110 protein-coding genes (2 of these 110 cut by a window edge) are annotated in these 114,692 nt (G+C 61.6%); 70 read left to right on the top strand and 40 right to left on the bottom strand.

Going from position 1 to position 114,692, the window contains the following annotated elements; all coding sequences use genetic code 11:
- The 4 genes from PCS43_RS19135 to PCS43_RS19120 all read right to left on the bottom strand — a co-directional run.
- Positions 1-703, bottom strand: partial view of a PIG-L deacetylase family protein gene (locus PCS43_RS19135; protein WP_003943643.1) — the 5' portion only. The gene continues 56 nt to the left of window position 1, outside the view; the window shows 703 of its 759 coding nt (coding positions 1-703); its start codon is at positions 701-703; its stop codon lies off the left edge, out of view.
- Positions 697-1,635, bottom strand: coding sequence for an acyl-CoA dehydrogenase (locus PCS43_RS19130; protein WP_208689803.1), 939 nt, complete (start codon positions 1,633-1,635; stop codon positions 697-699). The genes PCS43_RS19135 and PCS43_RS19130 overlap by 7 nt, the downstream gene beginning before the upstream one ends.
- Positions 1,632-2,336 (bottom strand): glycosyltransferase, encoded by a 705-nt coding sequence (locus PCS43_RS19125; protein WP_209907861.1) that lies wholly within the window; start codon positions 2,334-2,336, stop codon positions 1,632-1,634. The genes PCS43_RS19130 and PCS43_RS19125 overlap by 4 nt, the downstream gene beginning before the upstream one ends.
- A 233-nt stretch (positions 2,337-2,569) precedes the next feature.
- Positions 2,570-3,337 carry a GAF and ANTAR domain-containing protein gene (locus tag PCS43_RS19120; RefSeq protein WP_003943624.1) on the bottom strand — a complete coding sequence of 256 codons (768 nt, stop codon included), beginning with the start codon at positions 3,335-3,337 and terminating at the stop codon, positions 2,570-2,572.
- Positions 3,338-3,446: 109 nt separating this feature from the next.
- Between PCS43_RS19120 and PCS43_RS19115 the strand changes: the two genes are divergently transcribed.
- Positions 3,447-4,145 carry a HemK2/MTQ2 family protein methyltransferase gene (locus tag PCS43_RS19115; protein ID WP_042452318.1) on the top strand — a complete coding sequence of 233 codons (699 nt, stop codon included), beginning with the start codon at positions 3,447-3,449 and terminating at the stop codon, positions 4,143-4,145.
- Here the strand turns inward: PCS43_RS19115 and PCS43_RS19110 are convergent.
- Positions 4,102-5,151 carry an iron-containing redox enzyme family protein gene (locus tag PCS43_RS19110; protein WP_209907863.1) on the bottom strand — a complete coding sequence of 350 codons (1,050 nt, stop codon included), beginning with the start codon at positions 5,149-5,151 and terminating at the stop codon, positions 4,102-4,104. The two genes, PCS43_RS19115 and PCS43_RS19110, sit on opposite strands and share 44 nt — an antisense overlap.
- Between PCS43_RS19110 and PCS43_RS19105 the strand changes: the two genes are divergently transcribed.
- Entirely contained in the window at positions 5,152-5,391 is a 240-nt protein-coding gene (locus PCS43_RS19105; RefSeq protein WP_003943717.1) for a CDGSH iron-sulfur domain-containing protein, read from the top strand.
- Between the two features lie 128 nt (positions 5,392-5,519).
- Here the strand turns inward: PCS43_RS19105 and PCS43_RS19100 are convergent, their stop codons facing one another.
- From PCS43_RS19100 to PCS43_RS19090, 3 genes are all read right to left on the bottom strand, one after another.
- On the bottom strand, positions 5,520-5,723 hold the full coding sequence (locus PCS43_RS19100) for a cold-shock protein (protein ID WP_003943666.1): 204 nt from the start codon (positions 5,721-5,723) through the stop codon (positions 5,520-5,522).
- Between the two features lie 316 nt (positions 5,724-6,039).
- Complete coding sequence (locus tag PCS43_RS19095) at positions 6,040-7,017, bottom strand: YihY/virulence factor BrkB family protein (RefSeq protein ID WP_003943713.1); 978 nt, start codon at positions 7,015-7,017, stop codon at positions 6,040-6,042.
- An 86-nt stretch (positions 7,018-7,103) separates the two neighbouring features.
- Positions 7,104-7,541 carry an STAS domain-containing protein gene (locus PCS43_RS19090; RefSeq protein WP_042452313.1) on the bottom strand — a complete coding sequence of 146 codons (438 nt, stop codon included), beginning with the start codon at positions 7,539-7,541 and terminating at the stop codon, positions 7,104-7,106.
- 330 nt (positions 7,542-7,871) lie between these two features.
- Here PCS43_RS19090 and PCS43_RS19085 point away from each other — a divergent pair, with 330 nt between their 5' ends.
- Positions 7,872-8,120, top strand: coding sequence for a hypothetical protein (locus tag PCS43_RS19085; protein WP_003943680.1), 249 nt, complete (start codon positions 7,872-7,874; stop codon positions 8,118-8,120).
- A 16-nt stretch (positions 8,121-8,136) separates the two neighbouring features.
- Here the strand turns inward: PCS43_RS19085 and PCS43_RS19080 are convergent, their stop codons facing one another.
- On the bottom strand, positions 8,137-8,919 hold the full coding sequence (locus tag PCS43_RS19080) for a SigB/SigF/SigG family RNA polymerase sigma factor (RefSeq protein WP_003943639.1): 783 nt from the start codon (positions 8,917-8,919) through the stop codon (positions 8,137-8,139).
- Positions 8,916-9,350, bottom strand: coding sequence for an ATP-binding protein (locus PCS43_RS19075; RefSeq protein WP_003943620.1), 435 nt, complete (start codon positions 9,348-9,350; stop codon positions 8,916-8,918). Before PCS43_RS19075 ends, PCS43_RS19080 begins: the two co-directional genes overlap by 4 nt.
- Positions 9,351-9,587: 237 nt before the next feature.
- On the opposite strand from PCS43_RS19075, the gene PCS43_RS19070 reads away from it, so the two are divergent.
- Positions 9,588-10,025 (top strand): hypothetical protein, encoded by a 438-nt coding sequence (locus PCS43_RS19070; protein WP_198035690.1) that lies wholly within the window; start codon positions 9,588-9,590, stop codon positions 10,023-10,025.
- Between the two features lie 9 nt (positions 10,026-10,034).
- Here the strand turns inward: PCS43_RS19070 and PCS43_RS19065 are convergent, their stop codons facing one another.
- The 5 genes from PCS43_RS19065 to PCS43_RS19045 all read right to left on the bottom strand — a co-directional run bounded on the left by PCS43_RS19065 (position 10,035) and on the right by PCS43_RS19045 (position 12,254).
- Positions 10,035-10,352, bottom strand: a complete 318-nt coding sequence (locus PCS43_RS19065) for a WhiB family transcriptional regulator (RefSeq protein WP_003943622.1) — start codon at positions 10,350-10,352, stop codon at positions 10,035-10,037.
- 185 nt (positions 10,353-10,537) lie between these two features.
- A complete protein-coding gene (locus PCS43_RS19060; RefSeq protein WP_209907865.1) occupies positions 10,538-11,209 on the bottom strand; it encodes an ANTAR domain-containing protein in 672 nt (223 codons plus the stop codon).
- A 48-nt stretch (positions 11,210-11,257) separates the two neighbouring features.
- Positions 11,258-11,392, bottom strand: coding sequence for a hypothetical protein (locus tag PCS43_RS19055; protein WP_270923082.1), 135 nt, complete (start codon positions 11,390-11,392; stop codon positions 11,258-11,260).
- Between the two features lie 73 nt (positions 11,393-11,465).
- Complete coding sequence (locus tag PCS43_RS19050; RefSeq protein WP_003943731.1) at positions 11,466-12,011, bottom strand: Dps family protein; 546 nt, start codon at positions 12,009-12,011, stop codon at positions 11,466-11,468.
- An 84-nt stretch (positions 12,012-12,095) separates the two neighbouring features.
- Positions 12,096-12,254, bottom strand: coding sequence for a hypothetical protein (locus tag PCS43_RS19045; RefSeq protein ID WP_003943664.1), 159 nt, complete (start codon positions 12,252-12,254; stop codon positions 12,096-12,098).
- 358 nt (positions 12,255-12,612) lie between these two features.
- Between PCS43_RS19045 and PCS43_RS19040 the strand changes: the two genes are divergently transcribed.
- Positions 12,613-12,915, top strand: a complete 303-nt coding sequence (locus tag PCS43_RS19040) for a MerR family transcriptional regulator (protein WP_003943719.1) — start codon at positions 12,613-12,615, stop codon at positions 12,913-12,915.
- A gap of 24 nt (positions 12,916-12,939) precedes the next feature.
- Here the strand turns inward: PCS43_RS19040 and PCS43_RS19035 are convergent, their stop codons facing one another.
- From PCS43_RS19035 to PCS43_RS19020, 4 genes are all read right to left on the bottom strand, one after another.
- Positions 12,940-13,317: a hypothetical protein gene (locus PCS43_RS19035; RefSeq protein WP_007726560.1), complete on the bottom strand. Its 378-nt coding sequence runs from the start codon at positions 13,315-13,317 to the stop codon at positions 12,940-12,942.
- A gap of 136 nt (positions 13,318-13,453) precedes the next feature.
- Entirely contained in the window at positions 13,454-14,941 is a 1,488-nt protein-coding gene (locus tag PCS43_RS19030) for an alpha,alpha-trehalose-phosphate synthase (UDP-forming) (protein WP_003943632.1), read from the bottom strand.
- Positions 14,938-15,357, bottom strand: a complete 420-nt coding sequence (locus PCS43_RS19025; protein WP_007726563.1) for an STAS domain-containing protein — start codon at positions 15,355-15,357, stop codon at positions 14,938-14,940. The genes PCS43_RS19030 and PCS43_RS19025 overlap by 4 nt, the downstream gene beginning before the upstream one ends.
- Before the next feature lie 259 nt (positions 15,358-15,616).
- Positions 15,617-15,805, bottom strand: coding sequence for a PI-type proteinase (locus tag PCS43_RS19020; protein WP_136472457.1), 189 nt, complete (start codon positions 15,803-15,805; stop codon positions 15,617-15,619).
- A gap of 166 nt (positions 15,806-15,971) precedes the next feature.
- Between PCS43_RS19020 and PCS43_RS19015 the strand changes: the two genes are divergently transcribed.
- Positions 15,972-16,220, top strand: coding sequence for a hypothetical protein (locus PCS43_RS19015; RefSeq protein WP_007726566.1), 249 nt, complete (start codon positions 15,972-15,974; stop codon positions 16,218-16,220).
- A 220-nt stretch (positions 16,221-16,440) separates the two neighbouring features.
- Here the strand turns inward: PCS43_RS19015 and PCS43_RS19010 are convergent, their stop codons facing one another.
- Together PCS43_RS19010 and PCS43_RS19005 are read right to left on the bottom strand one after the other, a co-directional pair.
- Positions 16,441-16,932: a hypothetical protein gene (locus PCS43_RS19010; protein ID WP_230691574.1), complete on the bottom strand. Its 492-nt coding sequence runs from the start codon at positions 16,930-16,932 to the stop codon at positions 16,441-16,443.
- Entirely contained in the window at positions 16,929-17,507 is a 579-nt protein-coding gene (locus PCS43_RS19005; RefSeq protein WP_209907869.1) for an RNA polymerase sigma factor, read from the bottom strand. The genes PCS43_RS19010 and PCS43_RS19005 overlap by 4 nt, the downstream gene beginning before the upstream one ends.
- 186 nt (positions 17,508-17,693) lie before the next feature.
- On the opposite strand from PCS43_RS19005, the gene PCS43_RS19000 reads away from it, so the two are divergent.
- The 10 genes from PCS43_RS19000 (at position 17,694) to PCS43_RS18955 (ending at position 21,409) form a co-directional block, all read left to right on the top strand.
- Positions 17,694-18,158, top strand: coding sequence for an Asp23/Gls24 family envelope stress response protein (locus PCS43_RS19000; protein WP_003943699.1), 465 nt, complete (start codon positions 17,694-17,696; stop codon positions 18,156-18,158).
- Complete coding sequence (locus PCS43_RS18995) at positions 18,155-18,439, top strand: hypothetical protein (protein ID WP_037131005.1); 285 nt, start codon at positions 18,155-18,157, stop codon at positions 18,437-18,439. The genes PCS43_RS19000 and PCS43_RS18995 overlap by 4 nt, the downstream gene beginning before the upstream one ends.
- Positions 18,440-18,509: 70 nt before the next feature.
- A complete protein-coding gene (locus tag PCS43_RS18990) occupies positions 18,510-18,698 on the top strand; it encodes a hypothetical protein (protein WP_223258031.1) in 189 nt (62 codons plus the stop codon).
- A gap of 38 nt (positions 18,699-18,736) precedes the next feature.
- Positions 18,737-18,916, top strand: coding sequence for a hypothetical protein (locus tag PCS43_RS18985; RefSeq protein WP_003943629.1), 180 nt, complete (start codon positions 18,737-18,739; stop codon positions 18,914-18,916).
- Positions 18,909-19,301, top strand: a complete 393-nt coding sequence (locus PCS43_RS18980; protein WP_019747452.1) for an Asp23/Gls24 family envelope stress response protein — start codon at positions 18,909-18,911, stop codon at positions 19,299-19,301. Before PCS43_RS18985 ends, PCS43_RS18980 begins: the two co-directional genes overlap by 8 nt.
- Entirely contained in the window at positions 19,298-19,867 is a 570-nt protein-coding gene (locus PCS43_RS18975; RefSeq protein ID WP_125050418.1) for a DUF6286 domain-containing protein, read from the top strand. Before PCS43_RS18980 ends, PCS43_RS18975 begins: the two co-directional genes overlap by 4 nt.
- Positions 19,864-20,448, top strand: a complete 585-nt coding sequence (locus tag PCS43_RS18970) for a hypothetical protein (protein WP_209907871.1) — start codon at positions 19,864-19,866, stop codon at positions 20,446-20,448. The genes PCS43_RS18975 and PCS43_RS18970 overlap by 4 nt, the downstream gene beginning before the upstream one ends.
- A 64-nt stretch (positions 20,449-20,512) precedes the next feature.
- Positions 20,513-20,635, top strand: coding sequence for a hypothetical protein (locus tag PCS43_RS18965; protein WP_270923081.1), 123 nt, complete (start codon positions 20,513-20,515; stop codon positions 20,633-20,635).
- A 222-nt stretch (positions 20,636-20,857) separates the two neighbouring features.
- The gene (locus PCS43_RS18960; RefSeq protein WP_003943661.1) at positions 20,858-21,121 is read left to right on the top strand and encodes a GlsB/YeaQ/YmgE family stress response membrane protein; all 264 of its coding nucleotides are present in this window, start codon (positions 20,858-20,860) and stop codon (positions 21,119-21,121) included.
- A 90-nt stretch (positions 21,122-21,211) separates the two neighbouring features.
- Positions 21,212-21,409, top strand: coding sequence for a CsbD family protein (locus tag PCS43_RS18955; RefSeq protein WP_007726588.1), 198 nt, complete (start codon positions 21,212-21,214; stop codon positions 21,407-21,409).
- Between the two features lie 33 nt (positions 21,410-21,442).
- Here the strand turns inward: PCS43_RS18955 and PCS43_RS18950 are convergent, their stop codons facing one another.
- Positions 21,443-22,165, bottom strand: coding sequence for a hypothetical protein (locus PCS43_RS18950; RefSeq protein WP_209907873.1), 723 nt, complete (start codon positions 22,163-22,165; stop codon positions 21,443-21,445).
- A 306-nt stretch (positions 22,166-22,471) separates the two neighbouring features.
- Between PCS43_RS18950 and PCS43_RS18945 the strand changes: the two genes are divergently transcribed.
- The 4 genes from PCS43_RS18945 to PCS43_RS18930 all read left to right on the top strand — a co-directional run bounded on the left by PCS43_RS18945 (position 22,472) and on the right by PCS43_RS18930 (position 28,854).
- Entirely contained in the window at positions 22,472-24,433 is a 1,962-nt protein-coding gene (locus tag PCS43_RS18945) for a hypothetical protein (RefSeq protein WP_209907875.1), read from the top strand.
- The gene (locus PCS43_RS18940) at positions 24,430-26,163 is read left to right on the top strand and encodes an ArnT family glycosyltransferase (RefSeq protein ID WP_209907877.1); all 1,734 of its coding nucleotides are present in this window, start codon (positions 24,430-24,432) and stop codon (positions 26,161-26,163) included. The genes PCS43_RS18945 and PCS43_RS18940 overlap by 4 nt, the downstream gene beginning before the upstream one ends.
- Before the next feature lie 46 nt (positions 26,164-26,209).
- Entirely contained in the window at positions 26,210-27,358 is a 1,149-nt protein-coding gene (locus PCS43_RS18935) for a cellulase family glycosylhydrolase (protein WP_209907879.1), read from the top strand.
- A gap of 572 nt (positions 27,359-27,930) precedes the next feature.
- Positions 27,931-28,854: a UTP--glucose-1-phosphate uridylyltransferase gene (locus PCS43_RS18930; protein ID WP_058038947.1), complete on the top strand. Its 924-nt coding sequence runs from the start codon at positions 27,931-27,933 to the stop codon at positions 28,852-28,854.
- A gap of 99 nt (positions 28,855-28,953) precedes the next feature.
- Here the strand turns inward: PCS43_RS18930 and PCS43_RS18925 are convergent, their stop codons facing one another.
- On the bottom strand, positions 28,954-29,277 hold the full coding sequence (locus tag PCS43_RS18925) for a helix-turn-helix domain-containing protein (RefSeq protein WP_223304618.1): 324 nt from the start codon (positions 29,275-29,277) through the stop codon (positions 28,954-28,956).
- 348 nt (positions 29,278-29,625) lie between these two features.
- Here PCS43_RS18925 and PCS43_RS18920 point away from each other — a divergent pair, with 348 nt between their 5' ends.
- Positions 29,626-30,801: an O-antigen ligase family protein gene (locus tag PCS43_RS18920; RefSeq protein WP_156423195.1), complete on the top strand. Its 1,176-nt coding sequence runs from the start codon at positions 29,626-29,628 to the stop codon at positions 30,799-30,801.
- A gap of 2 nt (positions 30,802-30,803) precedes the next feature.
- On the opposite strand, the gene PCS43_RS18915 is transcribed toward PCS43_RS18920, so the two are convergent.
- Both PCS43_RS18915 and PCS43_RS18910 read right to left on the bottom strand, forming a co-directional pair.
- Positions 30,804-32,255, bottom strand: coding sequence for a glycosyltransferase (locus PCS43_RS18915; RefSeq protein WP_058038950.1), 1,452 nt, complete (start codon positions 32,253-32,255; stop codon positions 30,804-30,806).
- Complete coding sequence (locus PCS43_RS18910; protein ID WP_223304619.1) at positions 32,249-33,715, bottom strand: hypothetical protein; 1,467 nt, start codon at positions 33,713-33,715, stop codon at positions 32,249-32,251. The genes PCS43_RS18915 and PCS43_RS18910 overlap by 7 nt, the downstream gene beginning before the upstream one ends.
- Positions 33,716-34,565: 850 nt before the next feature.
- On the opposite strand from PCS43_RS18910, the gene PCS43_RS18905 reads away from it, so the two are divergent.
- The 23 genes from PCS43_RS18905 (at position 34,566) to PCS43_RS18800 (ending at position 62,391) form a co-directional block, all read left to right on the top strand.
- Positions 34,566-36,086, top strand: coding sequence for a sugar transferase (locus PCS43_RS18905; RefSeq protein ID WP_064443494.1), 1,521 nt, complete (start codon positions 34,566-34,568; stop codon positions 36,084-36,086).
- A gap of 100 nt (positions 36,087-36,186) precedes the next feature.
- On the top strand, positions 36,187-37,362 hold the full coding sequence (locus PCS43_RS18900) for a glycosyltransferase (RefSeq protein WP_082661466.1): 1,176 nt from the start codon (positions 36,187-36,189) through the stop codon (positions 37,360-37,362).
- Positions 37,359-37,916 (top strand): acyltransferase, encoded by a 558-nt coding sequence (locus PCS43_RS18895; RefSeq protein ID WP_020968744.1) that lies wholly within the window; start codon positions 37,359-37,361, stop codon positions 37,914-37,916. Before PCS43_RS18900 ends, PCS43_RS18895 begins: the two co-directional genes overlap by 4 nt.
- A 17-nt stretch (positions 37,917-37,933) precedes the next feature.
- Positions 37,934-39,223 carry a glycosyltransferase gene (locus PCS43_RS18890; RefSeq protein ID WP_075832469.1) on the top strand — a complete coding sequence of 430 codons (1,290 nt, stop codon included), beginning with the start codon at positions 37,934-37,936 and terminating at the stop codon, positions 39,221-39,223.
- Positions 39,220-39,759 carry a DapH/DapD/GlmU-related protein gene (locus PCS43_RS18885; protein WP_064443236.1) on the top strand — a complete coding sequence of 180 codons (540 nt, stop codon included), beginning with the start codon at positions 39,220-39,222 and terminating at the stop codon, positions 39,757-39,759. The genes PCS43_RS18890 and PCS43_RS18885 overlap by 4 nt, the downstream gene beginning before the upstream one ends.
- 70 nt (positions 39,760-39,829) lie before the next feature.
- Positions 39,830-41,041 (top strand): lipopolysaccharide biosynthesis protein, encoded by a 1,212-nt coding sequence (locus PCS43_RS18880; protein ID WP_209907882.1) that lies wholly within the window; start codon positions 39,830-39,832, stop codon positions 41,039-41,041.
- Positions 41,034-42,098: a polysaccharide pyruvyl transferase family protein gene (locus tag PCS43_RS18875; protein WP_064443238.1), complete on the top strand. Its 1,065-nt coding sequence runs from the start codon at positions 41,034-41,036 to the stop codon at positions 42,096-42,098. The genes PCS43_RS18880 and PCS43_RS18875 overlap by 8 nt, the downstream gene beginning before the upstream one ends.
- Before the next feature lie 100 nt (positions 42,099-42,198).
- Positions 42,199-43,230: a GDP-mannose 4,6-dehydratase gene (gene gmd / locus PCS43_RS18870; RefSeq protein WP_181991934.1), complete on the top strand. Its 1,032-nt coding sequence runs from the start codon at positions 42,199-42,201 to the stop codon at positions 43,228-43,230.
- Entirely contained in the window at positions 43,227-44,195 is a 969-nt protein-coding gene (locus PCS43_RS18865) for a GDP-L-fucose synthase family protein (protein WP_042452275.1), read from the top strand. Before gmd (PCS43_RS18870) ends, PCS43_RS18865 begins: the two co-directional genes overlap by 4 nt.
- Before the next feature lie 52 nt (positions 44,196-44,247).
- Entirely contained in the window at positions 44,248-45,573 is a 1,326-nt protein-coding gene (locus tag PCS43_RS18860) for a UDP-glucose dehydrogenase family protein (RefSeq protein ID WP_007726621.1), read from the top strand.
- Positions 45,574-46,212: 639 nt separating this feature from the next.
- The gene (locus PCS43_RS18855) at positions 46,213-47,658 is read left to right on the top strand and encodes a polysaccharide biosynthesis tyrosine autokinase (protein ID WP_007726623.1); all 1,446 of its coding nucleotides are present in this window, start codon (positions 46,213-46,215) and stop codon (positions 47,656-47,658) included.
- Between the two features lie 344 nt (positions 47,659-48,002).
- Positions 48,003-48,374 (top strand): GNAT family N-acetyltransferase, encoded by a 372-nt coding sequence (locus PCS43_RS33480; protein ID WP_116057106.1) that lies wholly within the window; start codon positions 48,003-48,005, stop codon positions 48,372-48,374.
- A gap of 875 nt (positions 48,375-49,249) precedes the next feature.
- Positions 49,250-50,773 carry a sugar transferase gene (locus PCS43_RS18850; protein WP_054781086.1) on the top strand — a complete coding sequence of 508 codons (1,524 nt, stop codon included), beginning with the start codon at positions 49,250-49,252 and terminating at the stop codon, positions 50,771-50,773.
- Entirely contained in the window at positions 50,760-52,085 is a 1,326-nt protein-coding gene (locus PCS43_RS18845) for an O-antigen ligase family protein (RefSeq protein ID WP_054831290.1), read from the top strand. Before PCS43_RS18850 ends, PCS43_RS18845 begins: the two co-directional genes overlap by 14 nt.
- Before the next feature lies 1 nt (position 52,086).
- Positions 52,087-53,298 carry a glycosyltransferase family 4 protein gene (locus tag PCS43_RS18840; protein ID WP_209907884.1) on the top strand — a complete coding sequence of 404 codons (1,212 nt, stop codon included), beginning with the start codon at positions 52,087-52,089 and terminating at the stop codon, positions 53,296-53,298.
- Positions 53,295-54,506, top strand: coding sequence for a hypothetical protein (locus PCS43_RS18835; RefSeq protein WP_058038963.1), 1,212 nt, complete (start codon positions 53,295-53,297; stop codon positions 54,504-54,506). The genes PCS43_RS18840 and PCS43_RS18835 overlap by 4 nt, the downstream gene beginning before the upstream one ends.
- Positions 54,503-55,399, top strand: a complete 897-nt coding sequence (locus PCS43_RS18830; RefSeq protein WP_058038964.1) for a glycosyltransferase family 2 protein — start codon at positions 54,503-54,505, stop codon at positions 55,397-55,399. Before PCS43_RS18835 ends, PCS43_RS18830 begins: the two co-directional genes overlap by 4 nt.
- On the top strand, positions 55,396-56,562 hold the full coding sequence (locus PCS43_RS18825) for a glycosyltransferase family 4 protein (protein WP_209907886.1): 1,167 nt from the start codon (positions 55,396-55,398) through the stop codon (positions 56,560-56,562). The genes PCS43_RS18830 and PCS43_RS18825 overlap by 4 nt, the downstream gene beginning before the upstream one ends.
- 5 nt (positions 56,563-56,567) lie before the next feature.
- Positions 56,568-57,362, top strand: a complete 795-nt coding sequence (locus PCS43_RS18820) for a WecB/TagA/CpsF family glycosyltransferase (RefSeq protein WP_054187549.1) — start codon at positions 56,568-56,570, stop codon at positions 57,360-57,362.
- A gap of 97 nt (positions 57,363-57,459) precedes the next feature.
- Positions 57,460-58,491, top strand: a complete 1,032-nt coding sequence (gmd, locus tag PCS43_RS18815; protein ID WP_073512919.1) for a GDP-mannose 4,6-dehydratase — start codon at positions 57,460-57,462, stop codon at positions 58,489-58,491.
- Positions 58,488-59,456 carry a GDP-L-fucose synthase family protein gene (locus tag PCS43_RS18810; RefSeq protein ID WP_054187595.1) on the top strand — a complete coding sequence of 323 codons (969 nt, stop codon included), beginning with the start codon at positions 58,488-58,490 and terminating at the stop codon, positions 59,454-59,456. Before gmd (PCS43_RS18815) ends, PCS43_RS18810 begins: the two co-directional genes overlap by 4 nt.
- A 55-nt stretch (positions 59,457-59,511) precedes the next feature.
- Positions 59,512-60,837 carry a UDP-glucose dehydrogenase family protein gene (locus PCS43_RS18805; RefSeq protein WP_209907888.1) on the top strand — a complete coding sequence of 442 codons (1,326 nt, stop codon included), beginning with the start codon at positions 59,512-59,514 and terminating at the stop codon, positions 60,835-60,837.
- 129 nt (positions 60,838-60,966) lie between these two features.
- Positions 60,967-62,391: a polysaccharide biosynthesis tyrosine autokinase gene (locus PCS43_RS18800; protein ID WP_209907890.1), complete on the top strand. Its 1,425-nt coding sequence runs from the start codon at positions 60,967-60,969 to the stop codon at positions 62,389-62,391.
- On the opposite strand, the gene PCS43_RS18795 is transcribed toward PCS43_RS18800, so the two are convergent.
- A complete protein-coding gene (locus tag PCS43_RS18795; protein WP_073512945.1) occupies positions 62,363-62,887 on the bottom strand; it encodes an arsenate reductase/protein-tyrosine-phosphatase family protein in 525 nt (174 codons plus the stop codon). The two genes, PCS43_RS18800 and PCS43_RS18795, sit on opposite strands and share 29 nt — an antisense overlap.
- A 108-nt stretch (positions 62,888-62,995) precedes the next feature.
- On the opposite strand from PCS43_RS18795, the gene PCS43_RS18790 reads away from it, so the two are divergent.
- The gene (locus tag PCS43_RS18790) at positions 62,996-64,315 is read left to right on the top strand and encodes a UDP-glucose dehydrogenase family protein (RefSeq protein ID WP_073512917.1); all 1,320 of its coding nucleotides are present in this window, start codon (positions 62,996-62,998) and stop codon (positions 64,313-64,315) included.
- A 149-nt stretch (positions 64,316-64,464) separates the two neighbouring features.
- Complete coding sequence (locus PCS43_RS18785; RefSeq protein ID WP_245361408.1) at positions 64,465-66,147, top strand: Hsp70 family protein; 1,683 nt, start codon at positions 64,465-64,467, stop codon at positions 66,145-66,147.
- A 9-nt stretch (positions 66,148-66,156) separates the two neighbouring features.
- Here PCS43_RS18785 and PCS43_RS18780 read toward each other — a convergent pair whose 3' ends face one another.
- Both PCS43_RS18780 and PCS43_RS18775 read right to left on the bottom strand, forming a co-directional pair.
- Positions 66,157-67,419, bottom strand: coding sequence for a YibE/F family protein (locus PCS43_RS18780; protein WP_003943628.1), 1,263 nt, complete (start codon positions 67,417-67,419; stop codon positions 66,157-66,159).
- 509 nt (positions 67,420-67,928) lie between these two features.
- Positions 67,929-69,182, bottom strand: coding sequence for a pyridoxal phosphate-dependent aminotransferase (locus PCS43_RS18775; protein WP_003943683.1), 1,254 nt, complete (start codon positions 69,180-69,182; stop codon positions 67,929-67,931).
- 76 nt (positions 69,183-69,258) lie between these two features.
- Here PCS43_RS18775 and PCS43_RS18770 point away from each other — a divergent pair, with 76 nt between their 5' ends.
- The gene (locus tag PCS43_RS18770) at positions 69,259-71,199 is read left to right on the top strand and encodes a S9 family peptidase (RefSeq protein ID WP_209907892.1); all 1,941 of its coding nucleotides are present in this window, start codon (positions 69,259-69,261) and stop codon (positions 71,197-71,199) included.
- Here PCS43_RS18770 and PCS43_RS18765 read toward each other — a convergent pair.
- The gene (locus tag PCS43_RS18765; protein WP_007726672.1) at positions 71,189-72,121 is read right to left on the bottom strand and encodes a hypothetical protein; all 933 of its coding nucleotides are present in this window, start codon (positions 72,119-72,121) and stop codon (positions 71,189-71,191) included. The two genes, PCS43_RS18770 and PCS43_RS18765, sit on opposite strands and share 11 nt — an antisense overlap.
- 245 nt (positions 72,122-72,366) lie before the next feature.
- Here PCS43_RS18765 and PCS43_RS18760 point away from each other — a divergent pair, with 245 nt between their 5' ends.
- Both PCS43_RS18760 and PCS43_RS18755 read left to right on the top strand, forming a co-directional pair.
- The gene (locus PCS43_RS18760; protein ID WP_007726675.1) at positions 72,367-73,545 is read left to right on the top strand and encodes a DUF6745 domain-containing protein; all 1,179 of its coding nucleotides are present in this window, start codon (positions 72,367-72,369) and stop codon (positions 73,543-73,545) included.
- 45 nt (positions 73,546-73,590) lie between these two features.
- The gene (locus PCS43_RS18755) at positions 73,591-74,046 is read left to right on the top strand and encodes a hypothetical protein (protein ID WP_007726677.1); all 456 of its coding nucleotides are present in this window, start codon (positions 73,591-73,593) and stop codon (positions 74,044-74,046) included.
- 173 nt (positions 74,047-74,219) lie between these two features.
- On the opposite strand, the gene PCS43_RS18750 is transcribed toward PCS43_RS18755, so the two are convergent.
- A complete protein-coding gene (locus tag PCS43_RS18750) occupies positions 74,220-77,372 on the bottom strand; it encodes a (Fe-S)-binding protein (protein WP_007726680.1) in 3,153 nt (1,050 codons plus the stop codon).
- Between the two features lie 359 nt (positions 77,373-77,731).
- Here PCS43_RS18750 and PCS43_RS18745 point away from each other — a divergent pair, with 359 nt between their 5' ends.
- Positions 77,732-78,382 (top strand): glycine zipper family protein, encoded by a 651-nt coding sequence (locus tag PCS43_RS18745; protein WP_003943407.1) that lies wholly within the window; start codon positions 77,732-77,734, stop codon positions 78,380-78,382.
- Between the two features lie 79 nt (positions 78,383-78,461).
- On the opposite strand, the gene PCS43_RS18740 is transcribed toward PCS43_RS18745, so the two are convergent.
- The 5 genes from PCS43_RS18740 to PCS43_RS18720 all read right to left on the bottom strand — a co-directional run bounded on the left by PCS43_RS18740 (position 78,462) and on the right by PCS43_RS18720 (position 86,984).
- Positions 78,462-79,772 (bottom strand): S1 family peptidase, encoded by a 1,311-nt coding sequence (locus tag PCS43_RS18740; protein WP_007726683.1) that lies wholly within the window; start codon positions 79,770-79,772, stop codon positions 78,462-78,464.
- A 225-nt stretch (positions 79,773-79,997) separates the two neighbouring features.
- Positions 79,998-81,338, bottom strand: coding sequence for a S1 family peptidase (locus PCS43_RS18735; protein ID WP_007726684.1), 1,341 nt, complete (start codon positions 81,336-81,338; stop codon positions 79,998-80,000).
- Between the two features lie 109 nt (positions 81,339-81,447).
- A complete protein-coding gene (locus PCS43_RS18730) occupies positions 81,448-82,695 on the bottom strand; it encodes a hypothetical protein (protein WP_007726685.1) in 1,248 nt (415 codons plus the stop codon).
- Positions 82,696-82,806: 111 nt separating this feature from the next.
- Positions 82,807-85,242 carry a LuxR C-terminal-related transcriptional regulator gene (locus PCS43_RS18725; protein ID WP_007726686.1) on the bottom strand — a complete coding sequence of 812 codons (2,436 nt, stop codon included), beginning with the start codon at positions 85,240-85,242 and terminating at the stop codon, positions 82,807-82,809.
- A gap of 14 nt (positions 85,243-85,256) precedes the next feature.
- Entirely contained in the window at positions 85,257-86,984 is a 1,728-nt protein-coding gene (locus PCS43_RS18720) for an Hsp70 family protein (RefSeq protein ID WP_007726687.1), read from the bottom strand.
- 335 nt (positions 86,985-87,319) lie between these two features.
- Here PCS43_RS18720 and PCS43_RS18715 point away from each other — a divergent pair, with 335 nt between their 5' ends.
- The 5 genes from PCS43_RS18715 (at position 87,320) to PCS43_RS18695 (ending at position 95,446) form a co-directional block, all read left to right on the top strand.
- Complete coding sequence (locus PCS43_RS18715) at positions 87,320-89,617, top strand: IniB N-terminal domain-containing protein (protein WP_209907894.1); 2,298 nt, start codon at positions 87,320-87,322, stop codon at positions 89,615-89,617.
- Between the two features lie 123 nt (positions 89,618-89,740).
- Positions 89,741-91,609 (top strand): dynamin family protein, encoded by a 1,869-nt coding sequence (locus PCS43_RS18710; RefSeq protein ID WP_209907897.1) that lies wholly within the window; start codon positions 89,741-89,743, stop codon positions 91,607-91,609.
- A complete protein-coding gene (locus tag PCS43_RS18705; RefSeq protein ID WP_042452229.1) occupies positions 91,606-93,090 on the top strand; it encodes a dynamin family protein in 1,485 nt (494 codons plus the stop codon). Before PCS43_RS18710 ends, PCS43_RS18705 begins: the two co-directional genes overlap by 4 nt.
- A 104-nt stretch (positions 93,091-93,194) precedes the next feature.
- Positions 93,195-94,778 (top strand): MFS transporter, encoded by a 1,584-nt coding sequence (locus PCS43_RS18700; protein WP_003944427.1) that lies wholly within the window; start codon positions 93,195-93,197, stop codon positions 94,776-94,778.
- A 23-nt stretch (positions 94,779-94,801) separates the two neighbouring features.
- The gene (locus tag PCS43_RS18695; RefSeq protein WP_007726694.1) at positions 94,802-95,446 is read left to right on the top strand and encodes an FMN-dependent NADH-azoreductase; all 645 of its coding nucleotides are present in this window, start codon (positions 94,802-94,804) and stop codon (positions 95,444-95,446) included.
- A gap of 19 nt (positions 95,447-95,465) precedes the next feature.
- On the opposite strand, the gene PCS43_RS18690 is transcribed toward PCS43_RS18695, so the two are convergent.
- Positions 95,466-96,470, bottom strand: coding sequence for a TIGR03617 family F420-dependent LLM class oxidoreductase (locus PCS43_RS18690; RefSeq protein WP_070162097.1), 1,005 nt, complete (start codon positions 96,468-96,470; stop codon positions 95,466-95,468).
- Positions 96,467-97,042, bottom strand: coding sequence for a hypothetical protein (locus PCS43_RS18685; protein ID WP_039972689.1), 576 nt, complete (start codon positions 97,040-97,042; stop codon positions 96,467-96,469). The genes PCS43_RS18690 and PCS43_RS18685 overlap by 4 nt, the downstream gene beginning before the upstream one ends.
- 262 nt (positions 97,043-97,304) lie before the next feature.
- Between PCS43_RS18685 and dnaK the strand changes: the two genes are divergently transcribed.
- The 9 genes from dnaK to PCS43_RS18640 all read left to right on the top strand — a co-directional run bounded on the left by dnaK (position 97,305) and on the right by PCS43_RS18640 (position 107,633).
- Positions 97,305-99,158 carry a molecular chaperone DnaK gene (gene dnaK / locus PCS43_RS18680; protein ID WP_003944365.1) on the top strand — a complete coding sequence of 618 codons (1,854 nt, stop codon included), beginning with the start codon at positions 97,305-97,307 and terminating at the stop codon, positions 99,156-99,158.
- Positions 99,155-99,751 carry a nucleotide exchange factor GrpE gene (gene grpE / locus PCS43_RS18675; RefSeq protein ID WP_003944430.1) on the top strand — a complete coding sequence of 199 codons (597 nt, stop codon included), beginning with the start codon at positions 99,155-99,157 and terminating at the stop codon, positions 99,749-99,751. Before dnaK ends, grpE begins: the two co-directional genes overlap by 4 nt.
- A gap of 22 nt (positions 99,752-99,773) precedes the next feature.
- Positions 99,774-100,946, top strand: coding sequence for a molecular chaperone DnaJ (dnaJ, locus tag PCS43_RS18670; protein WP_003944329.1), 1,173 nt, complete (start codon positions 99,774-99,776; stop codon positions 100,944-100,946).
- Positions 100,943-101,353, top strand: a complete 411-nt coding sequence (locus PCS43_RS18665) for a heat shock protein transcriptional repressor HspR (RefSeq protein WP_003944355.1) — start codon at positions 100,943-100,945, stop codon at positions 101,351-101,353. Before dnaJ ends, PCS43_RS18665 begins: the two co-directional genes overlap by 4 nt.
- A 332-nt stretch (positions 101,354-101,685) precedes the next feature.
- On the top strand, positions 101,686-102,900 hold the full coding sequence (locus tag PCS43_RS18660) for an ABC transporter substrate-binding protein (protein WP_007726702.1): 1,215 nt from the start codon (positions 101,686-101,688) through the stop codon (positions 102,898-102,900).
- Entirely contained in the window at positions 102,897-103,754 is an 858-nt protein-coding gene (locus PCS43_RS18655) for a branched-chain amino acid ABC transporter permease (RefSeq protein ID WP_007726703.1), read from the top strand. The genes PCS43_RS18660 and PCS43_RS18655 overlap by 4 nt, the downstream gene beginning before the upstream one ends.
- Before the next feature lies 1 nt (position 103,755).
- Positions 103,756-105,606: a branched-chain amino acid ABC transporter ATP-binding protein/permease gene (locus PCS43_RS18650; RefSeq protein WP_209911524.1), complete on the top strand. Its 1,851-nt coding sequence runs from the start codon at positions 103,756-103,758 to the stop codon at positions 105,604-105,606.
- Positions 105,606-106,325, top strand: a complete 720-nt coding sequence (locus PCS43_RS18645) for an ABC transporter ATP-binding protein (RefSeq protein ID WP_042452222.1) — start codon at positions 105,606-105,608, stop codon at positions 106,323-106,325. Before PCS43_RS18650 ends, PCS43_RS18645 begins: the two co-directional genes overlap by 1 nt.
- 132 nt (positions 106,326-106,457) lie before the next feature.
- Complete coding sequence (locus tag PCS43_RS18640) at positions 106,458-107,633, top strand: NADH:flavin oxidoreductase (protein ID WP_042452220.1); 1,176 nt, start codon at positions 106,458-106,460, stop codon at positions 107,631-107,633.
- A gap of 91 nt (positions 107,634-107,724) precedes the next feature.
- On the opposite strand, the gene PCS43_RS18635 is transcribed toward PCS43_RS18640, so the two are convergent.
- Complete coding sequence (locus PCS43_RS18635; RefSeq protein ID WP_007726708.1) at positions 107,725-108,186, bottom strand: hypothetical protein; 462 nt, start codon at positions 108,184-108,186, stop codon at positions 107,725-107,727.
- Positions 108,187-108,362: 176 nt separating this feature from the next.
- Between PCS43_RS18635 and PCS43_RS18630 the strand changes: the two genes are divergently transcribed.
- Positions 108,363-109,022, top strand: a complete 660-nt coding sequence (locus PCS43_RS18630) for a response regulator (protein ID WP_054827518.1) — start codon at positions 108,363-108,365, stop codon at positions 109,020-109,022.
- A gap of 7 nt (positions 109,023-109,029) precedes the next feature.
- Here the strand turns inward: PCS43_RS18630 and PCS43_RS18625 are convergent, their stop codons facing one another.
- Entirely contained in the window at positions 109,030-109,470 is a 441-nt protein-coding gene (locus PCS43_RS18625) for a hypothetical protein (RefSeq protein ID WP_047269511.1), read from the bottom strand.
- A gap of 237 nt (positions 109,471-109,707) precedes the next feature.
- Here PCS43_RS18625 and PCS43_RS18620 point away from each other — a divergent pair, with 237 nt between their 5' ends.
- The 5 genes from PCS43_RS18620 to PCS43_RS18600 all read left to right on the top strand — a co-directional run bounded on the left by PCS43_RS18620 (position 109,708) and on the right by PCS43_RS18600 (position 114,027).
- Positions 109,708-111,333: a flavin-containing monooxygenase gene (locus tag PCS43_RS18620; protein WP_070162101.1), complete on the top strand. Its 1,626-nt coding sequence runs from the start codon at positions 109,708-109,710 to the stop codon at positions 111,331-111,333.
- Complete coding sequence (locus PCS43_RS18615) at positions 111,330-112,127, top strand: mycofactocin-coupled SDR family oxidoreductase (protein WP_007726713.1); 798 nt, start codon at positions 111,330-111,332, stop codon at positions 112,125-112,127. Before PCS43_RS18620 ends, PCS43_RS18615 begins: the two co-directional genes overlap by 4 nt.
- 4 nt (positions 112,128-112,131) lie before the next feature.
- Positions 112,132-112,962 carry a mycofactocin-coupled SDR family oxidoreductase gene (locus tag PCS43_RS18610; protein ID WP_270923080.1) on the top strand — a complete coding sequence of 277 codons (831 nt, stop codon included), beginning with the start codon at positions 112,132-112,134 and terminating at the stop codon, positions 112,960-112,962.
- A gap of 115 nt (positions 112,963-113,077) precedes the next feature.
- Positions 113,078-113,380, top strand: coding sequence for a hypothetical protein (locus PCS43_RS18605; protein WP_007726715.1), 303 nt, complete (start codon positions 113,078-113,080; stop codon positions 113,378-113,380).
- Entirely contained in the window at positions 113,377-114,027 is a 651-nt protein-coding gene (locus PCS43_RS18600) for a hypothetical protein (protein WP_003944437.1), read from the top strand. The genes PCS43_RS18605 and PCS43_RS18600 overlap by 4 nt, the downstream gene beginning before the upstream one ends.
- Before the next feature lie 21 nt (positions 114,028-114,048).
- Here the strand turns inward: PCS43_RS18600 and PCS43_RS18595 are convergent, their stop codons facing one another.
- A protein-coding gene (locus tag PCS43_RS18595; RefSeq protein ID WP_054187130.1) for an FAD-dependent oxidoreductase crosses the window boundary here: on the bottom strand, positions 114,049-114,692 show its final stretch. It continues 790 nt past the right edge of the window; the window shows 644 of its 1,434 coding nt (coding positions 791-1,434); the start codon falls outside the window, past its right edge — the gene reads right to left on this strand; its stop codon occupies positions 114,049-114,051.

Raw genomic sequence — 114,692 nt, 5'->3', positions numbered from 1 at the left:
GGATGGGTGCATCCGCGGGATGATCGGAAAGCGGAGCGATCTGTGAAGTGAACTCATTGGTGGCAGCAGATTTCGCAGCCTGAACGTCGGAGGGCAAGGTCACCTTTCGTGCTCTTTCCCACGGGACTGCCGCATGATCCGGCGCGGCCCAATGCCACGCCCAGATGGGATACTCGATCAAGCGCGATCCAGTGTCCGCGCACGCCCTCGCCGCCGCGTCTCCGGTGGCTTCGTGGTCCGGGTGGCCGTCCCCGCGCCACGTGGAGGCGCACCAGGTATCCGCCGAGGAATCACCGAGAATCGAGCTGAGGCGGTCGGTCAACTCCTGTCGGTTCTCGCCGATCTTTCCGTCCGGGATGCTCAATCGAACCGGTGTGGGAATTCCGAGGACACGCGCTGCCCGATCCGACTCGGACCGTCGACGGCGTTCCATCTCGGGCTGAGTCACGGTCGGTGAATCGGGATGCGAAGCTCCGCCGTCGGTGACAGATACGACCTGAACACTGATGCCGGAAAGTATTGCCAGAAGAGCGGTTCCGCCCAGACCGAGTATTTCGTCGTCGGGATGGGGAGCGACGATGATCAATCGTGAGCATCCGGTGAGATCCAGTTCCGGAAAACTTCTTCCCCACTCCCGCCATGTCGATTCGGGAGTACCGCCGTCGTCGACAGGTTTCTGCGCGAACAGTTTCGAGTTCACCACGGCCGTTTCCCCTTGGCTGCAATCCGGCCCAGCTCGGCGAGATCCTTCTCGGCGTGACTCTGCCGCAAGTAGACGGTGAGATCGGCTACCCGTGCGGCGTGCGCGGCGTCCATGCAGAGCGGTGCGGCGCCGAGAGCGCGTCCCACCCGATCCAGGGTCTCGGTAGCGGCGCGCTCGACAATTGCGCGCACACGGAGTGCCCGCTGCATGGCCTCGGCATTTTCGTCGAAGGGATCCGCATCGATCTCGGCCGCCGCGACTGCGAGCGCGTTGCGCGCTGCGGCGAGCGCTGCATCGACCGCGCCGAGGTGTGCGAGTACGTAGGGGTCTTCGCTGCTTGCAGCCTTGTCGTACAACGGATCAGCGACGCCGCAGGCGCCGCCGTACCAGCATGCAGCCACGCCGATCGCGCCGTGCCAGAACCCCGGGCGGCTCAGGTAGTCGCCTGCCGTCCCGACCGGTATGGCCGGAACCATGTCGAAGTCGACCGCGCTGGAGTCGCTTTCGGCCATACCGACGGCCTTCCACGAATCGGGAACGGGATGCACCCCAGGTAGTCCGAGCTCGACCGCGAAGAGGGAGGGGACACCGTCGACCAAGGCGGTGATCAGTGCATGCGTGCAGGTGTTGGCGCCGGAACACCACAACTTGCGACCGGTGAGCGTCCAGATCCCCACGTGCTCAGACGCATTCACCACAGGTTCGGGTGGCTCGGCCGCCCACACTCCCCACAGCTGCCCGGGTTCGGGATCCGGTCCGTCGAGTTCGGTGAGTATCGCGACGGCATCGGTGTGAGCCTCAGCCATCCGGCCGAGAACCACATTCTCCCGTGTGAGCTCTGCCAGGGAGGTCCACCGTGCGGCCGTCGCGCCGCCGCCGGGCAGCGGCAAGTACAGTCCACCTGCGTCCAGGAGTGTGTGTAGTCGTTTCATCGTGCCAGCTCCGCTTCTTCGTTATCGGCGGTCGTACCACCCAGGTTACGGATATGTCCGGCAAAGCCGCCCGGAGTTCGGCCGTCGAGACGCGCAGACGTGGTGACCGCAATGTCCTCTGCCCACGCGATACAGGCACCGGCCTCGCTCAACCGCCGGACGAGATCGACATCCTCGTCTTCTTCGAGATCGCAGAATCCTCCGACGTCCCAGTACATATCGGCGCGGACACCGAGGTTGGCACCGTGGACGTGACCGTGTCGACCATAGGGGTGTGCGTGGTACATACGTTCGTACCGTTCGCGAACGGAGTGCGGATGGCCTTCCCAGTCCGCGATGCGAACGGTGCCCGCGACGACGTCCGCAGTACGCGCATACTCCAATTGGCGCGCAATCCAGGTGGGGCCGACCACCGAATCGGCATCGGTCGTGGCGAACCACGCTGAGGCCCCCAAATCCGAGCCGAACGCAGAGAAACCCGTCGCTCGCGAACGGCCGACGTTCTGATGCTCGACGCGGAGTACTTCCACCCCGTCGGGGATGACCCCCGCGGTTCCGTCCGAACAGTTGTCGAGGACGGCAACCACTCGGACGGGGACAACGCAAGCCGACGCCGCTGTTGCGAGTGCACGAACGCAATTGGGGAGGTCTTCGGCTTCGTTGTGGGCGGGAACTACGACAAGAACCTGGTCGATTGGCACAGTGACGATCCTTTCCTCACCCTGGTACGGTCGGGTCTTCTTTCGTCCCGGTTCTCAACAGATAACCACATTTCGGACGGGTGCCGCCGCGCGACCGCCAGCAGCCGTGCAGGTCGAAAACTGTTTCGGTGAAACATCTCTGGATACGTTTGAGAGATGTGCCGGCGGGGTACAAGACGGGGTTTTGCGACTGTGCTTTCGGGTGCAAAACGGGGTTTTGCACCGAAGAATCTTCAGAACCGGCGGTGGCGCACCGAATCGACGAGCATCCGGGCCACCTCGTGCAGTTTCACGTTGGTGTGCTGCGATTGCTGAACGAGCCGGCTGAATGCTTCGTCGGCGTCGATGCCGTGGATGGCGATCAGCACGCCCTTGGCTTGTTCGATCTCGGCACGAGATTCCATGGCGCAGTGCAACTGTTCGATGTGCTCGTGTGCCTGACGCCAGCGTCGTGAATCTGCGATCGCCGCGCCCGCACCGGCGGTGAACAATTTCATCAACTCTTCGTCGAAGGGCTTGAACTCTGTCGAGGCGAATCCGTAGACGTTGAACGCGCCGAGAAGTTCGGTGCTTCCTTCGCCCATGGTGAGCGGCACGGACAAGTAGGACCGGACACCTTGTTTCCGGGCCTCGGCGGTGAATTCCGGCCATTTGTCGTCGTGATCACCCACCTTCGACCGAACCGACGACATGGTGCGCGCGGCGTCAACGCACGGACCACGATCGGCGGAATGCTGGGCATCGTCTATCGCGGAAAGGTAGTCCGCGGTAGATGCAGCAGTTCGTGGGCCATCGGCGGACAGCACCGTCACGCTGACAGCATCGGCATCCGGCAGCGCTTTGACCGCCGTCTCGGCCAGACGTTGGAGCATGGAGTCGAGATGCGCGTCCGTGTTCAGAGTGGACCGGAGTCCGGCAATCGCTTCGGCGAGGGTGTCGAGCGAATCTGCTGCGGAAGCAAACGCCGCGGCTCCCTGTGGGGTGTCCGCATTGCCTGTCATGATTCAGGTCTACTCCGCAAATTGCGGCGATGTAACCGTTCCAGGCGGTCTTTGCTTCGATGTTGCATGAAATCCGAGGTTCCTGGGTAGCCGCACGCAGCGATGTGCGATGTCGCCTGAAAAAGAGGAGCCGATGATGATCCTGCGTTTACCTGGTGTGTATCCACCGCAACACGACACGTCGTTACTGGCGGATGCGCTGCTGTTCGAGCGCCTCACCGCTCGCAGTCGGGTGCTGGATCTGTGCACGGGGACCGGCGCCCTCGCTGTCGCGGCATCCGCGGCAGGCGCAGGCCACGTCGTCGGGGTCGACATATCTCGCCGAGCGTGTGCCAATGCTCGTCTTAACGGGATCCTCAACGGAACCTCGATCGACTCCCGTCGTGGCGACCTCACCGAGGCGGTGCACGGCGAACTCTTCGATCTGGTGATCTCCAACCCGCCGTACGTCCCTGCTCTTGCAGATGATCTCCCTACCGCTGGAATCGAACGTGCTTGGGACGCAGGCAAGGACGGACGCGCCCTCATCGACAGGATCGCAGCCACCGTTCACGAGGTGCTCGTCCCGGGCGGCACACTGCTTCTCTTGCAATCGGTGCTGTGTGGGGTCGACAAGACCGAGGCGATACTCGAAGAACACGGTATGGCCGTAGAGATTTCAGCCCGGAAGTACGTTCCCTTCGGGCCCGTGATGCGCGAGAGGCGCACCATGCTCGAGGCACGAGGGTTGATCACCACCGGTCAGGAAATCGAACAACTCGTGATCATTCGCGCAACGAAGTCTTGCCCTTCTCCCAACTCGATGTGAGGTGATCGCCGAGAAGATCGTCGAACGCCAGGCACGCTGCGGCGCCGAACAAGATGTCATCAGTGCGGTGCGGCTGCGAAGAGGCGAGACCGCCGGCAAGTTCCCGAACGGCGATCTGTTCGTGAACGGAATCCGCTTCCACGTGCTCGTCGTAGAACAGTGTCGCGTCCGAACCGAATCCGAGTCGGCGCAGTCCTGCGCTGTATCGTTTGCTCGGCAGCGCAGACGTGGTCTCGACAGCGCACAGGTGCCCGACCAGCGTTCCGAGATGGCGGCGATGAAAACCGAAGAGCGAGAGAGCATTCAACGACGCCAACGTTACCGCGGGAACAGAATCGATGTAGTGGCCGTAGCGGTCCGAAAGACCTACAGCCCGCATGGTGTCGGCAAAAAGACGCGAATGCATTCGCTCTGCGCGGCCGCCTCCGTACTCGTCGCTCTGCACTTCGACGAGGGCGGCCTTGACGGCACCGGAGAGGCGCGAAATTCCGAGGGTGTGCACATCCGCCTCGCGGAGCTGATTGAGCGAACGGTGAATCAGCACCTCCGAGAACTGATCGATCGTTGCATCCTTCGCCATGAAGGACGCAAGACCGGGGCCTGCACTGGGGGCGGTCATCGACCAGAGGTCGGCCACGACGTCGCCAGACGACTCCACTGTCCCCACGAGCTGCGCGATGGCGGACTCGAAGCGCTCTTCGATCCGAGACCGCACCGCGAGCAGGTCGGGATTCCACTCCCATTTGTCCGAGACGTTCTCGATTCCCTGCAAATGAAGCTCGTAGAGGAGCGTCAGGGTCAGCTGAGCGTCGTCGTCACGAAGAATGTCGTAGGTGAGGTCGGTGGACTGTGCATCCTCGTACGCGTCAGCGGCAGCCGTGATCTCCCTCGGATCGGCCGAGGAGCGCAGAATGGAAACGAGAGTGGCGCTCAGTGGGCCGCGGGCCTGTGGAACAGGCATGGAAGTGGGCACACCAGTGGCCGAATCGAGAACTGAAGAGGACATATGACCGCGTTTCCCGAATCGTCATCTGCCGAAACACCGAGTGTTCCCGGTAACAACACCACCATAACCGCCTGCACGGACGGCCCGCTGCTGGTGCGTGGTGACTTCGAGTTGCTCCGTGACGACGGCACTCCGATAGAGAACAAGCGCTCTACGGTTGCATTGTGTCGATGTGGGCGGACCGGCATCGCGCCGTTCTGCGACAGCTCCCACAAGAAGAAGCGGGCGAGAGCGACGTAACCGGTGCCAATTCGGAACAAGCCCGACCCGTGAACCAAGACGATCCGGAAACCAAGAAAAGGCTGGATGCCGGCACCATGCGGTGCAGCGTCCAGCCTTTTCAGTCTGAAGTCAGACTGGGATCGAACTCAGATGGCGCGAACGTTCTGAGCCTGGGGGCCCTTCTGGCCCTGTCCGATCTCGAACTCGACCTTCTGGCCCTCGTCGAGGGACTTGTAGCCGCTGCCCTGGATCTCCGAGTAGTGAACGAACACATCCGGTCCGCCACCTTCCTGCTCGATGAATCCGAAGCCCTTTTCACCGTTGAACCACTTGACACTGCCCTGAGCCATAACCAAATTCTCCTGGATCCATCGAGCCGAGCCCTCCCATCGAGAGTCCGGTCTCACACCTGATCCTGCCATGCTCTTCTTTTTCTGTCTCCAATTACATGCATGGCGAGTTGCAGTATTTGACGGCTTTGTCCCGTTCCGGGACCACGTCGGAAGCAGGTGATTGTTCAACTATGCGCGTTCACCTGCTGTGATGTATTCGTCCCTTCGATGCAGCGTGAAATGACAACACCTGTGTTAAATCTGGATTCGCGGCGCAGAATGCCACCCCGATACCGAGGAGGGGACCAAATACCCAACTCGATCGGGGTCGAGATCAGTCCGAATCGTCGGGTTTGGTGTGCCCGTCGAACGTCACATGGATGTTCTCGTGGGGAACCGCGCGTTGTGCTTTTGCTTGATCGGCGAAGGTGCGCCGATCGCCTTCGATGAGTTCGGTGTTGTCGGTGAACGGAGCCAACAACGCCCGCGGATGGAGTTTGTCGACTCGCACGACGTTGATTTCCGCACACATGACGATCGAGGCTGCAGCGAGGAACAAGAAGGCCAACAAACCCAGAACGATGGCAAAGACGCCATTGGTGGTAGAGGCACCCCGCACCACAGAGGTCACATAGAGGGCACCGAAGGACTGAAGTGCTTGCCAGAGAACAGCAGCGGCGATCGCTCCAGGTGCCACATCGGCTACCGAGAGCGGGCGGGCGCAGGTGAGCCGGAAAGCGACGATGAAGATGCCCGCATTCAAGACGACTACCGCAAGGGTCAGCAGGAAGCTGAACGAACCGCCCAGATGAAGCGCACCGCCGATGTTGGAGACAGCGGTGGTCCCCAAGATCGCGAGACCGATCGTGCCGAGGAGTAGTAGCCCTTGGAGACGCCCGCGGATGGGATCCGGTCGCATGTTTCGGGGCACCGACCACACCGTGTTCATCGCGTTCTGGCAAGCCAGAGCGACACCGAGGCCACCGTAGAGACCACCGACGATTCCGATCACCAGACCCGTGACACCGCCGCCGATCTGTTGCGCATTGCCCAGGTCGTCACCGATCACCGGAAACTGATGCAGCGCGGAGTCCAAGATCTGTTGCTGAAGCTCAGGGTTGCCCGACAGCACGAAGCCGAGAATGGTCGAGAGCAACAGAAGAAGAGGAAAGAGCGAGACGAAGCCGTAGTAAGCGATCAGCGCGGCTAGATAAACACCTTGATCGTCGAGGAACTTGTAGAGGACCGCTATCGGGAACCCCAGGGCCGGATGCTTCTGTTGCAAGGCATCGAGGCGCTTGGCGATTGTCATTCTCGGTCTCTCTCAGCTCGTCGGACAGCCCGACGAACCTTAGTCGCTGCGAGCGCCTGGCGCTCGACGCCGGGGCAGCCGTGGCGTCAGGAGGCTTCGAGTGACTTCTCTGCTTCGTCGAGCGCGCGCATTGCTCCCTCGACAGAGTTGGTGACCGGGAATTCCTCTTCCGCCCGCGCCGCGCGAAGCAAGCGTCGAAGCGGGTGTGACCCGATCGCGGCCCACTGGAAGTCGTTGGCTCGCGAACGGGAGTTCAGCTCGGCGAACAGTTCGAGGCAGACCGCACCGACGAACAGTGAGTTGGACAAGTCCAGAATGACGCGAGGCCACTCCGCAGCGTACGAGTTGAGAAGTTCTCGTAGTTCTGGGGCGGAGAGTTTGTCGAGGTCGACGTCGACCCGGATCAGGACTGTCGAGGGCGCTATCCGCCAGGCCGCGAAACCATGCGTTTCCACGATCGGCCCCAATTGTGTTGAGGGATCGATGGAATCGATCGGTGTGTGGTCGAGTTCATTCAGATTCATGGCAGATCCGGTCTGTGTGCTTTCATCGAAAGGCTGACGACCGATCTGGCGGCGCGGAAAGTGAATGCGTCCAGGCGTGGAAAGCTTTAGAGCTCAATGGAAATGAACAGTACAGATGTGCGCAGGAAATACTCACCTGATCCAGAGCCTTGATGCGAACCGAGCGCCAGTGGCTTCAACCCCGGCTGTATTCTCAACCTCGGTACCGTTCAGTGTAGCTCGAGGGCGTGAATCGGTCCAGGTGAGAGGTCGAATATTAAGCGGTGCAATGTTTTTGGCTCGACGCTTCGGTATGGTGGAAGATCAGCGTCACCGGACGAAGGGAATCAGATGAACGACCGCGATGCACTCACGGCCATCTCGACCAAGCTCGACACACTGATCGGCGCGGAGACCAACGGTTTGCGGGACGAGGTTCCGCCCGGTTCCAGTGTGCAGCGCACCGAGCAGGACGGCGAGCACGGCCGGTGGGGGCACGATTACCGCCTCGCCAACAAGTATCTCGAGGCCCTCGACATCGGCCAGCCCGGTCTCATCGATCGAGACGAGCTGGAACGTCTTGCGCAGGAATACATCTGATCCTCGAGACGTACCTTCAGAAGATTTCACCCATCTCGGTGCGTAGCTGCTTCAGTGACTGAGTGAGGATTCTGGATACATGCATCTGAGAGATGCCGACCTTTTCGGCAATCTGGGATTGGGTGAGATGGCCGAAGAATCTGAGAACGACGATCGTGCGCTCGCGCTCCGGTAGTGCCAGGAGCGCGGGCCGCAGGGTTTCGTGATTGTCGATCCGACTGATCGCTTCGTCGTACTGTCCCAAAGTGTCTATCAGAGTCAGACCACTCCCGTCGCCGGCGGAAGCGGTGTCGAGCGGTGTGGTTCGGTACGAATTACCGGCGGTCAAACCTTGTTCGACCTCGTCCGGTTCGATGTCGAGTTCCTTGGCGAGTTCCGCGACTGTCGGTGCACGGCCGAGCGTCTGGGACAAAGTCGTGAGCGCCCGGTTGAGGGCAAGGTGCCGTTCCTGAAGGCTACGAGGCACTCGCACGGACCAGCCGTGATCGCGAAAATGCTTGCGTACCTCACCCATGACGGTCGGGACGGCGAACGACAGGAAATCCGATCCTTTGTCGACGTCGAATCGCTGCACGGCCTGTATGAGCCCGACGCGAGCAACTTGCTCCAAGTCCTCGAAAGGCTGGCCACGCCCCTGGTATCGGCGAGCGACGTGTGTGGCCAGGGGTAGGCACAGTTCGATGATCGAGGTGGTGATCTTTTCTCGGCTGGGATCATTCGGCGGAAGCGAGGCCATCGAGACGAACAGTTCGACAGCTGTTTCGTACTGGTCCTTCTTGTCCGGTGGGACAGCGGTCACGCACGCTCCTGGGGCAAGCCCTTTTCAAGCGTCATCGTCAGGGTGATGTGACCGTCCGCGTCGATTTCCGACTGTTCCAAGCGGACGGAATCGACCAGCGCTTCGAGAACGAACCATCCGAAGCTGTGCGACTTGTCGGGTATCTCGGAGTGCGCGATCACGGACACGACGGTCCGAAGTGTGCGGCCGACGGTGTCGAATCGGCAGGTCAGGTCGCTGGACGGTATCGCGTGGCCGATGAGGATGCTCGCGACTTCGTCCATCGCCAGAGCAAGATCGGCTGTTCCGTCGACATCGAGTCCGGTGTTGTTGGCAACCGTTCGGGTGATTCCGCGCAGAGTGGGAAGTTGAGAGTACGACGCGCGGACGCGGAGCGAGGCGATGGAGTCGTGAGTTAGTTCGGTTTCGGTCGGACTCGACAGAGGGATCAAGGGGCTTCCTGTAGGTAGATGTGGCGTGATTCCGGCGGACCGAGGCAAGGACCGGTACCGGCCGTGCGTGCCAGCCATCTCTACCCCGGAAGTATTCATGGCCTTGGATTACCCTTCGCCCGGCGAACTAACCCTCTTTACCCGAACTAGAGGATGAATTGTGAGACACATCACCTGTGGTGCGGACGTACCGAATCCTCATCTTTCATTTTCGCGTCGTTCGGGTACAGCCGCTTCATGGACACCCATTCGGACAGACAGATCCCCGTACACATACGACCGGAAGGTGTCACTGATGACGAGGTGAAGGCGGCAGGAGTGCTGTCGAACGCCCTTGAAACGGTGGAACGGGCACGCGGTGCTCTGTACGACTTCCATCAGCTGATAGGGCATGCCGATCTGATGCTCGACGAGGTCGTCGAGCTACTGCGATCCAGCGGCAACGACGACCTGGCCGATCAGGTCGAGGGCGAGTTGATCGGCCGGAACGTGGTCGAGGGGCGCTGGACTTTCCAGTTGGTCGAAGAGTTCGACGAGAACTACTGGTCGTTTTTTCGTGGATGCGAGAAAGTGGTGCGCGACAAGCTGGCAGGCGGAGTGCCGCACCTCTTCGAAGCCGAGATGAAGGAGCGACGCCGCACGCACGGTTTGCGGCACCACGAGGCCAGGCCCTGAGGTTCCTACCTACTCTCGTGAGCTCGTCGCGGCACTGATCAGTGGTTCAGTTCGAGCTTTGCGCAGCGATTCTCGCTCGGTCGCCGTCATGCCGCCCCAGATACCGTGGGGTTCCCCGGTCTGGATGGCGTGCACCAGGCATCTCTGCACGACAGGGCATCTGGCGCACACCAGCTTCGCCGAACTCTCGCGCTTCGCTCGCCTGGAGCCGCGCTCGTTCGTATCGTCGTAGAACAGAGCGGGGTCGGTGTCGCGGCAGGTGCCGGACAGTTGCCAATCCCACTCGTCGGCAAGGGGCCTGGGAGATGTGTAGGAGCGCATGAACATGGACGTTCCCTTCGCTGCGTGACGAACTCGACTCGGATCGCGGATCCAGGTCGGGTGTTAAGGCAAAGCTCGGTCCCGCCGGCCTGAACCGGCGGGACCTTCGAGGCTCCTCCCTCGAGGGGGAAGATTTCGGGGGTACCTCTGGTCGGTCATTACCCAGCCGTACAACTTTTGAATCCCGGTCGTCAGGAATTCTTTCGATCCACGGCACGTCGTTCTGCTGCGGCGACAAGACCACCGGCGATGTCGCGCACCTTGACGTTCCATTCCTGCGACATCTGGACCAGAAAGTCGAAGGCTTGGTCGGCCGAGCACTCACGCTCGGCCATCAGTAATCCCTTGGCCTGCTCGATCAAGGGCCGAGAATCCAAAGCTCTTCTCAGTTCGTCATTTTCCGCGCGAAGGCGGGTGAGGACGTCTGACGCCGAACTGGACTGCTGAGCCAGCGGTCGTTGAACCTCGTATACACGATGAAGCACACCGATGACCCTGCCGTCATCATCGGTGACGGCGGAATTCACCGTATTCCAATAGCGGGTGACAAACATCCCGCTCCCGCGCTCGTCGCGCACGTCGTAACGCTGAGTCGGCAGTGCGTCCCGAGTTCGGGAGTGCATCGTGCGCTCGAATGACGTTGTCAACGAGAAGATTCCATCGGCAAACGAGTCGTCGGGATTGTCGGGGAAGGCTTCGAACACTTCCACTCCGTGCAATTGATCGAGGCTGCGACCGGATACGGCAAGGTATTCGTCGTTTGCGCCCTGGATACGAAAATCGCTGTCCACGAGCAGAAGAGAAGAACTGCTTGCCGCAAATCGATCGCTACGAACGATCGAGCGGAGAGTGCTCGAACTCATGATTGTGTCGTTTCTGTCCTGTCTTCGACGGTTGCGGCCCCTGATATTTCAGAAGTAGTTGATCGCGAGAACTCCAAGGGCGGTGCCTGCCACGATCGATCCGAACAACAAACGCTGCTGCAACACGAATATCTGATACTCGCGACGTGTTTGTGTCGACGTGCCGCGCGAGTCCGCAGACATGCTCTTGCCCTTTCCTGTTGTGGGGAGTGCGGTTTCGGCCGACCCCCGATCGGCCGAAACCGCGGACGGTGCGTCAGTTCTGACGCGCCTCATTTGCGGCATCCTGCTCGGTGGACGCGCCTTCGTGTACGAGGCTGCCACCCGAGTTCTCGAGGTGAGCACGAACGAACCACTGGAACTTTTCCAACTGCGCCGTCTGGCCGATCAACATGTCCTCGGTGATCGGATCGATCTTGCCGACGCTGTCGATTGCGGTGCGACTGTCGGTGATGATCCCGGTGTAGACGAGGTCGAGCGCAGCGAGGTGCGCACGAGCGTCGTCTCGGCCGACGGAGTAGTCGTCCCACGTTCGATCGCGCTCGATTGCTCCCGCAGTGCCCTTGGGCGAGTTACCCAGTGCCGCGATACGTTCGGCCACATCGTCGGCGTAGCCGCGAACCAACTCCACCTGGGGGTCGATCATCTCGTGCACGCCGATGAAGTTGGGGCCCACGACGTTCCAGTGAACGTGCTTGAGCGTGAGGTGAAGATCGTTGTAGGCGCTGAGGCGTTCCTGCAGAATATCGGCGACGGACGAACCGTCTGCGCTGCTCAGTCCCGGTACGGTGAACTCGGACATATGTTTTCCTCTCGTCTTGATGGGGAGCGCCCTCCAGTGGGGCGGTCTCGCGCCATCGTCAATCGGATCGCGTGTCGGTCAGGTTCAGTGCGCGAGTGCTACTGGCTCCTCTGTCACCGGGTCGCCGTACATCATCGCGATTCGGCGCTTGACCTCTTCGGTTGTCAAAGTCGCACTTGCGACAGTGATTCCGATGCCGGTGGTGCTCTCGCCCTGTGTGGGCGGGATGTCGATCGTCGTCATCTTGCTCCCGGTGAAGAGTGTGCCGTGAGGGAGTCGGCTGAACCACCGACTCCGACGTCTGGGTGTTCTGCGCCTTCGAGCTCCAGTTATGGCGCTTTCAGGTGCTACAAAATCTATATCAGCCGATGTAGATAATTGGCAAGGCTACTTCGATTCGCGGGCGAAGGAAAGCGCATTGTGCAATCTTGTCGAAATCGGCTTTGATCTGCCATTTCATGCCTTTTCTGCTCGACGATTCTTGTTGTCAGTGGTCCTGGACACGCTTGAATCTATGTCCTGGGCGTCAGATTCACTGCGTGATGGTGCTAAGGTCGGGTGACGCCGATTGAGACAGCCGACACCGAACTAGGAGGTTCCAGTGACGTCGGAATCCCAGACCCGGGCGCTGCGCGGCGTGTACGGGATCTCAGTGATGTCTGAACTGTCCGGGGTAGGACCTCAGACGCTGCGCCTTTACGAGCGAAGGGGCTTGCTCACACCAACCCGCACCGATGGCGGTACGCGCCGGTACAGCGAGGCCGACCTGGATACGCTCGGACGAATCACCGCGCTGATCGACGACGGAGTCAATCTCGTCGGTATTCGTCTGATTCTGTCCCTCGAGGCCGAGAATGCAGTCTTAGCGGCTCGAATCAGCCAGTTGACCGCCGAGGGGGACTAGTGGTGCTGCTCGAGACGATGCCGTTCAGGATGGAGTTTCGGTGCGGGTAGGGTCGCCGAAGTCCGCGTCGGCGGAGATTTTGTTCCCTGCCGCTGCGATCTGTTCGAGCGCGGCGTCCAAAGCATCGACCAACCATTGATGCGACGCCTCCGCGAGGAGGCGATCCGGAGTGTCGGTGTTCTCGGATTGGAAGAACCGCACCAGCCATGATTCTCCGTTGTCGGGTCGATCGGAGAGTCCAGCCGCGGTATTGGTCGCCAGAAGGAACCGGTTGTATTCGAGGTCAACACGAATGGCGTACTCGCCGAACAGGTTCACCACGTTGGCCGGCCGATGAGTAGCGGCAGCGAGCGCAATGAGAGCGTCGTTGTAGGTTTCGGAGTACTTCATCGTGAGGGGCATGGTCGGCCTGTCTTTCTGGGCCGATGCAGCATTGCACGGCTATGTCGAGGAGATCAGTTCGCAGCCGCTGCTTGACGATGAACTGAAACCAATCCTAGCTCGAGTCTCCGAGCGCACTGACGCAAGCCCGTGGGGGTCAGTTGTTGCGCGCAAAGTTCGACTCACGCTCCGTGAGGAACTGATCGTCCGGAAGCGGTCCAGGTGGGGCAAGCGCAGTCAGGAACGACTCGGCCCACTGATGCACATCGTGTGTCATGACCTGTCGATGCAGCGCAGCCATACGTCGACGGCCTTCCTTCGGATCCTGATGAACCGCGGTCAGGATCGTATTCTTCACGCCGTCCAAATCGTGCGGGTTGACCAGATATGACTGTCGTAATTCCATTGCGGCACCGGTGAACTCGCTGAGAACGAGAGCACCTCCGAGGTCGCCGCGACAGGCCACGTACTCCTTGGCCACCAGATTCATCCCGTCTCGCATCGGCGTCACGAGCATGACGTCGGCAGCGACGAACAGTGCGATCAGTTCTTCACGGTCGACCGGCTGATACAGGTAGTGAACGACGGGGCGGCCGATCTGACTGTGGTCACCGTTGATGCGGCCCACCTGCTCTTCGATGACGCTACGCAGGTCGATATAGTGCTGCACGCGTTCACGACTGGGCGTCGCGAGCTGCACCATCGTGTACTTCTCCGGATCCAGACGGTCCTCGTCGAGGAGTTCCTTCAAGGCTTGAAGCCGCAGGTCGATACCCTTGGTGTAGTCCAGCCGGTCGACTCCCAGCAAGATTTTCTCGGGATTTCCCAGCTCTTCCTTCAATTCGCGCGCGCGACGCAGGACCGAATCGCTTTTCGACTGGCGCTCGAGTTCGGCAGAATCGACGGAGATGGGAAAGGCGCCCACCTTGACGACGCGAGAATCGAAATCCACATGCCCGAGCGCACTTCGAACACCGACGCCCGCGGTCGTCGTCTTGAGGCCGAGAAGTTTGCGGGCCAAGAACAGGAAATTGTTTGCGCCACCAGGTAAGTGGAAGCCGATCAGATCGGCGCCCAGCATTCCCCTGACGATCTCCTTGCGCCACGGAAGCTGCATGAAGAGCTCGACCGGCGGGAACGGGATATGAAGAAAGAACCCGATCGTCAGATCCGGCCGCAGCTCGCGCAGCATCGCCGGCACAAGTTGCAACTGATAGTCCTGCACCCAGACAGTCGCTCCGTCCGCGGCGCAACGCGCGGTTTCCTCGGCGAACCGCTGGTTGACCGCGACATAGGTGTGCCACCACGACCGCTCGAACGTCGGAGCCACCAGAACGTCGTGGTAGAGCGGCCACAACGTGTCGTTGGAGAACCCCTCGTAGTACTCGGCGAGGTCCTGAGAGGTCAGCTCGACGGGAAACAGACGAAGGCCGTCAACCACTATCGGATCGACCTTCTCGTCCGCGACCCCCGGCCAGCCGACCCAGGCGCCATCCCGCTGTCGCAGGATGGGTTCGAGCGCAGTGACGAGCCCACCCGGACTTCGCTTCCAGTTCTTGCTTCCGTCTTCGTCGGTTTCGAGATCGACCGGCAGTCGGTTTGCGACGACGACGAATTCGGAGAGCTTTTCGAGATCGGTACTCACGCCGACATCGGCTCCGCCAGGGTCTCGTCCAGGACGGAGGTCGAGGACAGGTACGCGACTGCATCGGCTGTCGAGTCGGTGTACACGATGTCGGTGTCCATCTTCAGAAGAGACAGCGGACGCCTGACAGGGTGCGCTGCGACGAGCGTCCACGGCACGCCGAGCCTCCGTGCCTTGGCCGACAGAGTCTCGATGATGGAAAGACCTCCGACGGAGATGAACTGGACGTCCGAGCAGTCGAGTACGAACGGGTGTCGCTCACCGATCAGGTCGTCGACGCAGGCAGCGAAATCAGCTCGGGACCGGACGTCGATCTCGCCGCTGACCACGAGCGACTGAATGTTTTCGGCACAGGTCGTCGTGAAGGTGGGGGGACTGTCCGTACGCTCATCTGTAGTTCTCGAAAACTCGTTCATCGAAACTCCTGACGGATTGCTCGAAACGGTTCGTTCGAACGGTCTGGTTCGAAACGGTTTCGTTCGAAACCGGGAAACGGCACGGGAAGCAACGCACGAACCGTGCTCGTCTTCAACGGCTGGGTACTCAACCGTGCTGAGTGCCTACCTTACCGCATCGCGAAAACCCAGGTGAAAAGCGTTAGATCCGTACGGATTTCAAGGTCCCGTGAGCGTCGGCCCACGGGACCTTGGTCCCGATGGTTGAGACCTTCCGGGATCAGTCGGTGTCAGTCGCCGGGCCGGTGCTCGAGGCTCCGCCCTCGTCGGCCCACGTACGTTCGCCCGACGGATCGGTCTGAACGTCCTTGGGTGCGGTGTCGGAGCCGGTTCCCGGACCGTGGTCGGTGCCGGTGGTCTGCGGCTCGTCCGTCTGATCCGTGCGGTCGGTGGAATTCTGTTCACTCATGGTGTGCGTTCCTTCGGGAAGTCGTTGTTCATGTACTTGTCGTTTCCTGCTCACCCGCGAGGGGTACTCAATAGGGGGTAGTGCGTCGCGTCGAGCCAGTACGTCACGTCGAGTCCATACCGGCAAAGTCAGCTGTCACCGAAGCAGGAGATTTCACGTGAACCATATGACCGTGACGACCGAACACCTGCGTGCACTGCTGGGCAGTGGCCCCCATTCGGAATTGGTAGCGGTCGGGGGCGAGATCGAGATCTACGTCCCCGATGAAGAAGGGTTCGGTCTCGAGGGTATCTCGCTTGTCACTCGCGAGCAGTTGGCCGAACGTCTACCGTCCTCACCCGACAACCCCGACGAAGGTGAACTACGTATTGCCGCAGAATCGTTGAGCGAGATGATCGCCGAACTCGGCGGTTGAACTCCGAAGTTCGGGGCAGTCGACGTCAGATCTGCGGGATCGGATCCGGGGGGTACGGGTTCGGTGGCGTCGGAGTCGGTGGCACGGGCGGGGGATTCAGCGGACCGGGTGGTGCCGGCGCGGGTGGTGTCGGCGACCCCGGGTCGGGGACGGGGCCCGGATCCGGTGGTGGGGGAGTGGTCATGAGTGCCGGGTTCCCAAACACTTGCCGAACAAACACCTAGTGCTCGGAGTGGGTTTTGGTGTTCTCCTCGGCAAGTAGATCATCCACGATGTCGACTACGGCGATGTGGACGCTCTCTGCAGAGACGGGTGGGTCCATGTCGCCGAGGATCAGGTGAACGACATCGACGACGGTGAATCGAACCCGGTCCGACAGTTCGGCCAGATCCACTCCGTATGGCGCTGCCAGTTCGATACGTAGTGAACGTATTTCGTGGCCGTCGACGAAGAACTCGATGCTGCTCGGCGAGCAGTGGTGCCGAGAACGTATCTCGGCGGCCAAGTGGGTGCGGAGTACGTGATCGCTCACCGACACCGTGCCTAGACGTGGACCTTCCGACGCGTGTGCGTCGAGCGGCCAACCGGACGCCGAGGTCGACCGTAGCGCCCGGATCACCTTGTCGCTGATTCGATCCCAGCCTGGCTCGGGAGCGTTCCGCAGGACGTCGGATGCGTGCGCCATCAACGCGTCGGTTCGTGATTCAGTCATCGCCACCTCGTCATTCGTTCACTCAGGTTAGCCCGTGCACGATGGTGATGCCCTCGCACTGCATCCGGAGTGAGTCTCAGAATCTTGCCGATTTGAACGAACGTGAGCATCTCCACCTCTCGCAGCGTCCAGGCCGCACGCTGGCGATAAGGCAATTCACCCAACGCTTCTTCCAGTGCCTCCAGGAACGCGGCGTTCGAGGTCGTGTCGAACGGGCCGGCCTCGGGAGACGGGACGAGAGGATCGAGCAGTTTGTCGTCGATCGGTTGCGCTCTCTTGATTCGATAGCTGTCCACGATCTTTCGGGAACAGATCGCGAAAAGCCATGTTCGCATCGACGATTCGCCACGAAATGAATCGAGTCGGCGCCACGCGGCCACGAAGGTGTCCTGGACTACCTCGAGAATGTCGCCTTCATCTGCGAGCATTCGACGCGCATAGCGGTGAAGTGTAGGTCCGTAGTAGTGGACCAGTGACTCGAATGCTTCTCGGTCGCCGAGTATCGCAGCGTCCACCGTTGCGGTGTCCAAGCCGTCAGGTGCTTCGGTGAGCCCCTGTGTGTGCGGTAACGCCACAGTCGCTCCTCTCGCGGAAATGCGGAAAACTCGGCTGCGTTCGAAGATTGTTCGCCCGGCCGGGGCGTTGAATGTTACGGACAGTAACTAACAAGTGTCAGTGATGCACGTCACCTGATTGGGGCATTCGGTTTTGCCTTCGAGTGACGACTACACAGGTAGATCGATCAACAGGAGGAGATGACAATGGTCAGCACACAGGTTGCGACAGCATCTACGAAGGATGTTGCATCATCGAACGACTCGGCTCTCGTGAGCTCTCAAGGAAAGACGTCGATCGCCGACACCGTTGTCTCGAAGATTGCCGGCATCGCCACGCGAGAGGTGAGCGGCGTGTACGACGTCGGCGGCGGAGCGTCGCGGGTTGTCGGGGCACTGCGCGAGCGGATCCCCGGCGCGAGTGTCAACCACTCCCAGGGAGTATCGGTCGAGGTCGGCGAAAAGCAGGCAGCGGTCGACATCGACATCGTGGCCGAGTACGGCGTATCGCTCGCCGATCTGGCCACCGGCATTCGCCGCAACGTCATTGCGGCGCTCGAACGGATGACCGGACTCGAGGTGACCGAGGTGAACATCACGGTTCACGACGTTCACCTCGACGAGGGCAGTGACGACGAAACCGGCGAGCCCAAGACTGCACGCGTGCAGTGAGTTCCGAAATCGCTGACACCATCGCGGCGGCTGTGACGGGGGTACCTGGGGTCGCCTCGCTTCATGCCGGAATGTTCGGCGAGGTTGGCACGTACCTCCCCGGCCGCCGCGTCGTCGGCGTGCGGGTGACGGAGTCGTCGACAGACATCCATGTGTGCATCTTCGCCGACGCCGCCGTTCGAGACACGGCTTTACGTATCCGCCAAGCGGTTTCAGGACTCGTTACAGGCCCCGTGAACGTGACAGTGGAAGACGTAGTCGGTCGTGCGCACGATGCCTGAGCACTCTCGGGGTTCAGTTCCCGATCGACGATCCGCACGCCGAGAGGCGATCAGGAACTACCACCCCGACGTGGGCGGATCTGCCGACGCGCTCAATCGAGCACTCGAACGCGTCGACCGGGACTTCGCATCCCCGATCGGTGTGGTTGTGCGCACGTCGCTGCGCGGCACGATGCGACAGATAGCCAAACCCGTTCGGGCCCAGTACACGCGGGTGCGCGCTCGGTTTCCGGGTGCAAAGACCTACACCGAGATCTGACAGGCACCATCGAACATCATCCACAACGGAGGATTCACATGACCACCTCGACTGTCGGCCTACTGGCAGGACTACTTCTCGGAGTCGCAGCTGCTGCAGGCGGTTTCACCGGATTCCTCATCGCTCTGGTTCTCGGTGTGATCGGATACCTCGTCGGTGGTCAGCGTGACGGCGAGTTCGATCTCGGTGTGATGCTGAAGGGTCGCGGACGTGGCTGAGACAGCTCGACCGGAGTCGTCTGTGCTTGGTGAGCCGGGCGATCGCGGAACGCTGACGATTCGAGACAGAGTCGCGCAGAAGTTGGTTCTCGAGGCGACGCGCGGAACCCCGGGGGTGCGCCATCACGCCGCCGGCATGGACAAACTGACCGGGCGCGAATTGCCGAGGGCGCGAGTGCTGGTATCCGGCAAGCGGGTACGGGCCAAGGTGGACATCGCGATCGAGTGGCCCGGATCCTTGTCGGTCATCGGTACCGCGGTGCGAGAGAACGTGACAACCCAGTTGCAGTCTGTATCGGGCCTGGACGTAGACGGCGTGGACGTGGCGATCGTGAGCGTTCTCCCGGCATCGACCAAGCGTGACGCGGGAAGGAAAGTGCGATGACCGCCGACAAGGTCGCACCACCCACTGCCTCGAGGGCTGCTGCTCCTGTTCCCCTTGCGGCGCCCGGATCGGCCGTCACGGGATTCCTCATCGCCGCGGCGCTACTTGCGCTCGGCGTGGTCGGCGTCCGCGACGCGCTGGTGGATACCGGCGTGATCACCGGGTCGCAGTGGATACCAAGTGCTGCCGCATATGTGGACGGGCTCGCGTACCAGGGTTGGATGTTGCCGGCGGGGATCGCAGCCGTCGTTCTCGGCCTGTGGTTCGTCATCCTCGGACTCAAACCGCGACGAAAGACTGCCAATGCCTTGGTCGGAGTCTCGAATACGTGGATCGATCCCGCCGATGTAGCGGCGATAGCGTCTGTTCGCGTCGAGTCACTGGCCCAGGTTCGATCCGCTTCGTCACACGCGACCCGGCGCAAGCTGGAAGTGAAGGCCTCGGTCACGCCCGATGGAGCCGCGACAGCTGAATCGGAAATCCGTGCGGTGCTGGGGGACTTGGCCGGGTCGCTGTCACCATCGCCGCGAATCAAGGTTCGTATCCAGACGGGATCGCTGTCATGACTCGGACGGCGACGGCGATGGATCGTATGGCGACATGCGTCGTAGGGATGCTTGCGATAGCGCTGGGAGTTGCAGCGATCCTGTGGAATCGCGACGTGATCAAGGATTTCCCGGCGCGTATCGAGATCCCGTGGGCTGAAGATCTTGTCGATCACTCGTGGTGGCCATGGGCTGTCGGAGCTGGGGGAGTACTGCTAGTCCTCCTCGCGTTGCGGTGGTTGATCGCGCATGTGCCGCTGCGTCGGGTGAAGGAGATCACGGTCCCTGGGTCGAACTCGCACAATTCCATCACCGCGGATCTGGGTGCAGTGGCGGAAGGAGCGAGCGCATCACTGGAGGACTTCGACGAAGTGTCGCGTGTCCGAGGAAAAGCGTTGCTCGATCGTGGAGTTCGCACGATCGATTTGCGAGTGACATTGAGACGTAGCGTCGTATCCGGATCGGAAATGTTGTCCGAGTTGATTTCTCGCGTCACCGATACGGTGGATCAAGTCGAGTCGATGGTCGGCGATCCATCCGTCGCGACCAGAACTCACATCGCCGTGGAAAGCGCGAAACGCGATGAGCCGAGAACTCTCTGATCAATCGAGGTTTGAGCCTCCCGACGGCCGGGTATTGGTAGACCTCCCGATCGTGCACAGAGTCATGGATGTTGCTGTGGCACTGTGCGTCACGGTGCTCCTGGCGACCGTGACCTCGATGGCGATCGCGATCGTCGTGACGCTGATCATGTGTGCGTCGGTGAGTGTGGTTTCTCGTATGCGGTGAATCGCCAGTCATTTTGGTTCTGTCGTGAACACCTGATAGAAAGGTAAGCAGACAATGTGGCTGCTACTGAGTGCACGATCCCCCGCGTCGTGCGGTGGAGAGTCCGGTTGTGTGCAAACACTACCCGCGATCACGGTCTAGTTGCGCGGGCCGATCGCTCGGAACTCTCCCTTCACCGGCAGTCTCTCATTGCGCCGCCCCTCTTTACTCTAAGGAGTTCAAATGCTTCCTCTCGGTATCATCGCCTGGATCATCATCGGTGGACTGGCGGGTTGGATCGGCAGTAAGATCATGAAAACCGATGCGCAGCAGGGGATCTTCCTCAACATCGTTGTCGGTGTGATCGGCGGTCTGATCGGTGGTTTCCTGCTTCGAGTCTTCGGGGTCGATGTCGAGGGCGCGGGCTGGATCTTCAGCTTCCTCACTTGCCTCCTCGGCGCTGTCATCTTGCTGTTCCTGGTCAAGGCAGTCACCGGAAAACGTTGACACGCATTTGTCCACGCAGTTCGAGTTCGACTGAATCCACGACCGAATTCCACGGCTGAACGCACGACCGAATCCAAGAAGGAGAAATACATGTCTGACTTCATCGACAAGGCAAAGCACCGCGCTGAGGATCTCATCGGCGAGGCGAAGGAAAAGTTCGGAAACGCCACGGGCAACGATGATCTGGCTGCCGAGGGTGTTGCCGATCAGGGCGAGGCGAAGGTCAAGAAGGCCGGAGACACTGTCAGTGACAAGGTCTCGGATATCAAGGACAAGTTCACAAGCTGAGTGAGCTTCAGCGCGGTTGATCGGCACGTCCGGTCAACCGCGCTTTTGTGTGCCTCCCCGGCCGTTGCGGCTACCGCGATACGCGAACTTGCGCGTTTCTGCGAGCCACTCCGGAAGCATGCGCATGTGGGCCGGTGTGTTCAGAATCGGATCGAAGGACGGCTGGAGGCAATCCGGGTGGTCCTCGACTTCGTCGAGGCAGAGATGTCCGATCGGTATCAACTGAAGTTGAATCCTCGCGAGGTACACGGAGAAGTGCAGCGGGGAATGATCGACCGCAGCTTTCAATGCAGACAAAGAAGTGCCGGCCGGATGGACGCCGCGCGGTGTCACGATCAGCCACGCCGCGGCACCGCCCGCGCGTGAGTAAGGAACCAGTGTGCTGTATCTCGCGCCGTTCCACGAGAAAGCCGGAGCTGGAAACATTTTCGAGAAGGTAGAAAGTCCTGATGTTGCGAGAAGAATGTCCCACGGGTTTTCATCTGCGCCGACATCGTGCAACCGAAGCGCCAGGCCGAGTACGTCGGGTAGGTCTCCGGGTGTTCCGAGGGCTTTCGACATTCGAGCGGTGACGGTAATCGTCGACGACTCCGATACCGGCCACCATGGGGTGGCCGGCTTCAATGTTCCATTCAGTTCGATCCCGTGAGGGTGAAAAACCCTGGCCATGCGCAGCGATGATGCGAAGTGGAACGGCGCACCGACCAGCTTTCCGATCGCGCTCTTGCCGGCGGGGATGATCGAATTGATCGTCACAGCTTCCTTTATCTGAGAATTCTCCGCCCGTGAAGCGCCCGGACTGGACGGACGTTCAGGCGTATTGACGGGCTTTACAGTGGCGTCTTTCGGCTTCCCAGTGGTGGTGATTGCTAATCATGTGACCTGCCGTAACAAAAGTCTCGCCCGGCGGGATAATTAGCCAAACGCATAAATTGGTCGTTATGGTTTGTTTGTCCGTAACGGTGCGATCGGACCTGCGACCGTCGCGAACTGGCGAGATTGCTACTCGTGATTTGTGTTTGGTGATTGCGCGGAAACAAGAAATGTCGAGGAGACACGCTGATGGGCCACTCTCGAACCTGGCTGACGCGCGCGCTGGCAATGCCGGTGGCTGTCGCGGTCACTTTGTTGCTTCCGCTCGGCAGCGTCGCCTCCGCCCAGGATTTCGAGGACGACGCAGATACTTCGGTGGCCGCCTCAGCCACAACTCCGATCTCCTTCACCGAACTCGGACGAGGAACAGACATCGTGTTCTCCTCCGATGACGCACCCGTCTTGGTGACCGTGCCGGTGCCGGACGGACTCACCGCAACAGCCGTGACCGGAATCCTGACCGCCCCGACCGACTTCAGTAGGGGTTGGCTCGAGGTGACTGCCGACGGCAGATTGGTGAGCCGCGTCGACTTCGACGCCGGGCAGGCCGGAACCGGTCTACCGATTTCGGTTCCGTTGCAAGGTCTCGAAGTGGTCGACCGGAGCGTGACCGTGTCGATGATCGCTCACCTCGTTCCCGTCGACGACCGCTGCTACGACCGAACGAGATACCAGCCCCTTGCGCTCCGGGATGCCTTTGTCACCTACGACGGTGCCGAGCAGCAGCCCACGACTGTTGCAACCTTCTTTCCGCCGATTTTGAGGAAGGCAACCATCTACGTCACGGATGGTTCGTCACGGTCACAGCAGAGTGCGGCTCTGCAGCTGAGTGCAGCGATTGTCAACAAGTACGGAAGTCAGCCTGACGCCGTGGTGGTGGAGCAACTGCCGAACGGCCAGAGTCTGCCGTCCGTTGAGCCGGGACTGTTCGAGAGAGCTGTAGTGCTCGGCAACAGTGGGGACGCCGGGATCGATCTCGCGACTGCTCCGAATGGTGCACCAGTGCTGCGAATTTCAGGGGACGACAAGACCCTCGTTCCTCAGGTCAGTCTGTTGGCGGCGAACTTCGACGGCTACTGGGCGGCGAGCAGGGCGCTCGCGTCACCGGACAACACAGTTGCCCAGATTTCCCAGGACGCCATCACCGTCGGTGAGCTGAAGCTCGGAACGTTGACGGCTTCCGGTCTCAATCACATCGAGGTCGACGTCCCGTTCAGCCAGTCGCAACTGGGGCGTCCGATGAAGGACGTGTCGATCCGAATGATCGGTTCCTATGTACCGCTGCCGAATTCACGCAACGGAGAACTGTCGATTTCGCTGGGGGACTCACGGCTTGCTTCGCAGACGGTGAACGAGACAGGGCGCTTCGACATCGGCGTCGATGTTCCGAACGAACTCCTGCGTCGCGACCTGACCTTCGAAGTCTCGATGGATGTGACCGGCGACTTCCAATGCGGCACCAGTAGCCCGTCTTCGCTCACTGTCGATCCGGCAAGCACCATCACGTCCACTACCGGATTCCCGCCGACGCCTGGAGGATTCCAGGCATTACCGCAGTCGATGCTGCCCACACTCGATGTCGGTTTGAGTCACGGTGATTTCGCAGATCTCGTTCGCGCGCAGCGCCTCGTTGTCGCGATGCAGCGGTTGAGCTATCTGCCGCTGCAACCGCGTGTGCTCCCGTTCGGCGACGCGGCGACCAGTTCGCTGCCGGCGTTGTTGATCGCGGCGGACGGGAAGCTTCCCACTCCGGTGGCTCTACCCATGGACACAGCAGATCAAGGGCTCCTGCGCTTGCAGGGTCTGGAATTCGGTGGACAATACGGTGCCTTGCAGGTGGTTTCGGGTTCGCACAACGAAGTGGTGGCGCTGACCTCTGAGGGTGATGCGGCCGATGCCGACGGTCTGCTCAACTGGTTGGAAGGTGGGAAGGACCGGTTCGCAGAACTGACCGGCGATCTCCTGGTCGCGCCTCGGGGAAGTGAGCCCTTCGATGTCGGAGTCAACGTCGCCCCGTTGGGCACCGCGACCTCGGCCGAAGAAGAGACCGGACTGAGCGCGGTCACGATCGGCTGGATCGGATTCGGGACCGTGGTTCTGATCGCTGTTGCCGTCGGTGGTGTGCTCGTGGCTCGGCGTCGCGGACAGTGACCGTCACCGATCGCCCGGCCCTGTCCGTCGCGGTCCACGATCTACCGGGCCGCAAGCCATGGCGGATGTTCGTCGCGCTCTTCGCGATCTACACCGCGTTGGGCGTGTGGATGAACGCGGGTATCGGGTTCATCTTCACCGATTCGCTCAGCCGCGTCGCCGCGGTGTCGGCGATGCTGCTCAGCCGTGATCCGCACTTCGCGGCGATCGGGTTCGTGTTCACCCCGTTGACGGCGGCAGTCCAGATTCCGATGGGCCTGATGGGTCATTGGTGGCCGGATCTGCTGCGGTGGAACATCACTGCGGTCGTGATGTCCGCGGCCTTCATGGCTGGTGCTGTGATTCAGGTACGTGGGATCAGCCGCGACCGTGGGTGTGCGCGATGGGTCACCGTCGTCCTGACCGTGCTGTTCGCTGTCAACCCGATGATCGTCATGTACGCGGCGAGCGGAATGAGCGAAGCTCCGTTCCTCTTCTTCGTTCTGTGGGCGACACGTCGATTGATTCGGTGGATGCGAAGCGACGACGTACACGACCTCATCGGTGCCGGCCTCGCTTTCGCTCTGGCGTACCTCACCAGATACGACGCATTGGCCCCGCTGTTCGTCGCGGTGGTGCTGGTGACCGTGGTGAGTTGGCTTCGTTTCCGTCCGACTGCTGAGGAGCGCGGCGAGGGCGCGGGGCCTGGCTTGCGGCTCTGGGCAGCAGCCCTCGACGGTGCCGTAGTGCTGATGCCGGGATTCCTTGCCTTCGCCTTGTGGTCGTTTGCCAGTTGGCTCATCACAGGTCAAGCGTTCCAACAGTTCTCGTCGGTCTACGGGAACAGTTCCATCCTGGAGCAGGCTGGTGCCGGAACCGACTCACCGATCGCCCGTCTTGCGTTCTCGATTACCGAAATGGCCGTACTCGGCCCGGCGCTCCCGGTGCTCGCGGTCCTTGCAATCATCTACGCACTTCGGCGGCGCGACACCGAAGTGGTCGTGCCTCTTGTGTTGTTCGGCGCCATCCTCGGTGCCCAAACCTTGCTCTACGTGATGGGATCGACGTTTCCCCTTCTGCGCTTCTACATTTCGATCATTCCGCTGTGTTTCGTGTTGGTCGTCCTGATCGCACCTCGCGGAGCGCCGGTCGTCACGCGTCGACCGGGGGCTGCTGCGTCACGCTCGGTATCGACGTACCCCGAGCAGTCGGGGCCATCTCTGCCCCTTGTGATCTCTCTGTGCTTGCTGGTCGGGTCGACGCTGGTCACGTTTGTCGCGATGGGTAATGCGCGGATCGCAGTGCTTGAGCATTCCATTGCCAGTGCGATCATTCCGGGCCGGCAGAACCTGGAGGAGCAGACGAATCTGCGCACGTTTGCGGCCGAGCGTCGCATCGCCAGATACCTGGACGACTTGGCTCTGCCGGAGGGGTCGGTTCTGCTCGACACCGTGCAGAGCTATGCCGTCGTGGCGTCGTCGGACAACCCTCGGCAATTCGTCGTGCCTTCCGATGCGGACTTCGTGCGCGTACTGAACAACCCCGCCGAACATCACGTCGAATACATCCTGTCGGTGCCGAACACCGGTCGCGGTGTGTCGGACGCGGTCAATCGGCGTTATCCGACGATGTACGACACCGGGGCCGGCGGTGTGGGAGCGCTGGTACTCGAGGTTCCCAACGACGGCGGCATGGACCCTTCGGCCTGGCGTTTGTATCGCGTCACCGGTGAACGGCAAACGGGTCGATGAGGCAATTCGTGTGGGAGGATTGTCCGTATGACGTGGATGGTTGTAGATGTCTTCTGAAGAAGTGCGTCCGCGTGTGCGTGGCACAGTGCGTCGCCGCATCGCTGCCGCTGTAGTCAGCTTCGCAACCGTCGCGGTGGTGACAGGAATGTTCACGACGCCGGTGGTTGCCGATTCGCCCAAGACGGTTCGGGTGGGAGCGTCGTCGAGCGGACTGACGCTCGACGGACAACCATGGTGGCCTACCGGGCTGAATGCTTATCAACTGGCCACTGATTGGTCGGTGAACTTCGGCTGTGGCGCCATGGTCGATCTCGATGCCTACTTCGGTTCTCTGCCACCGAACTCCGTCACGCGTTTCAACGCGTTCCAGGCGCTCGCGGTGAACAAGGTGTCCGGGGAGATGGATTTCGGCCCGATGGACGCGGTGTTCGACGCTGCGGCGCGACACAATCAGTTCACGATTCCGGTGCTCTCACCCCAGGACAGCGGGTGTGATGACGGGCTGTTCAAATCCAGGGACTGGTACACCGACGAGTGGAAGGTCGCGAACCTGATCCCAGGTCGAGCCACCATGAGCTTCCAGGACTGGATGCACACCGCCGTCGACCGTTGGAAGAACGAGCCTTCCGTCGCGGCGTGGGAATTGGTGGGGGAGCCGGAACCGAGCCTGTGTACCGATGCCGCCTGCAATTGGTGGACAAGAACGTGCCCGTCTGATTCCGCGCAGGTGTTGCGGGAGTTCTTCGACACGGCAGGCGCCGAACTTCGGGCGATCGATCCGAACACCCTGATCACGGCCGGATACGTCGGGGGCGGTCAGTGCGGCACCGCGGGTGACGACTACCAGTACGTGAGCGAGTCCGACTTCGTCGACGTTCTGCAGTATCACGACTACGGAGCAGACGGGGTTCCGCTTCCGGGCGACCAGTGGAACGGACTGGCGCGTCGCATCGAACAGGCCGCGAACGTCGGGAAGCCGTTGTTGGTCGCCGAGACAGGCGAATTGGCAGGCAGTTGTGAATCACTGGCGACCAGAGCCACGAATATCGAGACGAAGCTGACGGGGCAGAAGGTGGCCGGTACGGCTGGAGCTCTCCTGTGGGCATTCGTGCCGGATCCACGGCCGAACGAATGCACAATGGATATCGGGCCTGACGATCCACTCTTCGACGTGATTGCTTCACTGGCAAGTTAGGACACTGCTAGTAGTCCACTGGGAGTTCCATCCAGTGGGAGTATGGTCACGATTTGATAACAACCTGAATCTGGTGTTGTGGCGTGATGACCGTATTTCGTTCGTATTCAATGGTATTCAGTGGCATTCACCTGTGGATAACCGAACTTGAAGGCGGGTGAAGTCGCACGGGACCATCGATGCGACGCTTCCAGGACCTTCGTCCGGGTCGGCTGGGGACGGTCCGGTTGAGGTGCTGAGTTCGGAAGTTGTGTCGTACCTGTCTCTTTGGCCAGTTGCTACGTCCCGCCGTGGTCAACGTCGAAATACGATCACAACCGTTCGCCGCGGTAACGGGTAGTGCGCGGAGTGCGGCGTGCCCCTCGTGGAAGTGACATCGAGGGGTGGTGTGTAGCTCTCGCGCGCAACGAATTCCGAGTTCGAGTCAACTTGCGGCGGCATCGGCCGCCCGGTAGACCTTGTGCGCAGGCTGTACATGCGATGTGAGCTTTCGGTCGTCGAAATGAGGGGACGACCGCTGCATGCGCGTAACGGTAAGTGTGTGGAGCATCGTGTGAGCGGAGAGGTGAACGATGACTGGGTGCGCTGAACGGCCTTTCAAGACTGCTGTGGTGCCGGCTGCCGGGATGGGGACTCGTTTCCTCCCGGCCACCAAGACGGTTCCGAAAGAGTTGCTCCCCGTGGTCGATACACCCGGGATCGAGCTGGTCGCAAGCGAAGCGGCGCAAGCAGGCGCGGAACGTCTGGTAATTGTCACTGCGCCGGGCAAGGCATCGGTCGTCGGGCATTTCGTCGAGGACCTGGTGCTCGAGGGCAAGCTCGCCGCCAGCGGGAAGCACCATCTACTCGAGCGTGTGCGTCGGGCCCCGGGCCTGATCTCGGTGGAGCCGGTTGTGCAAGAGTCTCCGCTGGGATTGGGACACGCTGTCGGTCTGGTCGAATCGGTGCTGGATGCGGACGAGGACTCGTTCGCGGTGCTGCTTCCCGACGATCTGGTCCACCCCTGCGGCATTCTCGACGCGATGGCGAAGGTACGTGTCGAGCGTGGTGGTTCTGTGCTGTGCGCGTTCGACGTCGCGCCCGATCGTGTTGGGGCCTACGGAGTATTCGACGTCCAAACACCTGTGGAGGGCAGCGATCCCGATGTACTTGCCGTCGTCGGCATGGTCGAGAAGCCGGCTCCTGAGGATGCTCCGTCCACTCTCGCCGCGGCCGGACGATACCTTCTCGATCGCGCCGTGTTCGACGCGCTCAGACGAATCTCACCCGGGCAGGGTGGCGAACTACAACTGACGGATGCGATAGCGCTGTTGATCGCGGAGGGGCATCCGGTTCACGTCGTCGTCCATCACGGAACCCGCCACGATCTTGGTAACCCGGGAGGCTTTCTGCGAGCATCTCTCGACCATGCGCTCAGTCGCACCGAGTACGGACCGGAGTTGCGAGTCTGGCTCAAGGAACGATTGGATCAGCCGGATCCGCAGTTGACGTACTGAATAATGCCGTCCATGACAGCTGAGGTCGAAATATGTTTTGGTGCACGAGAATCTGCACCATGTTCGGCTAGCGCGTATGTGAATGTCGGTAGCCCGGATTCATTCACTTTGTCGGTCGATACCGCGTCGGGTGAGTTCGTCCACCAGGGACTGTGTCGAAATCGTCGCGACGATCGACGGTGGAGTCATCCCCGGCTCCGCTTCCTCAGAGGTCAGATAACCGGCGGCTACGAGGACCTCCATGATCGGAGCGTCGAAGACCTGACATGCCGTCCGCATCGTGTCCTGCGTGGGAGGGCGTTTAGCCGACAGCCATCGACTCAGCTCGGAAGGTCGAATCTTCAGCGCACGCGCAGCTTCCTGGATGTCGCCGAACGAGCGAAGTTCCAGTTGATTCTCGACCCATGCGGAGAAACCACTCATAGCGGTCATATTGCCTGAGCCGAGACGTATATGCCACTTCCTTTCGGCCACGAGTCGAGGACAATTGGATATCTGCCATGTCGTGGCAAAGTTTTGCGTCGACGATTCGCTTATTTGCAGTTACGCGACGTTGCCGACAGAGGATGACTTCTGCGCTGAGCGGGGATTATTCAGCCCGGCGTCGGCGAAGGGTGAAATCGAGGGTGAAATGCAAAAAATTCGATTGTCGGAAGCAGGAACTCAATGACAACGCCGAGTCAAGTCAGACCTCAAGGTCTTCGGAATGATGCCGCTTCGACGGCAGGGCGAACGGGCAGAATTCCTTTGTCGCCGACTACCGCCGTGTGGATGGCGATCGCGATCGCAGTTCCGATATACCGCTCGTTGCCCGGCGCCGTCACGCAGTTGTGGGCGATGGCAGTGCTTGCGGTCATCGTGGCGTCAGTAGCGCTGGGACGAGTTGCTCGGCCGCAGTTTGTCGGCGTCTGGTTGACCGCCGGCTACGCCGCTCTCGTCGCCACGGTAACAGCGACGCGTGGCAATGATATCGGCGGAAATCTTTATGTTGGAATCCAACTTTTCATAGTTCTCGGGCTCGGAATATTTGTGATGGTCGCCAATGTCCGGCGTGATCCGGGTTTTGTCAGGCGTGTATGCATTGCGTTCATAGCAAGCCAATCGGTTTCTGCTCTGGCCGCCGCTATCCAATTGGCCGGTTCATCCGTCTTCGGTTTCGGTGTTGTGAACGGTCGTGCTCCAGGTCTGGCAGGTCACCCGAACGTTCTGGGCATCATGTCCTCACTTGCGCTGATTCTGTGCCTGGGGGCTGCAGTGCGAAAGGTAGGAAATCGGGTCGTTCTGGTGCTGATCTCGATTGTGAACGCGGTGGGACTGCTGGCAACCGGTAGTTTGAGTTCGTTGTCGGCCTGCGCGATCGGATTGATCGTCGTGGCGATTTCTTCGCGAGTGAAGATCACCACCATCGTCAAGAGTTTTGTCGGCGCCTCTGTGCTCTTCTGGGTCGCAATCACCTACACCGAGTTCGGAAAGCACCTGGAGACGCCGGCCGATCGATACCTTCAGGTCACAGGGCAGACCAAAGCCGTCAGCACACTCGAGATCCGTAACGACACTTACGGATTCGCTTGGGATGCTATTCGCGCGCATCCGCTGTCCGGGGTGGGTCTGAACGCTGCCAATGCGGCCTCGTTCGACAACGTCACAGTCGTCCACAATGTGTTTCTACGGTCTTGGTACCAAGGCGGGGTGGTGCTTGCCCTGGCTGTGGGACTCATCATCTGCGCGACGGCATTGGTTGCGTTCAGATCGATGAAGTCCGGCAAGAACGCCGCCGCGGCCGGCGTGCTGGTCGCGATGATGACATTCGCACTGACGTCGGCATTTTTCGAGCAGGCGTACTACTGGCTACCGGTCGTACTCGCGTTTGCATGTCTTTCGGCCGGCAGCGATCGGACCGCAAGCTTCAAAGCTCAACCCGCGCAACAAGCGTTGATCGGGAATTGAGCTTACGTGTTCAAGCCATGGAAGGTCTTCTCCCAGTAAGACGGGTTGCGTATCAACTGATATGTGCCTTTGATGGCTGCGATGCTCATCAAGACCCAGTAAAGCGGAGCGGTCAGGCAAGCTATCAGCAGCATAGGATTTCGCGTCTCTCGGCATGCCACCAGGTTCATGTAAAGGACTGCGGCGTTACCGAATACGAGTGACACGAGGGCGGGAAAATAGACGTAGTTGGGAAACACGTCGTGGATGACCTCGGGCTGGCCGAGAATCCAACCCAGACTGATCAGCCAGAACGCCATGTTCAGTGTCGCCACAATGGGTGTCCCCGCCATCAAGATGGTGAAGCGTAGAAATCCGACCGTGCCGAGTCCGCGCCACAGTTTCACAGGTTGACGCATGTGAACCAACCAAGTCTGCAGGTAACCCTTGTACCAGCGTGAGCGTTGTCGGATCCAGTTGATCGTGTCGCTGTTGGCCTCCTCCAGCGTCGTCGAGTTCAGAACAGCGGTCCGGTAGCCGCTCTCCGCGATGCGAACTCCGAGATCTGCGTCCTCCGTGACGTTGAAGGGGTCCCAGGCGCCGATCTCGTCGAGCACACTTCGTCGAAGGTGATTGGACGTGCCTCCCAAAGGAATCGGTGACTGACTGCGCATCAGTCCTGGGAGGATGAAATTGAACCAGAGGGCGTAGTCGGCCGTGAACCACGCGGTCAACAAATTCTGAGTCCCGTTGTGAAATGCGAGTTTCGCCTGAACGCACGCGGTATTCGATGGAAGCTTCGCGAAGGTTGCCACCACACGGCGTAACTGGAGCGGATCCGGTGAGTCCTCGGCGTCGTAGATGGTGATTATCTCGCCCGTAGAGAAGTGCAATCCGTAGTTGCAGGCTTTGGGTTTGGTGCGCGGATCTGCAGCAGGGACCTTCAAGATACTCACCACGGCATCGACTCCGGCGGCAGTCGCCGCGTCGATGGTGACGGTGTCATCCTCTTCGAGGAGCAACAGCACCTGCAATTTGTTCGAGGGGTAGTCGATCGCACGCATAGCGGAAATCAGGTCTCCGACTACTTCCGGCTCGTTGTACGCCGGCACAAGGATTGTGTAGTGCGGTAGTTCTTCATCGGAAAGCGAGCTTGCCTCCTGATCGCTGATCGTCACGATCGAGGAGGCATCCAGACCTCGTGTGAACAGCACTAGGCGATCCACCATCGCCCATACGTACCCGAGCGTGCATGCCAATGTGAGAACGATGAGCGTGGGAGTAAGGAAGAAGACCAGACACACAACGGTGATCACGAGAATCAGGAACAGGATGTTGCGCTGCCACGGATAGAACGCAACTGATGCCGACGAAATCGGTTTACGCTCACGCAGTCCGTTCACAGCATCGTGGAGTGCAACTCGTTTGAATTCTTCGGAGCTTTCGTCCTCAACCGAGAGATCGGGATCTACCACTTCTGTGCCTCCACGACAAGCCTTCCGAGGGACTGGAGCATACCTAGATCCTTGTACTGAGATTCGCTGTCGACAGTAGATATCCTGCCTCTGAGTAGAACTGCCAAGGTGTTGCTTCCATTCGAAGCCATCGATGGTTTCGGTTCGGGGAACAAGGCATTCGGTTCATGATTGTCCACTGTCAAGAGTGTGACGCGTTGTGCGGCACCGTCGCCGCGTGTCCACACGAAATTGAGGTTGCTCCAGGTGAGTAGGAGGGAGTCGTCGACAACTGTGTACATTTCCGCGACAACTCCACGAGTCAACTCAACTCGTACGGTGGGGCTGACACGTGCGTTCTGGAGATCATAGGTTGTATTGCTCGGATAGACAGACAGAGTAGACGGGCGACGCACTTGAACAACGTCCATTTGGACGGTGCGTGGTCGCATCTGGGTGTCCCAGGCAGGGTTGGGTGTGTCAGCACGAATTGTCTGGCGAGTGAGTGCCGAGGTGGAACCGAAGTATTTTCTCGGCCAATCGTATTCGTCGGTTGAGATCTCACGCCAACCGGCGGGGACGATGAGGCGTGGATCAGCAGTCGCCGGCGGACCTACTGAGACCGGAACGCTCTGAGTGGTGGGCACTGGCGTAAAAAACATCACGATTGCCGCGGCGAACACCACCAGGATCGTCCAGTTGCTGGTTGACGTCGATGGATTCCGGAGCGGACGCTCGAACGGCTTCCATGACCTTCCACGTCGCTCGTACAGGTAGAAGAACCCGCCTACCAGTAACGCACTACCTATTGCTGGTAGCAGCTGGACGCTGAACAAGGGTGCAGTCGGGTACTGCCGCGAGAGGTAGTAGACCAAGGCAGCACCCAGGACGGACGAAGCGACGAACCCGGCGAATCCCCGTCTCCAGGTCCTACTGACGGCGATCGTCGTTGCGGCCGAGGCGACCAGCACCATGATGATGCTGTAGTCGAATCGCGTGCCGCCGAGTTCGGTCGCCAGCGTGCGGTAGATGAGCGGCGCCAGGACGATCGGAACAACCCAGATTGCCCAGTAGCGGTTCACCGGACGCAGCCCGAACATGAGAACCGCTGCGCTCCAGACAAATACCCATGCCGCGATTACATCGATATGCATCAATTCATAGTTCTCGGCAAAACGTGGCATGAGGAGTGCCTGTAAACCCAGAGAAACAAGTAAGCCGATACCACCGACAATCTTGTCCGTCTCACGGTCGTGGATCGGAAGGTCCGGGCCGCGTCGCAAATCTGTTCCGACGGCGGCTATCAGGCAGAGCAAAGGGAGGACAAAAACGTATCCGATGGCGGTACCGCTCGCGGTGCTCCTCCACAAATTGGTCCAGGTGGGCCAGAAAGCAAAGATTGTCGCGGCTGCAATCATCAGCCAACGTACTGTGAGGCGGGGGATAATTCCCGACTGCGTGCGTAGGTCGCGAATCTTCAAGATATGTAGTCCTATTCGAACTGGTCGTCCACTCCGGCTGTGTCGGCTGCAGCGAGGTTGTGTCAGCGAACCCGACTTTGGTCGACCTTACGTGATCGATCACAAGGTGCGAATCCGAGCACCGGCCGCTGCGGAACGGCCGAAGCGGGGCAGAAATCCCACATATTGAGACGAAGGAAAATTTTCTTTTCGGAGCTTGCTTGTTGCGAACTGGACGAGTGACCTGATCTTGTTTCGATGTTGAAGCCTGTATCAGCAAGGGCTGTAGGGCTATTCGCCTTCGAATTGCACATCGAATCGGCAATAGGGACCAAGATCCCTGCCGGGGACGTAGGTCCCCAACGGCGCAGGCACCTTATGTCGGCGAAAGTCATTGCGTTGGTTACCAATGGAAATGATCCTCTATTCAGGCCGTATCGGTAATGCGTTGCCCTGTGGCAACCGCCTACTGACGAGTAAGGTCCTTCGCTTTGCCGCACTTTCGTCGAAGTAACGCGATAGTTGCCTCTGAATCGATCTTTCGTTCTGTTGTTCCAGGCGCTCCGCCTCCGAACGGTGAGAGGCAAAGCGCTTGCGTTGCGGCCACATTGGAATAGGTAGGGGTGCGGGCGACTACAGGCCTGAACTGGGGCGACTTTGCGTTTGATCCTGCGCGCGGACAGTGCTGAAATGTAATCCACTCGGAGCGTGAGAGCGTTCCGATTCTCGAACAATTGCACTCTTCGGATCGAAGCGAGCAATTTGCTGTTCCAGTGGATTGCTCAAATCTGGTGAATCACGCTCAACACCTGTCAACGACACACGGATTCAACGACACACGGATTCCACGAATGAGGAAGGGACTGATCACGTGACGGCGCTCGACGTGTCCACACTGGGCAAGACCAAGCACACGCTTCCCCGCGCAGTGCCCGACCTCCGCCGCGGATCGACTTCTCGGAGGGAATGGGAAACGGCGTACCGCAGAAGGCTGTTCCTGGGCGATTCGGTGATCATCGTGGCGACGGTTTTCCTGGCTCAATGGCTGCGATTCGGTGGAGACAGCCGCGCAGTGAGCCCCGGAATCCTCGGGCAACTCAGCTACACCGGTGTGTCAATTGCATTGGCGGCGATGTGGTTATCGTCGTTGGGGATCTTTCGCACTCGCTCGATTCGTGTGATCGGCAGCGGACCCGAAGAGTACAGGCGAATCTTCGTCGCGACAGTTCGCCTCTTCGGACTCATTGCGATTGTCAGCTTGCTGTTGCAGTTGGACATCGCGCGGCTCTATCTGGCCTTCGCATTTCCTGTCGGTCTGACCGCGCTGATGGCGAGCCGCTGGATCTGGCGAAAGGTGATTGCGAGGAAGCGCTCGCGCGGCGATTTCCAGACGTCCGTCTTAGTCGTGGGAAGCCCGGTTGCAGTCAAGAAAATGGCCCAAACCTTCGAACGAGCTCCCGGTGACGGGTACCGGGTCGTGGGCGTCTGCCAACCCAGTCAACTAGGTCGTCGCGACAGAGTCATCGTGGTCGACGGCAACGAAATACCGGTCCTCGGGGACGAGCACGATGTGACCGACGCACTCGACTTGGTCGGAGCCGATGCGGTGGCGGTTACGGCGACGGAACACCTCGGCTACGACGGTATGCGGAAACTGGCCTGGGATCTGGAGTGTAAGGACGTCGATCTTGTTGTGGCACCGGGAATCCTGGATGTTTCCGGTCCGCGACTGTCGATGCGGCCGGTGGCGGGCCTTCCACTGATTCACGTCGAACGTCCGCGATACCACGGTGCTCAACGGTTCGCCAAGACAGCCTTCGACGTCGTTTTCGCATCTGTAATTCTCATTTTGATCAGTCCCGTTTTGATCGTGACGGCGTTGGCAGTCAAGTTCACCAGTCGGGGTCCTGTGCTCTATCGGTCGGAGCGAATGGGATTGGACGGGGTTCCCTTTCCGATGCTGAAGTTCCGATCGATGGTTCAGAACGCAGATACGCAGGTCGACAGCCTGCTGTCGGATAACGAGGGCGCCGGTGTCCTGTTCAAGATGCGTGACGATCCTCGGGTTACCAAGGTGGGGCGCGTCATTCGAAAGTTTTCGATTGACGAGTTGCCTCAGTTCGTCAATGTGCTCCGGCGCGAGATGAGCGTAGTTGGTCCGAGACCGCCGTTGAGGCGTGAGGTAGAGGCATACGACGGGGCCGTGAAAAGGCGACTGCTGGTCAAACCGGGTATCACCGGTTTGTGGCAGGTGAGCGGGCGCTCGGATCTTTCGTGGGAAGAAACCGTTCGGCTGGATCTGTCCTATGTCGACAACTGGTCGATGGTCGGGGACGTGATGATCGTCGTGAAGACGCTCAAAGCCGTAATGGCTAGTGACGGCGCATACTGATCCGTTCAGTCAGTCAGTCAGTCTTTCGTATTCGTATCGCGAATCCGATTCGCCATTCCCGGCGAACCCTGCCTGGGATCCGAAGTAAGGGAACTGCGCAATGCACACTGGCCAATCGGTGGTGCTCGATGAGAACTTTGGGGGAGCAGGCTCGATGTCATCAAAAAAATACTCGATGTATTTGGCGGTGATTCCAACGTATCGGAATCCGTGCATCGAGGTGTTGCGTGAGATGGAGGAAGGAAATCTCGATATTCTGGCTTCGGACTACGGGTTGGATTCCACGGTACGAACTGGAATCGACACGGATTTCTACGACCGCGTTCGACGGATCGGAATCTTCGGTGACAAGGTTCTTCTTCAGGTGGGTTCTTGGAAAAATCCGCTTTCAGCGTCCGTGACTATCCTGGATTTGAACCCCCGTAGTCTCACATCGTGGAGTATTTTGGTCCTTCGACGAATAGCGCGTCGCCGTACTCTTCTTTGGGGCCATTTGCATCCCAGGCAAGGTTCTTCGTCGAAGACGGCTTTCCTTCGGAGAACGATGCGCCGCTTGTCTCAGGGGACCATTCTTTACGGGTACGCCAGTGTGGTCCCAGCCAAGCTCGAGGTTCCAGGCCAACCAGTTTGGGTTGCACCCAATTCTTTGTACAAACGCGCTGACATCAACGCTGGTAACACCGGTGAATCGCGTAAATCAATTGTCTATGTCGGCCGATTGGTTGCCGAGAAGAACGTCGATCAATTGGTTCCGGCTTTCCACCAATCAGGCCTCGTCGACGAGGGTGCCGTGTTGGAAATCGTGGGTTTCGGCAATGCGGTGGAAACGATAGAACGGCAAATTCTCGATTTAGGTCTGGAAGAGTCCGTTGTGGTACACGGACGCATTGAAAGTCCGATCGAACTTGCTGAAATCTACGCACGCTCAATCATGTCGATCTCTCCCGGATACGTCGGGTTGAGTGTCACTCAGAGTTTGGGATTCGGAGTCCCGATGCTGTACCCCGAGGACGCCCCGCACGCCCCCGAGATCGAACTTGCTGCTGTCGGTCCTATGCAGAGTTACTCACCGACGACCGAGGAGTCGCTGGCTGCGGCGCTGCGAGACTACTTCTTGCATCTTGTCTCCAATCCCGTTCCAGCGGAGAAAGTTTCAGCGAAGGTAGGGGATCTCTATTCCGCCGAAACCATGGCATCGGGGATCTCTGCTGCGTTGCGAGGTCAGGTCGTCGAATTCGACAATGAGGGATGGCCCAAGGAGATGGTCGTACGATGAGCAACCGATCACGCCTACCGTCAGGTGTCAGGCGAGCCCTTCGCGGAATAATGAATGGACTCGCAATATCGAACGGGAATGTTTCAGTAGGGCGCGACTTCAACGCCGGCCGTGGAGCCATCATCAGTGCGCCTCACCGGCTGAATATCGGCGATAATGTCAGCGTCGGACCCCGAACCGTTATTCAGGTAGACGGCTCCATCGGATCCCACGTCATGATCGGAATGAACGTCTACATCGTGGGGCGCGAAGACCACGCGATCGACGAGGTGGGTATTCCGATGCTCGCGTCGACGTGGGTGGGGGACCGTCAGCCTGGTGCACGCGATTCTGTCGAAATTGGAACAGACGTATGGATAGGCGCCTGTTCGGTGATATTGAGCGGTGTGAAGATCGGTGACGGTGCGGTTATCGGAGCCGGTTCGGTCGTGACGAACGACGTCGAGAGTTTCTCGGTGAATGTCGGAGTTCCGGCACGGAAAGTCGCCGAACGATTCGAGAGTGACACGCAGAGAAGTGCACACCTGCAAGCTGTTCACGGACTGCCGTCCTAAGTTAGCTGAAAAGGGAAATGAGCACGATGGATAATCAGGGAAATAAAATCCTGATCGTGGGAATCAACTATTCTCCTGAGCCAACCGGTATCGCTCCGTACACGGAGGGTTTGGCAAATGCGATAGCGGATGCCGGTGCTGACGTCAGGGTAGTGACAGGGTATCCGCACTATCCATTCTGGCGAAAGATGGATGGCTTCTCAGGTCTGTCTTCCGTAGAGCAGTCAGAAAATCTGACGGTTCAAAGACTTCGTCATTACATCCCCCGGAATCCCAGCTTCCTGCGAAGAATTCTGATGGAGGCAAGTTTCGCTTTGAGGGCGACCTGGGCGACTCTTTTCCATCGAGCAGACCTCATACTGTGTTTAAGTCCTACACTTTTGTCCTCGGCGGCATTTGTCATCAGGACCAGGCTCCTTCGATCGCGCACACCCGTGGTGCTGTGGGTGCAGGACTTCTACGGACTGGGCGCGTCCGAGACCGGTCAGCTGAGCGGAGGCCTGTCGTCTCTCGTCGATCGAGCCGAATCCTGGATCTTGCGAAAGTCCGATCACGTCGTCGTGATCCACCCGCGGTTCGCGAAGCATGCGCAGGACAACCTCGGAGTCGACTCGAGCAGCGTCACAGTCATCAGGAACTGGACCCACCTGGATCTCTCCCAGTCTGCCTGCACCCGAGAAGATTCGCGAAAGCGATTGGGCTGGGGGCCGGAACAGAAGATAGTTCTGCATGCCGGCAATATGGGTGCAAAGCAAGGGCTCGAGAATGTGGTGAACGCCGCGCATTTACTTGGGCCGCGCCAGTCCGACATCAAATTCGTACTGATGGGGGATGGGAATCAGCGGGCCCATCTCGAAGAGCTGTCCGAGGGATGCACCGGGATCGAATTCATGGATCCTGTTGGCGGCGAGGACTTCACCGATGTGCTGCGAGCAGCGGACGCATTACTTCTCAACGAGTTGGCCGATCTTCGCAGTATGGCCGTTCCGAGCAAACTTACATCGTATTTCGCTTCAGGGGTACCTGTCGTCGCGGCTACATCTTCGGACAGTGCCTCCGGCGAGGAGATCGCCCTGTCCGGGGCGGGAGTACGTGTTGACGCCGGAAATCCGGAAGCATTGGTACGTGAAATAGAGATGCTGGTTTCCGACCCCGTCCGTGCCGCTCAACTCGCGCGAAACGGGGGGGAGTACGTGCACGAAACCTTGTCTCCCGGCTCTGCCACCACCGCGTTCGGTGACCTCTTCGACGGACTCATCAATCGAGACAGTTTGCCGACTCGACCGACGCAAGCCCGAGCGCGATGACACACCCGCAGCTCTCCCTCGGCGAATTCACCGGGGCAGGATACGACAAGGGACGTCCGGCATCAGTGCAGGTCGCCTGGCTCGCGGTGGCACCACTGTTCCGGGCCTGGTTCGTGCCGGCACGCATACGAGTTGCCATTCTCAGACTGTTCGGCGCTGAGATCGGTGATGGAGTCCTGATTCGGCACGGCGTGAAGATCCATTGGCCGTGGAAACTGTCGATCGGTGATAACACTTGGGTGGGTGAGGGAGCATGGATCCTCAATCTCGAACCGGTGAGTATCGGGTCGAACAGTTGTGTCTCGCAGGACGTCTTTCTGTGCGCGGGCAGTCACAGCAGACAGTCACGGACTTTCGAGTTCGACAACGGACCGATCGTCATCGGCAACGGAGTGTGGATTGCGGCCAGGTCCACAATTCTCCGCGGCACGTCGGTCGGTGACCACTCGGTTATCGGCGCAAATTGCCTTGTTACATCCGATGTTCCGGCGAGTTCGATCGTCCGCGCCCCGGTTTCGTCGATCGGACGACCATGAAGGGCGCACGACCGCGCTGCGACGGGGTTCCGCACGCGTTCGAGTGCCCGGGTGGTGGAACATGAAGGTGATGACGAACCCCTTGGTGGTTCAGTTTACGGGAATCGCCGGCGGACGTCTTGTCGGTGCGTTGATTCAGGCACTGAGTATGGTCCTACTCGCGCGTATCTCCGGTCCGTCCGGCTTTGGAATCTTCGCTGCGGCTTATGGTGTCGGACTGGTGCTTCAGACCACTCTGAACTTCGGGTTCACCCCATTTCTGGTTCGGATCCGTGCGTTGGGTGACCAGGAACCCCTCATCGCGTCGACCTTGGAGTTCTCGCGCCGCGCCAACCTGGCCGTCGGTGCATTGCTGGCATTTACCGCGGCGGTAGCCGCGGTCTTCGAGCCGAAGCTTTGGTTCGTAGTGCCGTTGACAGCTTGGGTTGTTCTGGACAATTACGTCGAGACGCTGCTCTCGCTACCACTCGCTGACGGGAATACCTGGCAGAACGCGGTGTCGTTGCTCCTCCGGCGAGCACTTGCTCTCGTTTTTGTTGCGGCCGCTTGGCTCGCAGGAGTCGACGCAGTGTTCTGGTATTCCGTGGGCCTCGCGTTCTCTTCGATGATCGCTGTCTTCGTGGCCATTCGGCTCGGACCGGCGATCACTCGTGTCAGATCGAGACGCTCGTACAAGTCGATCATCGGCAAGTCCTCGCACTTCTGGTTGAATTCCGTTGCTACTCAGACGCGCAACTTCGACGTACTGCTGGTTGGACTTGTCACGTCACCGGCCGTCTCCGGAATCTACGGCGTGACGAGTCGTATCACCACTCCGTTGCGGCTGATTCCCACATCGTTTGCGGCAGTTCTCATGCCTGCGGCGGCGCGCTCGACGACCGGGCGAATCACCCAGGGCATTCTGCGACCCGCGATGTACGTATGCATCGCAAGCGCGGTGATCTTCGGTGTGATCGCAGCTGTCATCCCTGTACTCGTTCCACCGATTTTGGGCGATGCGTACGTAGACGCGGTACCGGTAATGCAGGTCGTCTGCTTCAGTTTGATCTTCGCAGCGATCTCGTCCCAATTGAATGCGATCCTGCAAGGTACGGGCAGAGTTGAAATCGTCTCCTACATAACGGTTGTGAGCACCTTGATCTGCCTCGTCGGAATCGTGCTGGCTGCCCCCCGTTACGGGGCGCTCGGAGCGGGGTGGTCGCTCTCGCTCAGCTATGTACTTCAAACCGCATTGCTGACCTGTGTCGTTGTCGTTGCAATGAGGAGGGATCCCCATGCGTAGGTTCTTCATGAGTATCGCAGCAGCTCAGGGCAATCTGGGTGACATCGAGATACGCCGAACAGCAGTCGACTACATGCGTGAACTGGGGTTCAGACCCGTTGTATTTTCGGGCAGTATGAGCGCGGAGTACGTCGATGCCTTCGATTGGGAACCAACCGACGAGGTGATGGATTCGGGTATCAACTTCTGGCGAGCGATTTTGTCCGATACAGTGCGCCGAAAGCGGGCAGTGATCGTGATGGCACCTGGGCCGGCGGTTCTGGGGGCATCAGCAGCAAGCGTCGTCAAGCACTCGTTGTTGGTGACAGTCTTTGCGGTGCTTCGCATGTTCGGTACACGAGTCCTCGTTTTGGGACGGTCGATCGAGGTACGAAGCCCAATGGCGGCAGTACCCGAGAAGATCCTCGTCGGCGTAGCCGACGTCTACGCGGCACGTGACAAAAGGACGTGTGAGTACCTGCGAGGTAAGAGTCGGTTCTATCCCGATCTCGCGTTCGGGGCCGGTGTATCCGACGGAGCGAAGTCTGCTGGCCGAGAATCTGCGCGCCGAGAAATAGCCTTGCTTTCACTTCGGCATGACCGACCGGTGAACTACGCGTCCCTTCGGTCGATCCAAAGTCAGTTCTCGGCAAATGGTTTGGATTTGATGGCCTGTTGCCAGGTTGTCGAGGACGACAGCCACAACCGCGAAGTTGCTGCGACGCTGGGTATTCCCTACGTGGGATGGGACGATGACACGACCCATCGGCAACAGGAGTCGGCTGTCCGCGCCCTGTACGAGCGCGCCGCCGTAACCGTCAGTGACCGCCTCCATGTTTTGATCCTGAGCGCTCGAGGCGGATCGATACCGGTGATGTCGGGTAGTAGTTCGGTACCGAAGCTGAGGGATTCGCTGGAACCGGTACTCGCACCGCAGGCCTCCTGGATGGACGATGCGACGGGTGGCAGCTTGAATCTAGGGCACGACGAATCTACCCGAATCTCTCGCGGAATGGACTCCGCTGCCGCGGAACTGGAGGATCTGAGATCGCGGATCAAGGAGGCAGTAATGCCGTGAGGGTTTCTCAGTTCTGGTTGTGGGTTCGCTGCTCCCACACAACACAATTCGGCCGATGACTACTCGCAGACAAGTATCTGCTTCGAGGACGGAGTTTCAAGTGAAACGTGCACTGATTACCGGAATTACAGGCCAAGACGGTTCATACCTGGCCGAGCTGTTGTTGAGCAAGGGATACGAGGTCCACGGACTTATTCGTAGATCGTCCACGTTCAATACGGCTCGAATCGATCACATGTATGTGGATCCCCACACGCCGGATGCAAAACTGTTCCTTCATTACGGAGATCTCAGCGACGGGGCGCGTTTGGTCACTCTTCTCGCACAGATACGCCCGGACGAGGTCTACAACCTCGCAGCGCAGTCACATGTACGGGTAAGTTTCGACGAGCCCGAACATACCGGTGACACGACGGGAATCGGGTCGATCAGGCTGCTCGAAGCAGTCCGGATGGCTGGTCTCGAATGCAGGTTCTACCAGGCGTCCAGCTCCGAGATGTTCGGTGCGACACCGCCTCCGCAGGACGAGCAGACTCCCTTCTATCCGCGATCGCCGTACGGTGCGGCGAAGGTGTACTCGTACTGGATCACCAAGAACTACCGCGAGGCGTACGGGATCTTTGCCGTGAACGGAATTCTGTTCAACCACGAATCTCCGCGGCGAGGCGAAACATTCGTAACTCGCAAGATCACGCGAGCGGTGGCGCGGATCAAGGCCGGCCTGGAAAACGATTTGTACATGGGTAATCTCGATGCAATCCGCGACTGGGGCTACGCGCCGGAGTACGTGGAGGGAATGTGGAGGATGCTTCAGGCCGACGAGCCGGACGATTACGTGCTCGCGACAGGCGGTAACTACTCGGTCAAGGATTTCCTGACGGTGGCCTTCGAGCACGCGGGTCTGAACTGGGAAGATCATGTGCGCTTCGACGAGCGCTATCTGCGGCCGACGGAAGTAGACGCGTTGATCGGAGATGCAGGTAAGGCGGAGCAGAAGCTCGGCTGGAAGGCGACTGTACATACCCCCGAGCTGGCTCGAATCATGGTCGATGCGGACATAGAGGCTCTGAAGTGTGAGGGCAAGCCCTGGATCGACCGCCCGAACCTGGTGGATTGGGAGCATGCCCGATGACGGGGGAGTACGCGCAGAAGTCCCTCGATCGGAACGATGCGGTGTACGTCGCGGGCCATCGTGGACTCGTGGGTTCAGCGATCTGGCGTCGTTTGGAGGCCGACGGTTTCAATCGCCTTGTCGGTCGCACGTCCGCCGAACTCGATCTTCGCGACCGCGGTGCCGTGTTCGAGTTCTTCGCCGCCGAGAGGCCGAAGAACGTGGTCCTCGCGGCAGCCAAGGTGGGCGGGATACTGGCGAACAGCACACTGCCGGTGGACTTCATCTCCGACAACCTTCGCATCCAGGTGAACGTGATGGACGCGGCGGCCGAGTTCGACGTAGATCGCCTGCTGTTCCTCGGATCATCCTGCATCTACCCGAAATTCGCTCCTCAACCGATTCGCGAAGAATATTTGCTGACCGGTCATTTGGAACCGACGAACGATGCATATGCCATCGCCAAGATCGCGGGAATCCTGCAGGTACAGGCTGTTCGAAAGCAGTTCGGGCGTCCGTGGATCGCCGCGATGCCGACCAATCTCTACGGCCCGGGTGACAACTTCTCTGCCAAGGGCTCTCATGTGCTGCCAGCCCTCATCAGACGCTTCGACGACGCGCGCCGTGATGGAGCTGCTTCAGTCGTGAACTGGGGCAGCGGGACGCCGAGGCGAGAGTTTCTCCACGTCGACGACATGGCGGATGCCTGCCTTCATTTGCTCGACCACTATGACGGAGCAGAACACGTCAATGTTGGTACAGGCGAGGACCAGAGCATCGCGGAGATCTCTGCGATCGTGGCGGACGAGATCGGGTTCGACGGCGAGATCGAATGGGATCATTCGAAACCTGACGGGACGCCGCGGAAGTTGCTTGACATCGGGAAGCTTCGAGATTTGGGGTGGCAGCCCAAGATTGATCTTCGTGCGGGGATCGCATCGACCGTGGAGTGGTATCGACAGAACGTCGATTCGATCAGGACATGAAGTACTACAGCATTATTCGACGTAAACTCGACTTCGACAGGCAGACATCGTTATGACTTCTCGTATTGCGGTATTCGGCACAGGCTACCTCGGGGCGACACACGCAGCTTGCATGGCCGAGTTGGGTCACGAGGTTCTCGGGGTGGATGTTGATCCGAACAAGCTCGCTATGCTCGAAGCTGGGGAGGTTCCTTTCTACGAACCGGGACTCGAGGAAGTACTGCGCCGCAACATAGCCGCGGGACGTCTTCGATTCACGGCTTCCTACGAGGAGGCCGCAGAGTTCGCCGACATCCACTTCCTCGGCGTCGGTACGCCGCAGAAGAAGGGTGAGTTCGCGGCCGACATGCGATTTGTCGATTCGGTGATCGAGACACTCGCACCCCTCTTGACCAGGCCGACCGTAATCTTCGGGAAATCAACTGTGCCAGTCGGTACAGCAGAGCGATTGGGTGCGCGGGCACGGGAACTGGCGCCTGCCGGACAAGACGTGGAGGTGGCGTGGAACCCGGAATTTCTCCGGGAAGGCTACGCGGTGAAAGACACGCTTCACCCGGACCGGCTTGTGCTCGGGGTCGACCGCAATCGACCCGGACGTGCGGAATCGATTGCGCGTGAAGTGTACGAGCAACTCTTGAACGAAGGTATTCCCTTTGTTGTGACCGACCTTGCGACTTCGGAGTTGGTCAAAGCATCAGCCAATGCATTTCTGGCAACGAAGATCTCGTTCATCAATGCGATCTCGGAGGTGTGCGAGGCTTCAGGTGCGGATGTGACCGTTCTTGCCGATGCCATCGGCCATGACGAGAGAATTGGTAGGCGATTCCTCAACGCCGGAATCGGTTTCGGTGGGGGCTGCTTACCGAAGGACATCCGTGCTTTCATGGCACGTGCTGGTGAGCTGGGAGCAGATCAAGCACTCACATTCCTACGCGAAGTCGACAATATCAACATGCGTCGTCGTACTCGGATGGTCGAACTGGCTCGAGAAGCGTGTGGTTCTCTACTCGGAGCCAATGTGGCGGTTCTCGGTGCAGCCTTCAAGCCTGACTCCGACGACGTGCGCGACTCACCTGCGCTGAACGTTGCCGGGCAGATTCAGCTGCAAGGCGCTGCCGTCAATGTCTATGACCCGAAGGCGATGGGAAACTCGAAGGCGTTGTTCCCCACCCTCACTTACACTTCGAGCGCACTTGAAGCGTGTGCAGGCGCTGATGTCGTCTTGGTTCTGACCGAGTGGGCCGAGTTTCGAAAGTTGTTGCCGTCGGACCTCGAACCTGTCGTCCGCAAGAAGGTCATCATCGACGGACGTAACTGTCTGGAACCGACCACCTGGCGCGACGCAGGGTGGACCTACCGAGGTCTCGGAAGGCCGTAAACCGGTGAAACCTTCACGGAGGGTGGGTGTTGTAGGCATCGAGGGGAAGTGGCCGTGTGCCCGGGACCAAAGTCCGTCAGCGAGCGAGCTGTGGCCGGGGGAGATGCTGGGATAGCCGCTCGTGCATCACAGGGTGAGGGGCATGTTGCCTTGTTCGGTTGGTATGCATCAACTTCCGTCGGCAAGTTGCGTAGTTGGTCGTCGACGGACGTTGGTCCTACGGCCCGCTGTGGTATGTGACCCTTTCATGGTCGGCACAGTCGACTGACGATGTCTAGGAAGTTTCGAGGCTCCGTTGCGGTGGTGAAAAGACCAATGACGCAGTAGAGTTCAGCCTGGCTGCACGTTGTGTCTGCTCTGCGCGATGTGTGAGTGGGCCCGATGTCAGTGTCGCGGGTTTGTCAGTGTCGCGTGTTCGCCACTTCCCGATCATGCATCGGCCAGGAAGTGAGATGTGTGAGATGCCGTGAAGGCCTCTCCCCCCTGGCTGTTTCGGCAAATACCTCGCGCTGTGACGCAGGGACACGCGATAGAAGATTGGCTGCCTCGTTCAGCCTGCATTGAGTGCAGCGGCTCGACAGCGGCTGTCGATTACTACTCGAAGACGTGATACGTGTTCGAGCCGAAGGAGATTCGACGATGGATGTACGGGACTACCTGAAGATTTTGCAGGCACGGTGGAAGATAGTCGCTGTCGTCACTGTGGTCGTGATCTTGGGCGCATTGGGCGCCTCGTTGATTGCCACGCCGATCTACCAGGCTTCCACGCGCCTGTTCGTGTCGACTTCTACCGGAACAACCGTGAACGAGGCTTACCAAGGTAACCAGCTCTCACAGCAGTTGGTCACTTCCTACGCCAAGCTCCTTACCGGCGAGACACTGGCACAGAGAACGATCGATTCAGTCGGGCCCGATCGACTCGGCGGGCTTTCCGCTGCGGAGATTTCGTCCAAGGTGACCGCCACATCGGCGCCGGATACAGTACTGCTCGATTTGAGCGTGCAAGATGCGTCGCCTGAACTGGCACGTGAAATCGCAAATGCGCTCTCGGACGAGTTTGTCGTGATGGTCAAAGATCTGGGTACGCCCGCAAATGGTGGCACAGCACCTGCGCGCGTCGTTGTCGAACAGCGAGCACAAACTCCCGCGGAACCGGTGTCGCCGAAGACTTCGCGGAACGTGGCGCTCGGTGCCGCGATCGGGCTTCTGCTGGGGATCGGGTTGGCTGTGGTGCGTGATCGCCTGGACAACACCGTCAAAGAGCGCAAGGTGGTCGAAGACATCGCCGGCGCGGCGATGGTGGGAACAATTCCGTTCGACAAGGAACGCGAAGTTCATCAAGCGATCAACTTCCACGAGGGCAACTCCGCAAGTGCCGAGGCGTACCGCGAGCTGCGAACCAATCTGCAGTTCCTGGCCGTGGATCGCCCACCGAGTGTCATCGTCGTTACGAGTTCTCTTCCCTCCGAGGGAAAGACCACGACTGCGGTGAACATCGCACTCGTGTTGGCCGAGGCAGGCAAGAAGGTGTGTCTCGTAGAAGGTGACCTCCGTAAGCCTCGCGTTTCGAAGTATCTGGGACTTATCGGAAGCGTTGGTCTGAGCTCGGTCCTGGCCGGGCAAGCAGATCTCGACGACGTACTTCAAGTCACGAGCAATGCTGACCTGACGGTTCTTGCCTCAGGTCCGATTCCCCCGAACCCGAGCGAACTTCTGGGCACTGACACTGCCCATGCGGTCTTTACCGATCTCCGCAGAAGGTTCGACTACGTCATCATCGACGCCTCGCCGTTGCTTCCGGTTACGGATGCTGCAGTTCTTTCAGCGCTGGCGGACGGTGCGCTAGTGATTGCTCGTCACGGCACGACGAAGAGGGAACAGCTGAGCAGGGCGGTCGGCAATCTCCACAGTGTGGGCGCGACGATTCTCGGTACTGTCATCACGATGACCCCGCTGAACGGTCGTGGTGTCTACGAGTACAAGTACTACTACGATTCCGATCCGGTTGTCGCTGACGTGGCCGTGGAAGGGTCCGTGGACAGCAATCCAGTCGGCGAACGAAAGGTCACGTCGACAGTCATCTGACCTGGTCGTACGGTAAATCCCGACGCCTCACAGGGCCCTCGAGCAATGCTCGAGGGCCCTTCTCTGTGTGGTGAATCGGACGCAATTCTCTAGTCGGGTCCTCTGAGTCTGCGACGCGCAGTGCGGAATACGGGTTCATCGGCCGTCGCAGTAATTGGGTAGGCACGGGCATGCGGGATGTGACGCTGCGGTCTGAGCTGTCCCTGCTTGACCAGTGCCTCTATGACTGTCGATCTGGTTGCGCCCGACGGGGCCTTGGGCGTCTTGGTCGGAATCGCGTAGCGAGTGTGGCGGACCGCAGGCGGACCAGCCCGATTCGGCCTCGAGAGTTTCGCAACGCCTAGATGTCGATCTGGCATCCCTCGATGGATTTGGACAGCGGGTGCGGGGGTTGTCGGCCAGCTGCGACTCAGCATGAACGAGTTCTTGGCCGATGTCGGTGGTCATATCGGCCACGGGTCCGTCGGTCGGAGGGCCGGAAAGGGATAGCGTCGACTGCTCTGGGTGAGGCGCTCGCGTATGTCGGCGACCCGGTGGGGCTCAGTCGCGTCCTGGTTACCTGCGACGAAAGGAACCCGGTTTCGCGTAAGGCAATCGAAGCGTGCGGGGGTTTACTCGAGAGCGTGCGCCCAGCTGATCAGTTGTCCCGCAATGTCGGTTGTTCGAGAGACACGCTCCGCTACTGGGTGCGAACGAGCGTGTCGAGCGTCCGTTGACCCTACACGGCCACACACGTTTGCCATGGCCATAGCCATCGCCATCGGTAGCAGTCGCCCCGCTTTGCAGCCGAGCGGCTGCGCAACTCGCATGTCCCTAATTGGGCTGTGCTGCAACTATTTCAGGACATCACCGGCGATCGCTGGCGGTTCACACTCCTCCTTTTGCATGTCTGAATTCTCGGTGTCGCCCGATCGTAGGTTCGCGCAATGCCTGCCAGGAGTAGGTAAGACGCCCAGAGGCGAAGTGCCGAACAATCGTCCAGGGCTGAGTGGATGCTGAGCGCATCAAAGTATGGATTGCAGAGTGTTTACCAACCGCGTGCTGGTTTCCGTCCAAACGCGGAGCCCAAATGGGCTAGGCGATGAAAACTATAGGTACGCAATGGTAATGGTGAGCAATGTTCACTCCTTCTTGTCGGAGGGTGAATAACTGACGTCAATGCTGGCGTCGGGAAGAACTTCGGAAAGCGCTATTGCCACGCTGTCCGGAATGTGGCAAACTCCTCACTGGTACTGACCAGCTAGCCGAAGAGTTGCCAAGATGTGAGTCCTGGCAATATCGAGGCCGGTGACGTCAGCGGGCGAGGAGAAATCGCCGATCGTCCTGTGTTTGGGTTGTTAGTGGACTCTGCTTCAATCACGGGGTGTGAGCTGCGGCAATGCCGCAATAATCGACAGTTGGGCCGAGGCCTGACAATAGTCGCCGGGTTAACTGCAAGGCGCACGTAATGCGACCATACGCACTGAACGCAGCAATGCGGAGCAGTTGCTTCGCTGTCGAAGTTTCGGGAATCGGCAAGGCGGTCCGATGGACCTCGGCCGGTGAACATCTTCAGGCCGAATTCTGTGCATGGGGAAAGGTTTCTGAACACATGACGGTTCTCGAGATGGCCGCGCCCACGAAAGAGCGGCCACAACAACACCGACGAGTAACGCCGGAGAGGGCCGGTGGAGTTTCCGCACGCAGGAAATGGCAATCTGCGTATCTTCGTCGTCTGGCGATCACCGACACGATCATCGTTGCGGCAGTTGTGTTTCTGGCTCAATGGTGGCGATTCGGTAGCGACGCGGATGTCGTCGACGGTGAAGCATTCGGCCATTTCAGCTACACCGCACTGTCTTTCGCCCTGATTATCGGCTGGTTTGCCGTACTGAGGGTATTTCGGACCAGATCTCCTCGCGTGATCGGAAGCGGCCCTGAAGAGTACCGATTGATCGCTGTCGGAACGCTCCGCCTGTTCGGACTGATTGCGATCGCCAGCCTTCTCCTTCACCTGGAGATCGCGCGCCTGTACCTTGCCGTGGCGTTTCCGATGGGATTGACCGCCTTGATCGCGAGTCGTTGGATCTGGCGACGGGTGATTGCTCGTGAGCGAGCCCGAGGTGAATTTCGAACTGCCGTACTTGTGGTCGGTGTGCGAGGGGCGGTTGTCGATCTTGCACGCAACCTCGAGCGCGACGATGCCCATGGATACCGAGTTGTCGGAGTCTGCGTACCCGGCTACGGAGGAGACGTGGGCGAAGTTGTCACAGTGAACGGTCGGGACATTCCGGTGCTCGGAGACGAGCACAGTGTCACCGACGCGATCGAACAGGTCGGTGCCGACACGGTGGCAGTGACGGCGTCGGAGCGGTTCGGACCGGAAAGGCTGCGCACGTTGGCCTGGGATCTCGAGCGCGATCATGTGGACCTTGTTGTTGCACCAGGGATTCTGGATGTGTCCGGGCCGAGGCTCTCGATGCGCCCGGTCGCTGGATTTCCGCTGATCCATGTCGAGCGTCCGCGCTATCACGGCGCGCAGAAGTTCACGAAGACGACCTTCGACATCGTCTTCTCAACCGTGGTACTCGCCGTGATCAGTCCGGTGCTACTGGCGGCTGCGATCGCCGTCAAGCTCACGAGCAAGGGGCCCGTTCTGTACAAGTCCGAGCGGATGGGGTTGGACGGCCAGCCGTTCCCCATGCTCAAGTTCCGCTCGATGGTCCAGAATGCGGATTCACAGGTCACGGCGCTGATGAAGGAGAACGAAGGCGCCGGAGTGCTTTTCAAGATGCGAGACGATCCGCGTGTGACGACGGTCGGTCGATTCATGCGCCGATACTCGATCGACGAGTTGCCCCAGTTCGTCAATGTCCTCCGGCGTGAGATGAGCGTTGTAGGCCCGCGGCCACCGCTTCGGCGCGAGGTCGAGATGTACGACGGTGCGGTCAGTCGTCGGCTACTGGTCAAGCCCGGTGTCACCGGCCTGTGGCAGGTCAGCGGACGTTCTGATCTTTCGTGGGAAGACACTGTCCGCCTGGATCTTTCCTACGTCGACAACTGGTCGATGATGGGTGACGTCATGATCGTCGCGAAGACGCTCAAGGCGGTGGTGGGAAGTGATGGCGCCTACTGACAAGAAGGCGGTACCGGCGCCTTGCGAAAATGAGGCACCGAACAATCCGCTGATCTTGCGAACGGCATTGGTGATCGCGGTCATCGGCGCGAGCGGAGCCTTTCAGGCGTACACGCAGAGGACAGCGCTCGGATCGTTGCTCGTACACGGTTCGGCCGTTCTTTCGGCGACACTTGCGTTGGTCTACTTCCTCGACCGGCGATACTCACGCAATACGACGTGGCCTGTCTTCACGCTTATGATCTCGGCCGGCGTCCCGGCAACCAGCTGGTACTGGTCGACACTGCCCCGGAACTCCGCCGTCGCCGGCATCGTCGTCGTGTGCCTGGCGATCACGGGAATCATCGTCGCCCGTGAGTTGACCTTCGCGGTGCGAGTGCGGACTGTTGCCCTCACCTTGCTGGTACTTCTCGTGCTGTCGCTGATGGTCGTGTTCCTCGATCCTTCGACTGGCATCGACGTGGACACCCGCGCCGTTGCTTATCGCGGAATCTTCACGCACAAGAACACTTTGGGACGAATGGCTGCCATCGAAGTTGTACTTGTCGGTGTCATGCTCATGCTTCCCGACGGCAAGCGTATTCCGTGGGTGGCGGCGCTGGCTGTCGCCGGCATCGTGTTGTTCGAGGCCCGGAGCCAGACCGGTCTCGTCGCTGCGGGGATTGCGCTGGCGACAATGCTTGCTCTGAGGTGCTTTCGACGGACACCGAACGCTCACCTCGCCTCGACTGTGATCATCGGCCTGTACCTCGGGGTGTCCGGCGCGATGAAGGTGCTCGGACCCGATGTCGCGGCGCTACTCTCGCGAGATGTCACGCTGACCGGCCGGTTACATCTCTGGACGGTATCCGACTACTACGCCGAACAGCGGCCTCTGCTCGGATGGGGCTTCGGCTCGGTGTGGGCGCCGGACAGTGCAGTGGGGCAGATGATTCGGTCAAAGCTGTCCTTTCCGGCGACCAGCGCACACAACGGAATGCTCGACATTCGGCTGCAGATCGGTTGGATCGGATTCCTGCTGCTGTTGGCCGGCTATTACCTGCTTCTGAGCACGGCGCTCGGGCGAGCCCGCAGCAGAACGGAGTACATCGCCGTCGTCGCGATCATGGTTCTCGTCTTCTCGATGGACTTGACGGAGTCGACGCTCTTCTTCGGCGCCATGTGGCTGATCGCATGGGTCTTCCTGGCGCCGTACGGACCCTCGACCCACCGCTCTCACAGTGCGGGCAACGCCGAGTTGTCGATCCGTGGGGTTCGTGCCGACAAGAACGACGCGTACAGGTTCGCTCCGGAGCGAAGAGGAGGTCACTGAGATGTACAAGTCGTTCGATGTAGCGCGTTCGAAGCCTGAAGTGAACCCGACGTCCACCGGTGGATTCACGCCGCCGAAAGCCTTGATGTTCCATGCGATCTATCGGAATCCGGGTGGTGAGGAGCAGAGCTTCGCCAACGAATCCAAGCTCCTGAAATCGATCGGATACGAGACGGTTCAGTGCACCACCGAGAATTCCAAGATCTCCCGGGGACCGTGGGCGGCAGTCACCGCAGTGTTCAGTCCTCGCGTACTCGTCGATGCGTTGCGCATCATCCGTTCGGAGCGCCCCGACGTCATCTACGTGAACAATCTCTGGCCGGCGTTCTCGGCTTCGTTGCTCGTGGCCTCAAGAGCCGCCGCAATTCCTACATTGCAGGCGGTTCGGAACTATCGCCTCGCCACACCGTCAGCCAAGTTGCGCGCAGATGGCACGTGCACCGAATGCGGTTCCACCAAATACTTCACGAGTTGTGTCCGCAACGGATGCTACGGAAACAGCCGACTGCAGAGCCTTGTCTGCTACCTGAGCGCTACGGCGGTCAAGCTGAGCGTCTTTGGGTGGAAGCAGCACAGGTTCGTCGCAACGAGCGCGATGACAGCACGTCTGGTCGAAGGACGACTGATCAGTTCTGGCCGCGTCGTGGTTCGTCCGAACTTCGGATTCGAAGAAAATGAACCCGAGTTTCGGAGCACTGATTCGGTTGTGTGCGTCAGCCGACTGACACCGGAGAAGGGCGTCCTGGATTTGGTGCGCAACTGGCCGCAGGGCGCTGGAAGTCCCTCGCTCACAGTTCTCGGTGACGGACCGCAGTACGGCGAGATCTCCAGCATAAGCGCAGCTCTCGACAACGTCACGCTGGCCGGATTCACTTCGCACGAAGATGTGATCGAGATACTTCGCGACAGTGCGGCGTCCGTGGTGCCGTCTCAATGGGCAGAACCGTTCGGACGCGTTGCGATCGAATCGATGTCGGTTGGCACCCCGGTGATCTACGCAACCAACGGTGCACTCGCGGACATCGTCGGACCGGGCGGAACGCCTCTCCATACCTTGGAAGAGTCGTCGATACGCGAGGCCCTCGATCGAATCTTCGGAGCGGACGATCGATCGGCGATACGCAGATCTGCTTATCGTCACTACTCGAATCGCTTCACATCGCGCAAAGCGGCGACGTCGATGCGTGAGCTCATCGACGAGGTGAGATCGTGAAAGATCGCACTCGGCATGTGACATTCATGGCCGATCAAGGGCTTTCGAGCGTCCTCACTTTTGTCGTTCTCACCTCGGTGGCACGACTCGGTGGTCCGATCGAAGTCGGCCAGGTTGCCGTGATTCAATCGGCGGGTCTGTTGGCACTGGCACTGGGGAGAGCGATCGGCGTCGACGTCTGGCTGTCGCGAGGGGCGGGGTCCGACGAGCGTGGACCGGCGTTGGCGCCCACGATCGTGCTGGCGGCGGTATCGGTGACATCGGTGTGGGCACTGTTCGTGATCGCCGGCTCGGACTCGATGAATCTCACGGTATACGCCTTGGCTGCAGCTGGTTTCGTGGTGTTGGACGTGATACGCACGATGCTGATGCACGACGGTGCGAGTTGGATCTCTGTGTCGATACAGATCGTGACACTCTCGTTCGTCCTTATTGCAGCTTTCCTGGTCGAGAATCTGACACTTGCACTCGTGACCTATACGGTCGGTGTCTTCGTCGCGCTCGCTCTCGGTCACGCATCCATGCGTCTGGTACCGCCGGTACCGTCGATCAGGTACTCGCGCACTCACCGATATAGATCCGTGCCGTTTGCGATCGAGATATTGATGGGATCAGCTGCGCAGCAGGCGATGTTCTTGATACTCACTGTGGTGGCGTCGATCTCGATGATCGGTGAGATCAGAACTGCCCAGACACTGCTCGGTCCGCTGTCCTTGATGTTCGCGGGCATCTCGCCAATTCTGATGCGTAAGTTCGGCAGTGGTGTCGAAGCGATGAGCCCGAGCGAGTGCATGGCACTCGGCCGCCGAGTGGGCTTGCAGATCTTCTGGGTTTCGATCATCTGCGTTTCGCTGATCTGTCTCACGCTCGAGATTCGATTCTCGGGAGTGCGATTGATGGATCATCTGGTCGGGTCGCACTTTCCGAACTTGATACCGGTCATTCTGCTGTGCGGGTTGGCGGTGGCGTTCAACGGGATTCTGCTGGGAGTCGGCACGTCGATCCGCGTCGTGGACAAGACGGGAAACCTCAACAGATTTCGCGCCTTGCTGTTACCTCTGCAGTTTCTGATCGTTCTCGGGGCGGGACTGACCGACAGCGCCGTACCCGTCGCAGGAGCATTGGCCGCGTCGGCGTGCGTCAGCGCGAGCGTCGCACTGCTGGTTTCGATGAACCGTGACGCCCGACCGAAAGTTGACCTCTCATGAAGAATCCCAGCGGCGTCGTAGTGGCGATTCTGACCTTCCGTCGTGAATCGGAACTGGCTGTCTGCATCGACAGCGTCCGGGCATCGATCCAGGCTTCCGGTGCCTCCGCCCAGGTCGTAGTAGGCGACAACGATCCGGAATCCACCACGCCGACGTATGTTGCCGACGGGATCGAACGACTGCATCTCGGATTCGGCGGGGTATCTCCGGCGCGACGTGCGCTGGTCGATCTCGCCCGTGCACGAGATCGTCGTTACATCGTCTTCGTCGACGACGACGAGTACGTCGATGTCGACTGGCTGTCGAATCTCCTCACCTGCGCCGCAGATTTCGACGCAGGTGCTGTGGCCGGTCCTGTGATTCCGGTGGGTCTGCCTGCCTCGGAACTTCCATTGCACACTCGCGTTCGCCATTCGACCGGCACCCCGGTTGCGTCTGCAGGCGCTGGAAATCTGTTGTTGGACCTGAAGGCTTTGAACGGCTTGAACTTCAGTGACGACTGGGATCTACCTGGCGGCGAGGACACCGAGTTCACGCTCAGGATGAGCGCCGGCGGTGTCCGGTTGGTGTGGTGCGACGAGGCGCTTGCGTACGAACCGGTAGGCGAGGATCGGCGTCGGGATTCCTGGCTCTTCGCCCGGTATGTCAACAACGGACGAATCCTCGCGGTCTGTCAGGGACAGCTCGAGCTGCCACTGTTGGCGGCTCAGAGTGCCAAACGCGCTCTGCTCGTCCTCGCGTCGGCGACGTTGATCCCCGTTGCCTTGATCAGTCCACGGATCAAGCGCGTGGTTCTCGACAACGGTGCACGCAACATCGGTTGGTTCTCAGAGCGATTCAGCCGCAGCGATTCTCGGACGCCGCGCGCACAGAGGCTGGTGGTAGCGCGATGACACGGTTGTTGATGACGGCATACGCCTGCGATCCGAATCAGGGGAGTGAGTCCGGTGCGGGTTGGGCGCTTCTCTCGGCAGCTTCCGAACTGTGTGAGTCGATCACGGTGGTGACTCGCTCCGGTGAGGCTCCCGCATTGGAATCAGAGTGTGAACAGCTCGGTTGCGAAGTTCGTGTCGTGCGAATAGCGACTTTGCCCGCGGAAGAAGCCGGATCGTACGGTCGATACCTCCGATGGCTCTGGCACACTTCACTGTTCGTTCGGCGTGAAGCGGCAAACTTCGACGTCCTGCACCATGCAACTTTCGCCTCCGACTGGCTGCCCCCACCGGTGCTGTTCGGTGGAGCCGGCGGAGTACGACTGGTATGGGGGCCTGCTGGGGGCAACACCTACCCGCCGATGCGGCTCGCCAAGCGCATCGGTATGCGGTATCTGGCATCCACGGTAGTTCGAACCTGCTCGACGAAAGCCGTTCGGTCACTGACACACATCTTCATGTCCGGACGAGTTGACACTTTCATCGCGATGAACTCCGACAGCGGACGTGGCGCACCGCGGGCACGCAACGTCGTCGTCCAACCCAATTGTGTTCTGGGCTACGACGGAATCGAGAAGCAAGCGGTACCCAGACCGAAACGAAGACTCTTGTTCGTAGGAAGACTGTTGCAATACAAAGGAATCGACCTGATTCTGGATGCGCTCGAGCAGCTGGGTACCGAGTGGTCCATGACCTTTGTCGGGGAGGGACCCGCCCGCGGGCGGATCGAGAAGTCGCTTCCGTATCGGCGCGGTCAGATCACGCTTCGCGGATGGCGCGACAGATCGGAAGTGGTGGGCGAGATGGGGGCCTCCTCCGCTCTGCTCTTCCCGAGCATGCACGATTCGGGCGGCTGGGTGGCGGCCGAAGCGGCTGCGGTGGGCCTGCCGGTGGTCTGTTTGGATCTCGGCGGTGTGCCGACACTGGCAGGTAGGAACGCCGTGACGATCCCGGTTGCTCCGGCGTCGACTCTCGCCTCTCGTATCGCTCGATCGATTGTCGAGACCGAGCTTTCTCTCTTTGAACCGCAACGTGATTGGGCTCGGTCCCGGTTGACATCGGTCTTGTCGCGCAGCTACGGCCAGTGCAATGAACGTCGACAAACGAACTCGGAAAAGTGGTGAGACAGATGAGCAGTCCGTTCGAGGTCATCGAGGTGGGTGGCATTCCGTTTGCCGCGACCAATCTCGAGAGAGCTACCGATTGGGTGGTCAACGACAGACGAGAGGGAGCCGGAACCGGAGTCTCCGTGAGGTTGTCGAATTCCTACTGCGTGTCGGCGGCGCACAGTGATCGCGACTACTCCGCGGTTTTGAAGGGTCCCGGTGTGAACTTCGCAGACGGAACCCCGGTCAGCTGGGTGATGCGCCTGATCGGCGGCACCGCCGATCATGTCGGTGTTCGACCAGTCCGGGGTCCGTCGTTCTTCGAGGCCACCCTGGACAAGGGACGCCGCTACAGCCTTCGTCACCATTTTGTCGGCACGACAGAAGAGACGTTGGGTCTCTTGACGGATCGAGTCGAGGAGTTATACCCGGGAATCAAGGTGGCCGGCACATATGCCCCGCCGTTTGCCGCGTTCAGCAAGGAGTTCGTCGACGACATCATCGCGAAGGTCGATCCGACGTCACCGGACATCGTGTGGGTCGGTCTGGGTGCGCCGAAGCAGGACTTTGTCACGAAGGCGATAGCGGATCGAACCGACTACGTGGCCGTCGGTGTCGGCGCGGCCTTCGACTTCTTGGCCGGAACTGTTTCGGAGGCACCATCTTTCGTCCAGAACTCGGGTTTCGAGTGGTTGTATCGACTTGTATCCGAACCCAAACGTCTGTGGCGGCGCTACCTGTTCGGTAACTCGACATTCATACGGCTGGCATCACGTGACATACGAAAAGTCTTCGGCCGTTTGGGGGGACGCGCATGAGCGAGATCAAGACTGCCGAGCGATTCGGAGGACTACGGACCACAACCGTGGTTTCGCAACTATCAGGCGGGCTGTCCCGCAACGGAAGGAACGCAGGATGAAACGCGCACTGATTACCGGAATCACGGGGCAGGACGGCTCTTACCTTGCCGAGTTGCTGCTCTCCAAAGGCTACGAGGTTCACGGACTGATCCGTCGATCCTCGACGTTCAACACTTCGAGGATCAACCACATCTACGTTGACCCGCACGATGCGGATGCTCGACTTTTTCTTCACTACGGTGACCTCAGTGACGGAGCGCGCCTGGTGACACTACTCGCGCAGATCAAGCCGGACGAGGTGTACAACCTCGCTGCGCAGTCTCACGTCAGGGTCAGCTTCGACGAACCCGAACACACCGGGAACACCACTGGCGTCGGGTCGATCCGACTACTCGAAGCGGTTCGGATGGCCGGACTCGACTGCCGGTTCTACCAGGCGTCGAGTTCCGAGATGTTCGGTGCCACACCGCCACCGCAGAACGAGGAGACACCGTTCTACCCACGTTCGCCCTACGGTGCGGCGAAGGTGTACTCGTACTGGATCACCAAGAACTATCGTGAGGCATACGGGATCTTCGCTGTGAACGGAATTCTGTTCAATCACGAATCCCCGAGGCGTGGTGAGACATTCGTGACGCGGAAGATCACGCGCGCGGTCGCACGCATCCAGGCAGGTATCGAGGATCAACTGTACATGGGCAATCTCGATGCGATTCGCGACTGGGGATATGCGCCGGAGTACGTGGAGGGAATGTGGCGCATGCTGCAGGTCGACGAGCCTGAGGATTTTGTGCTCGCCACCGGTGGCAACTACTCGGTGCGCGACTTCCTGACCGTCGCGTTCGAACATGCAGGTCTGAACTGGGAAAACCACGTTCGATTCGACGAACGGTATCTTCGGCCGACCGAGGTGGACGCACTGATCGGGGATCCGAGTCATGCCGAGCGCAAACTCGGTTGGAAGGCCGGCGTGCACACACCCGAACTGGCCCGGATCATGGTCGAGGCAGACATCGAAGCGCTCGAACACGAAGGGCGACCGTGGATCGACACTCCGGCACTTCCCGACTGGTCGGCGACGCGATGAGTGATTCATTCGCAGCGCGACCACTCGATCGAGGCGCACCGTTCTACGTGGCCGGCCACCGAGGTCTGGTCGGCTCTTCGGTGTGGCGACACCTGGAATCTGCGGGCTTCACCAGGTTGCTCGGAAAGACGTCGGCCGAACTCGATCTACGTGACCGGGAAGCTGCTTTCGATTTCTTCGCCCGCGAAAAGCCGACCAACGTGATCCTCGCAGCAGCAAAAGTTGGGGGGATTGCGGCGAACAGCACTTTCCTCGTCGACTTCCTGTCGGAGAATCTGCGCATCCAGGTGAACGTGCTCGACGCTGCCCTCGCACACGGCGTCGAGCGTCTCCTGTTCCTCGGATCATCTTGCATCTACCCGAAATTGGCACCGCAACCGATCAAGGAGGAATACCTGCTCACCGGGCATCTCGAGCCGACCAACGACGCCTATGCAATAGCAAAGATCGCGGGAATACTCCATGTTCAAGCTGCCAGGCGGCAGCATGGTCGCCCCTGGATCTCAGCTATGCCCACCAACCTGTACGGCCCGGGAGACAATTTTTCGCCGCACGGATCGCACGTACTTCCCGCCCTCGTTCGGCGTTACGACGAGGCGCAGTCGTCGGCAGTCCAGTCGGTTGTCAACTGGGGGAGTGGCAATCCGCGACGTGAATTCCTGCATGTCGACGACTTGGCGTCGGCGTGTCTGCATCTGCTCGACAACTACGACGGTGCATCGCATGTCAACGTCGGAACCGGCGAGGACCACACAATTCGTGAGATCGCTTCGATAGTCGCCACGGAGGTCGGATACACCGGAGAGACGCGGTGGGACACCTCGAAGCCGGACGGAACGATGCAGAAACTGCTGGACGTGAGCATGATTCGGAAACTCGGATGGCGGCCGACAATCGGATTGCGCGAAGGAATCGCGTCGACGATCTCGTGGTACCGCGACAACATCGGTGCCGTACGTACCTGAATCACTTTTCCCATCAACACACTTCGCACACTCTCGAGAAAGCAGATCGAGCAACATGAGCACTCGCATAGCAGTATTCGGCACGGGATACCTGGGCGCGACACACGCGGCCTGTATGGCCGAACTCGGTCACAAGGTCCTCGGAGTGGATGTCGATGCGGCAAAGCTGGAGAAACTGGCAGCAGGTGAAGTTCCGTTCTACGAGCCAGGGTTGGGCGAGGTCCTACGAAACAACATCGGTCGAGGGCGACTGAAGTTCACGTCGTCGTACGAGGAAGCCGCAGAATTTGCGGACGTGTTCTTCCTCGGGGTCGGGACGCCGCAGAAGAAGGGTGAGTTCGCCGCGGACATGGTCTACGTGGATGCCGTGATCGAGACTTTGGCGCCGCTGCTCACCAAGCCCGCGGTCATCTTCGGCAAGTCCACGGTACCGGTGGGAACCGCGGAACGGCTCGGTAAGCGCGCGCGGGAACTGGCACCGATCGGTGACAGCGTCGAAGTCGCGTGGAATCCCGAGTTTCTGCGTGAAGGATTTGCCGTCCAGGACACGTTGCACCCGGACCGACTTGTGCTCGGAGTCGATCGAAATGTCCGCAGTCGAGCGGAATCTGTTGCGCGCGAAGTTTATGCAGAGCTCATCGATGCGGAGATTCCGTTTCTCGTCACGGACCTTGCGACGGCGGAGTTGGTGAAAGCGTCAGCGAACGCTTTCCTGGCCACCAAGATCTCGTTCATCAACGCCATCTCCGAAGTGTGCGAGGCCGCTGGCGCCGACGTCACAGTGCTTGCCGACGCGATCGGGCACGACGTTCGGATCGGACGTCGATTCCTCAACGCGGGAATTGGTTTCGGCGGAGGGTGTTTGCCGAAGGACATCCGCGCCTTCATGGCTCGCGCCGGTGAACTCGGTGCCGATCAAGCACTGACGTTCCTGCGCGAAGTCGACAACATCAATATGCGCCGACGTACACGCATGGTCGAACTGGCGCGGGAGGCATGCGGATCGCTTCTCGGTGCGAGAGTCGCAGTTCTGGGTGCCGCGTTCAAACCGGACTCGGACGACGTTCGTGATTCGCCGGCGCTCAACGTCGCGGGTCAGATTCAGCTCCAAGGTGCTGCAGTGAACGTGTACGACCCAAAGGCCATGGACAATTCGCGCGCGCTGTTCCCGACGCTGACCTACTCGGCAAATGCATTGGAGGCCTGCGAAGGTGCCGATGTCGTCCTGGTATTGACCGAGTGGCCCGAATTCTTGAAGTTGCAGCCGTCCGATCTCGATTCGGTGGTTCGCAAGAAAGTGATCGTCGACGGGCGCAATTGCCTTTCCCACGACGAGTGGCGAGGCGCAGGTTGGAACTACCGCGGACTGGGACGCCCGTGAGCACAGGACGTCTCGTCCGTCGCAGCTGATCTATATCGAAATGAGAAAGCCCGGTTCGCCCTCGCGGTCCGACCGGCAAAGACCGCTCAGACCCGCAGTGGACATGCGTGAGCCGAAGGAGACATCAAGATGGAAATTGTCGACTACCTGAAGATATTGCAAGCCAGATGGCGAATCGTCGCTGCTGTAACCTTGCTCGGAATCCTCGGAGCCCTTGGCGCTTCTCTTCTTTCGACGCCCGTTTACCAGGCCTCGACGAGGCTGTTCGTTTCGACGTCGGCGGGTACCTCGGTCAACGAGGCACTGCAGGGCAGTCAACTTTCACAGCAGCGAGTTCTGTCCTATACAAAACTCCTGACCGGCCGAACACTCGCACAGCGGACGATCGACGAACTGGGACCGAGGGTGGTCGGCGGGATGTCGGCTGACGAGTTGGCCTCCAAGGTCACTGCGACGTCGGCGCCCGACACCGTGTTGATCGACCTCGCAGTCAAGGACGCGTCACCGGAACTCGCACGCGAGATCGCGAACACTCTCTCATCCGAATTCGTGGCATTGGCAAAGGAACTGGAGACACCCGAGAACAGCGGAACACCGCCTGCACGTGTGGTCGTCGAACAGCAGGCTCAACAGCCGACTGTTCCGGTGTCACCCAAGACTTCGCGCAACCTCGCGCTCGGCGCAGTGGCGGGACTGGTTGTGGGGATCGCGCTTGCGTTGATTCGTGATCGACTCGACAACACGGTGAAAGATCGTCGAACTGTAGAAGAGATCGCGGGTTCGGCGATGGTGGGCACGATCCCGTTCGACAAGGACGTCGAAGTCAATCACGCGATCGCTTTCAGTGACGGAAGTTCCGTGAGTGCCGAAGCCTTCCGTGAGTTGCGCACCAACCTCCAGTTCCTCGAGGTGGACCATCCACCGCGTGTCATCGTCGTCACGAGTTCGCTTCCCTCCGAAGGTAAGACGACCACGGCCGTGAACATCGCTCTCGTCTTGGCGGAGGCCGGCAAATCAGTGTGCCTGATGGAAGGCGACCTCCGGAAGCCGCGAGTATCGAAGTATTTGGGATTGCTCGGAAGTGTCGGCGTCAGTTCGGTGCTCTCCGGTCAAGCGACGCTGGACGATGTGCTTCAGCCGACTGAGTTCGACGGGCTGACAGTGCTCGCCTCCGGACCAATCCCGCCGAACCCGAGCGAACTACTCGGCACGGACACGGCCAAACATGTTCTCGAGGAACTGCGGGCGCGATACGACTACGTCATCATCGACGCCTCGCCGTTGCTACCCGTCACGGATGCCGCGGTCCTGGCCGCGATGTCGGACGGTGCACTGGTGATCGCCCGACACGGCTCCACGAAGTGCGATCAACTGGCGCGCGCGGTCGGAAACCTACAGAGTGTGGGTGCGCACGTCCTGGGCACTGTCATCACGATGACGCCGTCTCGCGGACGCAATGCGTACGAGTACAGCTACTACTACGAGTCGGACAAGTCGCTACCGCAGTTGACCGCGGTGCCCGCGCTCAACGCTCACCGAAGCGAAGTCGGCTGAGCAGCGGGCCGAGGAGATCGGCGATCTCGAGTCCGATCTCGTGAAACACGTTCTCTTCCTTACCCATCGGATCCATGACGTCCTCGGGTTCGGTGGCACGAAATCGGGGTCTGGCGGCGGCGAGGTCCTCGACAGTTCCTGCATCTGCGAGCGAGCCCAACCGTGCGGCTTCTCGAAGTGTGAACGTGCGCTTGAGCCGCGCCGGAGCCATCGCCAGGACTTTGTCTCGCTGACTTTCGGTCATCGTGAGAATGAGGTCGGCGTCCGAGGCCAGCGCTGTTGTCATGCGTCGGGCTTGAAACTTCGTGGGGTCGCCGCCGAGCCCCGTGAGAACCCTCGCAGCAGTTGGCTCGATCGGGTGTCCGACCATCGCCCGGGTTCCGGCACTCGAGGCGGTGAATCCGGTGACCCCGGCTTCGGCGGCATAAGCACGTGCAAGGCGTTCGCCCGTGGGTGATCGGCAGATGTTTCCCGTACAAACGAAGAGAACGTGCATGGCAGAAGCATAGGTTGCACACGCGACGCACTCGTCGTACGCCCGATGTTGGTTTCGCGCCCACCTGGCGTACGCGTTTCGGAAAGTTCGGACGCATACCAACAACACATGAAGATGACCGTGTTCGGAACGGGATACCTGGGGGCGACCCACGCAGTGTGTATGGCCGAACTTGGCCACGACGTGCTGGGAGTCGACATCGACCAGTCCAAGGTCGACAAGTTGTCTCGTGGGGAGGTCCCGTTCTTCGAGCCGGGTCTGACCGACATGCTGGAGAAGAATCTGGCGTCGGGTCGGCTGCAGTTCACGACTTCCTACTCCGATGCCGCGGATTTTGCGGACATCCATTTCGTCGGTGTGGGGACGCCTCAGAAGAAGGGGGAGTACGCCGCAGATCTGAGTCATGTTCATTCGGTGATCGACATGTTGGCGCCGTTGTTGCGAAAGCCTTCGCTGATAGTCGGGAAGTCGACGGTGCCGGTAGGCACGGCAGCGGCTCTCGGCGAGCGGCTCCGAGCGACTGCGCCGGCGGGTGGCTCGGTAGAGGTGGCCTGGAATCCGGAGTTCCTGCGTGAAGGACACGCGATCGCGGACACCTTGAGCCCTGACCGGTTGGTTCTGGGGATCGATCGTGACCGGCCGGGAAACGCCGAAGGCCTTCTTCGCGAGGTGTATGTCGAGATACTGGACGCAGGGGTGCCCTTCCTCGTGACCGATCTGGCGACGTCCGAGTTGGTCAAAGGATCTGCGAATGCGTTTCTCGCGACCAAGGTGTCCTTCATCAATGCGATTGCGGAGGTGTGCGAGGCGACCGGGGCCGACGTCACGATGTTGGCCGACGCTCTCGGGTACGACGCTCGGATCGGTAGACGGTTCCTCAATGCGGGCTTGGGGTTCGGCGGTGGTTGCCTGCCGAAGGACATTCGGGCGTTCATGGCACGCGCCGGGGAGTTGGGTGTCGACCAGGCGCTGTACTTCCTCCGCGAGGTCGACAGCATCAACATGCGACGACGGACAAAAGCTGTGGAACTGGTGACGGCAGCCTGCGATGGCAGTTTGCTGGGAGCTAACGTGTCGGTGCTGGGAGCTGCGTTCAAGCCCGAATCCGACGATGTGCGCGATTCGCCTGCGCTCAACGTTGCAGGAATGATGCAGTTGCACGGGGCGGCGGTCACCGTTTTCGATCCGAAGGCAATGGATAATTCTCGCCGACTGTTTCCCACCCTTCACTACGCAACCTCCACGTCAGAAGCTTGCAGGAATGCTGATGTGGTCTTGATCGCCACTGAATGGGACGAGTTCGCCTCACTCGTGCCCGCCGATTTGGAACCACTCGTTCGGCGGCGGGTGATCGTTGACGCCAGAAATTGCCTCGATCCGGACCTGTGGCGCTCCGCCGGTTGGAACTATCGCGGATTGGGGCGGTAGGTCGAACGTCCAGGTAGCGAAAAAATAGCTGCGAGAAGGCCTTAGGTGAGATGCGCGAACCTCGCAGACCATGCCCAGTGGGTAGACTTCCGGCCGGGGAATGACGGGGTCTGGTGACGGAACCCGTCGACGGTCGACGAAGGTGGATCATGAACTTGGTTTTGGGTGTGACGGTGGGAGCCAGCGCTGTGCGTTTGGCGCGCCCGGGGACGCCCGACCACAGTGGTCCGGTGTTCCGATCCAGAGCGGTCGATCGAGGCCGCGAGATTCCCGAGGAAGTCGCAGCGGAGGCAACCGGCGTGGCCTTGACCGAGAATGCCGACCTCGGCAGCAATACGGTCGTCGCTTACCGGGATCAAGCGCAGGCCGGAGCACTCCAAACAGCGTTCGAACAGAAAGGCATCGACAACTTCGAGCTGGTTCCCGAAGTAGTCGCGACGCTTCGAATGCTCGAGGAGTCCGGTGCGTTGACCGACCAGAGCACACTCGTCGTCGTCGACATCGGTAGTTCTGGATCGACGATCAGCATTGTGGACAGGCAGATGCGGTCTACCGTCGTCACCGCCCGGTCGACGCGGGTCAGTGGAGATCACTTCGACGAGCTCGTCTACTCGGATCAGACCGTGCGTCGCCGTATAGCTACGCCGGCCGACCCGGGCGGCGATGCCGAACTGCAGGCGCGATGCCGACTCGCGAAGGAACAGCTGTCCTCACGAAGTGCGGTGTGCCTGCCCGGCCCCGGCGGGCTTCTCCTGCTGTCGCGGGAAGTTTTCGATTCGTTGGTCGTCACGTCGGTGGAGGCCTTCGCACGCGAGATACGAGAGGTCATCGCAACGTCCGGCCGTAACCCCGACGCGATTCTCCTGATCGGTGGCGGTGCACGCATTCCGATCGTGCGGGCGACCCTCGCCGCGTGGCTGGAGTGCCCCCTCATCGCGCCCGAGCAGCCGGAACTCGTGACTGCGCAAGGTGCTGCGCTGATCGCGGAGTCGTCGATGACGCCATCGGCGCGCGCGGTATCTGCCCCGGTTCAGGTTCCGGCTGTAGCGCCGATCTTTGCGCCGTATCCGATCCACACCCCGGCGGAGGTACCCGTTCCGGTTCAGGCGTTCAGCCACGGAGGGGTGGCAACGCTCGCGGAATCGGAGCGGCCGAATGCCTTGTCCGAAGCCGCTTCCGGTACGAAGTCCGTTCCGCAGGAACAGGTGCCGAGCCCTTACGCGGCGGAACTGCCTCAGCCGCGACCGAACCGACACGAGCAACGATTCGATCCGGCCGCAGATCTCGTGGTCGCCGACAGCGACCAGGCCACGGACGGATTCGGCACAGAACGTGACGCAGACACCGAGGCCGTGATGGTTGACGCCCAGGCGTACTCGGCGATGTACGAAGGCGAGGGACCCGGGGCAGGAACCGCACACCCGTCCTGGCTCGCCGGGACACAACCCGTTGAATCGACATCCAAAGAGCCGAGAAACCCGCTACGGTTCGCGGGCCTCGGCGCCGGTGTGATCGCGGCGATCGTGATCGTGGGGCTGGGATTGGGCTACGGAGGAAAGGTCTTCGATTCCGAGGACGCCGGACCCGTGGCAACCGAGGTGACCACGACGGCACCGACGACCACGACTACTCCGCCGCCGACGACCACAACGACCGCGCCCCCGACGACGACGGAGGAAGCCCCTCCGGTCGTCGAGGCTCCGCCAGTCGTGCAGGACACTTACGTGCCTCCCGCGCCCGCGCCCGCGCCCGCGCCGCCACCGCCGGCGATCTACATCCCGGGGCTTCCGCCGATTCTGTTGCCGGTTCTCCCACCGATTCCCGGACTCTGAGGCTCGCTTTCAGCGTTTGGAGTGTCGGCCACCTGACGTGGGGCCGGCCTTGACCGCGCTACCGGGCGGACGGGCGAGAATCACGGCGATGGCAGTGGTGAGTGGAACCGAAAGCGCCAGGGCTATTCCGCCGACCGCGGACCGTACGATTTCGATCGCTACAGCGTCACCGACCAGGACGTCCTGAAGAGGGCGCCCGCTGACGCTGAAGAGCAGTAGCAGTGGCAGCGCCCCACCCGCGTACGCGAGAACCAAGGTGTAGACCGTGCTGGCGATGTGATCACGTCCGACCCGCATCGCACCGCCGAAGACTTTTCGACGGGACGCATGCTTGTCGAGTTCGGCCAACTCGAATGCCGAGGATGCCTGGGTGATGGTGACGTCGTTGAGAACGCCGAGCGAGCCGATGATGAAGCCCGCCAGCAGCAGGCCGGTGATGTCTATGTGCTCGATATAGGTCTGAACATTGGTGTTCTGCTCTTCAGACAAACCGGTGAGGTGTGTCAGTTCAATGCAGAGGTAGGAGAGAACCGCGGCGAGCACCATGGCGGCAAGGGTGCCAAGCAAAGCAGAACTGGTCTTGAGTGAGACCCCGTGCGCCAGATAGAGAACCGCGTACAAGATCACCGCCCCGGCGACCAGCGCAACCGGTATCGCAGGCTTGCCGTCGAGCAGAGCGGGTAGGAGAAACCCGACGACTACGCCGAAGGCGATCACCAGGCCGACGAGTGCGCGCAGCCCTCTCCACCGTGCGACTGCGATGATGACGACGGCGAACGCGATGACGATCAACGCCAGCGGGAGCCCACGCGAATAGTCTTCGAAGGAGTACTGCGTGTTTCCGTTCGGGTCGGTCTGACGCACCAGGCGAATGTGGTCACCCACGCGAAGGTCCGGCTGACCGGCGCCCGGAATGACCTCGAGCAATGTCTTCGTTCCGGCATTCGGCCCGGATTCGATATCGACGATACTTCGCTGGCACTGGTAGGCGGAGGTAGGCGGCGGTTGCGGGGCACCGACGAATACCCTTCCGGCAGAGGAACTTCCGCAGTCACCGAGATCCTGCATCGTGACGGTGCCCGCCTCGGTTTCCACCGAGCTGCCGTCGGCATTCTGGAAGGGGAGTGGGACGGGAATGGTGTTCTTGTCCGGCCACAGTGCGACAGCTGCCGCGACGACGACCATGCCGATGACGACGAGCAACCCGATGACGACGCGTGATGCGGTGGGGCCGATCTGAATGGGGCCACCGTGGCCGTGGCCGTGACTCATCGGAAACTGAGTGTCGGACTGGGGATTTGCACCGGTGCAATGTTATCGGCTCCGAAGCGAATGGTCAGCTTCTGACGGCAGTGTCGGTGAAAGGCAGTGTCGCTGCAAGGCAGAGTCGGCGAAAACCGGTGCTACCGATGAGGGGTTGTGAAACTGGGATTGGTCGAGCTGGGTGGCGGGGAACAGGGGGGGTTGTCCCCGCCACCAACCTGGTATCCACAGGGGGGGGAGGGATACCAGGTGCTCGCGGCACCGAAGTGCTGCTAACTAATGTACCCAATTTCAAACCGATTTGGCGCGTTGTCCAACTACCAATTTCACAACGAATCACGTACCGATTGGACCGTTTTCACATCGGGGCAGGTCACTAAATAGTTAAAGAGTCAATCAAACCGCATGGTTTGCGAAAAATGTGACCAAGGTCGCACAAATGCCCCGCAGTTTTACGTTTACGGGGCATTTGTACAACGAATTGTTTACTCGATTTCAGCCGGATTCAGCGTGAGAATCTACTGTTTGTAACTGGTGAGGAAGTTGCCGAATCGCTCGATGGCCACGGCGAGATCTCGGGCCCACGGAAGGGTGACGATCCGAAGGTGATCGTGATTCGGCCAATTGAACCCGGTGCCTTGAACCATCAGGATCTTCTCCTGGAGAAGCAGGTCCTGAACCAATTTCTCGTCGTCGTGGATCTCGTAGACGTTCGGATCCAGACGAGGGAACGCGTAGAGCGCGCCGCGAGGCTTCACACACGAAACGCCCGGAATCATGTTCAATCGCTCCCAAGCGACGTCGCGCTGCTCGAGCAGGCGGCCGCCGGGCAGGATCAGGTCTTCGATGCTCTGGTGACCGCCGAGGGCGACCTGAATGGCGTGCTGTCCGGGGACGTTGGGGCACAGACGGGTCGACGCCAAGAGATCGAGTCCCTCGAGGAAGCCGGCCGCGTGATCCTTCGGGCCCGTGATCGCCACCCAGCCGGAGCGGTAGCCGGCGACGCGGTAGGCCTTCGAGAGGCCGTTGAACGTCAGGCACAGCAGATCAGGGGCAAGCGTTGCCAGCGAGATGTGCTTGGCGTCGTCGTAGAGGATCTTGTCGTAGATCTCGTCGGCGAGCAGCAGAAGCTGATGCTTGCGTGCCAGATCGACCAACTGCTGCAGAACCTCCATCGAGTACACCGCACCCGTGGGGTTGTTCGGGTTGATGACGAGGAGAGCCTTGGTCTTGTCGGTGATCTTGGATTCGATATCGGCGATATCGGGATTCCAGTCGTTGGCCTCGTCGCAGAGATAGTGGACGGGCGTGCCTCCGGACAAGCTCGTCATCGCAGTCCACAGGGGATAGTCCGGTGCTGGGATCAGAACCTCGTCGCCGTTGTTGAGGAGGGCCTGCATGGTCATCGTGATCAGCTCGGAAACACCGTTGCCGAGGTAGATGTCGTCGACGTCGAGCTCGGGGAAGCCGGGAACCAGCTCGTAACGCGTCACGATTGCGCGCCGCGCCGACAGAATGCCCTTCGACTCCGAATAGCCCTGTGCATAGGGCAGGGCGGCGATCATGTCCCGCATGATCACATCGGGGGCGTCGAATCCGAACGGTGCCGGGTTGCCGATGTTGAGCTTGAGGATCCGGTGTCCTTCCGCCTCCAACCGGGCGGCATGCGCGTGCACCGGTCCACGGATTTCGTACAGGACGTTCTGGAGCTTCGACGACTGCTCCAGCTCGCGCTGCGGCTGACGGTGGCGGACGGGTTCTGGTGTGCTCACGAGTTACATGATTCCACCACTGTGCAAGTGCATTGTCGGGGACCGTGTCGCACGCCCCGTTGGCTATTGTCGAGCGATGACCCCCAGCGAGCAGATTGCAGCCCCGTACGGATCGTGGACTTCTCCGATCGGAGCAGCTGATCTGGCTGCAGGTGGGCACCCTGTCGAGGGTGGACGATACGTCGGTGACGAGATCTGGTGGGCTGAACTTCGTCCGACCGAGGGTGGTCGGACCTCGATCCGTCGATCTGGTCTCGACAACCAACCCGTCGACATCCTCCCCGCGTCGTGGAACGCGCGTACCAGGGTTCACGAGTACGGCGGTGGCGCCTGGACGGTCACCGAGTCCGGAAAACTGGTCTTCAGTGAATTCTCCGATCAACGGGTGTACATCCTCGAAGGAGTCACTCCACGGGCTCTGACGCCCGAACCGGCGTCGCCGGCCGCGTGGCGATACGCAGACCTGCAGATCGTGAACGGCGAGGTGTGGGCGGTTCGGGAAGCGCACGCGGAGGACGGGGCGATCACTCGCGATATCTGCGCGATTCCGCTGGACGGTTCCGGCAACATCCGCTCGATCGTCGGCGGCTCGGACTTCCTCTCGTCACCGAGGCTTTCGCCGAGTGGAACCAAGATCGCCTGGATCGCATGGAACCATCCGCAAATGCCCTGGGACGGTACCGAACTGCGGGTAGCTCCACTCGTCGACGGCGTCGCTCAGGCGTATTCCGTGCTGATCGGCGGACTTGAAGAGTCCGTCCTGCAGCCGGAGTGGATCACCGACGACGAACTCTACGCAATCAGCGATCGCAGCGGCTGGTGGAACATCTATCGCGTCGGCGGCAAGATCAGCCCGATTTGCCCGGTGAACGCGGATTTCGGTGGCCCGCAGTGGCGCTTCGGTGGGCGCTGGTTCGTCGAACTCGGCAACGGGCACCTTCTCACCGCACGCACCGTCGGAACCGACACGCTGGCGGTACTCGACCCGGCGTCGGGGGAACTGCGCGACATCGCGACCCCGGGTGTCACCAGCATCGGCCTCATGCAAGTTCGCGGCGATCGGTTACTGCTCATCTCGGGAGGCGCGAAACTGGCGGGCGCGCTACGTGAACTGGACCTCGGTACCGGCGAACTCACCGAAATCCGTTCGTCGGTCGAAGAATTGCCCGAGTCTGCCTACCTTCCGGAAGCGCGAGCCGTCGTGGCTCACGGACACGGGCGAGAAGTTCACGCCGTTGCGTATCCGCCGCGCAGTCCGCGATACAAAGGGCTCGACGATGAACGACCGCCGTATGTCGCGTTTGTTCACGGTGGGCCGACGGCGCACGTCGCACCGGCCCTCAACCTCGTCTACGCCTTCTTCACCAGCCGCGGAATCGGCGTCGTCGACGTGAACTACGGCGGGTCGACCGGTTACGGACGTGAGTACCGTAATCGATTGCGTGGTCAGTGGGGTGTCGTCGACGTGCAGGACGTCGTCACCGCCGTCAACGGGTTGGCCGAGCAGGGGCTTGCCGATCCGGCCCGCCTTGCCATCGAAGGCGGATCCGCCGGTGGTTGGACCGTTCTGGCCGCACTGACGACGTCCGACGTGTTCGCTTGTGGTGCTTCCTATTTCGGCGTGGCCGAACTGGACCTGTTCGTGCAGGAAACTCACGATTTCGAATCGCGTTACGTCGACGGTTTGATCGGCCCGCTGCCGGAATCTGCCGACCTGTACGCGGAACGTGCTCCACTCAACAACGTCGACGGGTTGAACTGCCCGGTGTTGCTTCTCCAGGGTCTCGACGATCCGATCGTGCCACCCTCGCAGGCGGAGCGATTCCGGGATGCTCTGGTGGCCAAGGGCATTCCGCACGCGTACCTGGCCTACGAGGGTGAATCTCACGGATTCCGCAAGCAGTCGACCATCATCAGCTCGCGCAACGCCGAGCTGTCCTTCTACGGGCAGGTGCTCGGATTCACTCCACCCGGCATTCCGACGATCGAGCTGTGGAAGCCTGTGATCAGTAGCTGACGGCCCCGTGGCTGCGCGCGAAGGCCGCCAGGATCCGACTTGCCACCAGTGACGGGGTCGACAGGTCGGCCCACGTCCACCTCGCGACCTCCCACCCTGCGTCACGGAGTCGGTCTTCGCGGAGCTTCTCGTTCCAGAGCGCGTCCTCGGGGCTGCGACCGGCGGGCACCAGTCGGCCGTACTTGACGCGGCCGTCGAACTCTCCGATGGTGCGCTGCTCACGCCACAGGAAGTCGACGCGGCCGGCGAACCCTCGGGCGTCGTGGATGTCGACCTGGGGTTCGGGGAGTGGCAGGTGTTCGTGCAGGAACAATGCGAGGCTCCGTGATTCACCGACGCTTTCGATGCGGGAGTCCATCGCGGTGAGCGCGTGGAGCGCATGTCGATGGCGCGGATGGTTCGGGCTGAGTGCCAGCGAGGCTGCAACCGCGTCCTTGGTCAACCTTGAACGGTGCAACGCTGAATTGCCCACGACGAGAGCCTGTTCGAAAGTGAGTGTCCTCGCGAGATCCGCAACAGTTCGTGCCGGAGTCGTGACGCGCAGCCCATCGACTTCGGTGATCTCGTTGTCCGCCAGCCATGTCGAGTGCACGTGACGTCGAGCGGACTTTCGGCCACCACCTCGCCGGTTCCGGGACAGGTGAACGACCTCGAGCGGAGTGTTCCAGAGTTCGAAACCGTGCAGAACCGCAGCCGAGACGTGGCTGACAGTGGCACAGGGTGAAGCGGCGCAGGCCACGGCCTCTGCCCGCAATCGATGTCGTCCGTATGCGTCGAGGCGGGACAGGTGGCCGCTGTCCACGTACGCACCACGATGGATTCTGGCCCAGGTTCCACTAGCGCAGGCCTGTCGGATCTCGGCATCGGTGCGACCGATCGACAGTTGGTCCGGCCTGCGGATGATATGTGTCTGTTCCCCCATGTCGATCGATCTTGCTGCGCCCGGCGATGGAAAGGAAGCCGTGACCCCGGGGGTGTGGATAGCCGTGAGTGAACACCACTTGTCCACAGTTCGAACCGGTTTCGCGTCGCTGGAGAGGGTGTTCGGTATGGGGAAACGGTGGCAGGTTCCCGCTGTCGCGCTCTAGGAAACCCTTGCGTCCGGATCGTTCGCGTGCCAGGCTGTTCAGCTATGACTACAGGAAAGGCGGACACCGCCACCGTCGCGTGAGCGCCGCACCGATTCGCTCGTCGGCATCACATCGAGCGACATTGCCCGAGAACTTCAATCTCTTCGATGAAGACAGTCTGGCCCTGGAAAAGATCCGCGACGTGTGGCTCGAGCGCGGATTGTGTACTCGTCCTGCTGATCGAAACACCGCAGAAGCCTCTGTCGCGCAACTGTATCGACGCTCCGGGCTCCCGAAACCGGAGTTCGTCTGGGTCCCGTCGCCGTCTGCTGGTTCGGACCTGATCGTCACCGAAGGACTGTCGACCAAGATGTCATTGGACGGCACCGGCCTCGACTGCGCTTCCGGGTATATCGCGAGCATGTTTGCGGCTTCGCGCCGACGCATGGACGCGCGAATCGAATGTCGGAGAACTGGCTGGCAGATGGAACGCCGGCAGGGGGAGCGCCTGATCAGGGCGTCCATTTGGGAATCGTTGCACACCACGCTGTTCGACGGCGTCGCAGCTGCGATACGAACGATGTCGACTCCGGTGGCCGGGGAAGTGACCTGGTACGGGCAGCAGGACGCACATCGAATCGCGTACTACGACACATGTCATCGATTCGGTCTTGCGACTTTCCGCTCGGAAGACCGTGAACTCCTCGACGTGCAGACCGCACTGGCCGACTCGACCGGGTGGTGGTGGGCGTTCGACGACGTGTGCATCATGGCGGAACGACCCACCGCCTTACATGCCGAACCGATTCCGGGCAGCGCGCAGGGAGCACGGCGCTTGCATCATTCTGATTCCCCCGCAATCGAATTCGTAGACGGTACAACGGCGTTCGTTCTACACGGAGCGATCGTTCCAGAGTGGGTAGTGCTCGACCCCACCGCCGAACGCATCGCGCACGAGCGCAACGTCGAGATCCGTCGATGTGCAATCGAGCGGATCGGCTGGGATTCCTACATCGAGCTGGCGGGCCTGACACTGGTCGACCAAACCGACGATCCCGGTAACGCCGGTTGCCTGCTGCAGCTCTACGCGTCGCCGGAGGGCTGGGGTCGAAGTGGACGGATTCTCCTCGCGGTCAACGGTTCTCTCGAACGCGACGGGCATCGGCGTCGATACGGCCTTCACGTACCCGGATGGTTTACCTCCGCGTTGGATGCCGCCGGATGGACTTACGGCATCACCGGTACCGACTATTCCCGTCTCGTTCGTCGAACCTGAATCCCGAACCCTCTACCCTCAATCCTCAAACCCTGGGAGATACTTATGAACTCGAACATGACCTTGTCCGCTCTCACCACCCTCACCGGCCTGGATGTCTTCGACTACCTGGACCAGGAAGTGTCCATTCCTGTGATCGACGGACTTCAGGCGCAAGGCGATCTCATCGTGGTCCCGTTTTCGCTGCTCGCAAATATCGTGGCGCCTCTGCCATGGACACGCTCTGTGAGAGTGCCGCTCTCCGGCGTGGAACTGCTGCGAAGTGCGGCGGGAGGGAACCCCCACAGTCTGGTTGCAGACGAAGGGGAGTGCACGTGGTCGACGCCGGTGAAAGATGCTCGGGGCCTTGCACTCGGCATGCTCGACGCCCGAGTGACCGCGTACCTCATCCACCCGGAGCACGGCGCGACCGGCATCGCTCCGGGACGATACGTCATCGGCCGGCAGCAGGAAAGGGGCGTCGGGCGTGCGCGCGGTGCGGTGATGCTTGTCGCCGATTGACACGCCGGCCTCGAGTTGGCGGGGGAGTGAGCACCACTTGCACAGGGCGAGCACCGGTTTCCGTGTGCTGGACGGTGTGTCGGGTCGAGGGAAAGGGTGCTCGGTCGGCAAAGGCTCCCGCACAAACACGAATGCCCTCACCGTGACGGTGAGGGCATTCGCGTGTGGTGCGCTTACTTCTTGCGGCCAGGAGCCTTCGCGCCGGCCTTGAATCCGAGTCCGCCTGCCTTGGGGGCGGGCGGCGCGGCAGCAGGCGCCGGAGCTTCCGCGGGTGCGGACGCCTCAGCAGGCGCTTCAGCGGGTTCTGCCTTCACAGGTTCGGCCTCGGGAGCCGGGGCCTCTGCAGCCGGCGCCGGGGCCGCAGCGGGAGCTGCCTTCCGGGCACCGGGAGCCTTTGCGCCCGACTTGAATCCGAGTCCGCCGGCCTTGGCAGCAGGCGGAGCCTTCGGGGCTTCCGCCTCGGCGGCCGGAGCCTCTGCCGGTGCAGCCGGAGCCTCTGCCAGAGCCTCTGCCGGAGCAGCAGCAGGTGCTTCAGAAGCAGGAGCAGCCTTTGCACCAGGAGCCTTGGCCCCACCCTTCATCTGCAGTCCCTTGCCGCCGGGTGCCTTGGCGCCGGACGCCAGGCCCAGACCCTTCGGCTTGGCGACGGGTGCAGCAGCCTCAGCAGCCGGAGCTTCCGCTGCCGGCGCGGCAGCGGCCTTTGCTCCGGGTGCCTTGGCGGCGCCCTTCATCTGCAGTCCCTTGCCGCCGGGAGCCTTGGCCCCGCCTGCCAAGCCGAGACCCTTGGGCTTTGCGACAGGTGCTGCCGGTGCAGCAGCTTCGTCAGCGGGAGCTTCCGCGCTTGCGGCGGGAGCCGCTTTCTTGGCGCCGGGAGCCTTTGCCCCGCCGGCCATTCCGAGCCCCTTGCCTGGTGCCTTGGCGCCGGGAGCTTTCGCACCTGGTGCTTTGGCGAGTCCCTTCATGGCCAGACCCTTGCCTGCCGGTGCAGCCTTGGCTTCGGGAGTCGCGGCAGCTTCCTCGACTTCGGCGACCCGATCCTGCTCGTCGGTCTCAGCCTTTGCCTCAGCAGCGACCGGTGCCTTCTCGCGCGGGATCACTTTGATGTTCTCGCCGAGCTGGGCGGGATCGAGACGAGTGACGGAGTTCAGCATCAGCTGCGCGACATCGACGACCTCGACGCCTTCGCCCTGGCCTTGCTCCTGGCGGGCAGTGACGCCGTCGGTGAGCATGACGCGGCAGAACGGGCAACCCGTGGCGATCTTCTTGGGGTTGGTGGAGAGCGCTTCGTCGACGCGGTCGACGTTGATGCGCTTGCCGATGTTCTCTTCCATCCACATGCGAGCACCACCGGCACCACAGCACATGGAACGTTCGCCGTGACGCGGCATTTCGACGAGCTTGGAGCCTGAGGCTTCCATGAGTTCACGGGGAGCGTCGTAAACCTTGTTGTGGCGTCCGAGGAAGCACGGGTCGTGGTAGGTGACGTCTTCGCTCACGGACGCAACCGGGATCAGCTTCTTCTGGCGCACCAGACGGTTGAGCAGCTGAGTGTGGTGCACGACCTCGTAGTCGCCGCCCACCTCCGGGTACTCGTTGCCGAGGGCGTTGAAGCAGTGCGCACAGGTGACGACGATCTTGCGCTTCTTCTGCTCGATACCGTCGAAGACCGAATTGAGCATCTCGATGTTCTGCATCGCGAGCTGCTGGAACAAGAACTCGTTGCCGGCACGACGTGCGGAGTCGCCGGTGCAGGTTTCGTCGGCGCCGAGGACCATGAACTTCACTCCCGCGGTGGCGAGGAGTTCGGCGACAGCCTTGGTGGTCTTCTTGGCACGGTCTTCGTAGGCGCCGGCGCAGCCGACCCAGAAGAGGTACTCGTAGTCCTCGAAGCTGTCGGCGTCCTTGCCGAAGACAGGGATCTCGAAGTCCATCTCGTTGATCCAGTTGAGACGGTCCTTGGAGTTCTGACCCCAGGGGTTGCCCTTGTTCTCGAGGTTCTTGAACAGGCCGGCGAGCTCGGAGGGGAACTCCGATTCGATCAGGACCTGGTAGCGACGCATGTCGATGATGTGGTCGACGTGTTCGATGTCGACGGGGCACTGTTCGACGCAGGCGCCGCAGTTGGTGCAGCTCCACAAGGTTTCGGCGTCGATGACCGGGGCCATCTCGCCTTCGACGGTTTCACCGACGAGCTTGCGGTCGGCCTCGAGGCGTGCCGCCTCGGGGATGGCTGCGAGGGCGCCTTCCTTGACATTGCCTTCGCTGTCGACGAGACCGATCTCGTCGCCGCCCATGTCCTTGCGTCCACCAGCGAGCAGGTACGGGGCCTTGGCGTAGCCGTGGTCACGCAGCGACATGATGAGCAGCTTGGGCGAGAGCGGCTTTCCGGTGTTCCACGCGGGGCACTGGGACTGGCAACGACCGCACTCGGTGCAGGTGGTGAAGTCGAGCCAGCCCTTCCAGGAGAAGTCTTCGATGTTTCCGGCGCCGAGAGTGTCGGTGTCGGGGTCGACGTTCTCCATCGTCAGGACTTTGCCCTTGGACATCATGGGCTTTGCCGCGCCGAGGGCGACGGTGCCGTCGTCTTCACGCTTGAAGTAGATGTTGAAGAACGCCGAGAAGCGGTGCCACGCGACGCCCCAGGTTATGTTGCGGCCCACGATCGCGAGCCAGATCATGCCGGTCATCAGCTTCACGAATGCGAACACCGAGATCATGACGGGGCTGGCGGGAAGCAGTTTCGCGACCTGCATGGTGAAGAAGTCGGTCCACGGGTTGGCGTGACCGTAGGTCGCGATCTTGCCTGCCTTGACCATGATCATGCCCAGGCCCTCGAGCAGGACGATGCCTTCGATGACGTAGGCAGCCTTGAAGTTGGAGCCGCCGAAACGGGACAGGCGCGCGGGCAGACGCGGGTGGTTGAGCTGACGGATCACGATCAGCGTGGTGATACCGATGACGGTGCCCAGGCCGAGGATCTCGTCCCACAGGTGCCACGCCCACGTGTTACCGAAGATGGGCCAGTGGAACTCGGGGTTGAACGTCTGGCCGTAGGCCTCGAACCACAGCAGGAACCCACCGAGGAAGCCGACCATGACGAGCCAGTGGGCCCAGCCGACGCTGCGGAACTTGTTCATGCGCGTGTGCGCGATGAACTCGATGATCATCTGCTTGAAGCGAGGGAAGAACGGGCGCCATCGATCGGGTGCCGACTGGCCGATGCGCACGGTGTTGAACATCCTCAGCGCGCCTGAGAGGAAGATGTACCAACACACCAAGCTCAGCAGAGCACCAATCGTGCCCAACGTAATCGTCAGGGCATTCATGTCGCGGCCTTTCGTTTCAGGGCGACGCGTCGGCCACCTCGGGACAGCCCACTGATACTAACCTGCGTTATGTTACCCGCCAGTAACTAGCATTACCAGCCTGTAGGTACCGGCTGGTAACCGCTCGTGGCCTGGAGAGATCGATCTTCTGCGTCGGACGGGCTGGGCCAGACGCAGACATGTCTGGTCGTCACGTTAGGCGGTGCCCGTCAGGTGTCCATCTGTCAGGCAGCCCTAAGTCGGGTTCCGAGCAGGTGAGAACAACCGACCGGCTGTTATCGTTACGCCCGTCACGCACAGGGGAAACGGGTGGTGTGAGTCATCGACTGACGCCCGCCCGATCCCGGGGAGGATCAAAAATGTTCATTCGAAAAGCTGCGGCCGTCGCAGCGATGACCATTGCCGCTACGGGCATCGCTGCAGGTACTTCTTACGCAGCTCCGGAGACGTCACCCGACGTTTCGTACACCGCCGAGGTCGTCGACCAGGCCGTTGTCACCACCATCGACGCCGGAGCATTCCGGGTCTCGGGCGACGGAACTCACGTCGACTTGCAGAACAGCCAGGGCGCAACTCTCGTGAGCCTTCCGCTCGCGTTCAACCTCGGCGACGTTCAGTTCCCGTTCGACGAGACCGTCAGTGAGGACGGCAAGACCCTCACCCTCAAGCCGAACCTGGACCCGGCCAGCTCCAAGCCGAAGCCGGTCGCTGCCGAGTTCACCCCGGTTGCTTCGCCTGACGAGGATCAGAAGGCAATCGAGAAGTTCCAGTCACAGCTCGGGCTTGCCACGCAGATCGGTAGCCTCACCGGCACGATCGTCGGGGCGGTCATCGGTTGCATCGTGGGTCTGCCCGGCCTGGTCGTCGGCTGCCTGCCCGGCATGGTCACAGGGGCCGGTATCGGTGGAGTCGCCGGTACCATCCTCGCCGGCGGCGGAACCGCCGTCGTCGCGGGCTTGGACCTGATCAAGGTTCTGAACGCTCCGGCTGGAACAACTCTCTTCCAGTAGAACGTCACGAACGCCGAAACGGGCGCCACACCTTCAGAAGGTGTGGCGCCCGTTTTGCTGTCTCGAGGAATGCGTGTGATCAGTAGTCGCGAACCTTCAGGCCTGGGTTGGCGGCGAGGATGTCGTTGATCGGCGTCGCGTACTGGGTCGGGGCTTCTTGCCCGAACAGTGTCTCTGCCTGAGCGATCTCGCACAGGGGAGAGGTGGCGACGTTGGACGCACTCGTGATGCCCACTGCCAATGTTCCGGAGACGATCGGGCCACCGCTGTCACCCTGCAGGACGCAGATGTTGGTGGTGAAGCCGTTGTCGAGGGTGTGATCCAAAACCTTTGCGACGCGGTTGACGCCGGTGACGACGCCGCAGCTGAAGCCCGTGGTCGATCCTGCCTTGCAGACCGGGGCGCCCACGACAGGATCGGCGGTACCGGTGATGTTGACCGAGCGGTTGAACGGGACCCGCACGCTGTTGTTCTCGAAGCGGTACTTCGCGTTGTCGTCGATGTTGATGATCGAGTAGTCGCGCCCGTCGAAGCTGCTCTTGGCGAAGTACCCGACGCGGGGCCCGGTCTGGTTGTTCACCATCGGGAAGACCTGGCTGGAGTTCGAGGTGCCGGCAGCGGCGCGATTGGGATCACAGTGACCGGCGCTGATGTTGACCGTGCGCCCTGAACCGTCGGTGCCGTTGAAGCCGAACGAACAACGCAGTCCAGTGTTACCGGAGGTTGCGCCGAAGGCGTCTCCGCCCAGTGCGGCGTCGCCGGTTGCGGATCCGGTTGCGGGGATGAGGTCCGCGACGATCGGGGGAACCAGTAGCGGAGCAGCGGTATGGACGACGGTCCGCTTCAGGAACTCAGGCAATTCGATGCCGGCGGCAGGATCGGCGGTGAGGGCGACTCCGTTGCCGACGACGTCGACGGCAATGCCACGCACGAGGTCTGCGACCTCGGCAGGCTGCGAATCGAGCCAGGTGTTGAGTGCCGAGAGTTGACTTTGCAGAGCCTGCTCGCTCTGCGCGACGTCCTTGACCTCGAAACCGGCCTTCTCGGCGGCCTCGCGGGCAGCATCCTTGTCTCGACCGTCAGCGAGAGCGACTACGCCCTTACCGAGGTCGTCGAGCCACACTCCGGCAAAAGAGTCGGGAAACTGGACGCGCGCGATGGCGGCGAACTCCGCGAGCTTCTGCGCGAGTTCGGAACGCGAGACGAACTGGTCGGGCGTCAGCGCCAAGTCGTGCTGTAGGGCTTCGGCGAGTTCGACGGGCAGATGGGCTGCCTGATCGGATACCCCGGATTCGTTCGGTTCTGCGTTCGCGACCGCGGTGATCGGTCCGAGGAGCAGCAGCGCGGCCGAACCGAACACTGCGGCGCGACGTGCGATGGAGCTTCGCATGTGGGCCTTTCCACTTCGTTGACCGCGTACCACCCCCCTGGGAGCACACGGATACGGCTCACGGACTTGTGGTGAGCCGATCACAGTCGACCATGACTATATGGGTTCGAACGCGCTATTCCCACCCGTTACATGAGCAGACAGCGCTGACCCCGACCGACAACAGCACTGTGCCCGCCGATCGCGAAACGGATCGGCGGGCACAGTGCGTGAATCAGTGGTTGGTCAACCTGCAGTGCGGACGCGGATTCCGGCACCGACACCGCCACCGGAAGCGCGATCCGCCGCGTCGAGGATGTCTCCGACCGGAATACCCAGATTCGAGGTTCCACCGGAGGTCGCCAGTACCAGGTTCGCTTCGTTGCAACTGGGTGCTCCGCTGCTGTTGGAGCCGCTGGTGATGCCCAGAGCCAAGGTTCCGGAGACGATGGCGCCGCCACTGTCCCCGGCGAGGGTGCACGCGGTGCCGGCGAATCCGCGAACGGTTCGTGAATCACCGTCCGCCATGACCAGTTGAGTTTCGACGCGATCGGCTGCCACGACACCACAGGTGAAGGACGACGTCTGGCCGGACTTGCAGATGGGAGCGCCGATCACGGGACGTGCTGTTCCGGTGATCGCGAGGGTGGTCCCGTTGGCACCGCGGACGGCAGCACGGTCGAGGCCCGCGTCGATGCCGGACTGGTCGAACTTGATGACCGAGTAATCGAGATCGCCGGCGTTGTTGCCGACGGAAGACTGTGAGAATGCTCCGATCAACTGACTGTCGTCGACGTTCGCGTGATTCGGCAGGTAGACGGGCGACTTCGAACCCTCGGCCGGATTGCAGTGTCCGGCACTGATATTGAGAGCATTGTTCTGATCGTCGACGGCGTTGAACCCGAACGAGCAGACCGAGATGTTCTCGGTCGGTGTCTCGCGAATGGGGCCTGTCGACGTGATGTAGGTGTCGCCGCCGAGTGCTCCGGGATCAACCGATCCGCCACCGTCCGGGCTGAGAACGATCTTGGTGTTCTCGAGCAGGGTCGGAAGATTGAGCGCCTGCCCGACGGGGCTGTTCGCGACGTCGATGACGACCTGGTTGTTCAGGACGTCGATAGTCGCCGAATTGACTGCGCGTGAGATTTCCTTGGGCAGCCCGGCAATCCATCCGTTGACGTCGGCCAGCGTCTTCTCGAGGGTGTCGGCGGAGACGGGGGCGACGTGCGTGCGGTAACCGTCGTCGGCCGCGATGCGTGCAGCTTCGGTGGTGGTGACGGCTACGACGGGTTGACCGTCGAGTCCCATCCACGAGCCGGCGTAGTCGCCAGGGCGCGCGGACTTGAATTCCTGGGCGTATGCACCGAGTTCCTGAGCTTTGGCAGCGCGGTCCAGATACTCCTGTGGGGAGATCTTCAGATCGCGTGTGATCGCTTCGATCAGCTCAGCCGGAAGCTGATCTGCCCCGAGCTGTTCGACATGCGTGTCGGAGGCGGGCTCTGCCGATGCCGTCGTGGTGAATGGAGCTGCGAGCAGTAGTGCCGAGGCGCCGACCACAGCGGTGCGGATCGCCAACGAGTTACGCATGAAATCCCTTCAAGTCCCCGGCACCGAGCCGGTAGGTACCGCACCCACCATAGGGGAAAAGTTTCGACGAGGAATATGTGCCTATTGTCGGCAAGTCGAATTATTCTGTCTAACTTGGCATTCCGGGTCTCGGGGCCAATGGCATGACGGGCATGTCGGGATTCGGAACCACCGGATCGGTTGTGTCGGTCGGGTTGGACGGCTGCGTCGGCGTTGTCTGTGTATCAGTGGGGGCGGTCACGGCGGGAGTGTCCGGGGTATCCGGATCGACCGGATCCAGCGGTCCGACGACCGGCGGCAGGTTCTCGATCCGAAGGGGATCGATCTGGATGGTGATCGGCGATCCCTGTTGCGCGGGGACGTTCGCCGTAGTGGATTTCTCTGTACCGGTGCCCGGACTCACCGGAATGGGCTGGGATTCGGATGAGGTCGATTCCGCTTCGGATGCCCACGACTGCGCCGTCGGCTGCGCGCCGAGAGCGGGTACTTCCGGTGGGGGTGAGGTCGCTGATTGCGTGCCTGTCCCGGATGAACTCGTCGGGGTGGCAGCTGTGTCCGTCCCGGGGGACAGGGAAGATTGTGCGTCGAGAATCCTGGGTGCTGAAATGGTCGGAGTGTGTCCGATGATGACCGCGGCCGCGCAACCCGACACCGTCAGAAAGACTGCGGCGGCTGCTGCGGCGATGATCGGTCGGCGCTCCGACCGCCACTGGCGATTCAGCCAACCGTCGATGCTCGGTTCTTTCGTGACCGGTGCCTCCACGCCGGATTCCGGCTCCGGTTCGATCAGAACGAACGGCGGAAACTCTGCGGGGGTGTCTTCTGGCTCAAAATCGGTTGGCTGGGGTTCGGGACAGGTAGAGGTGATCGAGAAGGGTGCGGCCAACGCTGCGGCTCCGCGAGCAGCACGGTCGTCGGCGTGCGGATCCGCGAGCCAAGCCGCAGAGGCTTCATCTTCTGAAATCAGTTCGACGCCGTCGAGATTCATGCTGTCGAGTGCGCCGCGCAGTACGTCGACGGAATCGCTCGACCAACCCGCGGGGATCACCGCAGAGATGTTCAGGTTCTGATCGGTGAGTGTTCGGACTTCCTTGACCAGGCAATACATTGCTGTCGCTACCAGTTCCTCCCCTCGCGTCATGTGCTCGGAGAAGTTGTCGGTATCGTCGGTGCCGACCCTGTCGAGGAACCCGCGCAACCCGGTGGACCCCGCCGCGGTTCCGCCTAGCTGCACGGTGCCGTCGGGGGCGTGGTGCAGAACCGATTCGCGTTCGAGGGTCACCAACTCCGAGTCAGGTCTCGCGATCGCAGCAATGCTTCGTTTGTTGCCGACGGCGAGTCCGACTCCCCACTTCATAGCGATCCCCGTTTCACAGTTACCGAACTTTGCTCGGCAGGCATGTCCTGATTGCTGTGAAAACTATCACTTAAACGGATATACGCAACCCTCTGGACAACATGCAGCTAACTACTTGTTCGACGGTGTCATGCTGCGAAGGATGGTGAGCAGTTCCGAACGAGACTGCGCCCCGACGCGCCGCTTGATGCGTGCGACATGGTGCTCGACGGTTTTAGCGGAGATGTAGAGGCGTTCGCCGATTTCCCGATACGTCAGTCCGACGACGACGAGTTCGGCAACTTCTTGTTCGCGCTCGGTCAACACCGACGGTGGCGCCGCACTTGTGGCGGTATCGGTTGCACTTGTCTCGGCCGTCGACGTTGTGCGTAGCGAGCGCGCAACGTGGAGCAGTGCCGTGGCCGATCTGGTGTCCGGGGTGCGCAGCGCTGCTTCGCCGGCGAGGCGAGCGGCGTCCCACGGGAGTCCGATCCGACTGAGCGTTCGTGCGGCGGCTTCGACACCGTCTGCGTCGACGTTGCCTTGCATGAGTAGGAGCCACTGGCGTCCGGCGATCGCCAAACCGGCTGCGTAAGTGTGAGTTTTGGCTGATTCGGCGAGTGTATGGGCGTGTGGGAGGAGATCGGCCGGCGACTGCGAGAGGATCGACGCCTGGACGCCGTACCAATGCAGCGGCGACGACCACAGCGGCGGCTCGCCGAGCGCGCGGAGGAGTGAGCGCGCGTCGTCGACGAGATGCTCGACCTGCTCGGTCTCCTCGAGCCGTACTGCCGCGAGCCACAGTTCGCCGATAGGAAGCAGATTGAACAGATCAACGCTGCAGGACGAGAGGGTGCCTGCCGCGCCCGACCAAGCTCGACGCAGCTGGGCGAGATCGCCGGAACGCCGAGCGAGACCCACGATCAGAGCATGCAGAAACAGTGCGTCACGCTCACGGAGGGGGCCGCGGACTACCTCCTGCGGTAGGTCTTCGAGAATCGCGTCCTGCCCGCGGACCATCGCGATCCAGGCGCCGAGGAGGTGAAGTCGCGCCCACGTGTGGCTGCTTGCGTCGTCGGCGGCGATCGCGGCCGTGACGACAGCGGCGGCCCGTTCATGGGCGCCGTTGTGCAGGAGTGCGAGAGCTACCAGCGCCGGGGCGGAATCAGGCTGGAATTCAGATGTGTCGGCTCCGCCGGGGAGCGAGAGTGCGCGCGACATCGTGTTGAGCGCACTCGGCGCGCTCCCGGTGACCGATTGCATCAGTCCGTTGGCCAGTGTGGTAGCGCCGACCGTCGAGCTCGACGGTGATCCTGTGTGTCCGGTGAGCGCGGCGTTCGCGTCATCGACCTTGCCGATGCCGAGGAAAGTGATTGCGGCGAAGGGGGATTCGTTTCCGGTGCGCCCTGGCCCCAGCCAGGTGTAGAGATCTGCAGCGGCGCCGAGTTGGCCGCATGCTGCGGACGAAGCTGCGCGGATTCGCACCGCCGCAGCCAATCTCGCGTCGTCGAGATCGGGTGCGGCGATGACGGAATCGGCCAGACGGCAGGCAGTGTCGAGGTCACCACTGCGAGCCGAGACCTGGGCGTACAGCAGCGTGTCGGCCACGCCGAGAGGCTCGATCGAATTCACGCGGCGAAAGAGATCTGCCGCGACCGCCGGCGTGCTCGCCTCGACGGCGTCTCGTAGTACACCCGTGAGATCGCGGTGGCGGATTCCGGAGTCGAAAAGTCTTCGTGCTGTGTCGATATCGAGGGTTCTCGTGTGTGCGCGTGATTCGACGATTCTGATCAGCTCGCTGCGGATACGCCCGGTGCTCGTCGACTCGGCGAGTACGCTCGCGACGAGTGGTGATCGCGAACCGAACAGTCCGGTCGCCAGTGCCCGGTCGAATGCAGCTGTGAGGCTGAACTTCTCCTGTCCCAGATCGAGCTCGAAGGCGTCGATGTCCGGGACGGCGAGTGAAACTTCGAGGATCTCGCGCTCGATCGGATGCAGAGCGGTGACCTGGTGGAGGATGTGTGTGCGTATGGCGTTCGGCATTTCCAGGCGGCCTGCCGAGGCGGCGGCGAAGTACGCTTCGATCGCCCCGAAGGAACCACCGGACAGATGCTCGAGCGCCACCACGGCGCGGTCGTCGAGCGGGACTCTTCGCTCGGCCGCGATCTTCCGAATATCGTTTCGGTTCAACGGGTTCAGATGCAACACGGTGCCGAAACTCGAGATGTTCGAGTAGATCGGTGCGAGTGGTGGATCGATCCGATCGGAGGCTACGACAACTCCGAGGTCGTCACGTTGGACAAGCTCTTTCAGGGCACGGATTTCATCGGAGGTCAGAGCTTGCGCGTCCGCGATCACCACAATCGCGTCGGCGGGGACGTCATGCGTGACTGCGGTGACCACGGGCTTGTCACCCGATTCGATTCGCTTCCGTACAACCCTCGTCACTTGGGGCCGAGCGCTGGCATCGGTCCCGGTGACGAACAGGCGCAGTGGCGATGCAGTCAGGTCGACGTCTCGCAAAAGTCCTGCGATGAACGACGATTCGGTGCCGTTGTCACGGTTCATCGAAAGACCGCCGGTCAGCGGATCGGTGCGGTGACGCCGCCGACGACACCACCGACCACGTTTCCGACACCACCGACGACGTTACCGAGACCTCCGACCACGCCGCCGACTCCGTTGCCGACACCGTCGACCAGACCGCCGACTCCGTTTCCGATGCCGGTCGCAGCGTCACCGACACCGGTCCCGACGCCGGCTCCAGGCGCGGGTGCGGGTGCTGGTGCCGGGGCGGGAGCAGGTGCGGGCGCCGGGGCGCCGGGTGCGGCAGGTGCAGGCGCCGACGGAGCGGTCTCGCCCGGTGCGGGCGAGGATCCCGCCGGTGCGCCGGCAACCGGAACTGCCCCCGGCGCCGTCGTCGAGCCGCCTGCGGCAGCAGGAGAACCGGGCTGATTGCTTTGAGTGCCGTTGTTCGCAGTCGTGGATCCGGTGCCTGCCGCTTCCGCTGCCGTGGTGCTGCCGGGAGTAGAGCCCGCGGTGGTCGAAGCGGTCGAGGAGGTGGACTCGCTGGTGGTGTTCGCCGAACTGGACGGAACGTTGATCTTGTCCATGGCAGTTCCGATTCCGAGCCCGCCTGCGGCGAGCACGATGAATGCTCCCACCACTGCAGCAACGACGCCGACCCTCGACGAGCGTCGAGTCGCCGTGTTCTCTTCTTCGGTCGGCTCGGCAAGCAACGGAGTGGAGAAGGCGGGAACCGGTGCGGGCTTGCGAGACGGCTCGGCGGGAATCACTGCAGTGGCAGCGGCCGGCACTTGCGAGTCTCTGGCGTCGAGTGCGAGGGCCGCGGCGCCGGACGCCGCGCACGACGCTGGATCGGCGTCGGCGATCACCGGGACACGAAGCTCCGCCGACAGTAGTTCGGCGACAAGGGGAATGGACGAGCTTCCGCCGGCCAGGACAACCTGATTGACGTCACTGGACTCGACGCCGGCAGATCGCAAGCTTTCGCGAACCAATGCCACCGATTCGGTGAGGGCGGGCCGGATCAGATCTTCGAGTTCGGAACGAACGAGTCGAACGTCGCTGACGGCACCGGGAAGCGCCACGCGGGCAACGGTTTCCGTCTCGGTGGAAAGTTCCTCCTTGGCTGCGCGGGCATGCTCGCGCAGAGTTTCCAGCGCTGCAATCGTCTCGGGTGCAAAGGGATCAAGGGTTGCGAACTGGTCGGAAACCGCATCGAGCAGGTGAACGGTGACGAGGTGATCGAATTCGTCGCCGCCGATGTCCTCGCTGCGCAGCGGCTTACCGAATATCTCGCTTCGTCCGTCGGTCGTGGACATCATCGTGACGTCGAGCGAGCGAGCACCGAGGTCGTAGACGACGGTCAGACCGTCGCTGACGACAGTTCCGGAAGCGGCGAGCCACGCCATGACGGCTGCGGGTTCGGCGACGAGAGTCGCCCCGTGAATTCCGGCGTCGTCCAGAGCGGACTCCATGGTGCGTGCTGTGTGGCGGTTCCACCCCACCGGGTGAGCCAGGACGACAGTTGGCCCTTCGTTACCGCCGGCCTGGTCTACCAGTGCGCCGACCGCTGTCGCCGCGAGAGCCTCGCCGCGGTACTCGGTACCGTCGGCGGCAAGTATCGGAATCGGGTCCCCGACGCGCTCGACAAATCCGGTGATGACGGATCCGTCGTCCAATTGCAGCGCACTGGGTAAGCGGACCTGTTGCGTTTCACCGGTCGAGCCGTCGGTGACAGCTACGAGAGTGGCCGAACCGATGCTGATGCCGAGCCCTGCCGCCATGAACGAACTCCCCTGGTCGTGGGCGACAGAAGGACTGTCGCGGTTGTCTGCGATGTCGGTTTCAGGACCTAGATCGTTACCGGATCGGAGGCGTCGCGACGAAGTAGGGGACCGATCCCCTAATCGGGGCAAATCCCCTATTCCGACCGGGCGTAGCCCAATGGGGGGCTTCCCCACCTGTCCCTGGAGAAGAGGGGGGTGCTCCCCGTTGGCCCCAGTCGCAAAAGTTCTTAGCGTTGATTCCACTCGCTACCTCTGGCAGCGCACCAGTTTCCGGACCACCGGCAACTACCCACCGGCAACAACCCGGTCAACGAACTTCAGGAGAACCCGCCATGGCAACGAACGCCGTACTCGAATTCATCCTCGGGCTACTTCGTGACGACGAGGCAGCTGCCAACTACTGCGCCAACCCGACCGCGGCACTCGATGCTGCCGGTCTGTGCGACGTCAGCCCCGCCGACATCGTCGCGGTCGCTCCGCTGGTCGCCGAGTCCGGACTCTTTGCCGGTGGCGGCGCCGACCTGTCCGCGATCGTCAACGCCGGTGCGTCCGCTGCCGGTGCAATCGGCGGCGGTCTCGGACTCGGCGGTGGTCTCGGTGGTGGACTCACCGGTGGTCTCGGTGGTGGCCTCGGCGGCAGCCTGGGTCTCGGCGCCGGTGCAGGAATCGGAGTCGGAGGCGCCCTCGGCGGCCAGTTCGACCTGGTCGGCGACTTCGCAGCAGCCCTCAGCGCTGCGCTTGCCATCGGTGGCGAGATCAGTGCCGAACTCGGCGCAGCATTCGGCGCTGTGATCGAAGCCGGTCTCGGTTTGGGCGGCGCACTCGATCTCGAAGGAGCTCTCGATCTGGGCGCACAGCTCAGCGCGGCTCTGGGCGGCGCCCTCGGTGTGACCGGCGGCCTGACTGCGGAGCTGGGAGCAGCCCTCGACGCCGCGATCGGCGCAGTCGGCGGACTCGACCTGACGGCAGGGCTCAGCGGAGCTCTCGCACCCGTATTCGCCATCGGTGGTGACCTCGGAGCCGATCTCGGCCTGGCTCTCGGTGGACTCCTCGGCGGCGCAGCAGACCTCAGCGGTCTCCTTGACATCGGCGGCGAACTGGGCGCGAGCCTGACCGGCGCACTGGAATCCGCTCTTGCACTCGGCGGCGGCCTGGATCTTGCCGGCGCTCTGACAGGCGACCTCAGCACGGCATTGTCCGGCGCGCTCTCGGGCGTCCTGGGAGCCGGCGGCACGATTGGCGCCGATCTGGGTGCATCGCTCGGTGGCGTCCTCGGCGCGATCACGGATGTCAGCGTTCTCACCGATATCGCGGGCGGCCTCGATCTCGGTGCTGCCCTGAGTGGCGCCCTCGGCGGAGCACTCGGCGTCGGCGGCGGTCTGGAAACTGCATTGGGCGGCGCACTCGACGCAGCACTGGGTCTCGGCGGCGGACTCGACCTCGACGCCGTACTCGGCGGCGGCGCAGACCTCGGCGCGCAGCTCAGCGCGGCACTCTCCGGCGCCCTCGGTGCCGGCGGAACGGTCGGAGCCGACCTGGGTGGCGCACTCGGTGGACTGCTCGGGGGAGCACTCGACCTCGAAGGTGGTCTCGGCGCAGACCTCGCGGCAGCTCTGGGCGGAGGCGCGAATCTGTCGACGGCCCTCGAGGGTGTTCTCGGTTCGGCACTCGGCGTCGATGCCGGGCTCGCGGGCGGTCTCGGCGGCGCTCTCGACGCAGCGCTGGGCGCAGGCGGACTTACCGGAATCGACCTCGGTGGTGCACTCGGTCTGGGCGGTGAAGCAGGCTTGGCAGCCGGTGTCGCTGCGGCTCTCGACACCGCCCTCGCAGGTGCAGGCGGCTTGGGTGCTGTCGGTTCCGTGGGCACGGACCTGACCGGCGCGCTGGACGGTGCGCTGGGCGCGGGCCTCGGGCTGGGGGGCTCTCTCGACAGCGTTCTCGGTGCCGAAGGTGCACTCGGTGGAGCGCTGGACACGGCACTGAACCTCGGCGGAATCGACACCGGTTCGATCGGTGCCGACCTGCCCTCCGTCGACCTCGGCGCTGTGAACCTCGGCCCGATCTCCGCTGAACTGCCTTCCGTCGACCTCGGAAGCATCGCGGCAGAAGGCCTGAACCTCGGCGGTGTGACCGGCGACCTCGGAGCAACTGTGGGCGGCGCGCTGGACGCAACAGCAGGTCTCGACGCAACAGCAGGTCTCGACGCGGCCACGAACGCTGCGGCCGGTTTGGGTGGGTCGCTCGGCGGAGCACTGAACGGCATCACCGATCTCGGTGGATCGCTCGGCGGGGCTGTCGGAGCAGTCACCGACGTGACGGGTTCGATCGGTGCCGACGCAGCCGCAGCTGCCGGTGGCACAGTCGACGGCGGCGGTACCGTTGGCGGCGGCGGAGTCGCTGACCTGGGCGGATCCCTCGGTGGAGCAGTGAGCGGAGTGTCCGACCTGACGAGTTCGTTGACCGGTGCGCTGAACCCGTGGTCGTCGATCGATGCGACCGATGCTTTCGGTTCGGGTTCCACTTCGGGTCTGAGCGCCGATACCGAACACTCGCTCTTCGCCGAGGATTCGGTTGCAGCGCCGGTCGATCACATCGACCCGGTTGCGGTTGTCGATCACCTGCATCCCTGATCTGCTGACGCAGGAACTGAAATCGGTCAAAATGACCTGATGTAACAAATCCGGCCCTGCGCGCGCTATGCGTTCGCAGGGCCGGATATTCGAGTCGGGAAGAATTGCGGGTCAACGTAGCTCATGAGTGATTCAGCGAGTCAGGTAAGCAGCCGGAAGGCGCGCGTCGCGTCGTCGACGGCGTCGTTGCTCGAACGAACAGCCGTCGTGGCGAAGGATTTCGGGCGCACGGATCTGGTGCGCCGACTCGAGAACGCTCAGGTGAGAGTCAACGACCCGCGTATTCGCATCGTGGTGGTCGGACCCCTCAAGCAGGGCAAGAGCCAGTTCGTCAATTCTCTGCTAGGCATCGACGTGTGCTCGGTCGGTGACGACGAGACCACGGCCGTGGCGACGGTAGTTCAGTACGCGGAGACCGCGGTCGCCGAACTGATTCTCGCCGATCCGGGTGCGGCGCCCATTCGGGTGCCCCTCCCGCTCGAGGAACTGATGGGGATCACCCCGGCCACGCCTCGCGCCGAAGGGCGTGAGGTTCTGCGTGTGGAAGTGGGTGTTCCCAGTCCGCTGTTGGCCGACGGTTTGGTTCTGATCGACACTCCCGGTGTCGGCGGTCACGGAAATCCTCATGCTGCAGGAACATTGGGATTGATCACTGCGGCCGATGCAGTGTTGGTGCTGTCGGACTCCAGCCAGGAGTTCACCGAACCGGAGCTGGGATTCATCCGCCAGGTCGTCAATCTGTGTCCTGCGGTAGCCGGGCTGATCAGCAAGACCGATCTGTACCCGCACTGGCGGCAGATCCTCGACGCCGATCGCGGACATCTCCAGCGTGCCGGGTTGGATCTGCCGCTCATTCCGATCTCCTCGGTACTGCGCTCGCACGCGCTGAGGCTGGAGGACAAGGAACTCGAAGCGGAATCCGGATTCTTGGACCTCTATCAGTTCTTGCGGGACAACGTCGTTGCGCGTGCCGAATCGAATACTCGACGCGCAGTTGCGATGGATGTGCGTTCTGCGGCAGCGCATCTGACGTTGGAGATGGGCAGTGAGCTTGCGGCGCTGAAGGATCCGTCGACCGCTCAGGCAGCGGTCGCGGGACTGCAGCGTGCCCGGGCAGCGGCCGAGGAACTGCACAAGAAGACCTCACTGTGGCAGCAGAGCCTCGGTGACGGCATCGCAGACCTCGCCGCCGACATCGATCACGACCTCCGGGACCGGTTGCGCCGGGTGACCCGCCAGGCCGAGGAGACGGTCGACGAAGGCGATCCCGGTAAGGACTGGGACGTCGTGGGGGAGTGGCTCGAACAGGAGATCGCCACCGCGATCGGTGACAACTTCGTGTGGGCGCATGATCGCGCACAGTGGCTGGCAGAAGTTGTGGCGCAGCACTTTGCGGAGACCGGTGACGTCGCGCTCCCGCATCTCGACGTCGCCGACACCGACGGTTTCCTGGAACCGGTCGGTGCATTGGCGGACCTCGAATCCGGCCGAATCGGCATCACTCAGAAAGTCCTGGTCGGCATGCGCGGCTCGTACGGCGGCGTGCTCATGTTCGGCTTGATCACCACGATGATGGGCATGGCTCTGGTCAACCCGATCTCCATCGGCGCCGGGGTTCTGCTGGGCACCAAGGCTTATCGTGAAGACAAGCAGGCTCAGGTGCTCAAGCGTCGCGCTGAGGCGAAAGCGGCCATCCGACGGTTTGCCGACGACGTCAGCTTCCAGGTGGGCAAGGAGTCGAAGGACCGCCTGCGCCTGGTGCAGCGACTCCTGCGGGATCACTTCACCGACATCGCCGAGCAGGCGCTGCGCTCGATCAACGAATCCCTCCGCGCCACTCAGGAAGCCGCGCAGTTGGAATCGAGTGAACATGCCGCTCGGATCAAGCGTCTGGAGACCGACATGCGCGTCGTCGCGGAGCTCGACGCCGTTGCCGGAACGCTGATCGGCGAAACTCCCGCTCCTGCCTCGGCAAAGGTGACCAACGCATGAATGCCACGACCACCGTGACCGCAGTGGAGTCGGCACACGCCCTGATCGACCACGCCAGACGTGCCTACGCCGATCAGCCGCAGACGCGCGCCCAGTTGGAAGAATGTGCGGCCAGGCTCGACGAGCCACTCCGGGTGGCGCTCGCCGGCTCCCTCAAAGCGGGTAAGTCGACGCTGCTCAATTCGCTTGTCGGACAGGATATAGCGCCTACCGACGCGACGGAATGCACACGCGTCGTCACCTGGTATCGGAACGGGACGACGCCGCAGGTGACCGCGACGGCCGAGAACGGTGCCGAGTTCAACGTGCCGGTGACGCGCCGCGACGGCAGGCTCACGTTCGATCTGGGCGAGTACACCGCAGACTCGGTGGACCGCATCGACGTCGACTGGCCGTCTTCGGCATTGGCTCGTACGACGATCATCGACACACCGGGCACCTCGTCGCTCTCGACCGAGGTCTCGGCCCGCACCTGGGACATGCTCGTTCCCGACGGTGAGGCACCGGGCGCGGATGCAGTGGTCTACCTCTTGCGGGCTCTCAACGCCAGTGACATGCAGTTCCTCGGGAAGATCGCGGATCACGTGGGCGGAGAATCCGGGCCACTCGGAGTGATCGGAGTGCTCTCGCGTGCCGATGAGGTCGGCGCAGGCAGGCTCGACGCGTTGTCTTCGGCGAAGGACGTCGCGGCGCGATTCGCCGAGGAGTTGGAGCGAACCGGCCTGTGCCAGTCGGTGGTTCCGGTGGCAGGTCTACTCGCGCTCGCTGCTCGGACGATGAGGCAGAGCGAGTTCGCGGCCTTCTCGGCGCTCGCGCAGGTTCCGGCCGAGGATCTGAGCCTTGCACTGCTCTCCGCGGATCGCTTTGCCAGGCAGGACAGTCCGCTGCCGGTCGATGCGGCGATGCGGGCGCAATTGGCCGATCGGTTCGGGCTCTTCGGAATTCGCCTCGCCGTGACGTCGATCAAGTTGGGGGCGACCGATTCACCGTCCCTGGCGGCCGAATTGTTGGAGCGCAGCGGCCTGGACGAACTGCGTCAGGTGATCGACGTTCAATTCGGGCAGCGGGCAGATCAGCTCAAATCGCACACGGCGCTGGTGACGCTGGGAAGAATCCTCGAAGCCGATCCGAGCGAGGAAGGCGATCAGATCGCGGCGGAGGCGCAACGGTTGCTTGCCGATGTTCACGGCTTTCACGAACTTCGCCTGCTCGGGCGTCTTCGTTCGGTACACACGGATCTGCCACCCGACGACCTGGCACAACTGCAAAGACTGATCGGCGGCTACGGAATCCGGGCAAGTGACCGGTTGGGCTGCGAACCGGAAGAATCGCCGGAGGTGCAGCGTGCGCGGGCCACGGCGGCTGTCCGCAGATGGCGCGAGTTGTCCAGACATCCGCTCTTCGACAGGTTCACCTCGCGCGCCTGCCTGGTCGCCGCCCGCAGCGCCGAGGGCGTCCTGGCTGAAATTGTGCCCGAATAGGGACCCGTTCACTATGCGAGCGCCGGACGAGGGTTCTATCTTGAGTTCGGGATGATCCGGACATAACTCCCAGGTTCGGGTCCCACCTCGATGGGAGCACGCGCATGGCGAGTGACATCAAGTCCGCTTCACCGGATCGAGCCACCCTCGTCCTGGGGACGCTCATCCTGGTCGCTGCGGTCGCGAACCTCAATCTCTCGGTCGCGAATGTCGCTTTGCCCGATATCGGGCGGGCTTTCGACGCCAGTCAGACGCAACTGAACCTGATCGCGGTCGGCTACTCGCTGGGCCTGGCCGGAACGGTGCTCTACCTGGGGGCCTTGGGAGACCGATACGGCCGCAAGATGTTGCTGGTCACCGGCATGGCGCTGTCCATTCCGGCGTCGATCGTGGCGGGATTCGCCGGGAACTTCGAAGTGCTGTTCCTCGCTCGGATAGTCGGAGGCGTCTCGGCAGGTCTGGCGTTCCCGACCACGCTGGCAATCATCACGGCGTTGTGGGCCGGACCGGCACGAACCAAGGCGATTGCCATGTGGTCGGCAATCGGTGGCGCGATTTCAGCACTCGGTCCGATCGTCTCGGGGGCGCTGCTCGAGCAGTTTCACTGGGGTTCGGTCTTCTTCGTCACCCTTCCCTTGGCCCTTGTGGCACTGATCTGTTCCCTGGTGTTGGTTCCCGCTCACGTCAACGAGACGACCGAGCGAGTCGATCACCTCGGCGGCATAGTGTCGATCGTCTTCATCGGGGCGCTGGTATTGTCCATTAACTTTGCGCCGGTGAAGGGTTCGGGCACGTTGGCTCTGGTGCTCGGGGCGATAGCAGTTGTCGCGGGTATCGGGTTCTTCCTGCAACAGCGACGCGCGGTCAATCCGCTGTTCGATCTTCACGTAGCTGCGCGCCCGACCTTCTGGGTCGCGGCGGTGGGTGGGTTGGTCGTGTTCGGTTCGCTCATGGGCGCGATGTTCATCGGCCAGCAGTTCCTGCAGAACGTCCTCGGGTACTCGACGCTGGCAGCCGGTGCGGCGATCATTCCGGCTGCGCTGGCGATGGTGATCGTTGCGCCGCGCTCGGCGACCATGATCGAAAGGTACGGCGCCCGCGTCACGCTGCTCGCCGGCTACCTGTTCGTGGTTCTCGGTTTGTTCGTCGCGCTGTTCCTGTGGAACGAAAGCACACAGTATTGGCAGGTCGCGCTGGCCTATGCGCTTGTCGGCATCGGCGTCGGTCTGGCCGGCACACCGGCATCGCGTTCGCTGACCGGATCCGTTCCCGTGCACCGCGCTGGTATGGCGTCGGGAACCTCGGACCTGCAACGCGACCTGGGCGGCGCCATCATGCAGTCGATTCTCGGCGGAATACTCACGGCCGGGTACGCAAAATCGTTGGGAAATGCGATCTCGTCCTCGCCGAACGCATCCGAAGTGACTCCCGAAACTCAGGCCGCGCTCACCAAATCCTTCTCCAGCGCCGAAGTTCTCGCGGAACGCTACCCGCAATACGCGGACCAAATCATGACCGCCGCCAAAAACGCCTTCCTGGACGGGGATACAAACGCCTACATCGCGGCGATCATCATCGTGTGTGCCGGTGCCGCGGTGGTGACGTTCTTCTATCCGCGTCGCGAGCGCGAACGAGTCCTGCTGGCGCAGTACGCGGCGGAATCCGATCTAGCCGCGGAGAAGAGTTGAGCGCGCTCTGGTAGTGATGAGGGATGCCACAGCTACTTCACATCGATTCGTCCGCCGAACTCCACCACTCGACTTCACGTGATCTGACCGCACTGTTCGCTCAGCAGTGGTCGAAGAACAGTCCGGATCACACGACGGTGACGTTGGACCTGCACCGGGATCCCTTGCCGCACCTCGCGGACGCGGCCCTGCACTATGCACCACGCTTGCGAGTCGAGGGCGAGATTCCGGATCCCGCCGCGGAAGCACTCCAGGCTCGGGTCATCGAGCAACTTACCGCTGCAGACGTCGTCGTGATCGGTGCGCCGATGTACAACTGGTCGATCCCGTCCACGTTGAAGGCGTGGATCGACTACGTACACGTCCTGGGGACTACGGTGCCTTTCGACACGCGTACTCAGCCTCTGGCAGGTAAGCCGGTGGTGATCGTCTCCAGCCGCGGAAACACCTATGCGCCGGGCTCGGGAAACGAGGCCAACGATCACACCGTCCCGCCACTCGTTCAGGTGCTCGGGGTGTCGATGGGAATGGATGTCTCCGTCATCACCGCGGAACTGACTTTGGCGCAACGTATTCCGGCAATGGCACCTTTGATCGAGCAGGGTGACGCGAGCCTGCGTGCTGCCCGGGAATCGTTGACCGAGCTGGCCCGTACCTTGGGAGCCTGATCAAGAAGTTCGACCGGGTTCAGGTGAGAGACGAGATCATCGACGCCACGTCTGACGGTTCTACGTCGTAACCGGGGAAATAGCAGCACACTTCGTCGGCATGTTCGCCGAACCGCCGCCGAATCTCGGTGGCGCACTCTTCGGGAGTGCCGACGACGGCGAGTGTGGTCAGCATCGGATCGGTGATCAGCGACGCCATCTCGGTGTAGCCACCTCGCTTCGACAGGGCATTGAGTTCCGGTTGGACCTCGCCCCACCCTTCGACGTCGAGCACCGGACGGTATGCGGGCGTCGAACCGTAGAACGAGAGCAGGGCTCGGACGCCTCTGGCGGCCGCGGCAAGTTGATCCTCGCCGCGGCCGACGCCGACGATGACCTGCGGGATGATCGTGAATTCGTCTCGGGTGCGGCCGGATTCGCGAAGACCGGCATCGACGGCCGGAAGTGTTCGTTCGAGGAAATGACGTTGCGTGTGGAACGGCATGACCAGTAGTCCGTCGGCCACCTCGGCAGCCGTCCTGGTCATCACCGGTCCGAGCGCACCCATCAGGATGGGCGGTGGCCCATAGGGGTTGGGGCCTGGATCGAACGTCGGAGGCATCAACGTGTGGGTGAAGAACTCGCCGCGGAAGTTCAGCGTCGAGGTGTTCTCCCACGCAGTGAAGATCGCCTTGACCGCTGCGACCGTCTCCTTCATGCGGGCCGCCGGACGCGACCACGTTGCGCTGTAGCGTTTTTCGATGTGCGGTTTGATCTGCGATCCGAGACCCAGTCGAAAGTGGCCGCGACTGAGCAACTGCAGGTCGTTGGCCGAATGCGCCAGATGCATGGGACTGCGGGGGAATGCGATGGCGACGTTGGTCATCAGGTCGAGGTCGACGGCCGATGCTGCTTCGACGAGCGGGAAGAACACGTCGTGTGGTCCCTCGAACGTGAACAGGCCACCGGCGCCGGTCTCCGCGAGTTCACGGCTACGAGCAGCGCCCGCGCCCGGCGCGGAGTCCAGTTGTACGTGAACCTTCATCGGCGTCCCCGCAGCCAGGTGCTGACACCGGGAGCGAACGGAGCGATCGCCGCCACCGCGACCAGGGCGCAGTAGAGAATCGGACCCCATCTCAGAACTCCGGCGCCGATGTCTGCTGCGCCGTCGACCAGAGACATGAAGCCGAGTCCGGCCGCGATGCTCACGACTCCCACGATCGCCGTCATCACCCGCCCGGCGTTCTTGCGTGCGCGGAGGAGTTGAAGGCTCATGAGTGCGAGCAGGACCAGGACGAGAGCGCCGCCGCCGCTGCCGGCGAGTACGACGGTCACGGCATCGGAGATGTCGGTGGACGAGTATCCGGGATTGTCGCGCGCAGTCGATTCTTCGAGAGCCGACCGGACGTCGTCGAGGCTGGTGACTACCACTCCGGCGATTCCGGCCAGGACGACGAACGAGCCGATCCAGGCAGAGGTGGACAATGTCACGGCTTTGGGTGTCTCGTCGCTCGCTGCAGGTCGGAGCGGCCGAACCGAGACGTCGGGTCGCTCGGGTGCCGGGCGTGGAGGTGACGGGCGAGGAGGTCGAGCGGGAGAATTGTCGGGATCGGTCACCGGCCGATCGTAGCCATTCGGAGAGATGCGGAAGTGATGTGGCGCACTTTTTCGGCTTTTCGGGGAAGGCGGGAACAAATCTACGTGGGCTGTAGTTGACCATTTCGACAAGCTTGAGCGCCCTCGGCTCAACTTCAAGTTGACTCTCGGCCACGGTCGGAGGCAAACTTGAGCGGAGGACGCTCACCAAGCGAAAAACTCGCGGTCATGTTCGAGATCAACCACTCGGGCAGAGAACCGCAGAACGAAAGGTAGGAACACTATGGCTCGTGCAGTCGGTATCGATCTCGGTACGACCAACTCGGTAGTTGCAGTGCTGGAGGGCGGCGAGCCCGTAGTGGTCGCCAACGCCGAAGGCTCACGTACCACCCCCTCGGTGGTCGCATTTGCCAAGAACGGCGAGGTTCTCGTCGGTCAGCCCGCGAAGAACCAGGCAGTCACGAACGTCGACCGCACCCTCCGCTCCGTCAAGCGCCACATCGGCACTGACTGGAACGTGGAAATCGACGGCAAGAAGTACACGCCGCAGGAAATCAGCGCCCGCACGCTCATGAAGCTCAAGCGTGACGCGGAGGCTTACCTCGGCGAAGACATCACCGACGCCGTCATCACCGTCCCCGCGTACTTCGAGGACGCACAGCGTCAGGCAACCAAGGAAGCCGGCCAGATCGCCGGCCTCAACGTCCTTCGTATCGTCAACGAGCCCACCGCGGCTGCACTGGCATACGGACTCGACAAGGGTGACACCGAGCAGACCATTCTGGTCTTCGACCTCGGTGGCGGCACCTTCGACGTCTCCCTGCTCGAAATCGGCGACGGTGTCGTCGAGGTTCGCGCAACCTCCGGTGACAACCACCTCGGTGGCGACGACTGGGACGAGCGCGTCGTCGCTTGGCTGGTCGACAAGTTCAAGGCTCAGAACGGCATCGATCTGACCAAGGACAAGATGGCCCTGCAGCGTCTGCGTGAGGCTGCGGAGAAGGCGAAGATCGAGCTCTCCAGCTCGCAGAGCACCTCCATCAACCTCCCGTACATCACGGTCGACGCGGACAAGAACCCGCTCTTCCTGGACGAGCAGCTCACCCGCAGCGAGTTCCAGAAGATCACCTCGGACCTGCTCGATCGCACTCGTGCGCCGTTCCAGGCAGTGATCAAGGACAGTGGAATCGCCGTCAAGGACATCGACCATGTCGTGCTCGTCGGTGGCTCCACCCGTATGCCGGCCGTCTCCGATCTGGTTCGTGAACTGACCGGTGGCCGTGAGCCCAACAAGGGCGTCAACCCGGACGAGGTCGTCGCCGTCGGCGCCGCACTCCAGGCCGGTGTGCTCAAGGGTGAGGTCAAGGACGTTCTGCTCCTCGACGTCACGCCGCTTTCCCTCGGCATCGAAACCAAGGGTGGCGTGATGACCAAGCTCATCGAGCGCAACACCACGATCCCCACGAAGCGTTCCGAGACCTTCACCACCGCTGACGACAACCAGCCTTCGGTGCAGATCCAGGTCTTCCAGGGTGAGCGCGAAATCGCTTCGCACAACAAGCTGCTCGGCTCCTTCGAGCTCACCGATCTGCCGCCCGCCCCGCGTGGCGTTCCGCAGATCGAGGTCACCTTCGACATCGACGCCAACGGCATCGTGCACGTGACGGCGAAGGACAAGGGCACCGGCAAGGAAAACACGATCAAGATCCAGGACGGCTCCGGTCTGTCCAAGGAAGAGATCGAGCGCATGGTCAAGGACGCCGAGGCTCACGCCGAGGAAGACAAGGCCCGTCGCGAAGAGGCAGAGGTTCGCAACCAGGCCGAGTCGCTGGTCCACCAGACGGAGAAGTTCGTCAAGGAGCAGCGTGAAGGTGAGAACGCGGGCAAGGTCTCCGAGGAGATCCTGACCAAGGTCGAGGCAGCGGTCAAGGACGTCAACGACGCCCTGGCAGGCACCGACATCGCTGCAGTGAAGACCGCAGTGGAGAAGCTGGGCACCGAGTCGCAGGCTCTGGGCCAGGCCATCTACGAGGCTTCCGCTGCAAACGAGGCCGGAAACACCGACGGCGCAGGCAATGACGACGACGTCGTCGACGCCGAGGTTGTCGACGAGCCCACCGACTCGGACAAGAAGTGACCTCGGACAACCCCGAGAACAACCCGGTCGACCCCGAGACCGGTGCACAGGGAGAGGCGGCGGGGGAATCCCTGCCGCCGCTCGACTCGGAAGACACAGGGGTAGTTCAGGAAGCAGAGTCGATCGTGGAGGAAGCATCCGCCACCGATCAGCTCGCCGAACGGACTGCGGATCTGCAGCGACTTCAGGCGGAGTTCACCAACTACCGTCGTCGCGTCGAGCGTGACAAGCAGGTCATCAAGGAAACCGCGCGGGCTTCGGTCATCACCGAGCTCATCGGAATTCTCGACGACCTGGATCGCGCTCGGGCACACGGTGACCTCGAATCGGGTCCACTGCGTGCACTCGCAGACAAACTCAACACGACCCTGACGGGTCTGGGTTTGACCGACTTCGGCAGCGAGGGTGACGATTTCGATCCCGCACTCCACGAAGCGGTGCAGCATGAAGGCGAAGGCCACGACCCGGTACTCGGGACGGTCATGCGCAAGGGATACAAGCTCGGCGACCGGGTCCTTCGGACCGCAATGGTGGCCGTGACGGACCGGGTAGGCGACAAGCCTGCAGACGGTTCAGAACAAGAAGCGAAGTAAGAGTGAGAGGAGGAGACGCCCAGTGAGTCAACGGGAGTGGATCGAGAAGGACTTCTACAAGGAGCTGGGCGTCTCGTCCACCGCGACGGCCGACGAAATCAAGAAGGCGTATCGCAAGCTGGCTCGGGATCTTCATCCCGACGCCAACCCTGACGATGCGAAGGCCGAAGAGCGTTTCAAGTCCGTCAGTGAAGCTCATGCCGTTCTGTCTGATCCGGACAAGCGCAAGGAGTACGACGAGGCTCGGCGCCTCTTTGCCAGCGGCGGCTTCGGCCCCCGCGCGCAGGGCGGCGGCGGATTCAACCCCGGCGCTGGTGGTTTCGACATCAACGACCTGTTCGGCGGCGGGGCCGGTGGGCAGGACTCGGGTCTCGGAGACATCTTCGGCGGATTGTTCAACCGCGGGGGAGCGGGCCAGCGAACAGCTGCGCCCAACCGCCCGCGTCGAGGCAAGGATCTCGAGACCGAGACGACGCTCGCCTTTCGTGAAGCAGCGCTCGGTGTCACCGTCCCTCTTCGTCTGACCAGCCCTACGTCGTGCACCACGTGTCACGGCAGCGGCGCAAAGCCAGGCACCAGCCCGCGAGTGTGCCCACATTGCAACGGAACCGGCGTGGTCAGCCGGAACCAGGGCGCCTTCGGATTCAGTGAGCCGTGTGACGATTGCCGGGGAACCGGCTCGATCATCGACTCGCCGTGTGAAGACTGCCACGGTAGCGGAGTCACCAATCGCACACGGACCATCACGGTTCGCGTGCCTGCCGGTGTGAGCGACGGTCAGAAGATCAGACTCAAGGGCAAGGGCGAAGCGGGACTTCGCGGCGCTCCGGCCGGCGACCTGTTCGTCAACATCCGCGTCAAGCCGGACAGTGTCTTCGGACGCAACGGCGACGACCTGACACTGACGGTTCCGGTGAGCTACGGCGAGCTGGTGCTGGGAACGACACTGTCCGTGCCGACTTTGGAAGGCCGTGTCGGAGTGAAGGTTCCGGCTGGAACGGTGGACGGACGCATTCTGCGAGTTCGCGGACGCGGTATCCCCAAGCGGCCGGACGGTGCCGGTGACCTTCTGGTCACGGTCAAGGTATCCGTTCCGCAGAAGTTGGACGACCCGGCGATCGAAGCGCTGAAAACCTATCTCGAAGCCGAGAAGGCGAGCGGGTTCGATCCACGGGCCGGGTGGGCCGGTGCATGATGACAGAGCGACCGCAGAATCAATGGGATGCGACGGTCGATCCTGACGCTCAGATCTTCGTGATCTCGGTGGCAGCCGAGTTGGCCGGAATGCACGCGCAGACTTTGCGTAACTACGACCGACTCGGGTTGGTCACCCCGCATCGAACCACCGGTGGCGGACGACGCTACTCCCCGCGCGATGTTGCGCTTCTTCGTGAAGTACAACGGCTTTCGCAGGACGAGGGAGTCAACCTTGCCGGAATCAAACGAATCATCGAACTGACCAACCAGGTCGAGGCTCTGCAGCATCGCGTCCGCGAATTGGCCGAGGAGATCGCGAAAGTCCATGCGGGCTATCGCCGGGATCTCGTGCCGATTCCGCGCAACAACGCGTTGGTGGTCTGGAAGCCCCGCAACCAGCGATAGTCGGACCTTTACACAAACGGCTCCACGCCCTGTCGGATTCATTTCGTCGAATCCGCCAGGGCGTGGAGCCGTTTCGGCGTTTCCACCCAGCGGGAAGAGATCTGTCGACGCCGCCTCAATGTGCATAGCGTCCGCTTCCATGACTCCACTTTTCGCCGTTTGACGTTATCCAGATCACATTCTATGCTCCATCCCAAGCAACTGCTTGCTAGATCATCAAGCGGGTGCTTGGTTGGCTGGTGCTCGAAATCAGGCACGTCCACCGGCCGATCATTCTTTCGTCAGGTATTCGCCTGACGTTCGGTGCATACATGTGTTCTAGGAGTGCAGACATGAATCGTCGGCCCATTCTTGTTGCGGCAGTTGCCGTGACGGCTCTGGCTCTTGCAGGGTGCAGTGGTTCTTCGGAGTCCGACGGAGGTGCGGACTCGCCCTACCGTGTGCTGCTGACCGGCGGGATCAGTGCACAGGGAGTCCTCGCGGCTAATTCGCAGACCTCGCTGCTCGCCACCAAGGCGGGCGTTCAGGTCCAGAACGAAGCCGGGGGGATCGGTGGCCGTCAGATCGAGCTCACTACGGTGGACGACGCGGGTGACGCAACCATCGCCGTCACCAAGCTGCGCGAAGCCATCAATTCGGGGAACAAGCCTGACCTCTACCTGAACTCGGGTCCGTCGTCGATCGCGGCTGCGGTTCTGCCGATCCTCAAGCAGAACAACATTCTCTCGATGAGCATGGCTCCCTCGCCCGATTCGACGGACCCCTCGAAGTTCCCGCTCAACTTCGATCTGGCTCCGGGTGCGACCGATACCGCTCGCGGAATTTCCGAGTACGCGAAGTCCAAGGGTTACAGCAGCGTCGGAGTCTTGCACGGCAGCACCGCTTACGGTGAGCTGTTCGGCGAAGAAATGACCAGTGCTTTGCAATCCGCAGGTCTGAAGGCCGCCGGTAACGAGGAGTACGACGCCGCCGCTTTGGACATGACGGCGCAGTTGCAGTCGCTCAAGAATTCGGGTGCCGCGGCAATCGCCTTGGATGCGTACGGCGCTCCTCTCGGATACGTGTTGCAAAGCCTCGAGCGACTCGGCTGGGACGTGCCGCTGGTCGGAAACACCTCGGTGTCTGCCACCAACCTGATCGCGAATGATCCGCCGGCCGGTGTGCTCGGCACCCCGCAGGTGAAGAACCTGGTGACGCAGGTGTTCAGCAGCACGGTATTCGATCCGAACAACGCACTCGTCAACACGATGGTGGACACGATGGCTTCGCTGGGCTCCATCCCGTCGACGCTGATCCTCGCGGACAACTACGACGCTTTCCCCCTCGTCGCGGCGGCAGCGGAGAAGGTCGGCAGTTCGACCGATCCGAAGAAGCTCGCCGAAGCACTGGAAACCACTGAGGTCCAGGAGAATGCCAAGACCGCATTCCTCTCGCGCTACAACTTCAGCTCCGACAACCACGGCCCGAACCCGGACACCAGCGAGCTGAAGTTCATCAGTCCGACGAAGATCCTCAACGGTCAGTTCGGAAACCCGGCTGCGTCATGACCATTCTGTGGTCCGGGTTGGCGCTCGGCGCGGTCTACGTGCTGGTTGCCATCGGGTACAACATCGTTTTCGTTTCCTCCAACACATTCAACTTCGCTCAAGCTCAGCTGATGATGGTGGGCACCTTTGTCGCCTACACGGGTCTGGTGACCCTGAAACTCCCCGTTCTCGTGGTGGCCGTCATGGCTACCGTGACCGTGATGCTCCTCGCCTCGGTCGAGGAGATCGTCGCGATCAGACCGGTGGCCGATCACCAGAACCAGTTGGTCACGACGTTGGGTGTCGCAACTCTGCTCAACGGCGCCACTCAATTGATCTGGGGTAGTGAACCTCTCACGGTTCCGTTCTTCGGATCGAACGAACCGATCACCCTGCTCGGCGGCCGTACCTACCCGGTCGAGATCGCTCTGCTGGTTGCGGCGATCGCACTGGTCGTCGGGTTGAGTTACGTCTCGAAGAAAACGATGACGGGTCTGGCTCTGATCGGCATCTCCGAGGATCGTGAAGCGGCGATGCTGCGAGGAGTCAACGTACGACGGTTGGCACTGGGAGCGTTTGCCTTCTCGGGTGCCTTGGCCGGTGTCCTCGGACTCTTCGTCGGCCCCAAGACGTTTGCAGTTGCGACGTTGGGTGCAGCGTTGGCCCTCAAGGGATTCGTGGCGTTGGCGATCGGCGGGTTCGGCTCTCTGCCTGGCGCTTTGATCGGCGGTCTGACCGTCGGCCTGGTGGAATCGTTCACCGCCCTGTGGGCGGGAAGTCAGTACAGCAATATCGCCGTCTTCACGGTGCTGATCGTCATCTTGATGGTCAAACCGGCTGGACTGTTCGGCAATGTCCGAGAACGGGTGGTGTGAGATGGTAAGTGCGTGGCGGACTTTCCGTTCCCTACCGAGCTGGATCATCCCACTCGTCCTGGCCGTGGTGATCCTGCTGCTGCCCGTGATGGGACTCGACCTGTCGACATCACGTCAGATTCAATTGGCCTGCATCCTGGCACTTGTGGTCAGTGGCCTGAACTTGAGCCTCGGCTTTGCCGGTGAACTGGCACTCGGCCAGGCAGCGATGTACGCGGCCGGTGCCTACACCGCGGGTCTGATGTCCCAGGCAGGTCACACCGACATTCTGCTTCAGCTTGCTGCCTCCGGAGCAGTGGCACTGGCGGTTGGAATCCTGACCGGTGTTCCCGGTCTGCGCCTGGGCAACTGGTCCCTGGCGATGACGTCGTTCTTCCTGGTTCTGCTGGTACCGGACGTACTGGCGATCTTCGGTGGCAAGACCGGCGGCCGAAACGGCCTCACCGGTATGGAGCCGCCGACGTTCTTCGGTTCCGAACTCGACACCCAGCAGTACTACATGGTGGTCGTCGTCGTGACCGTGCTCTGGTTCGCGGTGATGCGTAACCTGGTGGTCTCGCGGCACGGCATCGCGTTCCGCACGCTCAAGCAGTCGCCGGTTCTGGCGTCGTCGCAGGGTGTATCGGTGTTCCGGATGAAGCTGCTCGGTTATGCCATCGGTGCGTTCCCCGCCGGTCTGGCGGGTGCGCTGTTCGCCAACACCGACCTGTTCATCTCGCCGGAAGCCTTCGGGTTCACCTTTGCCACAGCAGTTCTGGCGGCGTCGATCCTCGGCGGTGCGGCAAGTGTGTACGGCGCCGTGGTCGGTGCCGCGATCATGCAGCTCGGTCCCAACCAGTCGACGGCGTTCCAGGAGTATTCGCTGATCTTCTACGGCGGCTTCCTGATCATCGGCGGTGTGCTTCTCTCCGGGGGTTTGACCAAGGTCGGGCGAGCGATCGTCTCGAAACTCGATCGCAAGGCCGGCCTGGGCGTAGTCACCGCAAAGGAAAACAGCTGTGGGACAACGGAACTGGCGCCGATCAACGGAGCACGGTTGGTGGTCGACGGAGTGTCCAAAGCGTTCGGTGGCAACCAGGCGCTCAATGCGGCAACCCTGACCGCAGAGGCCGGTAAGGTCACCGCGTTGATCGGGCCCAACGGTTCGGGTAAGACGACCATGCTCAACATGATCTGCGGCTTCTACACCGCAGATGCGGGCGTGATCACGATCGGTGACACGGTGGTCTCGCAGTCGTCGCCGCACAAGGTGGCGCGCGTGGGTGTGGCGCGCACGTTCCAAACTCCGACGATTCCGGAAAACATCACGGTTCTGGAAGCTGTTGCATCCGGACGTTATTCGGTGCACCGAGCGTCGATGGCGTCGGCTGTGCTTCGCCTGCCCAGCTTCCGCAGGATCGCGAAGGCCGACATCGTCGAGGCCGAGCGTGTCCTCGAACTCGTGGGGATGTCGCACTTGCGCAACGAGATCGCGACGTCGCTGCCCCTGGGGATGCGTCGCATGCTCGAGGTTGCTCGCGCCGTCATCGCCGAACCGAGGGTCGTCCTCTTCGACGAGGTGGCATCCGGACTCGACGAGGACGAACTCGAACGCCTGGCAGATCTGATCCGGGTACTGCGAGATGCCGGGGCGACAGTGGTGTTGGTGGAGCACAACTTCCGCCTCGTCCTCTCGCTGGCCGACGAGATAGTCGTGCTGGCGCAAGGGCAGGTGATCGCCACCGGCGATGCGGCAACCATCGAACATCACCCACGCGTCTTGAGCGAGTACCTCGGAGTCAAGTCCGGTGACGAAGAAGCACTTCTCGAAGAAATCGGCGCGGTAGACCATCAGACCAGTGAGGTGAAGTGATGGAACCGATTCTGAAGGTCCGAAACTTGCAGACCGGGTACGGCGATCTGCGCGTCGTCTGGGATGTCTCGTTCGACGTCTATCCCGGTCAGGTGACCGCCCTGCTCGGACGCAACGGCGCAGGCAAGACGAGCACGCTCCGTGCCCTGTCCGGCCTCAACAAGGTGGCCTTCGGAACCGTCGAGATGGACGGCGCCGACATCACCGGAGTCCCCGCGCACAAACGGGTACGACAGGGGATGGCGTACGTGCAGGAGGGCAAGCGGGTCTTCCACAAGCAGACCGTCGAGCAGAACCTCCTGCTGGGCGGGTACACCCGCAAGGCAAAGCGCGGCGAGCTTATGGAATCCGTCGAATCGATGTACGAGATGTTCCCGATCCTGGGGGAGAAGCGTTCGCTTCCCGCCGGTTCCATGTCGGGCGGTCAGCAGCAGATGCTCGCGATCGGCGCAGCGCTGATGGCGCAGCCTAGGTTGCTCCTTCTCGACGAACCTTCGGGCGGTCTCGCTCCCGTGATCGTCGGTGAGGTGATGGACCGCGTCCAACAACTCAAGGAAACCGGCCTGGCTGTTCTACTGGTCGAGCAGGCAGTCGAGGCCGCGATGAGCGTCGCCGATCATGTCACGGTCCTCGACATCGGCAAGGTGGTTCTCGACGCCGATGCCAAGGACATCGACGACCTGGCAGTGCTCAAGGATGCGTACTTCGGACGCGTCTGAACGGCAATGACGACTTCAGCCCGGCCTTCTCGGCCGGGCTGAAGCCGTTTCCCGCTCCGTGGCACGGGCCCTAGCCGGCTCGGGGCCATCGATCTACCGTCCTGCAAACAACTCCCGCGAGAGGCAAACTCGATGACCACTGCTCCCGACGTGCTCGCCCCGGCGAAGCTCGGCCCGGTGACCCTTCGAAATCGAATCATCAAGTCCGCGACATTCGAAGGCAAAACTCCCGACGCCCTGGTCACCGACGAGCTGATCGAGTTCCATCGTCGCCCAGCCGCCGGCGGAGTCGGGATGTCCACCGTCGCGTATTGCGCCGTCGCACCGGAAGGGCGCACCGAATACGGCCAGCTCTGGATGCGACCCGATGCCCTCCCCGGGCTTCGGCGGCTCACCGATGCCATTCACGCCGAAGGTGCTGCTGCGTCGGCGCAGCTCGGCCATGCCGGTCCCGTGGCGAATCAGAAGTCGACCGGACTGCCCGCGCTGGCACCGTCGAGTTCGTTCAATCCGTTGAGCATGAGGATGATTCGCACTGCCACGACAGCGGACATCACCAGAATTGCGGCGGCGCACGGGAGCGCTGCGCGACTTGCCGTCGAGGCAGGATTCGACGCCGTCGAGATCCACTTCGGTCACAACTATTTCGCGAGCTCGTTCCTGAGCCCGAAACTCAACCGTCGTAAGGACTCCTACGGCGGATCGCTGGAGAACCGGGCTCGCGTAGTACTCGAAACTGCACGCAGTGTGCGCGATGCCGTCGGTGACAAGATCGCGATCTTGGCCAAGCTGAACATGGACGACGGTGTGCCAGGCGGATTCTGGGTGGACGAAGCAATCCAGGTGGCGCAGTGGCTCGAAGCATCCGGAAGCGTCGACGCGCTCGAGTTGACGATGGGCAGTTCACTGCTCAACCCGATGTACCTGTTCAAGGGCGATGCGCCGATCCGCGAGTTCGCCGCCGCGATGCCGCAACCTGTTCGACTCGGTGTGCAGTTGGTGGGGAAGAGCATGTTGCATACCTATCCGTACAAGCCGTTGTTCATGCTGGAAGAGGCTCGGCAGATTCGTGCTGCGGTGAAGTTGCCGCTCGTGCTGCTCGGGGGTGTCACGGACAAAGCGGGCATGGATACCGCAATGGCGGAAGGGTTCGAGTTCGTCGCCATGGCACGGGCGCTGCTCAGAGAACCGGATCTGATCAATAGGATCGCGGCCGAATCCGATACCCAATCACTGTGCATCCACTGCAACAAGTGCATGCCCACGATCTTCAGTGGCGCCCGCTGCGTGTTGGTCGAACGCGTCTGAGCTGGTCAGCGCACACCACGTCCCGACATCCATGCGGATACCGGGTCGTGGGCCGTAGCGGATCAAGTTCGTGGTTGCATCAACGCTTGGTTCAGTTCTGCGTGAAGACGTCGTAGGAGGCGTTCATCGTGGGGTAGCCGGTGGCCATGTAGTCGGTGAGGATGACGTGCGTCGGGTCGCCGATGATGCGAGTCCCGTCGAGGGTGGGGTTGCCGACGTAGTTGTTGGCAGCCATGACCGTCTGGACGCCGTCGGCGACGTTGTAGGTGACGTCGACACCGATACCGCGGGGATCGCTGCTGTAGGCGGTGACGATCTCGGTGGTGTGCGGGGCCAGGTAGGAGCGGGGGCCGTTGATCCACTGTCCGTAGGGGTTGGACGCGCTGTCCAGCAGCATCGGGTTGTCGGTGTTGTTGGTGATGGTCATGGCAACCGTCGGGCCGTCGGTGGGCATGGTGCCGGCGTTGGCGATCGCTGCGGTTCCCAGTGCGGTTCCGCCGACAGCGAGGGCGATTGCGGTGACTGCTACGAAGCGAGTGGTGTTGGTACGCATGATGTCTGCTCCTGGGATGGTGTGTGGTTGCCGTTCTCGGCGATGAATCAATCTTGTCGCGAATGAGTGATGCAGTATGTCCGCCGACGGGGCCGTCGCGGGGTTGAATCTCTTGTCCCCCGATCGGGGGAGGCGTAAGTGCTCGCATTGCTGGTACGGGCGTGAGAAAGTGAGCAATGCGCGAAGGCACGAAGCCGCTGGCCGGCAAGGTTTCCGTGGTGGTCGGCGACGACCACCCACTGTTCCGTGAGGGCGTGGTTCGGGCTCTGACCGGCAGTGACAGCATCGACGTCCTGGGCGAGGCCGACGACGGCGCAGCAGCGCTCGCAATGATCCGCGAACTACGCCCGCAGGTCGCGCTGCTCGACTTCCGGATGCCGCACCTGGATGGAACTCAGGTCGCCGCCGCAGTCGTTCGAGACGAGCTTCCGACGCGTGTGCTTCTGCTCAGCGCTCACGACGAATCGTCTGTCGTGTACCAGGCCCTGCAAGCCGGTGCTGCCGGGTTCCTGCCGAAGGAATCCACTCGCGCCGAGATCGTGAGTGCCGTGCTCGACTGTGCTGCGGGACGAGATGTGTTGCCGCCCAGTATCGCCGTCGGATTGGTAGGAGAGGTTCGGCGTCGTAGTGAACCGTCCGGTCCGACGCTCAGCGCCCGCGAACGTGAGGTTCTCGGATTGATCGCGCAGGGCGCCAGCATCCCGGCCATTGCCTCACAACTCTTTCTTGCGCCCTCCACCGTCAAAACCCACGTGCAGCGCCTCTACGAGAAACTCGGAGTCAACGATCGAGGCGCCGCCGTCGCCGCTGCAATGCGGCAGGGATTGTTGGAGTGAGCAAGCGTCACCGAAGCACGTACGTGACGTTCATGGCCGGGTAACCCGAGGTCATCGTCACCGTGACGTCGTGGCTGTCGGGGGCGTACGTACCGCCGGCATCCGCCCTGGTCTTCGAGTTGGTGGCACTGAAGACAAACACTCCACCGTCGTCGGAGCGGTACGTGAGCACGATGGGGAAGTCGTTCTGGTTCTTGCTCGTGGCCACAACGTTCACGTTCATGTTGGGGAGGATGTAGTCCGCCGGCGGGACGACCCAGTCGCCGTTCGGGTTGGATGCGTCGACCAGATACAGGGCCCCGCGACCCGAATTGCTGATCATCGCCGTCGTGACGGATGTGTCGGTCATCGACTTCACCGTGTTCGCACCGGCGGAGCGGGCAACCAGAGCTGCCATGCTGAGGCCGGAGAAGGAAAGTGCTTCGGGTCGAATTGTGTTGGTGCTCATCATGTTCTCCTCGATTTGTCGGTCTCGGTGACCGTGTGTTTCTGTGATGAGACAACTATGGCCCCGAAATCCCTTCGGGTCTGTCCACCTACGGGTCCGAGTGCTGGACGACATCGCTGTCCCCCAATCGGTGGACACAGTGCTCTCCGCCCACCCAGTGTCATGGGGTGGAGGCTCCGCCCACCCAGCGGGAGAACCTGTTCCTCTACCATTCAACCCACTCGTAGCGTGGCCACCATGACCGATCCTGACTTCTCCACCGCACCACTCGACGTCGTAGTCATCGGCGCCGGCGTCGCCGGCATGTACGCCATGCACCGACTTCGCGAGCAGGGGCTGCGTGTCCACGGCTTCGAGGCGGGCTCCGGAGTGGGCGGCACGTGGTACTTCAACCGCTACCCGGGCGCACGCTGCGATGTCGAGAGTTTCGACTACTCCTACTCGTTCTCCGAAGAGTTGCAACAGGATTGGGACTGGAGCGAGAAGTACGCCGCGCAGCCGGAGATCCTGTCCTACCTCGATCACGTCGCCGATCGCTTCGACCTACGCAGTGGGTTCACTTTCGATACCCGTGTCCTGAGCGCACAGTTCGACGAGGACTCGTCGACGTGGCGAGTGCACACCGACGGTGGTCATGACGTCACCTCGCGGTTCGTGGTGTGCGCCACGGGCAGCCTCTCGACCGCGAACGTTCCGAACATTGCAGGTCGCGAGACTTTCGGCGGTGAGGTCTTCCACACCGGCTTCTGGCCGCACGAGGGCGTCGATTTCACCGGCAAGCGAGTGGGAGTGATCGGCACCGGATCGTCGGGCATCCAGTCCGTTCCGTTGATCGCCGAGCAGGCCGATCACCTCTTCGTGTTCCAGCGGTCCGCGAATTACAGTGTGCCGGCGGGAAACACGCCTCTCGATGACAAACGACGCGCAGAGATCAAGGCCGACTACGCCGAGCGTCGAGCGCTGTCCAAGCGCAGTGGCGGTGGATCTCCGTTCGTTTCGGATCCTCGCAGCGCGCTCGAGGTGTCCGAGGCCGAGAGAAACGCGGCCTACGAGGAGCGGTGGAAGCTCGGCGGTGTCCTGTTCGCCAAAACCTTCGCCGACCAGACCAGCAACATCGACGCCAACGCGACGGCGGCCGCATTTGCCGAGGCCAAGATCAGATCGGTGGTCGAAGATCAGGCCATCGCCGACCTGCTGATCCCGAACGACCACCCCATCGGGACCAAGCGGATCGTGACGGACACCGACTACTACCAGAGCTACAACCGTGACAACGTGAGCCTGGTCGATCTCAAGAGCGCACCGATCGAGGCAATCGACGAGGCCGGGATCAAGACGACCGACTCGCACTACGAACTCGACGCATTGGTGTTCGCCACCGGCTTCGATGCGATGACCGGGGCACTCGATCGCATCGAGATCCGTGGCCGCAACGGCGAGACCTTGCGAGAGAACTGGCATGCGGGTCCGAGAACCTATCTTGGTTTGGGAGTTCACGGCTTCCCGAACCTGTTCATCGTCACCGGGCCGGGCAGCCCGAGTGTGCTGTCCAACATGATTCTCGCTGCCGAACAGCACGTCGACTGGATCGCCGACGCGATCAACCACCTCGATTCGGCGGGCATCGACACCATCGAGCCGAGTGCCGAAGCCGTGGACAACTGGCTCGAGGAGTGCTCACGCCGGGCGTCGGCAACATTGTTCCCATCCGCGAACTCCTGGTACATGGGAGCCAACATCCCGGGAAAGCCGAGGATATTCATGCCCTTCATCGGAGGCTTCGGTGTCTACTCCGACATCTGTGCAGACGTGGCAGCAGCGGGATACCGAGGCTTCGAACTGAACAGCACGGTGCACGCATGAGCCGGCTGGAGGGCAAGCGGGTACTCGTGACGGGTGCTGCCGGAGGAATGGGACGCTCACACTGTGAGCGGCTCGCCGAGGAAGGCGCGTCCGTGATCGCGTTGGATGTCGAACAGGCACAATCGGGGTTGGCGGAAACCGCTCAGGCAGTGCGTGATCGAGGCGGTATCGCGGTGACCGGTGTGGCGGATATTCGGGACTTCGACGGTCTGGCCGCCGTCGTGGCCGAGTGCGTTACCGAACTCGGCGGGTTGGACGTCGTGGTCGCGAATGCAGGTGTGTACGACACGCCGGGACCGTCGTGGACCATCGATCCTGCAGTGTGGAACCGCTCGCTGGACGTCAATCTGACCGGGGCGTGGCACACCGTCAAGGCCTGCGTTCCGCACTTCGGCGACGGTGGATCCGTCGTTCTGGTCAGCTCGACAGCGGGAATCAAAGGTATTGCCGGAGCAAGTCATTACAGCGCAGCCAAGCATGCCGTGGTGGGCCTGGCCAGAACGCTGGCCAACGAGTTGGGGGCGCAGAGTATCCGCGTCAACTCCGTGCATCCGGGTTCGGTACGTACCCCGATGATCATCAACGAGCGAGTGTTCGCGAACCTGTGCCCGGACATCGAGAATCCCACCGAAGCAGACGCTGCTGCAGTGCTCAGCGCTCGCAACTTGCTGCCCGTTCCCTGGGTCGATCCGGTGGACGTCAGTAATGCGGTCCTGTTTCTCGCATCCGCGGAGTCCCGCTACATGACCGGCTGTCAGTTGGTTGTCGACGCCGGCCTGACCCAGAAAGTGTGAATTGATGACTTCTCGATTGGAAGGCAAGATCGCGCTGATCACGGGTGCGGCACGAGGAATCGGGCGGGCTCAGGCCGTGCGTTTTGCCGAAGAGGGCGCGGACATCATCGCGGTCGACGTGTGCACTTCGGTGGAAACCACAGTCACGCCGCCCGCGACGGAGGCCGATCTCGATGAGACAGTGGCGCAGATCCGGGCGCTGGGGCGAAAGGTCGAATCTGCGGTAGTGGACGTTCGGGATCTCGAGGCACTACGCAGTGCCGTGGACTCGGCCGTCGGAACGCTCGGTGGTCTCGACATCGTCTGCGCTACAGCTGGTATCACGTCCTCCGACGGGGCCCTGACCATGTCGGAAACGATGTGGCAGACCATGCTGGACGTCAATCTGACTGGCGTGTGGCACACCACGACCGTCGCGGCTCCGCACTTGATCGCGCGGGGCGGGGGATCGATGACACTCACAAGCTCCATCGCCGGACTTCGGGGGCTGGTCGGAGTCGCGCACTACACCGCAGCCAAGCATGGAGTCGTTGGTCTGATGCGTTCGCTGGCAAAGGAACTGGCTCCGCACAACGTACGCGTCAATACGGTCCATCCCACCAACGTCGACACCCACATGATTCAAAACCCGTTGGTGCGCGGCAAGTTCCGCCCCGATCTCGAGAACCCGACGCGCGAAGAATTTGCTGCCGCAGCGATGACGATGAACATGCTCGCCATTCCGTGGATCGAACCGGTGGACGTAGCGAACGCTGCTCTGTTCCTGTCTTCCGACGAGGCTCGCTACATCACGTCGGTCGCCCTGCCGGTGGATGCAGGAAGTTCGTCCCGCTGAGGTTTCGAACAGCTGAAATCTTGAACAGCTGAAATCTTGAACAGCTGAGGTTTTGACACGCTGAGTTCCGCCACGGTGTGTAGCGTCGGTTTCACCTAACCGAAAGGCGTACACCGTGGCGGAACGGCGCTATCTGGAAGTCACCGTCGGGACCAACATCGTGATGGTCCTCGACCACCGCACGGTGGAGGTCTTCGACCGCACCGCCGCGAGCACGAGCGAAGTGGCTCGTTGGCATGTCGAACACATTGCGGTGAAGGCGAAACCGTCGAAGTCGGGACTGAAACTCACCATCGGGAACAGGCTCGCCGACGACTCGATCGCGGTAGCGGGTCCACGGGCATCGCTGACTGTTCCGCCGGAGAACGAGGCAGCCGTCATCGCGTTCTTCGACGAGGTCAAGGCTGCTCGGGTGTGAATCGGCAGAAGACCTTCGGCGCGGATGATTCGGGTTCTCTAGTCGAGCACGTCGTGCGCTGCCACGAAGATCGGGCCGGACGCACTTTTGTCGGGATCTCGGGAATCGAGGCTTCCGGAAAATCGACGATCGCGGACGAGTTGGCTGCCGGTATCTCGAAGTCGGGCCATGACTTCATCATGATCCATGGGGACGAGTTCTCGACTGCGAAAGCGGTACGGAACAAAGATCCTGACACGGTGCGTGGGTATCTCGAGGATGCGTACGACTATTCGAACCTGAGTAGCCGTGTGATGGTGCCGCTACGGTTGGCCGAAGTTACCGAAATCTCCTACGTCTCGACTGATCCGGAGACAGACGAATCGGTGGTGTCGAAGCCACGAGTCCCGGATCGCGCCATTGTGATCGTCGAGGGAGTGCTGCTTTTTCGCGGACTGATGCGAGATCAGTTCGACCTACGAATCTGGGTTGAAGCAAGCTTCGACGAGTCCTTGCGGCGTGCGAAGGGACGTCCGCGCGATGTGAGCTATTACGGGACGGCCGAGGCGATAGCGTCCCGGTACGAATCCCGGTTTCATCCGGCGCAGAGGATTCATCTGCGTGACGATCGACCACAACTGACCAGCCACGTAATCGTGCGTGGCTAGTCAGTCGAAAGGCCGGCGATATCAAGCTTTACGCGCGGCGGCATGGGCCCCGGCGACACGGCCGAATGCGAAGGCGTCGGCAATGTGGAATCCGCCGTCCTTCGCCGCGCTGTAGGTGGAACTGACCGCGCCCGCGGCGTAGAGGCCAGGAATTGGATTGCGGGCAGTATCGAGTACGCGGGAATGACCGTCGCGGCGCGGCCCACCGCTACTCCATCCCAGCAGTGGCGACCCGGAGACGGCGTAGAACGGAGCGGTAGCCACCGGGGCCAAAGTTTCGGGATTGCGGCCGAACGAATGGTCGATGCCGTCCGCGCACGCCTCGTTGTAGCGTCGCACGCTCGTTTCCACGACTGTTGGGTCCAGTCCGAGTTTCTCGGCGAGTTCGGCGAGCGTGTCCGCCTTTAGGATCCATCCCTTGTCGATCTCGGCTTGATTGTCCGAGCTCCACTCGTACCCTTCGTCGAGAACCCTGTGGCCGACGGGCAGTGCGTCGCGGCCGGGGCTCAGCTGTCCGGCCAACCTCATCGTCTCGTCGAAGACGACGTTCATCGGTTGCACCGGAAAGTGTTGGTAAGAACCCTCTCTGAACACATGACCATGCCGCATTTCGGCTGACTCGTCGGTGAAGCGTCTACCTTCCCGGCTGAGGAACACATAGTTGT

Source organism: Rhodococcus sp. C-2 (assembly GCF_027854095.1).
GTDB lineage: Bacteria > Actinomycetota > Actinomycetes > Mycobacteriales > Mycobacteriaceae > Rhodococcus_F > Rhodococcus_F qingshengii.
The sequence above is the reverse complement of the archived record's forward strand: the minus strand, read 5'-3'. Positions and strand labels throughout refer to the sequence as shown.

Coding starts and splice junctions, on each gene's coding strand:
- PCS43_RS19130 (WP_208689803.1), bottom strand. CDS start 1,635: ATGAAACGACTACACACACTCCTGGACGCAGGTGGACTGTACTTGCCG.
- PCS43_RS19120 (WP_003943624.1), bottom strand. CDS start 3,337: ATGACAGGCAATGCGGACACCCCACAGGGAGCCGCGGCGTTTGCTTCC.
- PCS43_RS19115 (WP_042452318.1), top strand. CDS start 3,447: ATGTCGCCTGAAAAAGAGGAGCCGATGATGATCCTGCGTTTACCTGGT.
- PCS43_RS19110 (WP_209907863.1), bottom strand. CDS start 5,151: ATGTCCTCTTCAGTTCTCGATTCGGCCACTGGTGTGCCCACTTCCATG.
- PCS43_RS19105 (WP_003943717.1), top strand. CDS start 5,152: ATGACCGCGTTTCCCGAATCGTCATCTGCCGAAACACCGAGTGTTCCC.
- PCS43_RS19100 (WP_003943666.1), bottom strand. CDS start 5,723: ATGGCTCAGGGCAGTGTCAAGTGGTTCAACGGTGAAAAGGGCTTCGGA.
- PCS43_RS19095 (WP_003943713.1), bottom strand. CDS start 7,017: ATGACAATCGCCAAGCGCCTCGATGCCTTGCAACAGAAGCATCCGGCC.
- PCS43_RS19090 (WP_042452313.1), bottom strand. CDS start 7,541: ATGAATCTGAATGAACTCGACCACACACCGATCGATTCCATCGATCCC.
- PCS43_RS19085 (WP_003943680.1), top strand. CDS start 7,872: ATGAACGACCGCGATGCACTCACGGCCATCTCGACCAAGCTCGACACA.
- PCS43_RS19070 (WP_198035690.1), top strand. CDS start 9,588: ATGGACACCCATTCGGACAGACAGATCCCCGTACACATACGACCGGAA.
- PCS43_RS19065 (WP_003943622.1), bottom strand. CDS start 10,352: ATGTTCATGCGCTCCTACACATCTCCCAGGCCCCTTGCCGACGAGTGG.
- PCS43_RS19060 (WP_209907865.1), bottom strand. CDS start 11,209: ATGAGTTCGAGCACTCTCCGCTCGATCGTTCGTAGCGATCGATTTGCG.
- PCS43_RS19055 (WP_270923082.1), bottom strand. CDS start 11,392: ATGTCTGCGGACTCGCGCGGCACGTCGACACAAACACGTCGCGAGTAT.
- PCS43_RS19050 (WP_003943731.1), bottom strand. CDS start 12,011: ATGTCCGAGTTCACCGTACCGGGACTGAGCAGCGCAGACGGTTCGTCC.
- PCS43_RS19045 (WP_003943664.1), bottom strand. CDS start 12,254: ATGACGACGATCGACATCCCGCCCACACAGGGCGAGAGCACCACCGGC.
- PCS43_RS19035 (WP_007726560.1), bottom strand. CDS start 13,317: ATGCCCCTCACGATGAAGTACTCCGAAACCTACAACGACGCTCTCATT.
- PCS43_RS19025 (WP_007726563.1), bottom strand. CDS start 15,357: ATGAACGAGTTTTCGAGAACTACAGATGAGCGTACGGACAGTCCCCCC.
- PCS43_RS19020 (WP_136472457.1), bottom strand. CDS start 15,805: ATGAGTGAACAGAATTCCACCGACCGCACGGATCAGACGGACGAGCCG.
- PCS43_RS19015 (WP_007726566.1), top strand. CDS start 15,972: ATGACCGTGACGACCGAACACCTGCGTGCACTGCTGGGCAGTGGCCCC.
- PCS43_RS19010 (WP_230691574.1), bottom strand. CDS start 16,932: ATGACTGAATCACGAACCGACGCGTTGATGGCGCACGCATCCGACGTC.
- PCS43_RS19000 (WP_003943699.1), top strand. CDS start 17,694: ATGGTCAGCACACAGGTTGCGACAGCATCTACGAAGGATGTTGCATCA.
- PCS43_RS18985 (WP_003943629.1), top strand. CDS start 18,737: ATGACCACCTCGACTGTCGGCCTACTGGCAGGACTACTTCTCGGAGTC.
- PCS43_RS18975 (WP_125050418.1), top strand. CDS start 19,298: ATGACCGCCGACAAGGTCGCACCACCCACTGCCTCGAGGGCTGCTGCT.
- PCS43_RS18970 (WP_209907871.1), top strand. CDS start 19,864: ATGACTCGGACGGCGACGGCGATGGATCGTATGGCGACATGCGTCGTA.
- PCS43_RS18965 (WP_270923081.1), top strand. CDS start 20,513: ATGGATGTTGCTGTGGCACTGTGCGTCACGGTGCTCCTGGCGACCGTG.
- PCS43_RS18960 (WP_003943661.1), top strand. CDS start 20,858: ATGCTTCCTCTCGGTATCATCGCCTGGATCATCATCGGTGGACTGGCG.
- PCS43_RS18955 (WP_007726588.1), top strand. CDS start 21,212: ATGTCTGACTTCATCGACAAGGCAAAGCACCGCGCTGAGGATCTCATC.
- PCS43_RS18945 (WP_209907875.1), top strand. CDS start 22,472: ATGGGCCACTCTCGAACCTGGCTGACGCGCGCGCTGGCAATGCCGGTG.
- PCS43_RS18935 (WP_209907879.1), top strand. CDS start 26,210: ATGTCTTCTGAAGAAGTGCGTCCGCGTGTGCGTGGCACAGTGCGTCGC.
- PCS43_RS18930 (WP_058038947.1), top strand. CDS start 27,931: ATGACTGGGTGCGCTGAACGGCCTTTCAAGACTGCTGTGGTGCCGGCT.
- PCS43_RS18925 (WP_223304618.1), bottom strand. CDS start 29,277: ATGAGTGGTTTCTCCGCATGGGTCGAGAATCAACTGGAACTTCGCTCG.
- PCS43_RS18920 (WP_156423195.1), top strand. CDS start 29,626: ATGGCGATCGCGATCGCAGTTCCGATATACCGCTCGTTGCCCGGCGCC.
- PCS43_RS18900 (WP_082661466.1), top strand. CDS start 36,187: ATGCACACTGGCCAATCGGTGGTGCTCGATGAGAACTTTGGGGGAGCA.
- PCS43_RS18895 (WP_020968744.1), top strand. CDS start 37,359: ATGAGCAACCGATCACGCCTACCGTCAGGTGTCAGGCGAGCCCTTCGC.
- PCS43_RS18890 (WP_075832469.1), top strand. CDS start 37,934: ATGAGCACGATGGATAATCAGGGAAATAAAATCCTGATCGTGGGAATC.
- PCS43_RS18885 (WP_064443236.1), top strand. CDS start 39,220: ATGACACACCCGCAGCTCTCCCTCGGCGAATTCACCGGGGCAGGATAC.
- PCS43_RS18880 (WP_209907882.1), top strand. CDS start 39,830: ATGACGAACCCCTTGGTGGTTCAGTTTACGGGAATCGCCGGCGGACGT.
- PCS43_RS18875 (WP_064443238.1), top strand. CDS start 41,034: ATGCGTAGGTTCTTCATGAGTATCGCAGCAGCTCAGGGCAATCTGGGT.
- PCS43_RS18865 (WP_042452275.1), top strand. CDS start 43,227: ATGACGGGGGAGTACGCGCAGAAGTCCCTCGATCGGAACGATGCGGTG.
- PCS43_RS18860 (WP_007726621.1), top strand. CDS start 44,248: ATGACTTCTCGTATTGCGGTATTCGGCACAGGCTACCTCGGGGCGACA.
- PCS43_RS18855 (WP_007726623.1), top strand. CDS start 46,213: ATGGATGTACGGGACTACCTGAAGATTTTGCAGGCACGGTGGAAGATA.
- PCS43_RS33480 (WP_116057106.1), top strand. CDS start 48,003: ATGTCGATCTGGCATCCCTCGATGGATTTGGACAGCGGGTGCGGGGGT.
- PCS43_RS18850 (WP_054781086.1), top strand. CDS start 49,250: ATGACGGTTCTCGAGATGGCCGCGCCCACGAAAGAGCGGCCACAACAA.
- PCS43_RS18845 (WP_054831290.1), top strand. CDS start 50,760: ATGGCGCCTACTGACAAGAAGGCGGTACCGGCGCCTTGCGAAAATGAG.
- PCS43_RS18840 (WP_209907884.1), top strand. CDS start 52,087: ATGTACAAGTCGTTCGATGTAGCGCGTTCGAAGCCTGAAGTGAACCCG.
- PCS43_RS18830 (WP_058038964.1), top strand. CDS start 54,503: ATGAAGAATCCCAGCGGCGTCGTAGTGGCGATTCTGACCTTCCGTCGT.
- PCS43_RS18825 (WP_209907886.1), top strand. CDS start 55,396: ATGACACGGTTGTTGATGACGGCATACGCCTGCGATCCGAATCAGGGG.
- PCS43_RS18820 (WP_054187549.1), top strand. CDS start 56,568: ATGAGCAGTCCGTTCGAGGTCATCGAGGTGGGTGGCATTCCGTTTGCC.
- gmd (WP_073512919.1), top strand. CDS start 57,460: ATGAAACGCGCACTGATTACCGGAATCACGGGGCAGGACGGCTCTTAC.
- PCS43_RS18810 (WP_054187595.1), top strand. CDS start 58,488: ATGAGTGATTCATTCGCAGCGCGACCACTCGATCGAGGCGCACCGTTC.
- PCS43_RS18805 (WP_209907888.1), top strand. CDS start 59,512: ATGAGCACTCGCATAGCAGTATTCGGCACGGGATACCTGGGCGCGACA.
- PCS43_RS18800 (WP_209907890.1), top strand. CDS start 60,967: ATGGAAATTGTCGACTACCTGAAGATATTGCAAGCCAGATGGCGAATC.
- PCS43_RS18795 (WP_073512945.1), bottom strand. CDS start 62,887: ATGCACGTTCTCTTCGTTTGTACGGGAAACATCTGCCGATCACCCACG.
- PCS43_RS18790 (WP_073512917.1), top strand. CDS start 62,996: ATGAAGATGACCGTGTTCGGAACGGGATACCTGGGGGCGACCCACGCA.
- PCS43_RS18785 (WP_245361408.1), top strand. CDS start 64,465: ATGAACTTGGTTTTGGGTGTGACGGTGGGAGCCAGCGCTGTGCGTTTG.
- PCS43_RS18780 (WP_003943628.1), bottom strand. CDS start 67,419: ATGAGTCACGGCCACGGCCACGGTGGCCCCATTCAGATCGGCCCCACC.
- PCS43_RS18770 (WP_209907892.1), top strand. CDS start 69,259: ATGACCCCCAGCGAGCAGATTGCAGCCCCGTACGGATCGTGGACTTCT.
- PCS43_RS18765 (WP_007726672.1), bottom strand. CDS start 72,121: ATGGGGGAACAGACACATATCATCCGCAGGCCGGACCAACTGTCGATC.
- PCS43_RS18755 (WP_007726677.1), top strand. CDS start 73,591: ATGAACTCGAACATGACCTTGTCCGCTCTCACCACCCTCACCGGCCTG.
- PCS43_RS18750 (WP_007726680.1), bottom strand. CDS start 77,372: ATGAATGCCCTGACGATTACGTTGGGCACGATTGGTGCTCTGCTGAGC.
- PCS43_RS18745 (WP_003943407.1), top strand. CDS start 77,732: ATGTTCATTCGAAAAGCTGCGGCCGTCGCAGCGATGACCATTGCCGCT.
- PCS43_RS18740 (WP_007726683.1), bottom strand. CDS start 79,772: ATGCGAAGCTCCATCGCACGTCGCGCCGCAGTGTTCGGTTCGGCCGCG.
- PCS43_RS18735 (WP_007726684.1), bottom strand. CDS start 81,338: ATGCGTAACTCGTTGGCGATCCGCACCGCTGTGGTCGGCGCCTCGGCA.
- PCS43_RS18730 (WP_007726685.1), bottom strand. CDS start 82,695: ATGAAGTGGGGAGTCGGACTCGCCGTCGGCAACAAACGAAGCATTGCT.
- PCS43_RS18725 (WP_007726686.1), bottom strand. CDS start 85,242: ATGAACCGTGACAACGGCACCGAATCGTCGTTCATCGCAGGACTTTTG.
- PCS43_RS18720 (WP_007726687.1), bottom strand. CDS start 86,984: ATGGCGGCAGGGCTCGGCATCAGCATCGGTTCGGCCACTCTCGTAGCT.
- PCS43_RS18715 (WP_209907894.1), top strand. CDS start 87,320: ATGGCAACGAACGCCGTACTCGAATTCATCCTCGGGCTACTTCGTGAC.
- PCS43_RS18710 (WP_209907897.1), top strand. CDS start 89,741: ATGAGTGATTCAGCGAGTCAGGTAAGCAGCCGGAAGGCGCGCGTCGCG.
- PCS43_RS18705 (WP_042452229.1), top strand. CDS start 91,606: ATGAATGCCACGACCACCGTGACCGCAGTGGAGTCGGCACACGCCCTG.
- PCS43_RS18700 (WP_003944427.1), top strand. CDS start 93,195: ATGGCGAGTGACATCAAGTCCGCTTCACCGGATCGAGCCACCCTCGTC.
- PCS43_RS18695 (WP_007726694.1), top strand. CDS start 94,802: ATGCCACAGCTACTTCACATCGATTCGTCCGCCGAACTCCACCACTCG.
- PCS43_RS18690 (WP_070162097.1), bottom strand. CDS start 96,470: ATGAAGGTTCACGTACAACTGGACTCCGCGCCGGGCGCGGGCGCTGCT.
- dnaK (WP_003944365.1), top strand. CDS start 97,305: ATGGCTCGTGCAGTCGGTATCGATCTCGGTACGACCAACTCGGTAGTT.
- PCS43_RS18665 (WP_003944355.1), top strand. CDS start 100,943: ATGATGACAGAGCGACCGCAGAATCAATGGGATGCGACGGTCGATCCT.
- PCS43_RS18660 (WP_007726702.1), top strand. CDS start 101,686: ATGAATCGTCGGCCCATTCTTGTTGCGGCAGTTGCCGTGACGGCTCTG.
- PCS43_RS18655 (WP_007726703.1), top strand. CDS start 102,897: ATGACCATTCTGTGGTCCGGGTTGGCGCTCGGCGCGGTCTACGTGCTG.
- PCS43_RS18650 (WP_209911524.1), top strand. CDS start 103,756: ATGGTAAGTGCGTGGCGGACTTTCCGTTCCCTACCGAGCTGGATCATC.
- PCS43_RS18645 (WP_042452222.1), top strand. CDS start 105,606: ATGGAACCGATTCTGAAGGTCCGAAACTTGCAGACCGGGTACGGCGAT.
- PCS43_RS18640 (WP_042452220.1), top strand. CDS start 106,458: ATGACCACTGCTCCCGACGTGCTCGCCCCGGCGAAGCTCGGCCCGGTG.
- PCS43_RS18635 (WP_007726708.1), bottom strand. CDS start 108,186: ATGCGTACCAACACCACTCGCTTCGTAGCAGTCACCGCAATCGCCCTC.
- PCS43_RS18630 (WP_054827518.1), top strand. CDS start 108,363: ATGCGCGAAGGCACGAAGCCGCTGGCCGGCAAGGTTTCCGTGGTGGTC.
- PCS43_RS18625 (WP_047269511.1), bottom strand. CDS start 109,470: ATGAGCACCAACACAATTCGACCCGAAGCACTTTCCTTCTCCGGCCTC.
- PCS43_RS18620 (WP_070162101.1), top strand. CDS start 109,708: ATGACCGATCCTGACTTCTCCACCGCACCACTCGACGTCGTAGTCATC.
- PCS43_RS18615 (WP_007726713.1), top strand. CDS start 111,330: ATGAGCCGGCTGGAGGGCAAGCGGGTACTCGTGACGGGTGCTGCCGGA.
- PCS43_RS18610 (WP_270923080.1), top strand. CDS start 112,132: ATGACTTCTCGATTGGAAGGCAAGATCGCGCTGATCACGGGTGCGGCA.